This window comes from Rathayibacter sp. AY1B6 (genome assembly GCF_002932755.1).
Classification (GTDB): domain Bacteria; phylum Actinomycetota; class Actinomycetes; order Actinomycetales; family Microbacteriaceae; genus Rathayibacter.
Map to the genome: position 1 here is coordinate 112,543 of NZ_PSWL01000001.1, position 92,383 is coordinate 204,925.

Here is a 92,383-nt window from a genome sequence, read left to right on the forward strand (position 1 = left end):
CGATCGTGCTCTCGAGGGCCTGGACGGTCTCGGCGGCGGCGACCACCTGCATCCCCGCGCTCTCGACGGCGGCGGCCACGCCCAGGCGCACCGACTCGTGGTCGTCCACGATCGCCACGCGCACGCGCGGGGCCTCGGCTGCGGCGACGTCGGCGTGGGGCTCCATCCCGCCCATGGTACGCAGGCGCGGGCCCGCGGTCAGTCCTCTCGTCGGACCAGTCGCGCAACGGCCTCCACGTGGGAGGTGTGCGGGAAGAGGTCGAAGCCCTCGAGGCGCTCCAGCTCGTAGCCGGCCCCGGTCAGGGCGCCCACGTCGCGGGCGAGTGCGACCGGGTCGCAGGCGACGTAGACGAGCTGCGCCGGCCGCAGGTCCGCCAGAGCGTCGGTGACCGCTCGGCCGGCACCCGAGCGGGGCGGGTCGAGGACCACGGTCGCGGCGCGCCACCGCGCCCGCTCGCGCGCATCGGCCTGGGCGACGACGTCGCGGAGGTAGCGGTCGACGCGGGCGGTCACCGCGCGGGCGCCGACCTGGTCGGCCAGGTTCTCGAGCGCGTGCTCGGTGGCGCGGGAGTCGCTCTCGACGCTGGTCACGCGCACTCCGGCGCCGAGGCGGTCGGCCAGCGCAGCGGCGAGCAGGCCCACCCCGCCGTAGAGGTCGTGGTTGGCGGCCGACGGGTCCGCCGCATCCGCGTCGACGGCGGCCTGCACGGCCTCGAAGAGCGCGGCGGCAGCGCCGCGGTGCACCTGCCAGAAGCCGGTGCGGTCGACGCGGAAGGTGCGGTCGGCGACGAACTCGCTCACGACCGTGCGGTCGCGGCGGGCGCGCTTGTCGGAGGGCTCGTGCACGAGCACCGCGGCCCCCTCGGACCCGGCCGCGTCGACGAGGTCGACCACCGAGCCGGGAGCGAGGCGCTCGCCCAGCGGTGCGGCCAGGGAGGAGTCGGCCGTCGCGAGGGGCAGCGACTCCACGGTGACGACGTGGTGGCTGCGCGCCGCGTAGGGGCCGACCCGTCCGTCGTCGTCGACGTGGAGGCGGTTGCGCGTGCGCCAGCCGAGGCCGCCGGACGCGTCGTCCCCGCCGATCGGCGAGACCTCCACCTCGACCTCGCGACGGGCGAAGCGGGAGAAGGAGTCGACGAGCACGAGGCGCTTCAGCTCGCGCTGGTAGGCGAGGTCGGCGTGGCCGAGCTCGGCGCCGCCGACGCGCTCCTCCGGGCGGCGGTCGAGAGCGGCCTCGGGCCAGACGTGCTTCACCCGGTGCTCGGACGCGTCGAGCACCTCGAGCGCCTCGGCGCGCCAGAAGCTGTCGTGCCGGACCTCGCTGATCCGCGCCCGCACGCGCTCGCCGGGGAGGACGTCCGGGACGAAGACGACGCGGCCCTCGTGCCGGGCGACGAACACGCCGCCGTGGGCGACATTGCTAATGTCGAGCTCGATCTCGGTCCCGAGTGCGTCGTCGGCCCCGTCGGGGCGGGCGGATGCTCGGGGCGGGGTCTGTGCCATCCGTCGAGCATCCCACAGCGTGGGCCCGGCCGCAGGGAGCCCTCGTGCGCCTCTACCTCGCCTCCACCTCCCCCGCGCGCCTCGCGCTGCTGCGGGCCTCCGGGATCGAGCCCGTCGTCGTCCCCTCCGACGTGGACGAGCCCGCGGCCGTCGCCCGGGCCGAGCAGGAGCGGGGCGCGGCGCTCGACGCGGACGCCACCGTCTCGCTGCTCTCCCGCGCCAAGGCGCACGCCGTCCTGCGCCCGGAGATCGACGGTCTGGTGCTCGGCGGCGACTCCGCGTTCGTCCTCGACGGCGTCGTCCACGGCAAGCCGCACGAGCCGGAGCGGGCCCGGGAGCGCTGGCGCGCCCAGCGCGGACGCACCGGCCGCCTCCACTCCGGCCACTGGCTCGTCGACCACCGCGGCGGGAGGATCGTCGCCGAGGCCGGAGCGGTCACCTCCGCCGCCGTCACCTTCGCCGACGACATCGACGACGCCGAGATCGACGCCTACGTCGCCACCGGCGAGCCCCTCGAGGTGGCCGGGGCCTTCACCATCGACGGCCGCGGCGCCGGCTTCATCACCGCGATCGAGGGCGACCCCTCGACGGTGATCGGGATGTCGGTGCCGACCCTCCGCGCTCTGGTGCGCAGCCTCGGCGTCGACTGGACCGCGCTCTGGAACCGCTGAGGCCCGTCCCGCCCTTGTGAGGAACCGACGAAGGCCCTCCGCTTCTTTGTGGTGAGCCGCGCCGGACCCGGCGGAGCCGCCCCCTAGGGTTGGGGACCATGCCGAAGATTACGAAGGTGCTCGTCGCCAACCGGGGCGAGATCGCCGTCCGAGTCATCCGCGCCGCCCGCGACAGCGGGATCGCCTCCGTGGCCGTCTACGCCGACCAGGACCGCGACGCCGTGCACAGCCGCCTCGCCGACGAGGCCTACGCCCTCGGCGGGACGACCAGCGCCGAGACCTACCTCGTCATCGACAAGCTGCTCTCGGTGGCGCGCCGCTCCGGTGCCGACGCCGTGCACCCCGGCTACGGGTTCCTCGCCGAGAACGCCGACTTCGCCCGCGCCGTCATCGACGCCGGCCTGATCTGGATCGGCCCCGGCCCCGAGGCCATCGAGCGCCTCGGCGACAAGGTCTCGGCCCGCCACGTCGCCGAGAAGGTCGGCGCCCCGCTCGCCCCGGGAACCCTGAACCCCGTCTCCGGCGCCGCCGAGGTGCTCGAGTTCGTGGACCAGTACGGCCTCCCCGTCGCGATCAAGGCGGCCTTCGGCGGCGGCGGTCGCGGCCTCAAGGTCGCCCGGGAGCGCGACGAGGTCGAGGAGCTGTTCGCCTCCGCCACGCGCGAGGCCGTCGCCGCCTTCGGCCGCGGCGAGTGCTTCGTCGAGAAGTACCTCGATCAGCCGCGCCACGTCGAGACCCAGTGCCTGGCCGACGCGCACGGCACCGTCGTCGTCGTCTCCACCCGCGACTGCTCCCTCCAGCGCCGCCACCAGAAGCTCGTCGAGGAGGCGCCCGCGCCGTTCCTGACCGAGGCGCAGAACACCGAGCTCTACCGCGCCTCGAAGGCGATCCTGCAGGAGGTCGGCTACCTCGGCGCCGGGACCTGCGAGTTCCTGATCGGCAAGGACGGCACGGTGTCCTTCCTCGAGGTGAACACCCGCCTCCAGGTCGAGCATCCCGTGTCGGAGGAGATCACCGGCATCGACCTCGTCCGCGAGCAGTTCCGCCTCGCCGAGGGCGGCGTGCTCGACTACGACGACCCGGCGCCCCGCGGCCACTCCTTCGAGTTCCGCATCAACGGCGAGGACGCGGGCCGCGGCTTCCTCCCCGCCCCGGGTCCGGTGCACGTCTTCAAGGCCCCCGGCGGACCGGGCGTCCGCGTCGACTCCGGCGTCGTCGCCGGCGACGTGATCTCCGGCTCCTTCGACTCGCTCCTCGCGAAGCTGATCGTCACCGGCGACAGCCGCGAGCAGGCGCTGGAGCGCTCGCGGCGCGCCCTCGCCGAGTTCGAGGTCACCGGCCTGCCGACCGTCCTCCCCTTCCACCGCGCGATCGTCGAGGACCCGGCCTTCGCCCCCGAGGGCGGAGCGCCCTTCACGATCTACACCCGCTGGATCGAGACCGAGTTCGAGAACACGATCCCGGCCTGGAGCGGCGAGCCCGGAGCGACCGACGAGCCGGCGGACCGCCGGAACGTGGTCGTCGAGGTCGACGGGCGCCGCGTCGAGGTCACGCTCCCCGCCGACCTGGCCGGCTCGGGACCCGCCCGCGGGGCCGCTGCGGCCTCCCCGAAGCGCCGCGGCTCCTCCTCCGTCAGCACCGTCACGGGCGACTCCGTCGCCTCGCCCATGCAGGCGACCATCGTCAAGGTCGCCGTCGCCGAGGGCGACACGGTCGTCACCGGCGACCTGGTCGTCGTCCTCGAGGCGATGAAGATGGAGCAGCCGCTCACCGCCCACAAGGACGGCGTCGTGAAGGGCCTCGACGCGGCGGCCGGCGCGACCGTCCCCGCCGGTCACGTCCTCCTCCAGATCGTCTGAGCGCGCGGCGGCACCGAGGGAACCGCGGGCCGTCGAGGGAACCCGCTGGCCGCGGTTCCCTCGACGGTCCGGGGTTCCCTCGGTCGGGGGGCGGGCGTCAGGTGACGATGTGCATGGCGCGCGCGGCGTCCGAGATCGAGCCGGTGAGGCTCGGGTAGACGGTGAAGGCCCGCGCGACCTGGTCGACGGTCAGGCGGTGCTCCACAGCGAGGGCGAGCGGGAAGATCAGCTCGCTCGCCTTCGGAGCGACGATGACGCCTCCGATGACGGTGCCGGAGCCCGTGCGCGCGAACAGCTTCACGAAGCCGTCGCGGATGCCCATCATCTTCGCCCGCGGGTTCGCGGCGAGCGGGAGCTTGTAGATCTCGCCCTGCGCGATCCCCTCCTCGATCTCGCGCTGGCTCCAGCCGACGGTCGCGATCTCGGGCTGGGTGAAGATGTTGGCCGCGACATTGCGCACCTCGGTCGGGTTCACGGCGTCCCCCATGGCGTGGAACACGCCGGTGCGGCCCTGCATGGCGGCGACGGAGGCGAGCGGGAGGAACGTGGTGCAGTCCCCGGCCGCGTAGATCGAGGGGACGCTGGTGCGGGCGACGCGGTTGACGCGGATGTGCCCCGACTCCGTCAGCTGCACTCCCGCGTCCTCGAGGCCGATGCCCGCCGTGTTCGGCACGGAGCCGACGGCCATGAGGCAGTGCGAGCCCTCGACGACGCGTCCGTCCGAGAGCACGGCCTGCACGCCCTTCTCGGTCCGCTCGACGCGGTCGGCGCGCGACTTCGAGAGCACGACCATGCCGTTGCGCTTGAAGACGTTCTCGATCACGGCGGCTGCGTCGGCGTCCTCGCCGGGCAGCACTTGGTCGCGGGAGGAGATGAGGGTCACGCGGGCGCCGAGCGCGCGGTAGGCGGAGGCGAACTCCGCGCCGGTCACGCCGGAGCCGACCACGATCAGGTGCTCGGGGACGGACTTGAGGTTGTAGAGCTGGGTCCAGCTGAGGATGCGCTCGCCGTCGGGCGCAGCGGTCGGCAGCACGCGCGGGCTGGCGCCCACCGAGACCACGATCGTGTCCGCCTCGATGCGGTCGAAGTCCATGCCCTCGCCGCCGGCGGCCGTCGAGACGATCAGGGCGTTCGACCCGTCCAGGCGCCCGTCCCCCTGGACGATCCGCACGCCGTGGTGCACCAGGTTCGCGCGCATGTCCTCGGACTGCTGGCGCGCGAGGCCGAGCAGGCGCTTGTTCACCGTCGCCAGGTTGACCGCCACGTCCGGGCGCACCGGCTTGTTCTGCTCCGAGCGGGTGAAGAACTGCACGCCCAGGTCGGCGGCCTCGCCGATGGCGTTGGTGGCCTCCGCCGTCGCGATGAGCGACTTCGACGGGACGACGTCGGTGATGACGGCCGAGCCGCCCACTCCGACCCGCTCGACCAGGGTGACCTCGGCGCCGAGCTGCGCTCCCGCGATGGCGGCTTCGTAGCCGCCCGGCCCCCCTCCGAGTACAGCGATCCTCTGCGCGCGCTCGAACTCGTAAGCCATGCTTCCCATTGTCCTCTCTCACTGAGTGTTCACCCAATCGCGGGGTGTCGGATCGGCTGCGGGAGCCGTCCTCCGCGGCCGCGCAGCCCGTCGGTAGGGTGGGAGGATGTCCGACCAGACCCTGCACCCGCTCGACGCCCCCGACGCCGATCCCTTCGAGATCGCGGCCCGCGCGGCCGCTCAGATCGCGGAGGCGACCGGGGTCGAGAAGCACGACATCGCCCTCACTCTCGGCAGCGGCTGGGGCAGGGCCGCCGACGCGATCGGCGAGACGACCGCGACCGTGGAGGCCACCGAGATCCTCGGCTTCTCCAAGCCGGCCGTGCACGGGCACGGCGGCACCCTGCGCTCCGTGCTGCTCCCCACCGGCAAGCGCGCGCTGATCATCGGAGCCCGCACCCACTACTACGAGGGCTACGGCGTGCGCCGCGTCGCGCACAGCGTCCGGACCGCCGCCGCGACGGGCGCGACGGTGATGATCCTCACCAACGGAGCGGGCGGCATCAAGGAGCACTGGACCCCCGGCACCCCCGTGCTGATCAGCGACCACATCAACCTCACGGCCGACTCGCCGCTGGAGGGCGCGACCTTCGTCGACCTCACCGACCTCTACTCCTCGCGCCTGCGCGACCTCGCGCGGCAGACCCGTCCTGAGCTGGACGAGGGAGTGTACGTGCAGTTCCGCGGCCCGCACTACGAGAGCCCGGCCGAGGTGCAGATGGCGAGGATCATCGGCGGCCACATCGTCGGCATGTCGACCGCGCTCGAGGCCATCGCCGCGCGCGAGGCGGGCATGGAGGTGCTGGGCATGTCGCTCATCACCAACCTCGCCGCCGGCATCCAGAAGACCCCCCTCAGCCATGAGGAGGTGCTCGAGGCCGGCCGCGACGCCGAGGACGACCTCGCCCGCCTGCTCGCCGGCATCACGGGGACTCTGTGAGCGCCGACGTCCGGGAGCTCGCCGAGGACTGGCTCGCCCAGGACCCCGACCCGGAGACGCGCGAGGAGCTGGTCGGCCTGCTGACCGCCTCCGACTCGGGCGACGCCTCCGCCCGCGCCGAGCTCGAGGACCGCTTCGGCGCCCGCCTGGCCTTCGGCACCGCGGGTCTGCGCGGCGCCATCGCGGCGGGATCCAATCGGATGAACCGCGTGCTGGTCTCGCAGGCCGCCGTCGGCCTCGCCGACTTCCTGCTGGAGCAGGGCGTCCAGCGGCCCGTGGTCGTGATCGGCTACGACGGCCGGAAGAACTCGCGCGTCTTCGCCGAGGACTCCGCCGCGCTGATGGCGGGCGCCGGCGTGGACGCCGTGCTGCTCCCCCGACTCCTGCCCACCCCCGTGCTGGCCTTCGCCGTGCGCCACCTCGGCGCCGACGCCGGCGTGATGGTCACGGCGAGCCACAACCCGCCGCAGGACAACGGCTACAAGGTCTACCTCGGCGGCGCCGACGAGGGCTCGCAGATCGTGCCGCCGGTCGACTCCGAGATCGCCGAGCGGATCCTCGCGGTCGCGCGGGACCGGCGCGTCCCGGAGCTGCCGCGCGGCGAGTACCGGCTCGCGGACGAGTCCGTGGTGGCCGCCTACATCGAGGCGACGGCCGCCGTCGGCCGCCAGTCCGCTCCGCTGCGCGTCGTCTACACGGCGATGCACGGGGTCGGCTGGGAGACGGCGCACCGGGTGCTCTCCGCGGCAGGGTTCGACGAGCCGGCCGTGGTGGTCGAGCAGATCGAGCCCGACTCGGCGTTCCCCACGGTCGCGTTCCCGAACCCGGAGGAGGCGGGCGCCCTCGACCTCGCATTCGCGACCGCGCGCTCCGGTCGCGCGCAGCTGATCGTGGCGAACGACCCGGACGCCGACCGCTTCGCCGCCGCCGTGCCCGACGCCTCCGCCCCGGAAGGCTTCCGGCGCCTCACCGGCAACGAGGTCGGCGCGCTGCTCGGCTGGCGCGCCGCTGAGCAGGCCCGCCGCGAGGGCCGCGTCGGAGGAGCGCTCGCCTGCTCGATCGTGTCCTCCCCCGCCCTCGGCGCCGTGGCCGCCGAGTACGGCCTCGACTTCGCCGAGACCCTCACGGGCTTCAAGTGGATCTCGCGGGTCCCCGACCTCGTCTTCGGCTACGAGGAGGCGCTCGGCTACCTGGTGAACCCCGGGACGGTCCGCGACAAGGACGGCGTCTCGGCCGCGGTCGCCTTCCTCTCCCTCGCGAGCGCGCTCGCCGCCGAGGAGCGCACGATCGACGACGAGCTGGAGTCGTTCGCGGAACGGTTCGGGCTCTTCGGATCGGAGCAGATCTCGCTCCGCGTCACCGACCTCTCCGAGATCGGCCGGATCATGGCCGGACTCCGCGCGACGCCTCCCACCGCGATCGGCGGGCTCGCCGTCGAGCGGAGCGAGGACCTGCTCGCCGAGGGCGGCGCGCTGCCCCCGACCGACGCGCTCCGCTTCTCCCTCGACGGAGCCCGCCTCATCGCCCGCCCGAGCGGCACGGAGCCGAAGGTCAAGCTCTACCTCGACGCCTGGTCGCACGACGCCGTCGCCGACGCCCGCCGGTCGGCCGTCTCGTCCCGCCTCGCCGCCCTGCGCACCGGCGCCGCGGAGCTCCTCGCGTAGGTCCCCCTCCGGTCAGCGGGGCGCGCGGACACCGATCCGCTCGCCCCGCTTCCAGAGCCACTCCACCGGGCCGAGCTCGAACCTGCGCAGCCACTGGTGCGCCGCGAGCACGACGGCCGCCGCGATGAGCAGGAACGCTCCCACGGTCACCGGGACGCGCCAATGCGCGGCCGTCACCGCCAGCCCGAGTCCCCAGCCGTAGAAGAGAGCGCCGCCGAGCAGGTTCTGCAGGAGGTAGGCGCTCAGGGCGACCCGGCCGACCTCCCGTGCCCGACGTGCCGCCCAGCCCTCGGCGCCCCGGCGGAGGCAGACCTCGGCGAGAGCCGCGAGCAGGCCGAGACCGACCAGGGGCGCGACGAGGTAGCGCTCGGCGAGCAGACCGGCGGCGCTCCCCCAGACGCCCAGCGCGAGGTCGACGGGGACGGCGAGGGCGCCGAGGACCAGCAGACGGCGGCGGAGCGGCGCGCCCTCGGTGGCGAGGACCCCCGCCCGGTGGAGGCGCGCGCCGAGGAGGAACATCGCGAGGCTGAGGAGCCCGATGAGCACCGGCTCCGCACGGAAGACGCCCGCGTTCTGCAGCCGGAAGAGGGCGAGGCCGAGGAACGACGCGTCCGCGTAGGGGCTCCGGCCGGTCGGCCCCTGTCCGGCACCGTCCGCGCTCGCCGCCACGAGCGCCACGAGCGCCGAGATCAGGACGACGTGCAGAGCGCCGCAGACGAGGATCACGCGGCGCTGCGTCGTCGGCCGGGTGAGCAGCAGCCAGGCGACGACCGCTCCGGTGACGGCGTACCCCATGAGGACGTCGAACTCCGCGATCAGCACGTAGTTGACCACGCCGTCCAGGAGGAGGAGCGTCGCGCGCCAGAGGTACCGGCCCGGCCAGCGCGTCCTTCGCCGGACCGCGGAGGCGTGCTGGATCGCGAGGCCCATCCCGAAGGCGAGGGAGAGGAGGGCGAGGAACTTGCCCTGCGCCAGCGCCATCAGCAGGAGCTGCGCGGTCCCGGCGGAGTCGGAGGTCTCCGGCGTCACCGGGGCGGAGAGCAGTCCGAGCATCCCCCAGGGGTGGGAGAAGATCCAGATGTTCGTGCCGAGGGTCCCGATGATCGCGACACCGCGGACGACGTCCAGGGTCGCGGTGCGGCGGCCGGCTCCGGCAGGGGTTGGCAATACGGTCGTATTGGTCATGTCCGAGAGCGTAGCCTGCTCGAGCAGTCGAACGAGAGGGACACCATGCCGGATCGGCGCGAGAGCAGGAGCGACATCCTCTCGGCGGTCGTCGCCGTCCTCTCGACCCGGGGGGCGGAGCACCTCAGCATCCGCACCGTCGCGGCCGAGGCCGGGGTCTCGGTGGGGGCCGTCCAGCACCACTTCCCGACGAAGCAGGCACTGCTGTCCGGGGCGATGGCCCGGGTCGAGGAGCGCTTCCGTGAGCGGATGCGGAGCCGCCTGGACGCCGAGCCGTCGGCCGAGGTGCGGCTGCGCGTCTTCTGCGACGAGATCGCCTGCGTCGCGGACGAGGACGTCCCCGACGCGATCGTCTGGACCGCCTTCGCGTCCCGCGCCGGTACCGATCCCGAGATCCGCACGATCCACACCGCCGGCTGGTCGCGCACGGAGGACGTCGTCCTGGAGCTGCTGCGCGCCGCGCATCCCGCGGCGTCGTTCGGCGCCGATGACGCCGCGCTGCTCCTCGCGGTCCTCGACGGCATCGCGGTCTCCCGCGCCTCCGAGCAGCCCGCCCGCCTCTCCCCCGCCCGTGCACGCCGCCTCATCGTCGCCGCTCTCGAGCAGCTCGCCGCCCGCTGACCTCCCGCGAGGTCCGAGCAGCCGTCCGCCCTGGAGCCGGGTCTCGCTGCCCCGCTCCGCGGCCACTCGACCAGCAGGAGGAGGGAGCGCCCTCTCACCGCAAGGTGGAGGGCGCGTCCGAGGATCGCGTGCCAGCGATTCGAGGCAGCCCGACGGAACCCGCTCTGCGGAACGCACCCCGTCGGGAGGCCGACCGCGCTGAGCCGCGCAGGGAGCGGCTCAGAGACGAGCTCAGCCGAGCGCCCGCTCGATCTTCTCCGTGATCTCGTTCTGGTCGAGGTAGTTGTCGATGACGACGACCTCGGCGAAGGTGCGGCCGATGCGGTCGACGAGCTCGCCGGAGGTGAGGATGACCTGCGCGTCCGCGGCGAGCGCGTCGACGGAGGCCAGGTCGGAGGCGATCACGTCGGCCTCGAGGTCGAGGGTCTCGAGGGCGCGCTCGGCGCCGAGCTTGAGGATGGCGGAGGTGCCGATTCCGGCGCCGCAGAGGGTGATGATCTTCATGCGCTTCTTCCGTGGTGCGGGTGGTACGGGGTGCTGTCGGTGAGGACGGCGTTGATGCTGCGGACGGTGCGGGCGGCGGCGAGGGCGCCCACCGCGTCCGGGCGGCTGAGCACGTCGGCGAGCCCGGAGACGAAGCCGACGTGTCCGTGCGCCTGGGTGGCGGCGATCCCGATAACGACCGAGACCGGGTCGTTGGTGCTGTGCCCGAAGGCGACGGGCTCGGCCAGCGTGACGACGGAGAGGCCGTCGGCCAGGACGTCGTTGCCGGGCCGGGCGTGCGCGAGGGCGAGCCCGGGCGCGATGACGATGTACGGCCCGAGCACGTCGACCTGCTCGACCATGCGCCGGGAGTAGGCGGCGTCGACCGCGCCCGTCCGCTCGAGCGCGCGGCCCGCCTCGAGGACGGCCTCCCGCCACGATCCGGCGGAGTGGCGGAGGGCCACCGCCTCCTCGGGGAGTGCGTCGAGCGGCACCGTCAGGCCGCCTCGAAGCCGGCGCTGATCGTCTCGACGAGCTCGCGGCGCTCGTCGAGCGGCAGGAAGGCGGCGTGGGCCGCGTTCAGCTGGAAGGCCTCGAAGTCGTCGAGGTCGTACCCGAACGCGTCGGACAGGAGGGCGAGCTCACGGCTGAGGGTCGTCGCGCTCATCAGGCGGTTGTCGGTGTTCACCGTGACGCGGAAGCCCAGCTGGTAGAGCAGGTCGAAGGGGTGGTCGGCGAGCTCGGCGCCCCACGCCGCGACGGCGCCGGTCTGCAGGTTGGAGGAGGGGCTGAGCTCGAGGGCGATCTCGCGGTCCTTCACCCACTCCGAGAGCTCGCCGAGGGTCACGTAGCTCGCGTCGTCGTCCTGACGCTCGATGCGGATGTCCTCCGCGATCCGGACGCCGTGGCCCAGGCGCAGGGCGCGTCCGTCGAGCAGGGCCGAGCGGATGCTGTCGAGGCCGTCCGCCTCCCCCGCGTGGACCGTGGTCGGGAAGTGCGCCGCCGCCAGCAGCTCGAAGGCGGCACGGTGCCGCGAGGCGGGGAAGCCCGCCTCGGCTCCGGCGATGTCGAAGCCGATCGCACCGCGCTCGCGGTGGCGCAGCGCCAGCTCGGCGACCTCGAGCGAGCGGTCGGCGTGCCGCATCGCGATGATCAGCTGGCCGACGCGGAGGCGGTGGCCCTGCGCCGCCGCCTCCTGCACGCCCTGCTGGAGCCCCTCCTGGACCGCCTCGACGGCCGCGTCGAGCGAGAGCCCGGCGCGCTGGTGCTGCTCCGGCGCCCAGCGCACCTCGCCGTGCACCACTCCGTCGGCGGCGAGGTCGAGCACGAACTCGCGGGCCACGCGCTCGAGCGCCGGCGCGGTCTGCATCACGGCGACCGTCGTCTCGAAGGTGGCGATGTAGTCGGTGAGGGAGCCGGAGTCGGCCGTGGCGCGGAACCACTCGGCGAGCGCGTCCGGCTCCTCGGCCGGAAGCGGCACGCCCGTCTCGCGGGCGATCTCGAGGACCGTCCCGGGCCGCAGTCCTCCGTCGAGGTGGTCGTGCAGCGACACCTTGGGGAGCTCGTCGATGAGGACGCCCTCGCCCGGCAGGAGGTACTCCTCGGTCTGATCGGTCACGGTGCTCCTCGCAGGTCGGCGGTGGTTCGCCGACCACCCTAGAGGGTCGGCGGGAGCGGCTCGCCGGGCGGCGCGGAGCTAGGAGACGCGCTCCGCCACGAGGGGGCCGCCGTCGAGCACCTCGTCGCCGTCGTCGCCGATCCGGTACGCGCCGTCGAGCGCCTCCAGCGCCCGGGCGAAGCGCTCGGGCTCGTCGGCCGAGAGGGTGAGCAGGGGCCGGCCCGCACGCACGCGGTCGCCGGGCTTCGCGTGCAGGTCGATCCCCGCCGCGTGCTGCACCGCGTCGGACTGGCGGGCGCGTCCGGCGCCCAGGCGCCAGGCGGCGATGCCGAAGGGCAGCGCCTGCTGCTCCACCAGCACGCCGTCGCGCTCGGCGAGCACGACGTGGGTCTCGCGGGCCTCGGGGAGGGCGGCGTCCGGGTCCCCTCCCTGCGCGCGGATGACCGCGCGCCAGGTGTCCATGGCGGCGCCGCCGTCGAGGGCGCGCTCGACGTCCGCGTCCGGCTGCCCGGCGAGGGCCAGCATCTCGCGGGCCAGAGCCAGCGTCAGCTCCCGGACGTCGGAGGGGCCGCCGCCGGCGAGCACCTCGACCGACTCCCGCACCTCGTTCGCGTTGCCGACGGTCAGCCCGAGCGGCACGTTCATGTTGGTCAGCAGCGCGGTGGTCCGCACCCCCGCGTCGTTGCCGAGGTCGACCATGGCCCGGGCGAGCTCCCGCGAGCGCTCGATGTCGACCATGAACGCCCCGGAGCCGAACTTCACGTCGAGCACCAGGGCGTCTGTGCCCTCGGCGATCTTCTTCGACATGATCGAGGACGCGATCAGCGGGATCGCCTCGACGGTCCCGGTGATGTCGCGGAGCGCGTAGAGCTTCTTGTCGGCGGGGGCCAGGCCCGAGCCCGCGGCGCAGATCACGCCGCCGACCGTCCGCAGCTGCTCCAGCATCTCCTCGTTGCCGAGGTCGGCCCGCCAGCCCGGGATCGACTCCAGCTTGTCGAGCGTTCCGCCCGTGTGGCCGAGCCCGCGTCCGGAGAGCTGGGGCACCGCCACGCCGAAGGAGGCGACCAGCGGCATCAGCGGCAGCGTGATCTTGTCGCCGACCCCGCCGGTGGAGTGCTTGTCGACCGTGCGCTTGCCGAGTCCGTCGAACCGCATGCGCTCGCCGCTGGCGATCATCGCCAGGGTGAGGTCGCGGATCTCGTCGCGCTCCATCCCGTTCAGCAGGACCGCCATCGCGAAGGCCGCCATCTGCTCGTCGGCGACGTAGCCGCGGGTGTAGGCGTCGATCAGCCAGTCGATCTGCGCGGTCGAGAGCGTGCCGCGGTCGCGCTTGGTGCGGATGATGTCGACGGCGTCGAAGTCCTCGACGGGGGTGGTGCGGGTCATGCGGAGTCCTCGGTTCGGGGATGGGAGCGGGTGACGGCGGCGCTAGGAGGCGGCGTAGGCCTCGAGGGTGCGCGGGCCGAACGCATCGGGGATGACCTCGTCGATCGTCTTCACGCCCGACACGGTCTGGAGGAGCATGCCCTCGGCCGAGTGCTCGAAGAGCAGCTGGCGGCAGCGCCCGCAGGGCATCAGGACGCCGCCCTTCCCGTCGACGCAGGTGAAGGCCACGAGCCGGCCGCCGCCCGTCATGTGCAGGGAGGACACCAGCGCGCACTCGGCGCAGAGCGTGAGCCCGTAGGAGGCGTTCTCGACGTTGCAGCCCGCGATCGTCCGGCCGTCGTCCACGAGCGCGGCGACCCCGACGGGGAACTTCGAGTACGGGACGTAGGCGTGGCTCATGGCCTCCAGCGCGGCCTCGCGCAGCGCCTCCCAGTCGATGTCGGTCACGACGGCTCCTCTCAGGACTTCAGGTACGGCTTGCCGGCGGCGGCCGGCCCGCGGGACTGGCCGACGAGACCGGCCACCGCGAAGATCGTCACGACGTACGGCAGCATCAGCATGAACTCGCTCGGCACGGGCGAGCCGATGACGCCGAGAACGTTCTGCAGGTTGGTCGCGAAGCCGAACAGCAGCGACGCCAGAGTCGCCTTGATCGGGTCCCAGCGGCCGAAGATGACAGCGGCCAGGGCGATGAAGCCCGCGCCCGCGGTCATCTCCTTGCCGAACGCTCCGACCGCGTCGAGCGTGTAGTACGCGCCGCCGACTCCGGCGATCGCCCCGGCGAGGGAGACGTTCCAGAAGCGCGTGCGGGCGACGTCGATGCCGACGGTGTCCGCGGCCTGCGGGTGCTCGCCCACGGCGCGCAGGCGGAGGCCCCACTTGGTCTTGAACAGGCCCCACCACACGGCGAAGATCGCGAAGTACATCAGGTAGACGATCACCGTCTGGTTGAACAGGACGGCGCCCACGATCGGCACCTGGCTGAGCACCGGGATCGGGAGGCGGTCGAACTTCACCGGCGAGTTGAACGTCGACGCGTCGGCGGAGAGGACCTGGGAGTAGAGGAAGCTCGTCAGGCCGGTCACCAGCACGTTCAGCACGACTCCGACGATCACCTGGTCGACCAGGTACTTGATCGCGAAGGCGGCCAGCACGAACGACACCAGGACGCTCGCGACCATCGCCGCGAGCAGGCCGAGCACCGGCTGGCGGGTGAGGGAGCCGACCATCGCCGCGGTGAAGGCGCCGGCGAGCAGCTGCCCCTCGATCGCGACGTTGACGACTCCGACCCGCTCCGAGATGACGCCGCCGAGGGAGCCGAAGATCAGCGGAGTGGCGAGCCCGACGGTCCCGAGCAGCAGTCCCGAGACGGGCAGCGCGGCACCGGCCGACGCCCAGACGAGGAACCCGATCAGGAAGACCAGGGCGAAGACCGCCGAGAGCCAGAGCGGGATGCGCCGGCCGGCGCGGGTGAGTGCGGCCGACGCGACGGCCAGGGCGACCAGGACGATCGCCACGACCACTCCCGTCCCCCGCGTCGGGAACGGGATGTCCGGCAGGGCGAAGAAGTCGGTGCCCGCGGCGAGGCGGAACGAGCTCGTCCCGTCACGGCCGAGGGCCACGAAGAGGACGACGGCGAGCAGCGCGAAGACGCCGAACGCGATCGGCGCCTTCCAGCTGCGGATCACGACGCGGTCCGGTGCGGTGGCGACGGCGGTGCTCATGCGGACACCTCCGAGGTGCGGCGGGTGCGGCGCTTCGGGGCGGCCCCGGGCGTCGGGAGGCGGAAGATCGCGCGCACCAGCGGCGGCGCGGCGATGAAGAGGACGATCAGCGACTGCACGACGAGGACCACGTCGATCGGCACGCCCTCGGCGGCCTGCATCGAGTAGCCGCCCGCCTTGAAGGCGCCGAAGAGGATGCCGGCGAAGAACACGCCCCAGGGGCGGGAGCGGCCCAGCAGCGCGACCGTGATCGCGTCGAAGCCGATGCCCGCGTCGATCCCGGAGGTGAAGCCGGTCGTGACCGTCCCCATCACCTGGGCGCTGCCGGCGAGGCCGAGCAGGCCGCCGGAGAGCAGCATCGCGTACACGTAGCTGTTCTTCACGTCGATGCCCGCCACACGCGCCGCGTGCGGGTTCTCCCCCACCGCGCGGAACTTGAAGCCGATCGTCGAGCGGTTCAGGAGCCACCAGACGAACACGGTCGCGAGGACCGCGAAGACGAAGCCGAGGGTGAGCGAGTAGCCGGGGCCGAGGAGCGCCGGGAAGACCGCGGTCTCCTTCATCCCGGGCGACTTCGGGTTGTTCGAGCCGGGAGCCTGCAGCGCGCCGGGCGTCCGCAGGAGGTAGGAGATCAGGTAGAACGCGACGTAGTTGAGCATGATCGTGAGGATCACCTCGTGCGCGCCGGTGCGGGCCTTGAGCAGTCCCACGAGTCCGCCCCAGAGCGCGCCGCCGAGGATGCCGGCGGCGAGCGCGACGATCAGGTGCACGCCCCACGGGAGGTCGAAGGAGAAGCCGACCCAGCCCGCGCAGGCCGCGGCGATCAGCATCTGGCCGCGGCCGCCGATGTTGAACAGGCCGACGCGGAAGGCCAGGGCCACTCCCAGGCCGCCGGCGATCAGCGGGGTCGCGAAGGCCAGGGTGTCGGTCAGCGGCTTGATGCCGTTGGCGAAGCCCTCGCGGCGGAAGTTGTAGACCGAGCCCTGGAAGAGCGAGGAGTAGGCACCGGAGACGGACTGCCAGATCGCCTGCAGGGTGTCGAGCGGCCGGGCGAAGAAGTAGCCCGACGCCGCCTGGACGTCCTTGTCGGTCGCGGCGATCAGCACGCCGCCCGCGATGAGGGAGAGCAGCACGGCGAGCACCGACATCAGCGCGGTGCCGGAGAGGATCTCGCGCAGGACGCGGGAGGCGCCGCTCTCGAGCGGGCCGGGGCGCACCTCCTGATCCGGCTTCTGGCCGGGCTCGAGCCCGGCCGCCTTCTCGGTCTCCGCGTCGGGATCGACCGCGGGCAGTTGCGCGTCGCTCACGCCGCCGCTCCCTTCTCGGCGGGCGTCTGCCCGGCCATCATGAGCCCCAGGACCTCGCGGGGCGTATCGGCGGGGACGATGCCGATGATCCCGCCCTTGTACATGACCGCGATGCGGTCGGCGAGCGCCGCGACCTCGTCGAGCTCGGTCGACACCACGATCACGGGGACTCCGGTGTCGCGCGTCTCGACGATGCGCTTGTGGACGAACTCGATGGAGCCGACGTCGATGCCGCGGGTGGGCTGCGCCGCGATGAACAGCCGCAGCTCCCGGCTGAGCTCGCGCGCGAGCACCACCTTCTGCTGGTTGCCTCCGGAGAGGCGGCCGACGTGGGTGCCGATCCCCTGGGCGCGCACGTCGAACTCGCGCACCCGCTCCTCGGCGAAGCGCTCGAGCTCCTTGAGCCGCAGGCCCAGGCCCTTCACGAACGGACCGCGGTCGCTGCGGTCGAGCATGAGGTTCTCGGCGATCGTGAACTCGGCGACCAGACCGTCCTCGGTGCGGTCCTCGGGGACGAAGCCGACCCCGGATTCGAGGACGCGGCGCACGGAGAGCCCGTCGAGGCGGCGCCCGTCCAGGGTCACCGAGCCCTCGACCCGGTCCTGCAGGCCCATGATCGCCTCGGTGAGCTCGGTCTGGCCGTTGCCCTGCACGCCGGCGATCGCGAGGATCTCGCCGCGGCGGACCTCGAAGGAGACGTCGTCGACGACGGCCTGGCCGTTGGCGTCGCGCACGGTGAGGTTCGAGACGACGAGGGCCTCGTCGCCCGGCACAGCCTGCTCCTTCTGCACCGTCAGCTCGACGGCGCGGCCGACCATCAGGGAGGCGAGCTCGGCGTTGCTCGCCGTCGGAGACGCCTCCCCCACGACTCTGCCGAGGCGGATGACCGTGATGCGGTCTCCGACCTCGCGCACCTCGCGGAGCTTGTGCGTGATGAAGACGATGGCGGTCCCGGCCGCGCGCAGCTGGCGCATGATCGCGATCAGCTCGTCGGTCTCCTGCGGGGTCAGCACCGCGGTCGGCTCGTCGAACACGAGCACCCGGGCGTCGCGCGAGAGCGCCTTGATGATCTCGACCCGCTGCTGCACGCCGACGGGGAGGTCCTCGACCAGGGCGTCGGGATCCACGTCGAAGCCGAAGCGGTCCGAGATCTCGCGCACCCGGGCGCGCGCGGCGGCGAGGTCCAGGCGTCCGCCGGCCTTCGTCTCCTCGTGGCCCAGCATGACGTTCTCGGCGACGGTGAACACGGGGACGAGCATGAAGTGCTGGTGGACCATCCCGATGCCGGCCTTCATGGCGTCGCCCGGACCGGAGAAGTGCTGGACCGCGTCGTCCAGCAGGATCTCCCCCTCCTCGGCCTGGTACAGGCCGTAGAGCACGTTCATGAGCGTCGACTTGCCCGCGCCGTTCTCGCCGAGGAGGCAGTGGATCTCGCCGGGTTCGACGGTGAGATCGATGTGGTCGTTGGCCACGAGCGCGCCGAAGCGCTTCGTGATGCCACGCAGTTCGAGCTTCATGGGACCAATCTAACTTTCGGTTCGCGCCACGATGCGCCGCCGAATGGGATCGATGGACGGAGCGGAGCCGATCCGCCCGCCGGACCGACGAAGAGGCCGGCGGGCCCGAGGTGTGCTCGGGCCCGCCGGCCTCTTCGAGGAAGCGACTAGGACGCCGCGGGAGCGGACGGGGAGGTGACGGTGATGGAGCCGTCGATGATGCCCGCCTTGATGGTGTCGAGCTCGCCCTGCAGGTCGCCCGAGACCTTCGACTCGAAGTCGTGGAACGGCGCGATGCCGACTCCGTCGTTCTCGAGGGTGCCCACGAAGGGGGTGGGGTCGAAGTCGTCGGCTCCGGCGGAGCTGGTGACGTCGGTCGTGCCGGCCTCGATGCCCTTGAGGATCGAGGTCAGGTACAGGTCGGCGCCGTCGGGGTAGGTCTCGTAGAGGTCCGCGTCCACGCCGACCATCGCGATGTCCTTGCCGGAGTCGCGGATCGCCTCGATCGCCGACTGGAAGATCGGACCGCCGACGGGGAGGATGACGTCCGCGTTCTGGTCGATCAGCGACTGCGCGGCCGACTTGGCCTCGACGCCCGCCGCGAAGCCGCCGGTGAAGGAGCCGGTCTGCGCGTCGACGTCCCAGCCGACGACCTTGACGTCCTTCCCCTTCTGCTCGTTGTAGTACTTCACGCCGTCGGCGTAGCCGTCCATGAAGATCGTGACGGTCGGGAACTGCTGGCCGCCGTAGGTGCCGACGACGCCGGTCGTGGAGTACGAGGCGGCCGCGTAGCCGGCGAGGAACGCCGCCTGCGAGGTGTCGAAGGTGATCGGCTTGACGTTCGGCAGGTCGATCGTCGCGTCGTCGATGATCGCGAAGTCGATGTCGGTGTTCGCCTCGGCCGCGGCCGACGTGGCCTCGGCCAGCGCGAAGCCGACGGTGATGATCAGGTTGCAGCCCTGGTCGACGAGGCTGGTCAGGTTCGGGGCGTAGTCCGTCTCGGACTCCGAGGTGACGGTCTTCGGCGTGACCCCGAGGTCCTCCGAGGCCTTCACGAGGCCGTTGTAGCCGAGCTCGTTGAACGACTTGTCGTCGAACCCGCCCGCGTCGGACACCATGCAGGGCAGGAAGTCGCCACCGGCGGCGGCGCTGGAGCCGCTCTCCTCGGGGGCGGAGGCGCAACCGGCGAGAAGCGCGGTGACGCCGAGGGCGGCGAGACCGCCGAACGCGGCCTTACGCGAGGTGATAGTCAAGATGTCGTCCTCCAGGAATGCGGCCCCGCGCGACGAGCGCAGCAGAGCGTCGATCCCCCCACGTTACCCAATGTGACAAGCCGCTCAGCCGCCCGCACGGTGGTGGTCAGGAAGAGTTACACAGTGTTGATCTTCCCGTGATGCGCGGAGCGCATCACAGGGCGCGGTCGGCTCCGCGACGGGGTGCGATCCGCAGAGCGGGTCGCGTCGGGCTGGCCGGAATCGCTGGCACGCGATTCCGGCTCGCGGCCCTCTCCCGGCTGTCGGCGGTCGAGGGCGTTCGGGCGGGCTCCGCGCTGCGCGCGGTCGGGACGGGACGGGTGTCGTGTCACCCGGTGATAGTCGAGCAGCCGCGGAGCGGCGCATCGAGACCCCCCTCACTGGTCGAGTAGCCGCGCAGCGGCGTATCGACACCCCCGAGACGTACTCCCGCCCTCCCTGCTGGTCGAGTAGCCGCGCAGCAGCGTATCGAGACCCCCGACGTACCCCCTCCTCGCAGGTCCAGCAGCCGTGCAGCGGCGTATCGGGACGCGCGCGCGGCGCCGGCGGACGCGCGAACGGCGAAGCGCGGCGCCTCCGAGGGAGGGCCGCGCTTCGACAGAGGGGGACGGAGGGCTAGAGGACGTCGGTGCGGCCGGAGAGGCGCAGGGCGTCGACGACGCCCTTGACCTTCTGGGCGTTCTCGGTCGTGGTGACCAGGAGCGCGTCGGGGGTGTCCACGACGACGATGTCCTTCACTCCGATGAGGGCGATGGTGCGGTTGCCGCCGCTCACGACGATGCCCGTCGCGGAGTCGGCCAGCACGCGGGCGTCCTCGCCGAGGATGGCGAGGTCCGAGCGGAGACCGCTCGAGTGCAGCTTCGCGATGGACGCGAAGTCGCCCACGTCGTCCCACGAGAAGTGGCCCGGCACGACGGCCAGCTTGCCCGCGGCCGCGGCCGGCTCGGCGACGGAGTAGTCGATCGCGATCTTCTCCAGGCCCGGCCAGATGCGGTCGACGACCGCACCGCGCTCCGGGGTGTCCCAGGCGGCGGCGAGCTCGAGCAGCCCGGCGAGCAGCTTCGGCTTGGCGCGGCCGAGCTCCTCGAGGAGGCGGTCGGCGCGGGCGATGAACATGCCCGCGTTCCAGAGGTACTGACCGCTGGAGAGGTAGGCGCGCGCCGTGTCGGCGTCGGGCTTCTCGACGAAGGAGTCGACGGCGAGCGTGTGCGTCGCCCCGTCGATCCCGAGGTGCTTCCCCGTGCGGATGTAGCCGAAGCCCACGGCAGGCTCGGTCGGCGTGATGCCGATGGTCGCGATGTAGCCCGCGTCCGCCGCGACGACGGCCTCGGCGACCGCGTCGTGGAACAGCTGCTGACCGCTGATGACGTGGTCGGCGGCGAACGAGCCGATGATCACGCCGGGCTGGCGGCGCTCGAGGATGGCGGCGGCCAGGCCGATCGCGGCGGACGAGTCGCGCGGCTCGCTCTCGAGGACGACGTTGAGGTCCTCGAGGCTCTCGAGCTGCTCCTCGACGGCGGCGCGGTGCGCGCGGCCGGTGACGACCATGATCCGGTCGGCGCCCGAGATGGGCGCGAGGCGGTCCCAGGTGTCGCGGAGGAGGGTCTGTCCCGACCCCGTCAGATCGTGCAGGAACTTCGGGGCGTCGGCCCGGGAGAGCGGCCACAGCCTCGAGCCGATCCCGCCGGCGGGGATCACGCTGTAGAAGCGGTCGAGCGGGGCGCGGCCATCGGTCTCAGGTGATGTCATGTCCGCAGGATACAAGGGAGCCCGAGCGCGACCGTCCGTTCACCCGGGCGCGCGCCGCCGTTCATCCCGCCGCCGTAGCGTCCGGGGCGTGAGAGTCGCGGTCGTCACCGAGAGCTTCCTGCCGTCGTTGAACGGCGTGACCACGAGCGTCCTGCGGGTGCTCGACGAGTTCGCGGAGCGCGGGATCGAGGCGCTCGTCGTCTGCCCGGCCGCGGGGGCGCCGGGCCACTACGCGGGCCACCGCGTCGTGGAGCACCCGGCGATCGCCTACCGCGACTTCCCGGTCGGGATCCCCACGCTCGCCCTCACCCGGGAGCTGGCCGACTTCGAGCCCGACGTCGTGCACGTCGCCTCGCCCTTCCTCCTCGGCGCCCGCGCCATCGCCTCGGCAAGCCGGCTCGGCGTGCCGAGTGTCGCGATCTACCAGACGGACGTCGCGCGGTTCGCGGCCCGCTACGGCATCCGCGGCGCCCGCGCCCTCGCGTGGCGGGTGATCCGCCAGATCCACGCCGGGGCGGACCTGACCCTCGCCCCCTCCACCAGCGCCCTCGACGACCTCGCCGCCGCCGGCATCGAGCGCACCGCGCTGTGGGGCCGCGGCGTGCAGAGCGAGCGATTCCACCCGCGCCGCCGCTCCTCCCCCTACGCGCAGGCGGTCCGGGCCGGACTCGGCGCCGAGGACGCGCTCGTCGGCTACATCGGGCGCCTCTCCCCCGAGAAGAGGGTGGAGCGGATGGCGGCACTCGCCTCCGTCCCGCACGCCGAGCTCGTGGTGGGCGGCTACGGCCCCTCCTCCGCCCGGGTCGCCGCCGCCCTGGGCCCGGCGGCGCGGATGCTCGGCCGGCTCGACGGCGACCGGCTGCCGGCGGTCTTCGCCGCGCTCGACGTCTTCGTGCACACCGGCACGGAGGAGACGTTCGGCCAGACGGTCCAGGAGGCGCAGGCGTCCGGCACCGCCGTGGTCGCGCCGCACGCGGGCGGCCCCACCGACCTCATCGAGCACGGCGTGGACGGCCTGCTCTACGCGCCCGAGAGCGACTCGGACCTGCGCCGGCAGGTGGAGCGCCTGGTCCGAGATCCCGCACTGCGCGCCCGGCTCGGCGAGGCGGGCCGCCGCCGCGTGCTCCACCGCACCTGGAGCGCGCTCACCGACGAGCTCCTCGCGCACTACGCGACCGCGGGGGCGCCCGCCCTCGCCCTGCCCCGCAGCTAAGGCTCGCCTAAGCCGCGCCCGCCTGCGAGCGCGCTTAGAATCGGAGGGCGAGTTTCTCGTCGCTCCCCGCCCCGTCCCCGTCCACGCGACGTGGGAAAAGGTCAGGCCGTCGGAGCACAACCAGGGAGGGTTGTTCGTGTCAGTTCAAGCTGCTCAAACCCTCGCACCCCGGAAGCAGGGGAAGATCCGGCGTCCGGCCGGCACCCTCTACCGCGGTCGCGAAGGCATGTGGTCGTGGGTGCTCCACCGGATCACCGGTGTCGCCATCTTCTTCTTCCTCCTCGTCCACGTCCTCGACTCCGCTCTCATCGCCGTGAGCCCCGAGGCGTACAACGCGGTCATCGGGACGTACAAGAACCCGATCATGGGACTCGGCGAGACCGGGCTCGTGGGCGCCATCGCGTTCCACGCGCTGAACGGCCTGCGGATCATCCTGGTCGACTTCTGGAGCTGGGCGACCCGCAACCAGCGCGTCCTCTTCTGGGTCGTCATGGGCCTCTGGGTCGTGCTGATGCTCGGCTTCGCGCCGCGCCACCTGATCAACGTCTTCAGCGAGGGGGGTGCGCAGTGAGCACCGTCGCCGCACCGCGGACCCCGCACACCCCGACCCGCTCCTCCGGCACCAACTGGGAGAAGTGGGGCTGGATATACATGCGTGCCTCCGGCGTCGTGCTGATCGTCCTGATCTTCGGGCACCTCATCTACAACCTGCTGCTGGGCGACGGCATCAAGGCCATCGACTTCGGCTTCGTCGGCGGCAAGCTGGCGAACCCGTTCTGGCAGTGGTGGGACGTCCTCATGCTGTGGCTCGCGCTGATCCACGGCGGCAACGGCATGCGCACGCTGGTCAACGACTACGCGACCTCGCCCCTGCTGGCCAAGGCCTTCAAGGGCGGCATCCTCGTCGCCGTTGTCGCGCTGATCGCGCTCGGCACCTGGGTCGTCTTCGCGTTCGACCCGTGCCCCGCCGGCACCGCCGCGGACCTGCTGCCCTCCTTCTGCGCAGCGTGACCACGGTGCCGCGGATCGGAGAGGGGCCCGCGCCCCTCCCGGTCCGCGGCACCGCGTCCCGGCACCTCCCCCTCCCATCCCCGTACGACGGAGCACCCACCCCGTGAGCACACCAGGCCACACCCACACCGGCGCCGACCAGAGCGCCTTCGCGCAGACCGTCGGACCCGACGGCGTCCACTACCACCAGTTCGACGTCGTCATCGTCGGCGCCGGCGGTGCCGGGATGCGCGCGGCCATCGAGGCCGGCCCCAAGGCGAAGACGGCCGTGATCTCGAAGCTGTACCCGACCCGCTCCCACACCGGAGCGGCGCAGGGCGGCATGGCCGCCGCCCTCGCGAACGTCGAGGAGGACAGCTGGGAGTGGCACACCTTCGACACCGTCAAGGGCGGCGACTACCTCGTCGACCAGGACGCGGCCGAGATCCTCGCGAAGGAGGCCATCGACGCGGTCATCGACCTCGAGAACATGGGCCTGCCCTTCAACCGCACCGAGGAGGGCAAGATCGACCAGCGCCGCTTCGGCGGTCACACCCGCGATCACGGCAAGGCGCCCGTCCGCCGGGCCTGCTACGCGGCCGACCGCACCGGCCACATGATCCTGCAGACGCTGTTCCAGAACTGCGTCCGGCTCGGCATCAACTTCTACAACGAGTTCTACGTCCTCGACCTGGTGATGACCGAGGTCGACGGCGTGAACAAGCCCTCCGGCGTCGTCGCCTACGAGCTGGCCACGGGCGAGCTGCACGTCTTCCAGGCGAAGGCGATCATCTTCGCGACCGGCGGCTTCGGCAAGATCTACAAGACCACCTCCAACGCGCACACCCTCACCGGCGACGGCGTCGGCATCATCTGGCGGAAGGGCCTCCCGCTGGAGGACATGGAGTTCTTCCAGTTCCACCCGACCGGCCTCGCCGGCCTCGGTATCCTCCTCACCGAGGGAGCGCGAGGAGAGGGTGCGATCCTCCGCAACGCCTCGGGCGAGCGCTTCATGGAGCGCTACGCGCCCACCATCAAGGACCTGGCGCCGCGCGACATCGTCGCCCGCTGCATGGTCCAGGAGGTGGCGGAGGGGCGCGGCGCCGGCCCGCACAAGGATTACGTGCTGCTGGACTGCACCCACCTGGGCGCCGAGGTGCTCGAGACCAAGCTCCCCGACATCACGGAGTTCGCCCGCACCTACCTGGGCGTCGACCCGGTCGTCGAGCCGGTCCCGGTCATGCCGACCGCGCACTACGCGATGGGCGGCATCCCGACCAACGTCAAGGCCGAGGTGCTCTCGGACAACACGACCGTCGTCCCCGGCCTCTACGCCGCCGGCGAGTGCGCGTGCGTCTCGGTGCACGGCTCCAACCGCCTCGGCACCAACTCCCTGCTCGACATCAACGTCTTCGGCAAGCGCAGCGGCAACAACGCCGCCGACTACGCCAAGACGGTCGACTTCACCCCCCTGCCCGCCGACCCGGCCGGCGCGATCCGCGACATGCTCGCCTCGCTCCGCTCCGCGACCGGCACCGAGCGGATCGCCTCGATCCGCAAGGAGCTGCAGGACGAGATGGACAAGAACGCCCAGGTGTTCCGCACCGACGAGTCCCTCGAGGCCGTCACCGGGACCATCCAGCGCCTGCGCGACCGGTTCCGCAACATCTCGGTGCAGGACAAGGGCAAGCGCTTCAACACCGACCTCCTCGAGGCCGTCGAGCTGGGCTTCCTGCTCGACCTCGCCGAGGTCGTCGTCTACTCGGCGCGCAACCGCAAGGAGAGCCGCGGCGGCCACATGCGCGACGACTTCCCCAAGCGCGACGACGAGAACTACATGCAGCACACGATGGCGTACCTCTCCGGTGACGCCCACTCCTCCGACGCCGGTGACCACATCCGGCTCGACTGGAAGCCCGTCGTGATCACCCGGTACCAGCCGATGGAGAGGAAGTACTAGCCGTGTCGACCGCTACCCTCGAGCAGCCGCCCGCCGCCCCTGCGGCCCCGGAGGCGTTCACCGTCACGTTCATCATCCGCCGCTTCGACCCCGAGGTGGACGCGGAGCCGCGCTGGCAGGACTTCGACGTCGAGATGTACTCGACCGACCGCGTCCTCGACGCCCTGCACCGCATCAAGTGGGACCAGGACGGGTCGCTGACCTTCCGCCGCTCGTGCGCGCACGGCATCTGCGGATCCGACGCGATGCGGATCAACGGCCGCAACCGTCTGGCCTGCAAGACGCTGATCAAGGACCTCGACATCTCGCAGCCGATCTACATCGAGGCGATCAAGGGCCTGCCCCTCGAGAAGGACCTCGTCGTGGACATGGAGCCGTTCTTCGCCTCCTACCGCGAGGTGCAGCCGTTCCTGGTCGCCAACACCCCGGCGCCCAAGGGAAAGGAGCGCGTGCAGTCGGTCGCCGACCGCGCCCGCTTCGACGACACCACGAAGTGCATCCTCTGCGCCGCGTGCACCTCGTCCTGCCCCGTGTTCTGGACCGACGGGCAGTACTTCGGCCCCGCGGCGATCGTGAACGCCCACCGCTTCATCTTCGACTCGCGCGACGACGCCGGTGGAGCGCGCCTGGACATCCTCAACGACAAGGAGGGCGTGTGGCGCTGCCGCACGACCTTCAACTGCACGGAAGCGTGCCCGCGCGGCATCCAGATCACGCAGGCGATCGCCGAGGTGAAGCAGGCCGTCATCCGCGGCCGCGCCTGACCTGCACGCCGGAAGCCGCCGTGCACGCTCGATCCTCGGATCCGGCGTGCACGGCGGCTTCTACCGTGCACGGGCCGCTCCCCCACAGGAGGCGGATCGGGACGGGTCTCCACAGGTCGACGGTTGCGGCGGGCGGGCAGCGGAGTGAGGCGGGACACTCGATCCGTGCTCACCGGCGTCCTCCACCTCTCCCGTCTGCGCGCGCTCGGCGTCGATCCCCGCGCGGCGGTGCGCAACGGCACGCTGACACGACTGCGGCCGGGCTGGTTCGCCGCCGCGGACGCCCGCGCTGACCAGCAGCAGGCCGTCCTCCACGCGGGGTTCGTCTCGTGCGTGTCCTTCTTCGACGCCCGCGGCGCGTACCGGCCCGAGGACGATCGCCTGCACCTGGGCGTCCACAGCTCGAACAGGGCGCGCACCACGGACCCGGGCGTGGTGGTGCACTGGAGCCGTCGCATCCCGATGCCGACCGGACCGGCCGTCGTGGCCTCGACCGAGAGGGCGCTCGAGCACCTCCTCCTCTGTCAGCCGTCCGACGAGTCCGTCGCCGTCGTCGACTCCGCTCTCCACCGCGGGATCATCGGTCCGGGACTGCTCGCCGGCACGATGGCGCTCCTCCCCGCCCGGCTGCACCCGCTCCTGTCCGCCTTCGACGGCCGCGCCGAATCCGGCATCGAGTCGCTCACGCGCTTCCGGCTGCTCGCGTGCGGCGTCGGCTGCCGGCCCCAGGCGGAGATACCCGGGGTCGGACGCGTCGATCTGCTGATCGACGACTGGCTGGTGATCGAACTCGACGGGCGCCGCTGGCACACCGCGGCCGAGGCGTTCACCCGCGACCGGCGCCGCGACGCCGCCGCCGTGCTCAGCGGGTACACGGTGCTGCGCTTCAGCTACGCCGACGTCGTCCACGACTGGGCCCGGACCTCGACAGTGATCCTGGGGACCATGGCGCGAGGCCGGACTCGCTGAGGTGCGCGCTCGAGGTCACGGTGCACGTGCGTTCTCGCGATCGCGCGTGCACCGTGACGTCCGACGTGCACGGGCGCTTTACGCTGGAGGAATGACCGAGGCGGCCGACACTCCCCGCGGGATTGCGGGCCTGTTCGAGCGGATCATGCGGACGCGGCCGGTGCGGGTGATGCTCCACTACTCCGAGACCGGCGGGCCCCTCTTCGCCTCCGGACTCGCCTTCCAGGCCCTGTTCGCGGTCTTCGCGGCGCTGTTCGTCTTCTTCGCCGTCTTCGGCTTCTGGGTGCGCGACGACTCGGTCCTGCGCGACTCCCTCCTCGACCTGGTGACCCGTTCGGTGCCCGGTCTGATCGGCGGGAAGAACGCCCTCGTGTCGGTCGACGACCTGCTCGACTCCTCGATCCTCGGCTGGACGGGCGCGATCGCAGCGGCCGGCCTGCTCTGGACGGCGCTCAACTTCCTGGGAAGCCTGCGCCAGGCGGTGCGACTGCTCTTCTCGCTCCCCGGACCGACGATCCTCTTCGTCCTGCTCAAGCTCAAGGACGCGGGGCTCGCCCTGATCTTCGGAGCGGTGCTGCTGGTCTCGGCGGGTCTCTCCGTGTTCTCGACCTCGCTGGTGGATGTGGCGTTCGACTTCCTCGGGATCGGCAGCGAGTCGATGCTCGGCCGCCTCGCCGGCAGCGTGGTGGGCCTGCTGATCATGCTCGCCCTCGACACGGGCACGCTCGCCGGGTCCTTCCGCGTCCTCTCGGGCATCTCGATCCCGTGGAAGAACCTCTGGGCGGGCTCGCTGCTCGGCGGGATCGCCCTCGGAGCGCTCAAGGTCCTCGGGACGCAGCTGCTGGGCGGCGCCTCCCGCAACCCGCTGCTCGCCTCGTTCGCGGTCCTCATCGGCCTGCTGATCTGGTTCAACCTCGTCTGCCAGGTGATCCTCATCGCCGCGTCGTGGATCTCCGTCGGGATGAGCGACGCCGGGATCTCGGCCCGCAAGCTCACGCCGGAGGAGCGCGAGAAGGAGCGGGAGGAGCAGCTGCGCACCGCCCGCCGCACTCTCGCCGAGGCCGAGCGCGAGCGCCTGCGGGCCGCATTGCCGGAGGCGTCCCTCCTGAAACGGCGGCGCCTGGAGCGCCAGCTCGCGCAGCTCGAGGAGGAGCTCGAGCAGCTCGCCGCCTGATCCGGCGGACCGCTTCCCGGGAAGCCCTGCGTCTCCGCGCCCGAATGCACCTGCCGAGTCTGTCCGTTTCTGTTGACTTCGCACACGAACGGGTCTAAAAAGAGGTAAACGCAGATCCGAGGTCGGCAACGACACCGCGGATCCGGCGCATCACCCACGGCGAGACGACGGAGTCCACATGTACGCACCGGAGCGGCACCAGGCGATCCTGGACCGCGCCCGCACCGACGGGCGCGTCGAGGTCCGCGACCTCGCCCTCTCCCTCGCCGTGACGCCGGAGACGATCCGCCGCGATCTCACCAGTCTCGAGAAGCGCGGCCTGCTGCGCCGCGCGCACGGCGGCGCCATCCCCGTCGAGCGCCTGGGCATCGAGCCCGAGGTCGCCGCCCGCGAGGGGCACCTCGCCGGCGAGAAGGACCGCATCGCCACCGCGGCCCTCGCCGAGGTGCCCGACGGCGGCTCCATCGCCATCGACGCCGGCACCACCACGGTGCGGCTGGCGGAGCTGCTCCCCCTGGACCGCCGGCTGACGGTCGTCACCCACTCCCTCCCCGTCGCGATGGCGCTCGTCGGCCGGCCCAACATCGACCTCCACCTCATCGGCGGGCACCTGCGCGGAGTGACGCAGGCCGCCGTCGGCCCGTGGGCCGCCCAGGCCCTCTCCACGGTCTCGGTGGACGTCGCCTTCATCGGCACGAACGGACTCAGCATCGAGCGGGGGCTCACCACCCCCGATCTCGACGAGGCCGTCGTCAAGTCCGCGATCATCGCCTCCGCGCGCCGGGTCGTGGTCCTCGCCGACCACTCCAAGTTCGGCCGGCAGGACTTCGGGCACGTCGCTCCGCTGTCCGCGGTCGACACCGTCATCACCGACGCCGGTGTCGACGACGAGCTCGCCGACGACATCGAGTCGGCCGGCCCGGAGGTCGTCCGCGCATGATCGTCACCGTCACCGCCAACCCGAGCATCGACGTCACCCTCTCCACGAGCGGCTTCGCCGTCGGCGAGGTCAACCGCGCCCACGACGTGCGGCGCGACCCGGCCGGCAAGGGCGTCAACGTCGCCCGTGCCCTCGCCCGCAACGGCGTCGAGGCGACCGCGGTCTACCCGGCGGACGCCTCTACCGGCCTCGACCTGTCCACGATGCTCCGGGCCGCCGGAGTCCGCTCGGCCAGTGCGGCGATCGCCCACCCGATCCGCACCAACATCACCGTGGTCGACGACCGGACCGGCCGCACCACCAAGATCAACGAGCCCGGCCCCGCCGTCACGGAGGAGGAGGCTCGCGCCCTCTCCGAACTGATCGGCGAGCACGTCTCGGCCTCGCCCCGCTGGCTCGTCGCCTGCGGCAGCGTCCCCCCGGGACTGGGAGCGGACTTCTACCCCGCCCTCGGCCGCCTCGCCCTGCACTTCGGCGTCCCCCTCGCCGTCGACACGTCGGGAGCCCCCCTGACCGCGATCATCGCGGCCGGCACCGCCACCCTCGTGAAGCCCAACCTCGAGGAGCTCGAAGAGCTCCTCGGCCGCTCCCTGACGACGGTCGGAGACGTCGTCGCCGGAGCCCGTGAACTCCTGCAGCTGCCCGACGCGCGAGCGCTCGTCAGCCTCGGAGAGCACGGCGCCCTCCTCGTCACGGCGCACGCGTCGTGGTGGGCGGGCGCCCCCGCCGTCGTGCCCCTCAGCACCGTCGGCGCCGGCGACAGCACGCTCGCCGGCTACCTCTCGGCCGTCGACGCCACGGAGGCGGAGCGCCTCGCGACAGCAGTCGCGTGGGGTACCGCCGCCGTCCAGCTCCCGGGCAGCGAAGCCCCGGGTCCCGACTCCCTCCACCTCGACGACGTCTCCGTCGTCGAGGACCCCGACCCCACCCTCCCGATTGGAGAACTGAGCGCATGACTGCTCTCACCGAGGCGTCGACGGTCATCGTCGACCTCACCGCCGCCACGAAGGACGAGGCCACCGCGCAGCTCGCGAAGACGCTCGCCGACGCCGGCCGCGTCACCGACCTCGACGGCTTCCTCGCCGACGTCCGCGACCGCGAGTCGCAGATGGCCACCGGCATGCCCGGCGGCATCGGGATCCCCCACGCCCGCTCCTCCCACGTCGTCTCGCCCAGCGTGGCGGTCGGCATCGCGAAGCAGGGCGTCGACTTCGGCGCCCCCGACGGGCCGGCCGACCTGATCTTCCTGATCGCGGCCCCGGACGGCGCCGACCAGGCGCACCTCAAGATCCTCGCCCAGCTCGCCCGCAAGCTGATCCACGAGTCCTTCACGGGTTCCCTCCGCGCTGCCGCCAGCGGCCAGGAGGTCGCGGACATCATCGCCCGAGAGGTCGTCGTCTCATGAGGATCGTCGCCGTCACCAGCTGCATCGCCGGCATCGCGCACACCTACATGGCGGCCGAGGCTCTCGAGCAGGCCGCGAAGAAGAAGGGGTACGCGATCCAGGTCGAGACCCAGGGCGCCGCGGGCTCCGACCCCATGTCCGACCAGACGATCGCCGAGGCCGACGTCGTGATCCTCGCCGCCGACCTCGAGGTCCGCGGCAAGGAGCGCTTCGCCGGGAAGCCCACCCTCGAGGTGGGCACGTCGGAGGCGCTCGCGAAGGCGGCCGAGGTCATCGACCGCGCCGTCGCGACGGTGCAGGACGCGCCCGCCGCGAGCCCCGCCTCCGGACCGCGCTTCGTCGCCGTGACCAGCTGCATCGCGGGCATCGCGCACACCTACATGGCGGCGGAGGCGCTCGAGCAGGCCGCGAAGAAGCGCGGCTACCCGATCCACGTCGAGACCCAGGGCGCGGCCGGCTCGGACGAAATGACCGCGGCCGACATCGCCGCCGCGGACGTCGTCATCCTCGCCGCCGACCTCGAGGTCCGCGGCAAGGACCGGTTCGCCGGCAAGCCGATCCTCCAGGTGGGCGTCGCCGAGGCCCTGTCGAAGCCGGACGAGGTCCTCGACCGCGCTCTGGCCCTGCGCGGAACCGGCACCGCCGCCGCCTCCGCCCGCACGGCCCCGGCAGCGGCCCCCGCGGCGCCGAAGAAGGTCGGCGTCGGCACGCGCATCCGCCAGAACCTGATGACCGGCGTCTCGTACATGATCCCGTTCGTCGCGGCGGGCGGTCTGCTGATCGCCCTGTCGTTCCTGTTCGGCGGCTACCGGATCGTCGACTTCACGGCACAGCAGATCATCGACAACGGGTTCAACGTCGCGAACCTCACCGACTGGGCCGGAGTGATGTTCCTGATCGGGAGCGCGACGTTCGCGTTCCTGGTGCCGGTGCTCTCGGGCTTCATCGCCTTCGGCATCGCCGACCGCCCCGGCATCGCGCCGGGCTTCCTCGGCGGCGCGGTCGCGGTCACCGTGGGTGCGGGCTTCCTGGGCGGTCTCGCCTCGGGGTTCATCGCCGGCTACGCGGCCCTGTACATCTCGCGGATCAAGCTCCCCGCGGCGTTCAAGTCGCTGATGCCCGTCGTGATCATCCCCCTGATCGCCACCTTCATCACCGGCTTCCTGATGTTCGTGGTGCTCGGTGCTCCGCTCCGCGCGCTCAGCGAGGGCCTCTCGGCCTGGCTCTCGGGCCTGACCGGCGGCAACCTGATCATCCTGGGCATCATCCTGGGGCTGATGATGGCGTTCGACATGGGCGGCCCGGTCAACAAGGTGGCCTACGCCTTCGCGACCACCGGTCTCGCCTCCGTCCCCGCCGACGGCGACCCGAACTCGGTGCAGTTCAAGGTGATGGCGATCGTGATGGCGGCGGGCATGACTCCGCCGCTGGGCCTGGCCCTGGCGACGTCGCTCCGCAAGCGCCTGTTCACCGACGCGGAGCGTCAGAACGGCAAGGCGGCCTACCTGCTGGGCGCGTCGTTCATCTCGGAGGGAGCGATCCCGTTCGCCGCGGTCGACCCGCTCCGCGTCATCCCGTCCGCCATGGTCGGCTCGGCTGTCACGGGGGCGCTCGTCGCCCTCTTCGGATCCACCCTCCGCGCCCCGCACGGCGGCGTCTGGGTGACCGGACTGGTCGGGCAGCCGCTCCTCTACCTGGTCGCCATCCTGGTGGGCATGGTGGTCACGGCCGTCTGCGTGATCATCGCGAAGAGCATCAAGCGCGCCCCCGTGGTCGCCGAGGTGCCCGAGCCCGCCGCCGCGCAGGCCGTCCCCGCCTGATCTCCACCGACCGACCGTCCTGAGCGGTCCCGCCGGCGGTCGCCTCCGCGCTCCTCCCCCCTCTCCGAGGGAGTCGCGCGAGGCGGCCGCCGGCTTCCGCGTTCCCCGGGGGTGTGCGGTCTGCAGGGGGGGCGTGCCGTCTGCAGGGGGGCGTGCCGTCTGCAGGGGGGCGTGCAGTCTGCAGGGGATCCGAGCCGAAGGGGCGATCCTGCGAGGAGGAGGCGCCCGGGAGCGGCTCGTCCCCTGCAGATCGCACGGCGGTGGGTCCGGAGCGGCCCCCGCCCGCGCGTCTGTGTCGGACCCCTTCCGTAGAATGTCCGGGTGACATCCAGCACCCTCCGCATCGCCTCCGTCAACGTGAACGGCGTCCGCGCCGCCTACCGCAAGGGGATGGGCGACTGGCTCGCCGCCCGCGACGTCGACGTCCTGGCCCTGCAGGAGGTCCGCGCCTCCACCGACGACCTCACCGGACTGCTCGGCGACGAGTGGGACGTGCTGCACGACGAGGCGACCGCCAAGGGCCGTGCCGGAGTCGCGCTCGCCTCCCGCAAGCGCGCCACGATCCACCGCGTGACGTTCGGCGCCGACGACTTCGACTCGGCCGGACGCTGGCTCGAGGCCGACTACGAGGTCGGCGGCCGCTCGATCACCGTCGTCTCCACCTACGTCCACTCGGGCGAGGTCGGCACCCCCAAGCAGGTCGAGAAGTACCGCTTCCTCGACGCGATGGAGGCGCGCCTGCCCGAGATCCGGGCGCACAGCGAGCTCGCCGTCGTGATGGGCGACCTCAACGTCGGGCACCGCACGCTCGACATCAAGAACTGGAAGGGCAACGTCAAGAAGGCCGGCTTCCTCCCGGAGGAGCGCGCCTACTTCGACCGCTTCGTCGGCGCCGAGGGCGACCCGGACTACAACGCCGGTGCAGGACTCGGCTGGGTCGACCTCGGCCGCCGGTTCGCGGGCGAGGTGCCCGGACCCTACACGTGGTGGTCGCAGCGCGGCCAGGCGTTCGACACCGACACCGGCTGGCGCCTCGACTACCAGCTCGCCACGCCCGCGCTCGCCGACCTCGCCCGCAGCTACGAGGTAGACCGCGCCGCCTCCTACGACACCCGCTGGTCCGACCACTCCCCCGTGGTCGTCGACTACGAGCTCTGACCCTCTCCCCCGCGATCCCGACCCCTCGAGGCCACCCATGACTCCCAGCACCCCGGGCGCGAAGCCCGTCATCTTCTCCGGCATGCAGCCCTCCTCCGGGTCGCTGCACCTCGGCAACTACATCGGCGCGCTGACCCAGTGGGTCGCGATGCAGGAGGACTTCGACGCCTACTTCTGCGTCGTCGACCTGCACGCGATCACGGTCCCGCAGGATCCGCAGCAGCTCCGCGATCGCACCCGTGCCACCGCCGCGCAGTACATCGCCGCGGGCATCGATCCCGCCCGGTCGACCCTCTTCATCCAGTCGCACGTGCCCGCGCACGCAGAGCTCGCCTGGGTCCTCAACACCCTGACCGGCTTCGGCGAGGCCAGCCGGATGACGCAGTTCAAGGACAAGTCGGCGAAGCAGGGCACGGAGGCGGCCTCCGTGGGCCTCTTCACCTACCCGATCCTGATGGCGGCCGACATCCTGCTGTACCAGACGGACGCGGTGCCGGTCGGCGAGGACCAGCGCCAGCACCTGGAGCTCACCCGCGATCTCGCCGCGCGCTTCAACTCGCGCTTCGGCGAGACCTTCGCCGTGCCGGAACCGCACATCGTGCGCGAGACGGCGAAGATCTTCGACCTGCAGAACCCGGGCGCCAAGATGTCGAAGTCGGCGGAGTCGGATGCGGGCCTGCTCAGCGTGCTCGACGAGCCGAAGGCGACCGCCAAGAAGATCATGCGCGCCGTGACCGACACCGAGTCGGAGGTGCGCTTCGACCGGGCGGCGAAGCCCGGCGTCTCGAACCTGCTGACCATCTACTCCGTGCTCGCCGACCGGTCCATCGAGTCGCTGGAGCAGGAGTACGCGGGCCGCGGGTACGGGGATCTGAAGAAGGGCCTCGTCGAGGTGGTCGCCGCCACCTTCGACCCGATCCGCACCCGGACCGCCGAGCTGCTCGCCGACCCGGCCGAGCTCGATCGCGTCCTCTCCCGCGCCGCCGACCGCGCCTCCGAGACCGCGGAGCGCACGCTCGCCGCGGTCTACGACTCCGTCGGCCTCCTCCGCCGCGTCCGCTGAGCCGGCCGTGCTGCGGCTCGCGCTCTTCGACCTCGACGACACGCTCTTTGCCCATGCCCGCGCCGTGCGGGAGGGGATCGCCGCCTACGCCGCCTCGCTCGGCGACGCGTACGCCGGCGAGCCGGCCGACGTGCAGCGCCGCTGGCACCTGCTCGAGGAGGAGCACTACCACCGCTACCTCGCGGGCGAGCTCGACTACGAGGGCCAGCGGCGGGCGCGCGCCACGGACTTCGCCGCGGAGGCCGGAGTCGCGCTGACTCCCGAGGAGGCGAGCTCCTGGTTCCGCGGGTACCTCGAGCACTACGTCGCCGCCTGGACGCTGCACGACGACGCGCTGCCGGTGCTCGACCGGCTCGACGCCGCCGGGGTCCGCCTCGGCGTCATCACCAACGGTGTACTCGACTTCCAGCTGGGGAAGATCGAGGGCACGGGCCTCTCAGGGCGCTTCGAGCACGTCATCGCCTCGGGCGACGTCGGCGTCACCAAGCCGGACGCCCGGATCTTCGCCATCGCCTGCGAGCGGTTCGGCGTGTCCCCGGCGGAGGCGCTCTACGTCGGCGACCGGCTCGGCACCGACGCGATCGGCGCGGCCGCTGCGGGCGTGCGCGGCGTCTGGCTCGACCGCGTCGGCGGTCCCGAGCACGGGCGCGAGCTGCCGCCCGAAGCGGTCGAGCTGGGCGTGCGCCGGATCGGCTCGCTGGACGAGCTCGACGCGGTCGCGGGGCTCACGGGCTGAGCGGTCCCGGTCCGGCGTCTCGATCGGCGGCGGCACTCAGAGGGAAGGTCGCTTCGTCGAAGTGGGGACTACCCCGTGCTGATCGAGTAGCCCGCGCAGCGGGCGTAGCGAGATCCACCAGCATCAGAGCATTCGTCTGCTGCCCCGCCCTGCTGACGATGGCGGGTCCCGATACGCCCCTGCGGGGCTGATCGACCAGCGTGACGGGAGGTCGACGCGCGGTGGGCGCTGACGCGGGCCGACGGGCCGGCTCCACTACCCGCCGACGGCCTCTCGGCCCATCTGGGCGGCGGCGGTCGAGACCGCAGCAGCACGCTTCCTCCGTCGGTGCCGCAGCTCGAGGGCGAGCGCCGCGATCGCCACGACGAGGAGCACGGCGGAGGTGCACAGCGACACGATCCCGAGCGCGCTCGGCGATACGACGACCGCAGGGGCCTCGAGGACGACCCGGACGAGACCGTACAGACCGAGGACGACGAGGACGACGAGGTCGGAACGGGATCTCACGACAGCCACCGCCGTGCCGGGAGTCGTTTCTTCACCGCTGCATCACTCATACGGATATGTCTAGCATCGAGGTCGGCAGGTAGGGCCAGAGGCGCGAACCGACCTCACCCGTGGCGCGCATCAATGATCGTCGCACCCCGGACGTCGGCGTCGTGACCCTCGTGCCCGTGGCTGGTGTCGGTGGCGCGATCTGGGGCGCGCTGGTCGGCACGATCGTCCGGGCACCGCTCTTCGTGCTCTTCGCGGCCCTGGCGCCGCTCAGCGTCGTGACCTTCACGAGCGGCACCGTCCTCGAGGACGCCGTGCCCCTCGCCGCGCTGTCGGCGTCCGCGCCGCCCACGGCCGCGGCCGTACTGGCGGGTCCGGCCCGGCTGCTGGCCCTCGCGCTCCTCGCGGTCGCGACGGGGCGTCGGCGCCCGCTGCTCTGACGGAGCTCCCCCGGGGCGGGTCTCGATACGCGCTGCGCGCTACTCGACCAGCATGAAAGCGGCCGCTCCTCGCGCCTGTCGATCGAGCAGCCCGCGCAGCGATCCACCCCGTGCTGATCGAGCAGCCCGCGCAGCGGGCGTATCGAGATCCACGCACGAGGGCCCACGCACTCTGCGTGCGCGGGCCCTCGTCGTTCAGCGGTGCGGTGCTACTGCACGTCCTCGTCGATCCAGTCGAAGGTCTTAGTGACGGCCTTCTTCCAGAGGCGGTACTGGCGGGCGGCCTCGTCCTGGTCCATCTGCGGGGTCCAGCGCGAGTCCTCCTGCCAGTTCTGGCGCAGGTCGTCGAGGTTCTCCCAGAAGCCGACCGCGAGACCGGCCGCGTAGGCCGCTCCGAGCGCCGTGGTCTCCGCGACGACGGGTCGGACGACCGGGACGCCGAGGATGTCGGCCTGGAACTGCATGAGCAGGTTGTTGGCGATCATGCCGCCGTCGACCTTGAGCTCCTGCAGGGGGACGCCGGAGTCGGCGTTGACCGCGTCCAGGACCTCGCGGGTCTGGAAGGCGGTCGCCTCGAGCGCGGCGCGGGCGATGTGGCCCTTGTTGACGTAGCGGGTGAGGCCGACGAGGGCTCCCCGCGCGTCGGAGCGCCAGTAGGGGGCGAACAGACCCGAGAAGGCGGGGACGAAGTACGCGCCTCCGTTGTCCTCGACCGTGGCGGCCAGTGCCTCGACCTCGGGGGCCGAGCCGATGAGCCCCAGGTTGTCGCGCAGCCACTGGATCAGCGAGCCGGAGACCGCGATCGAGCCCTCGAGCGCGTAGTGCACCTCGCCGTCGCCGAGCTTGTAGCCGATGGTCGTCAGCAGCCCGTTCTTCGAGTGGACGATCTCGGTGCCCGTGTTGAAGATCAGGAAGTTTCCGGTGCCGTAGGTGTTCTTCGCCTCGCCCGGATCGAACGCCGCCTGGCCGAAGGTCGCGGCCTGCTGGTCGCCGAGGATGCCGGCGATCGGGACCTCGCGCAGCAGCGACGAGGACTCGACGTGGCCGTAGACCTCGGAGGAGGAGCAGACCTCGGGGAGCATCGACTTCGGGACCCCGAAGGCCTCGAGGATGTCGTCGCGCCACTCGAGGGTCTCGAGGTCGAGGAACAGGGTGCGGGAGGCGTTGGTGACGTCGGTCTTGTGGACGCCGCCGTCGATGCCGCCGGTCAGGTTCCAGAGGACCCAGGTGTCCGTCGTGCCGAAGATCAGGTCGCCCGCCTCGGCCTTCTCGCGCGCACCCTCGACGTTCTCGAGGATCCAGACGATCTTGGTCCCGGAGAAGTAGGTCGCGAGCGGGAGGCCCACGATCGACTTGAAGCGGTCCGCGCCCTCGTCGCCCGCGAGGCGGTCGACGATCGACTGGGTGCGGGTATCCTGCCAGACGATGGCGTTGTAGACGGGCTTGCCGGTCGTCCTGTCCCAGACGACAGCGGTCTCGCGCTGGTTGGTGATGCCGACGGAGGCGATGTCGTGGCGGGTCAGGTCGGCGCGGGAGAGCGCCTGGCCGATCACCTCGCGGACGTTGTTCCAGATCTCGATCGGGTCGTGCTCGACCCATCCGGCGCGCGGGAAGATCTGCTCGTGCTCCTTCTGGCCGGTGGAGACGATCGATCCCTTCTTGTCGAAGATGATCGCGCGGGACGACGTGGTCCCCTGGTCGATAGCGATGACGTAGTCAGCCATGAATGATTACTCCTTCGTAACGGGGGTGAGAGGAAGCGCGGCGGTCTAGAGGACCGGGAGCAGCACGAGCGAGGCGAGGCCCGCGAGCACACCACCGACGATCGGGCCGGCGACGGGCACCCAGGCGTAGCTCCAGTCGCTCGAGCCCTTGCCCTTGATCGGCAGCAGCGCGTGCGCGATGCGGGGGCCGAGGTCGCGGGCGGGGTTGATGGCGTAGCCGGTCGGGCCGCCGAGGGAGGCGCCGATCGCGATCACCAGGATGGCGACGGGCAGCGCACCGAGTGCGGCCAGACCGCCGTCGCCCTGACGTCCGCCGCCGAAGCCGATGACGACGAAGACGAGGACGAAGGTGCCGATGACCTCGGTGACGAAGTTCCAGCCGTACGAGCGGATCGCCGGGCCGGTCGAGAAGACGCCGAGCTTGTTGGCCGCGTCGGGCTCCTCGTCGAAGTGCTGCTTGTAGGCGAGCCAGCAGAACACGGCGCCGAGGATCGCACCGATCATCTGGGCGAGGATGTAGACGAGGATCGAGACGATGTTGACGGGCACGCCGGAACCGAACTCGGTCGCACCGCTCGCGACGAGGCCGAGGGTGACCGCGGGGTTGAGGTGCGCCCCCGAGTTGTACGAGACGATCACGCCGGCGAAGACCGCGAAGCCCCAGCCGATGTTGACCATGAGGGTTCCGCCGTTGAGACCCTTGCTCTTCACGAGCGCGACGTTGGCGACGACACCGCAGCCGAGGAGCACGAGCATGGCCGTTCCCACGACTTCGGCGAGGAAGACCACTCCGAGATTGTCCACGTTGACCTTTTCCTTTTCGTAAGACGGACGCGCACAGGCGCCCGCGGCGGGCTTCGATGCCCGACGGTGTGAAGTTATCGGCGCCCTGTCCTAGCGACAAGGAACGGCGCGTGCACGTTTGTGCGTTGTCGCGACAGAAGCCCCGGTCGAGGTGGTCCTCGGTCCGGGGCTTCCGTCGATCCGCGCCTGATCGCCGATCAGGAGGCGGGCACGGCCGTCGGGGTCTGCACCGAAGTGCCCCCGACGTCGACGCCGTTGTACTCCTTGAGGTGCGCGATGGTCGCGTCGACCTCGGACGCCCGCTTCGCGTCGTCCCAGCCCAGCACGGCGCCGGTGTGCTCGGCGAGCTCGTCGAGGAGCTCGCGGCTCAGGCCGCCCGTGAAGGCGTGGTTGGTGCGGCGCATGACCAGGTCGATCAGGTGCACCACGCTCTCGCGCTGGGCGAGGTAGCGGATCTCACCGGTGGTGAAGTCCTTGTCGAAGTCGAGCGCCTCGTCGTGTCCGTCGGCCAGGGCCTCGATGACCTCCTGCGCGCGGGTGCCGTAGCGCTCGAGCAGCTGGCCCGTCCGGGCCGAGGACAGGCCGGAGCGGTGCTGGCTGATCCACTGCGCGCGGGACGCGTCGGTGCGCGGGAAGCCCTTGCCGCCTCCGATGGGGGTCTTCACGGTCGAGACGCGACGCGTCACGCCGATCCGCTTGAAGACCTCGTTCGAGAGGTGCTCGGACAGGGCGCGGAACGTCGTCCACTTGCCGCCGACCAGGCTGAGCACGGGCGAGCCGTTGCCGGCGAGCGTCGAGGGCTCGATGCGGTAGTCGCGGGAGACGAAGCCGGGCGCCTCGTCGTCGTGGCGCGGCAGCGGGCGGATGCCGGAGAACTTGAACACGATCTGCGAGCGGTCCACGCGGATCGCCGGGAAGACGTGGTTGACGAGCTCGAAGAAGTAGTCGATCTCCTCCTCCGTGCACACCGCCGGCTTCGTGGGGTCGGCGTCGATGTCGGTCGTGCCGACCATCACGCGGCCCTTGAGCGGGTAGATGAGGACGATGCGGCCGTCGCTGTGCTCGAAGAACATCTCGCGGCCCTCGCAGGCCTCGACCAGCTCGGGGTTGTCGAGCACGATGTGGGAGCCCTTGGTGCCGCCCATGAACTTCGTGGTCGTGCCGAGGGCCGTGTTGGTGAAGTCGGTCCAAGGCCCGGAGACGTTGACGACGACGTCCGCGGCGAACGTGAACTCCTCGCCGGACTCGCGGTCGCGGAGGACGACGCCCTTCTCGTCGGCGCCGACGGCCTCGACGTAGTTGGCCGCGCGGGCCTTCTTGCCGCCGATGAGCGCATCGTGCAGCACGTCGAGCGCGAGGCGCTCGGGCTCGTGCACGGAGGCGTCGAAGTAGGTGGCGGTGTACTTGATCTTCGGGTCGAGCTTGGGGAGCTCGTTCAGCGAGCGCTTGCGCCCGTGGAACTGGTGGCGCGGGACCGTGCCGCCGTCGCGGGAGAAGAAGTCGTACATCGTGAGGCCGACCTTGATCAGCAGCGCGCCGCGCTCCTGCGGCTTGCCCGACTTGTGGGTGAGGAAGCGCAGCGGGGCCGCGAGGATGCCCGAGAACGTCGAGTAGATCGGGATCGTCGTCTGCAGCGGCTTCACGTAATGGGGAGCGATCTTCAGCAGGCCGTTGCGCTCGTGCACACCCTCGTTGACGAGTCGGAACTCGCCGTTCTCGAGGTAGCGGATGCCGCCGTGGATCATGTGGCTCGAGGCGCTCGAGGCACCGGAGACGTAGTCGCCCCGCTCGACGAGCGCGACGTCGACGCCGTTGAGCGCGAGCTCGCGGAACGTGCCGATGCCGTTGATGCCGCCGCCGATCACCAGGACGGTGGCGCGGGGGTTGTCGCGGAGAGCGGCGACGCTCTCACGCAGAGCGGAGTTTCCGGGAGTTCCGTCGGACTGTGCCACTTCGTACTCGCCTTCGTGTCGTAGGTGTTCCGTGGAGCCTGCGTCCATCCTCCGCCGGGCGGATGGACGATTGATTTCGCGGAGGAATACAGTCATCCTTGACCCGACAACACATCCGGTCAAGACGGGTGGAAATCCGTGCAGGGAGCGCTATGACCCCGGTGAGACCGGTCGTCGAACTCGACGAGACGACCCACGCGACCCATCCCGACAAGACGCGGGACGCGCTGCGTGCGGCCCAGCTGTACTACATGCAGGATCTGACGATGGACGCGATCGCGCACGAGCTGCACACGTCGCGCTCCTCGGTCTCCCGCCTGCTCTCCCACGCCCGCGCGACCGGCCTGGTCGACATCCAGATCCGCTCCCCCCTCGACCGGGCGAGCGCCCTGTCGGCCGAGGTGAGGTCCCACTTCGACATCACGGCGCACATCGTGCCGGTGCCGGACCACACCAGCGAGATCGACCGGCTCGAACGGGTCGCCCTGTCCGCGGCGAGGATCCTCGGGCAGTTCATCGACTCGAACATGATCGTCGGCATCGCCTGGGGCTCCACGATGAGCGCGATCAGCCGCCACCTGATCGCCAAGGAGACGCACAACACGCAGATCGTGCAGCTGAACGGCGCCGGCAACACCGAGACCACGGGCATCAACTACTCGAGCGAGATCCTCCGCCGCTTCGGCGACGCGTACGCCGCGAAGGTCCAGCAGTTCCCGGTGCCGGCGTTCTTCGACGACCCGACCACCAAGCAGGCCGTGTGGCGCGAGCGCTCCACCCGCCGGGTCCTGGAGCTGCAGCAGCGGATGGACGTGGCGCTGTTCGGGCTCGGGTCGCCGTTCGCGGCGGTCCCCTCGAAGGTCTACATCGGCGGCTACCTGGAGCCGAGCGACTTCACCTCGCTCAGTGGCTCCGGGGTCGTCGGCGACGTCGCGACGGTGTTCTACCGGTCCGACGGGAGCTGGGACGACATCCCCATGAACGAACGTGCAAGCGGTCCGGACCTCTCCACGGTGCGCCGCGCGTCGCGCCGGATCTGCGTCGTGTCGGGCGCCTCGAAGCTGCCGGGCCTGCGCGGCGCCCTGGCGGCCGGCCTCATCACCGACCTCATCCTCGACGAGGGCACGGCCCGCGCCCTGATCTCCGACTGACGCCCGCGGGCCCTCCCCGCGAGATGCCACTTGGGTACGCGACACGCCGAGGCGGGCGTACCGAAGTGGCATCTCGCGGAGCTCAGCCGAGCAGGGCCCGCCGCACGCGGGCGACGGTCTCCTCGGGGTGGAGGAGCACGCCGGCGGAGCGCACCCGGACGACCCGGTAGCCGAGAGCCTCGATCGCCTCGGCGCGCCGGATATCGCGCTCGTACTGCCCGCGGTCCGTGCGGTGCTGGTCGCCGTCGTACTCGACTACGACACGTCGGTCGCGGTAGACGAGGTCCACCCGCGCGACGAACCGGCCCTCGTCGTCGTACAGCTCGACGTTCAGCTCCGGCTCCGGAAGCCCGGCCCGCAGGAGCAGGAGGCGCAGCCGCGTCTCCATCGGGGACTCCGCGCCCGCCCGCACCCAGGGCACCGCCTCGCGGGCCCGCCGCCCGCCGCGGGCCCGGAACGAGACCGCACGAGAGGTCAGCGCCTCCGGGTCGATGCGCCACCCGCGCCGTTCCCCCTCCTCGTCGCGCCCGACGATCGCGTCGCCGAGGACGACCAGGTCCTCGAGGGAGAGCGAGTCGGACAGGTGGCAGAACGTGGACGCCGGGTCGGCGACCGGGTAGCCCGCGTCGATCACCGTGACCGCGGGGTCCCACAGATGGTGCGAGCGGACACCGATCCGGCGTGCGGCGCGCTGGGGCGGCGCCACGGACACGTGGAGCGGCGTCGTCACGCCGGGACGCGGACCCGGGAGGCCGAGCAGGTGCGCCGCCGTGGCGTGCGAGAAGAACTCGCCAGGGCGCATGACCGCGCCGTAAGCCCGGATCCGCTCCTCGAAGGTGAGCGGCTCCACCGCCGCCCGCGCCCCGCGGAACACGACGACCGGGTGCTCGGCCGCCAGCCCGCGCCTGGTCGTGCCGTCCCTCGACGCCGTCACCCCGGCCTGCCCGCTGTCCATGCCCCGAGGATGTCCGACCCGCCCCTGCCCTCGCAGAAGTTTTCCACAGCCCCCTCCGCGAGATGCCACTTCGGTACGCGACACGCCGGTGCGGGCGTACCGAAGTGGCATCTCGCGGAAGGGGAAGGGTGAGGCGAGAGCGGGTCAGGACTCGCGGGCGTGCGCGTCGAGGAACTCGTAGACCTCGGCGTCGTCGATGCCGGGGAAGGTGCCCGACGGCAGCGGCGCGAGCACGTGCGCGTGCAGGCGCGCACTCGGCCAGGCGTTGCCGTCCCAGCGCGCGGCGAGCTCCGACGGGGCGCGCCGGCAGCAGGACTCGTCGGGGCAGCGGGAGAGCTCGCGGCGGTCGGTGTCGCGGCCTCGGAAGAAGCGGGCCTCGGCGAAGGGGACTCCCACGGTGATCGAGAACTCCTCCGTGGCGGTCGTCCCGGTCTGCGACGCCGACCAGAAGGTGCCCGCCGGGGTGTCGACGTACTGGTAGTACTCCGTCGTCCGGTTGGTCCGGGTGAACGCCGAGCGCGCCGACCAGTAGCGGCAGACGACCTGGCCCTCGACGGCACCGGTGACATCGGTCGGCAGCGGCAGCCCGTCGTTCTCGTAGGCCTTCTGGATGGAGCCGTCCCCCAGCACCCGCAGGAAGTGCATCCGGATGTCGAGGTGCGAGGTGAGCAGGTTCGTGAAGCGCAGGGCGGCGGCCTCGTGGGTGACGCCGAAGCCGTCCCGGAAGTCCTCCACCGAGATGTCCCGCTCGCGCTTCGCCTCCTGGAGGAACGCGACGGCCGGCTCCAGCGGCATCAGGCAGGCGGCGGCGAAGTAGTTGATCTCGAGGCGCTGCCGGAGGAAGTCGGCGTAGGTCACCGGCCGCTCGTGCCCGAGGAGGCGGTGCGCCATCGCCTGCAGCGCGAGCGCCCTCAGGCCGTGCCCTCCCGGGATCGAGGCGGGCGGGAGGTAGATCCTGCCGTTGGCGAGGTCGATCACCGATCGCGCCGAGTGCGGCAGGTCGCCGACGTGGATGATCTCGAAGCCGAGGTGCCGGGCCATCTTCGAGACGGAGCTGTGGGTCAGTGCTCCTCCGCGGTGCCCGACGGTGCGGAGCATCTCACCCGCCACCTCCTCGATCTCGGGCAGGTAGGAGCTGCGCTCGCGCAGCTGGAGCCGCTGGGCGGTGTTGGCCCGGCGCGCCTCCTCCGGCGTGGCGCTGGCCTCGCTCCGGCGGCGGGCGAGCTCGCGGTAGACGCCGAGGAACGCCTCCAGCACGGGCGTGCTCAGCCCCTTGTTGACCTTGAACTCGGGCAGGCTGAGCGAGCGGTAGAGCGATCCCTTCTGCACGCGCGCCAGCTCGATCTCCAGCGCGGCCCGCTCGCTCGGCGGCTCGTCCGAGAGCAGCGCCGCCAGCTCGACGCCGAGCGCGGCCGCGAGGCGCTGGAGGAGGGAGAGGCGCGGCTCGCGTCGGCCCGTCTCGATCAGCGAGAGCTGGCTCCCCGACACGTCGACGCGCTCCGCGAGCTGCCCGAGGGTCAGCCCGCGCCGGGTGCGGAAGTGGCGCAGGCGCTGCCCGAGCAGCACGGCGTCGGAGCCCGGTGCGGGCGTCGAGGGATCGGACACGGCGAGCTCCAGCGATCTGTTGTGACGGAAGCGCAAAAAGACCGTTTCTTGACCGCCTGAGCGCCGGGAATACCCCTTGATCCTCCTCCATCCTGGCCTGAGGCGCCACCGAGTGCCCCTCCCGGCCCGGCCGGCCTCTCCCCGGCTGCGGCCGGCGACTCCCCACCCCCGTCGACGACGACCACCGAAAGCGGAGCCAGCATGAGCATCTACAGCAACACCGTCCGACTCGAGCCGAGCACCATGACCGCGCCGACGTCCGTCCCCGCGCCCGTCGTGCCGCCGGCGCCGCTCGCCCTCCGCCGCTGGGTGCGCGAGACCGCCGCGATCCTGAAGCCCGACGCGATCGAGTGGAGCGACGGCTCCCCCGCCGAGTGGTACCGCCTGACCGAGCGGCTCGTCGCCTCCGGCACGCTCCTCCCGCTCAACCCGGAGTGGCGGCCCGGCTCGTTCCTGGCCCGTACCGACCCGGACGACGTCGCCCGGGTCGAGGACCGCACCTTCATCTGCACTGTCGACGAGGCCGACGCGGGACCGACCAACAACTGGCGCGAGCCCGGCGCGATGAGGGCCGAGCTCGCTCCCCTCCTGGACGGAGCGATGCGCGGACGGACGATGTACGTCGTCCCGTTCTCGATGGGGCCCGTCGGCGGTCCGCTCTCGCAGCTGGGCGTCCAGGTCACCGACTCGGCCTACGCGGTGCTGAACCTGCGGATCATGGCGCGCGTGGGCTCCGAGCCGCTCGCCGCCTTCACCGAGGAGACCCCGTTCGTCCGCGGCGTGCACACCGTGGGGCTGCCCCTCCGCGACGCCGACGGCGTCACCCGCGAGGACGTCGCCTGGCCGTGCAGCCCGGTGAAGTACATCACCCAGTTCCCCGAGACGCGCGAGATCGTCTCGTACGGCTCCGGCTACGGCGGCAACGCCCTGCTGGCGAAGAAGTGCTTCGCCCTGCGCATCGCCTCGGCGATGGGGCGCGAGGAGGGCTGGCTCGCCGAGCACATGCTGCTCATCCGCATCGTCTCCCCCGAGGGCCGGCGCTACCACGTCGCAGCCGCCTTCCCGAGCGCGTGCGGCAAGACCAACCTCGCGATGATGCAGCCCGCGATCCCCGGCTGGCGGGTCGAGACACTGGGGGACGACATCACCTGGATGCGCCGCGGGACGGACGGACGCCTCTGGGCGATGAACCCGGAGACGGGCTTCTTCGGCGTCGCTCCCGGCACCGGGGAGAGCTCGAACCCGAACGCCGTGCAGACGCTCTGGGGCAACACGATCTTCACCAACGTCGCGCTCCGCGAGGACGGCGACGTGTGGTGGGAGGGCCTGACCGACGAGGTCCCGGAGCGGCTGACCGACTGGCGCGGGCAGCCGTGGACGCCGGAGTCCGGCACGCCCGCCGCGCACCCCAACTCCCGCTTCACCGCTCCGGCCGTGCAGTGCCCGTCGCTCTCCGCCGATTGGGACGCCCATGAGGGCGTGCCGCTGGACGCGATCGTCTTCGGCGGCCGGCGGGCGAGCAACGTCCCGCTGGTCACGCAGGCCACCTCGTGGCAGCACGGCGTCTTCCTGGGAGCGACCGTCGCCTCCGAGAAGACCGCGGCCGCGGAGGGCACGGTCGGGGAGCTGCGCCGCGACCCGTTCGCGATGCTCCCCTTCTGCGGCTACAACATGGCCGACTACTTCGCGCACTGGCTCGCGATCGGTGCCGAGCTCGGCGATGCGGCGCCGGCCGTGTTCCAGGTCAACTGGTTCCGGAAGGACGCGGACGGCGAGTTCCTCTGGCCCGGCTTCGGCGAGAACGCGCGGGTGCTGCAGTGGCTCGTCCGCCGCCTGGAGGGGCTCGCGGAGGCGCGACGGAGCCCCCTGGGCGACCTGCCGCTCGCGATCAACACGCACGGGCTCCTGCTCTCCGCGGCCCAGAAGGAGGAGCTGTTCTCCGTCCCGGTCGAGGCGTGGCTGGAGGAGTGCGCGCTCACGGAGGAGTTCTTCGCGCGGTTCGGCGACCGCCTTCCGCCCGAGCTGACCGCCGAGCTCCAGGCCCTGCGGCTCCGGCTCCTCGCCGAGAAGCTGCCGCTGGCGGCCTGATCCCCCGAACCGAGCCGGCTGCGGCCGGACACCCCTGTGGCCCGCGGGCGGATCATCCCCCTCTCCTCGCACCCCCGCGGGTCCACTCCCCCTTCCGCTCCCACGACGACGGGCACCATGACCGACCGCATCACGCTCCGCTTCCTCGCCGCTCCGCAGGACGCCACCGCAGACGGCCGCAGCGCCCAGGCGGGCCGCGTCCTCGAGTGGATCGACAAGGCCGGCTACGCCTGCGCCGTGGGCTGGAGCGGCGGCTACTGCGTGACGGCGTACGTCGGGAACGTCCACTTCACCCGGCCCATCTCGGTCGGCAACCTGATCGAGGCGACCGCCCGCGTCATCCACACCGGGCGCACGAGCATGCACGTGCTGGTGCAGGTCGCGCAGGCGGATCCGCGGACCGGCGTCTACGAGGACGCGACGCACTGCCTCCTCGTGTTCGTCGCCGTCGACGACGGGAAGAGGCCGCGATCGGTCCCCGAGTGGAGGCCCCGCTCGATCGAGGACCTGTCCCTCGCCGAGGGCGCCGCCGCCCGCATCGAGGGCCGCCGACGGCTGCACGACGTGATGCGGGCGCAGGAGTACACCGAGGAGGGCACCGGTCCGCGGATCGTGTTCCGCTTCCTCGCGGCGCCGGGCGACGTGAACTGGGGCGGCAACGCCCACGGCGGGATCGTGATGCGCTGGATCGACGAGGCGGCGGACGCGGTCGCGCAGCGATGGACCGGCCGTGACGCGGTGGCCGTCTACTCGGGCGGGATCCACTTCTACCGTCCGGTGCGCATCGGGCACCTCGTCGAGGTGGAGGCGCGCCTCATCCACACGAGCGCGCGGAGCATGCACCTGGCGGTGCACGTGCGCTCCGGGGACCCGCGGACCGGCGAGCTGGAGCTGACCACGCAGTGCCGGAGCGTCTTCGTGGTGCGGGGCGCCGACAGCACGGCCGAGCCGGTCCCGCCTCTCGAGCTGCGCACCGAGGAGGACCGGCGCCTGGACGCCCATGCGCGCGAGCTGATCCTGCTGCGAGCGGCGCTGCCGCCGCTCCCGCTCGCGGGGACGCCCGGCGCTAGGGTCGGAGCGTGAAGCTGCCGATCCTCGTCCTCAACGGCCCGAACCTGAACCTGCTCGGCACCCGCGAGCCCGAGCTCTACGGCTCGGACACCCTCGCCGACGCCGAGGCGCTGGCGGCGGAGGCGGCCGAGCGGCACGGCTTCACGGTCGAGACCTTCCAGAGCAGCTCCGAGGGCGCGATCGTCGACCGGCTGCACGCGGCCCGCGGCACCGTCTCGGGAGTGGTGCTCAACGCCGGGGCGTACACGCACACGTCGATCGCGATCCGCGACGCCGTCCTCGCGACCGAGCTGCCGATGGTCGAGGTGCACGTGAGCAACGTGCACCGCCGCGAGGCGTTCCGGCAGCACTCCTACCTCTCGGACGTCGCGGTGGCCGTGATCGTCGGCGCGGGGATCGCCGGCTACGGCTACGCGGTGGACGTGCTCGCGCGAGCGGCGGACGCGCGATGAGCGGGCTCGGACGCTCCTTCGGCAGCGCGGTCGACGCCTACGACCGCGGGCGCCCCGGGTACCCGGACGACGCCGTCGACTGGATCGTGGGGCACGCTCCCGCGCGGGTGGCGGGCGCCTTCGTCCCGGAGCGGGCCCGTGCGGCGGGAGCCGATGCCTCCGCCCGGCTGCGCGCCGTGGACCTGGGCGCGGGAACGGGCAAGTTCACCGCGTCGCTCGCGTCCCGCGGCCTCGACGTCACCGCGGTCGAGCCCGACGCGGAGATGCTCGCGCGCCTCGCGTCGAATCTGCCCGGGGTCCGCCCCGAGGAGGGGACGGCCGAGGCGATCCCGGCCGCGGACGCCTCCGCGGAGCTCGTCACCGCCGCGCAGTCGTGGCACTGGGTCGACGCCGAGCGCGCGGGAGCCGAGGTCGCCCGGGTCCTGGTGCCGGAGGGCGTGCTCGCGCTGGTGTGGAACATCCGCGACGAGTCGGTCCCCTGGGTGCACCGGCTGGGCGAGGTCGCCGGAGCGTCCACCGCCGAGCGGTTCGAGACGCTCCGCCCGCCGCTCGGCTCCGCTCTGGAGCGGGTGGCGTTCGCCGCCTTCGAGTGGTCCTTCGAGCTGGACCGCGCCGGCGTGCGCGACATGTTCGCGTCCCGCAGCTACGTGATCGCGATGCCCGACGAGGAGCGCGCCGCGGTCCTCGCGGCGGTCGACGCCGTGCTGGACGAGGAGTTCGGCGAGAGCCGGACCGTTGCGATGCCGTACTCGACGTGCGTGACGATCGCGCGCCGCTCCTCCTCCGCCTGACTCCGCGCCGCGCGCCGCGGACCGCCCCGCCCGCCGACTACCCTCGGAGGGCGCCGCACCGGCGCGAGCACCGAGAGCACGAGGAGAGACGCACGTGAGCATCATCGCCGCCGCAGACGGGTCCGCACTGGGCAACCCCGGCCCCGCCGGCTGGGCCTGGTACGTCGACGACGAGCGCTGGGCCGCGGGCGGCTGGTCGCACGGCACGAACAACATCGGCGAGCTCACCGCCGTGCTCGAGCTGCTGCGCGCGACCGCGCAGGAGGAGGAGCCGCTGCACATCCTCTGCGACAGCCAGTACGCCATCAAGGCCTGCACCGAGTGGCTGCCGGGCTGGAAGCGGAAGGGCTGGCGCAAGGCCGACGGCAAGCCGGTGATGAACGTCGAGATCATCAAGGCGCTCGACGAGGAGCTGCAGGGCCGGGCCGTCACCTTCGAGTGGGTGAAGGGGCACGCCAACCACCGGATGAACGAGGCCGCCGACGTCCGCGCCCGGAGCGCCGCGACCGCCTACCAGCGCCGGCAGCCCGTCGACGCCGGGCCCGGATGGCCGACCGCCGCTGCTCCGGCTGCTCCGGCCGCCCCCGCCGCTCCCGCCGTCGAGGACTCCGCCACCCTCTTCTAGCCGCCCCCGCCCCTTAGGGCAGCCGCAGCAGGCCCGTCGCCACCAGCTCGCGCACCCGTGGCAGCACCGAGTCGGACACCGCCTCCTCCTCGACCTGGAGGAGCGAGGCGACCGCCGCCGCGATCGCCGCCACCGAGAGCTCGCCGTCGCAGGCGCCGACCACGGCGGCGAGCGCCGTGTCGACCTCCTCCACCCGCGCGAAGCCCCCGCCCTGGCGCAGCCGCAGCACCGTCGGATCGTCGTTGCCCGGCCAGTAGTGCCGCTCCTCCGTGACGTCTCCGGCGACCACCAGGGCGAGGCCGGCCAGAGCGCGGTCGTCGAGCGGGGCGAGGGCCTCGGCCGCGTCCAGGCAGGCGGCGAGGTGCCCGCCCAGGCCTGCGGTCGCCACCGGCGTGGTGATGCGCTCGAGGCGGCGGATCGGCGGGCGGGGCTGCTCGGGCAGGCGGAGCGTGACGTAGCCGAATCCGACGCCGGTCACACCGCGCCGCTCGAAGTCGGTCAGCCAGGCGTCGACCAGCGCGTCGAACGCGGGGCCGCGGGTCGTGCCGCCGTCCCGGATCCAGGTCTCGGCGTAGACCGCCGGGTCCTGACGCTCGCGCTCCACGACCCAGACGTCCAGCGGAGAGGCGGTCCCGCCCATCCAGGCGTCGAGCCCCTCCGGCCCCGCCTCGAGCGCCTGCTCCAGCGGACTGCGGGCGTCGGCGAGCCAGTCCGCGATCCGGTCGAAGGCGTCCGCGCCCTCCCGGTACTCCCAGTTCCCCAGGAGCTGCGCGACACCGCCGGGGACCAGGTGCTCGGCCGCTCCGAGGATCACGCGGCGCACGATCTCGTCGCCCTCGAGCCCGCCGTCCCGGTACTCGTAGGAGGGGACGCCCTCGGCGCGCGGCGTGATGACGAACGGCGGGTTCGTGACGATGTGGTCGAAGCGCTCGCCCGCGACCGGCTCGTAGAGGCTGCCGAGGCGGAACTCGATGTTCTCGATCCCGTTGAGCGCCGCGGTGAAGGAGGCGAGCGCGAGCGCGCGCTCGGAGATGTCGGTGGCGACCACCTGCTCGGCGTGGCGGGAGGCGTGCAGCGCCTGGATCCCGCAGCCGGTCCCCAGATCGAGCACGCGGCCGACGGGCCGCTGGATCATCAGCCCGGTCAGCGTGAGGCTCGCGCCGCCGACTCCGAGCACGTGGTCCTCGTCGAGCGCGCGGCCGAGGGCGAGCTCCCCGAGGTCGGAGGCGATCCACCACGAGGCCGCGCCGCGCTGGTCGACCACGTCGTAGGGCCGCAGGTCGAGCGCCGCGGTGACGACGGCTCCGGCCTCGACGCGCACCAGGCCGAGCTCCTCCGCTCCCTCCAGCGAGAGAGCGCCGAACGCCTCCTCCGCGTCGTCGGCCGAGACGGGATCGGCCAGGAGGAACAAGCGGGCGAGGGTGGGCAGCGCGTCGTGGTCGCCGCTGCGCTCGAGGGCGCGGCGGGCGGGGACCCGGTCGCCTCGGTGCAGCGCCTCGGCCGCTTCGTCGCCCCAGAGCCCCCGCACGGCGTCCACGCCGTAGCGGGCGCGGATCAGGTCGTCGCGCAGGAGGGCGATGCGGGCTCGGTCGAACGGGTCTGCGGAGAACACCGCTCCATCCTCCTGCACGCGGGTCGGCCGCCGGGGCCGCCGCGGCCGTACGATCGGAGTCATGCCGCTGACAGGAGAGTACGAACCCAGCACGTCCGAGTGGGCCCGCGAGCAGGCGGAGCTCTACGAGCGGACCGGCGGAGCCGAGGGCGACCTCCTCCGAGGCCGCCCCATCATCGTCCTGACCACCGTCGGCTCGAAGAGCGGGAAGCTCCGCAAAACCGCGCTGATGCGCGTCGAGCACGAGGGCGAGTACGTGGTCGTCGCGTCCAAGGGCGGCGCGCCCGAGCACCCCGTCTGGTACGGCAACATGCTCAAGGAGCCGCACGTCGAGCTGCAGGACGGGCCGGTGAAGAAGGACTTCACCGCGAGCGTGCTCGAGGGCGATCTGCGCGCGGCCTGGTGGGAGCGCGCGGTCGCCGCGTGGCCGGACTACGCCGAGTACCAGACGAAGACCGAGCGGCAGATCCCGCTCGTGCTGCTCACGCCCTGGTCCTGAGCACGGCGGGCGGCTCGGCCCGTCGCCGAGTCGGCCCGCGTCCGGTCGAGGTCGCGCCGCACGGCAGGCGCCTCACGCGGGCGGCGAGCCCGGCCAATCCGATCCGGCCTCAGACCCGGGCGGCGATGAGGTCGAGGACCTTCGGGCTCGAGAGCAGCGCGAAGTGGCCGACCACCGACACCGCGATGTTCTCGCGCGCGCCGGCGAGGCGGCTCCCTCCGGGGATGTACTGGTCGCGCATGCCGTAGATCGACGTGATGCGGGCGTCGGCCTCGCGCTCGGCCAGCAGGGAGCGGATGAGCGGGCGGTGCGGCGCGAACTCGCGGAGCGCCCGCGCCGGGGCGATCCGCGCGAGCGACGAGCCGTTGAACGGGGTCGACACGGCGATCATCCGCTCGATGCGCCCGTCCTCGCGGTCGTCGACGACCATCATGTGCTTGCCGATCAGGCCGCCCTTGCTGTGCGCGACGACGACGACTCCGCGCAGATCGTGCTCGCGCAGGTAGTCCTGGCCGAGTCCGGCCGACGCGACGATCGGCCGCGTGTTGTAGCCGAGCGCCGGCAGCACGTGGATCGGACGGCCCGCCGCGTGCAGCCTCTCGGCGATGGGCCGGAGGAACTGCCACGTCTCGTAGATCCCGGGGATGAGCAGCACCGGAGCGCCGTCGCCGGACGCGTACCGCGACACGTCCCAGCCCTCCCGCAGGTGCACGAAGCGCGAGCCGTAGGCGTAGCGGTAGTCGCGGAGGTACGCGCGCCGCAGCGAGGTCGAGCGGCGCGGGCGACCGGAGTCACGCGCCGGCATAGGCCCGCTCCAGCTCCGCGATCTCGAGGCGGCCCATCGCGAGCATCGCCTGCAGTGCGCGTGCGGCGCCCTCGGGGTCGGCGCCTCCGAGCAGACGCGGGAGGACCTCCGGCACGATCTGCCAGGACAGCCCCCAGCGGTCGCGGAGCCAGCCGCACCGGCTCTCCTCGCCGCCGTCCGCGATCAGGGCGTCCCACAGCCGGTCGAGCTCGGACTGGCTGCCGACGGTCACGACGATCGAGACGGCCTCGGTGAACGGGAACCGCGGCCCGGCGTTGATCGCCTGGAACCGCTGCCCGTCGAGCTCGAAGGTCACCGAGAGCACCTCGCCGGGCGACGGGGAGCCGTCCGGCAGCACCTGGCTGCCGGTGATCCGCGAGTTCGGCACCAGCTCGGTGTAGAAGCGCGCCGCCTCCCCCGCGGCGTCGTCGAACCAGAGGAAGGTGCTGACCGCGCCCATCGGAGTCTCCGTCCTGCGCGGGAGGGTCTCCGCGGCTCCCTCAGTGTGCCGCGGAGGCGCCCTCGCCGCGACGGATCACAGCGGGTTGACGCCGAACGCCGTGGCCAGCTTGTCGATCTTCTTGGCGCGGCCCAGACGGGGCAGGTCGCTGCCGTCGCGGATGACGCGGCCGCGGGCCTCGAAGTCGTCGAGGAAGTCGCGGGCCCAGGCGACGTCGGACGGCGTCGGGCTGATGACCTCGTTGATCACGGCGAGCTGCTCGGTGTCGAGGCAGAGCTTCCCGGTGAGGCCGAGCGAGACCGTCAGCGCGGACTGCTCGCGCAGCACGGGGTGGCTGTTCGAGACGGTCGGTCCGTCGATCGGGCCGGGCAGGTCGCCGATCCGCGAGGCGACGACCAGGCGCGAGCGCGGATAGGCCATCGCGAGGTCGTCGGCGCTGGTGCCGGTGTCGCGGCGGTAGTCGCCGCTGCCGAAGGCGAGGCGGAAGGTGCCGCGGGCGCGGGCGATCGAGACCGCCTCCTCGATGCCGAGGGCGGACTCGACCAGGGCGAGCACCGGAGTGGAGCCACCGAGGCGGTCGAAGGTCTCGGTGACGTGCTCGGCGGCCTCGGTCTTCGCGAGCATGACGCCGGCGAGGCCGGGCAGGCCCTTCAGCGCGTCGACGTCGTCGGACCAGAACGGGGTGGAGTGGTCGTTGATGCGGACCCAGGCGCGCTTCTCGCCGGTCAGCCACTCCGCGACGTCGTTCCGCGCGTCGGGCTTCGCCTTGGGGTCGACCGCGTCCTCGATGTCGAGGACGATCTGGTCGGCGCGGGACGCGTGCGCGGAGTCGAACGTCTCGGTGCGGGTGGCGTTCACCAGCAGCCAGGAGCGAGCGATCTCGGGGGCGACGTCGCGCCCCTTCCGCTTCGCGATGGCGGTGGTCGTGGTCTCGGGCAACGTCACGTTCGGGTCCTCTCGGTGGCGCGGTCCTCGCTCCGCGGACGCCACCGCTCTGCGACGGCGCCGGGGACAAGGGTAGCGGCTCCCCGTCGGCGGGGCTCCGGGCGCTCCGGGGTCCGTCCACTCCGGTGCGGCGTCGCCCCGGGCGCTCCGGATCAGCGGCCCTCCGGGCGCTCCCACAGCGTCAGCACCGTCGTCGGCACCCGGATCCGCTCGCGCGCGACGAACCCCGTCTCGGCGAGCACCGTGTCCGCATCGCCCGCGGGCAGCGCCTGCCAGACCCGGTCCTCCCCGGCGAGGGCCGCACGCAGGGCGTCGCCCTCCAGCAGGCGGTCGGAGTACGTCCCCGTCGTCTCGTACGGAGCAGCGAGGGCGACGTCGTCCACGCCCGCGAACGCCTCCGGATAGGCGGCGAGCGCCAGGCGGGGCCGGAGCGAGACCGTCCCGGAGGAGCCGAGGAGGACAGCGTCGCCCGGACGGGCCCGCTCCTGGACGGCGGCGGCCAGACCGCGGAGGTCCTGCCCGGCGGGCTTCCCGGTGACCGTGCGCATCTGCACCAGGACCGGCAGGGCGGCCACTGCGATCACGGCGAGGAGGGCGACGCCCGTCCGGCCGCTCCACGAGTCGAGCGCGAGGCCGAGGAGGACCGCGAGGGCGGGGGTGCTCGACGCGAGGTAGCGCGGGGTGAACATCGGCTCGAGGAGGAGGGTCCCGAGCACCAGGACCGCCGTCGGCAGCACGATCCAGAGGACGAGGGCCGGCAGGAGCGGCCCGCGCAGGCCGCCCCGCACCGCGGCGACCGCGAGGAGCGCGACGGCGGTCCCGGCCAGCCACCACGCGGATCCGAAGAACGGCTCGACCAGGACGGTGAACGCGGTCACGGGCTGCGAGCGGAGCCAGCCGACCTGGCCGCTCTGCCCGACCGCGAGGAGCAGCACCGGGACGGCGCCCAGCGCGGAGAGGGCGGTCGGCGCGAGAGCCCGCACGGCACCCCGGGGCGCTGCGGCAGCGGCGAGGGCGACGAGAGCCGGCAGCACCAGCACGGAGTAGAGGAAGACGGTGTTCGCGAGACCCGCGACGGCCGCGAACGCGATCCAGCGCAGGGCGCCTCCGGAGCGGGCCGCCCGCACGACGAGGACCGCCGCGCCCACCACGAGAGCGGTGGCCAGAGCGGAGGAGCGCGCCTCGGTCCCCGAGAACGACGACCGCGGGAGCAGCACGAGCACCGCCGCGGCGAGGAGCGCCGCCCGGGGCCGATCGAACGCGCGCAGCAGGAGGACGACGCACGCCGCCGCCGCTCCCGTCGCAAGAGCGGACGGCGCGCGGACCGCGAGCTCCGACTCCCCGGCGAGGGCGATCCAGCCGTGCATCAGCAGGCCGTAGGCCAGGTGCACCGCGTCCTTCTCCTGCACGAAGGCGAGGAGCTCCCCCACCGGGAGCCGTGCCAGGCGGAGGGTCGCGGCCTCGTCGTTCCAGTAGGAGGGGATCCAGGAGCCGACGAGGGTCAGCGCGCTCGCGAGGGCGAGGACGGCGCTCGCGGGCAGGGTCCGGAGCGCGCGCATCCCGCCAGCGTAGAGGCCGGGCTCACCGCGCCGAGCGCTCGGCGAGACCCTTCGCGTACGCGGCCTGGCCGACGTGCTGCGTGTCGTCGTCGATCACCGAGACCAGCCGCACCCCGAGGGTCACCGGCGGATCCCACTGCTCGTCGACGACGCGCTCCAGGTCCTCGTCGCCGAGCGTGTCGAGGAGGGCGAGCGTCTGCCGGTGCACGGCGTCGGCGTACTCCGCGAGCAGCGCGGCGGGCACCGCGGCGAGCGCCGCCACCTCGGCCGGCTCCTGCCCGTAGCCGGTCTCGTCGGGTCCGAAGGGCAGGCCGGACCGTCCGTGGAAGCCGTCGGCCGTCCACACCTGCTCGTGACCGGCGAGCGGGGCGAGGTGGTCGTCCTGCACCCGGACCAGATGCCAGACGAGCCAGGCGGGCGAGTTCGAGCGGGCGTCCGCGCGGAACGCGAGCTGATCGGGGGTGCTGTCGTCGAGGACGGCGTGCACGTTCTCGTGCACCCGGCCGAAGGCGTCGCGGAGGAGGTCGATGGCTGCGCTCATGCCGCCAGCCTGCCGCTCCCGCGTCCGCTGCGGCACCCCCTCCGCGCGCCTCGGAGGAAGTGCGGAGGCGGGTGCCCGATACTCGGCCCGTGACCTCCGGATCCTCGAACCTGGCGATGAAGCCGTGGCTGACCTCCTACGCGGAGGGCGTGCCCGCCGAGATCGACCCTCCCTCCCAGACCCTCGTCGACCTGCTCGAGGACTCGGTCGCGCGGTACCGCCGCGGCACCGCCCTCGAGTTCTTCGGCGCCGAGACCAGCTACGCCGAGCTCGGCGAGCAGGTCGCGCGCGCGGCGGAGGGCCTGCGGCGCCTGGGCGTGCGCGTCGGCGACCGCGTCGCGCTGGTGCTCCCGAACTGCCCGGAGCACGTGGTGGCGTTCTACGCCGCTCTCCGCCTCGGAGCGATCGTGGTCGAGCACAACCCGCTCTACACGCCGCGCGAGCTGCGGCGGCAGTTCGAGGACCACGGCGCCCGGTTCGCGGTCGTCTGGGACAAGATCGCCGACGTCGTCGCGACCATGCCCGCCGACCTGGGCGTCGAGCGCGTCGTCTCCGTCGACCTCACCCGCTCCCTCCCGCTCGGCAAGCGTCTGGCGCTGCGGCTCCCCCTGACGTCGGTGCGCCGGTCGCGCGAGAAGCTGACCGCGACTCCCCGCAGCCGCTCCCTGGTGCCCTTCGCGTCGCTGCTGAAGAACCGCCGCATCGCGCGCTCGCACCCCCGCCCGGTCCTCGGCGACACCGCCCTGCTGCAGTACACGAGCGGCACGACCGGGACGCCCAAGGGCGCGATCCTCTCGCACGCGAACCTCCGCGCGAACGCCCTGCAGGGCCGCGCCTGGGTTCCGGGCCTGCGCGAGGGCGACGAGACGTTCTACGCGGTGCTCCCCCTGTTCCACGCCTACGGGCTGACGCTGTGCCTGACCTTCGCGATCAGCATCGGCGCGAAGGTGGTGCTGTTCCCGACCTTCGACGTCGGCCTCGTGAAGGCGGCCGCGAAGTCGTCGCCGCCCACCTTCCTCCCCGCAGTGCCGCCCGTGTACGACGCGCTGGCCCGCGCCTCCGAGCGCCACGAGCTCGACCTGCGCGGCATCCGCTTCGCGATCTCGGGAGCGATGAGCCTGCCGGTCGCGACGGTGGACCGCTGGGAGCGCGCGAGCCGGGGCCTCCTGGTCGAGGGCTACGGCATGACCGAGAGCTCGCCGGTCGCCCTCGGCAACCCGGTGGGCCCGACCCGGCGGCCCGGCACCGTGGGCGTGCCCTTCCCCAGCACGACGATCCGCCTCGTCGACCCCGCGGATCCGTCGATCGACCGCGGCCCGGGCGAGTCCGGCGAGCTCCTGCTCCGCGGGCCGCAGGTGTTCCAGGGGTACTGGAAGCGGCCGGAGGAGACGGCCGAGGCCCTCCTCCCCGGCGGCTGGCTGCGCACCGGCGACATCGCGACCGTCTCGGCCGACGGCTTCGTGACGATCGTCGACCGGGCCAAGGAGCTCATCATCACCGGCGGCTTCAACGTCTCCCCCTCCGAGGTCGAGGGAGTGCTGGAGTCGCACCCCGACGTGACCCGCGCGGCCGTCGTCGGGCTCCCCCGCGAGGACGGCGGCGAGAGCGTCGCTGCGGCCGTGGTCCTGCGGGCCGGGACGGCGGTGGATCCGGAGGCGTTGCGCGACTTCTGCCGGCTGCACCTCACGCCGTACAAGGTGCCCAAGCGGATCGTCCCGGTGGACGAGCTGCCGACCTCGCTGATCGGCAAGGTGCTGCGCCGCCAGGTGCGCGAGAGTCTGCTGGACTGAGGCGACCGGAGCGGGCGGTGGCCCGCGAGGAGGAGGACGACATGGCGAGGATCGTGCAGTACGAGCGGATCGGCGGACCCGAGGTGCTCGAGACCGTCGAGGCGCCGGAGCCCGAGGCGGGGCCCGGCACCCTGGTGGTCGCCGTCCGCGCGGCCGGCGTGAACCCGATCGAGTGGAAGGTGCGCTCCGGTCTGCGCCCGAGCCCGCCGTTCGACGGTCCGCGGAGGCTCGGGTCGGACGGCTCCGGCGTGGTCTCCGCCGTCGGACCGGGCGTGACCGGGTGGAGCGTCGGCGACCGGGTGATCGTCAGCGGCGCCACCGGCACCTACGCGACCGCCGTCGCCGTCTCCCCCGACTCCCTCGATCCGCTCCCCGACGGACTCGGCTTCGAGGAGGCGGCCGCGCTCGGCATCCCGGTCTCCACCGCCTACCAGGCGGTCGTCTCGCTCGCCGTCGCCGAGGGATCGACGTTCGTCGTCCATGCGGGCGCCGGAGCGGTCGGCCGGGCGGCGATCCAGTTCGCCGTCGACCGCGGAGCCCGGGTGATCGCCACGGCGAGCCCGGCGAACCACGAGGCGCTGCGCGCGCTCGGAGCGGTGCCGGTCGCCTACGGGCCCGGACTGCTCGAGCGGCTGCGCGCCGCGGCGCCGGAGGGCGTCGACCGCGTGCTCGACGCGGCCGGGACGGACGAGGCGCTCGCCGCCTCGCTCGCGCTGGTCGCGGATCCGCAGCATGTCGGCACAGTGGTCGCCGGCCCGCAGGCGGCAGAGCTGGGCATCCGTGCCTGGAGCGGCGGTAGCCCCGTGCCGCTGACCGAGGAGGAGCAGCGCCTCCGCCGCGAGGGCGTGCCGCTGGCCGCCCGGCTGGCGAGCGAGGGGCGCTTCTCGGTCGAGACCGGTCCGCGCCTCCCGCTCGAGCAGGCCGCCGAGGCGCACCGGCTCAGCGAGGACGGCCACGTCCGCGGGAAGATCCTGCTCGTCCCGTGAGCCGGGCCCGCTCCCGGCATCCGTCTCCCCCACCGCTTCACCGCTCTCACCGTCGAGAAGGAGTCCCCGTGTCCACTGACGACACCACCCCCGTGATCCTGGGGGGCGCCCGCACCCCGTTCGCCCGCTTCTCCGGAGCCTTCGCGCCGCTCTCGGGCGTCGAGCTCGGCGCCGCCGCGATCCGTGGGGCGCTCGAGCGCGCGGGCGCCTCCGCGGCCGACGTCGACGCGGTCGTGCTCGGCCAGGTGATCCAGGCCGGGGCCGGCCAGGGCCCCGCCCGGCAGACCGCGGTCCTCGCGGGCCTGGGCTGGGACGTCCCGGCGGTCACGATCAACAAGCTCTGCCTGTCCGGCCTGACCGCGGTGATCGACGCGGCACGGATGATCCGGCTCGGCGAGGCGCGGGTGGTCGTCGCCGGAGGGCAGGAGTCGATGACGAACGCACCGCACCTCCTGCTCGGGTCCCGCTCCGGCCTGGGTGTCGGCCCGCGTCCGCTCGAGGACGCGCTCCTGCACGACGGCCTGCTCGATCCGTTCGACCGCCGCCTGATGGGGAGGGTGACCGACGACGGCAACGCCGAGCGGGGCATCCGCCGCGAGCGCCAGGACGCCTTCGCCGCGCTCTCGCACCAGCGGGCCGCCGAGGCCCGGTCCACCGGCGTGCTCGCCGAGGAGATCGTGCCGGTCTCGGTGCCGCAGCGGCGCGGGCCGGACCTGGTCGTGTCCGCCGACGACGGGATCCGGGAGGACAGCACGGTCGAGACGCTCGCCCGGCTGGCCCCCGCGTTCTCTCCCGAGGGCACGATCACGGCGGGCAGCTCCTCCCCGATCACCGACGGAGCCGCCGCCCTGGTCGTCGTGTCCCGCGGCTGGGCCCGCGAGCGGGGACTGCCCTGGCTCGCGACCGTCGCCGAGCACGGGCAGGTCGCCGGACCGGACAACTCCCTGCACTCGCAGCCGTCGGCGGCGATCCTCCAGGCGCTCGGCCGCCGCGGTGCGATGGTCTCCGACCTCGACCTGATCGAGATCAACGAGGCGTTCGCGTCCGTGGTCCTCCAGTCGGCGGACGACCTCGGCGTCGAGCCCGAGGCGGTCAACCTCGACGGCGGGGCGATCGCGCTCGGCCACCCGGTGGGCGCCTCCGGAGCACGGCTGGCCCTGCATCTGGCGCTGGCCCTCCAGCGCCGGGGCGGCGGGCTGGGCGTCGCCGCGCTCTGCGGCGGAGGCGGCCAGGGCGAGGCGCTGATCCTCGAGGGCTGAGCCGCGGTCCGCCCTCAGGACCGGTTCGGCGCCTCCGGTTACGCTCACGGGATGAGCATCCTGAGCGCCGACGGCCTCGCCTTCGTCACCGAGCGCCACCTGGCCACCCTCTCCACCCCCGGCCGCCAGGGCCGCCTGCACGTGGTCGCCGTGGGCTTCACCTACGAGGACGGCGTCGTCCGCGTCATCACCTCGCGCGAGAGCCAGAAGGTGCTCAACGTCCGGCGCGGCGGCACCGCGACGGTGGGGCAGGTCGACGGCATCCGGTGGCTGAGCCTCGGCGGCCCCGCGTCGATCGAGGAGGAGCCGGACGCCGTGCAGCACGCCGTCGAGCTCTACTCTCAGCGCTACCGCACCCCGCGCCCCAACCCCCTGCGCGTCGCGATCCGCATCGACGTCGACTTCGCCCTCGCCTCCTCCGGTCTGCGCGCGGAGTAGCCGGGTGGCCCGCGGCGACGCGCTGGGCGGAGTCGGCGCCGTCTCCTCCCTCCGCACCTACCGCTACGTCCGCCTCTCCCTGGTCGCGGCCGTGGTGCTCCTCGCGGCCGGCCTCGTCCACCAGCTCGTCGTCGGAGGCCCGCTGCGCTCGATCAGCGCCTCGTACTACACCCCGGTCCGCTCCCTCTTCACCGGGGCGCTCTTCGCGGTCGGCGTCGCGCTCGTCGTCCTCGCCGGGAGGAGCGTCCGGCGCTTCCTCCTGCTGCTCGCGGGCATGACGGCGCCGGTCATCGCGATCGTGCCGGTGCCCCTCGCCTCGGAGGAGCTGCAGCGCCTCCTGGCAGCGGCGTGCCCGGAGGGAGAGGCGTCGTGCCTGCCCGCGACGGCCGCGGCTGAGGTCGCCGCGTCCCTGCCGGCCTACCTGGTCACCGCTGCGGCCGTCCTCGTCGCTTCCGTGGTCCTGCTCGCCCTCGACCGGGTCCTCGACCGCTGGGCGCTCGTCCGCACTGCGATCGCCGCCGCCCTCCTGATCGCCCTGGCCGCCTGGAGCACGCTCCCGTCGTTCCTGCGGCTCGGCCACTACGCCGCCGCCGGCGTCTTCTTCCTGCTGATCGCCGTCACCGCCGGTCTGCACGCCGTCGCGGTGCGCTCGGAGGGGGCGAGCGGTCCGGGGACGCCGCGCTTCTACTCCCGCTGCTACGCCGTTCTCGCGGTGCTGATCGCCGCGGTCGATGCGGCGCTGGTGGTCCTGCTGCTCACGGGGCGGGGAGCGGAGCTGCTCGGCGAGCAGTGGCTCCTGCTCGGCGAGGCGGTCGCCCTCGCCCTCTTCGGGGTCTTCTGGGTGCTGCAGACCGTCGAGAACTGGGACCGCGCCGACGTGCTGCTCGTCGCCCGGGGCTGAGGGGGCCGGCGCCCCCCTCAGCCGCTCAGCGCTTGAGGGTGATGGAGGCGCTCCGCCCGAGGTTCCCCGCGGCGTCGTAGGCGTGCGCGACGATCGCGTACCGCCCGGCCGGGTAGGACGAGGCCGAGACGGTCAGGCGCCACGTCCCGTCCGACGCCCTCGTCGCGTCGCCCAGCCGCGTCGCTCCGCTCCAGAAGCTCAGCCGCGTCGTGCCGACGTCGTCCTGGGCGCTGGCGACGAGGGTGACCGAGCCGCGCACCGTCGATCCGCTCGTCGGCGCGGTGATGACGGTCCTCGGAGCCGTCGTGTCGCGGGGCGGCGCGGGCGAGTCCGTGGGTGCCGGAGCCGCTGTCGGCGCGGTCGTGGGAGCGGGCGTCGGCGTCGGGGCCGGTCCGTCGCCGAGGCCCCAGGCCCTCCACAGCTCCTCCGCGATCATCGCCTGGCCGGCGACGTTCGGGTGGAAGTAGTCGACGTCCGTCGAGAGCTGGTCGAGCGAGATCGGAGCCGCCGTGAGGGCGCCGCCGTCCCATACGCAGTCGTTCGCGGCGGACGCGCAGGCCGATTCGAGAGCGGAGTTGAAGTCGGCCTCCCGGTCCTCCGCCGCCGCGAGCGACGCGGTGTAGGCCGAGCCGGTCAGCGGGGCTCCGGTCGTGGCGTCGACCCCGCGCTGGGTCCGGCAGACGCCGCCCCAGGCCCAGATCGCGGCGCCCGGCGTCGGCTTCACGGCCTCCCACTCCGACTCGATGTCCGGGACCGAGCCGACGAGCACCGTCGCCTCCGGCCACTCCTCGCCGATCGAGCCGAGGATGCGGGTCGCCGACGCCGCGAAGGAGGCGGCCGGCGTCATCGCGTAGCCGTCGCGGGAGTCGGGCGAGAGGCTCAGCGAGCAGAGGTCGTTGCCGCCGATCAGCAGCGTGACCACGTCCGGCTGCTCTCCGGCCGCGACCGCGGCGTCGATCCGCGACTCGACGCCGCTGATGACCGCGCCCGACTTCGCGTAGTTCACCGCGCGGACGGCCGTCCGCGGGTCCGCCGCCGCCATCCGGCTCGCGATCGAGTCGACCGCGGGCGCCGATCCCGTCGCCCAGGAGTTCTCGACGCAGTCGCGGTTCACCCCGCAGGTCGTCGCCGCGCGCGTGATCGAGTCGCCGAGCGCGAGCAGCGTCTGCGTGCCGGATGCCTCCGCCGGCGGTGCCGCGAGCAGCCCCGCCAGGAGCGCGAGCGCCCCCATGCCGACTCCTGCCGCTCTCCGCCGTGCCCTGTGTGCTGTGATCCCCATGTCGTCCCGTCCCCTGGTCGTCCGTCGTTCGGCTGCCTCGCGTACTGCGAGAGCACGAGGGGCGAGCGTACGTCGCCGCCGCTCCCCCGACGGATCGGAGGAGGGCGGCTCCCGTCTGGCGCGGCCCGGATGGGGGACAAACGCGACCCCCTCGAGCGAGCAAGAGGGACAGGAGAGAACCGCGGCACACCCGGCGGGCACGGTCAGCCCGCCCTAGCGAAGGGGCCGCGGAGAGAACGCAGAAGGCTCGCTCTCTTGAGCGGGCCTTCTGCGGCGATGAATCGATTCCGGCCCGACTCGAGAAGATGGCGACCTCTGACGGCTGCAGTCATTGCAGCCCGACGAAGAGCACGTCCTGAGGCAGGACGGGCCTTCGACGAGGAAGAGATCGCCGAAATACGTCAGCGGCAGATGCCGAGCAACCGAGTCTCGTCGCAGAGAATCTTGAGATCGGCACTAGGATTCGACGCGCTCACGATGAGAGGGATCCGATGGCCAAGCAGGAACGAGCGATCGCCACGCGAGAGACGCTCGTGATCGGCGCCAGCCGGGTCTTTGCTCGCTTGCACTACGAGACCGCGCGCGTGGCAGACATCCTCGAGGAGGCTGCGGTCACACAGGGAGCGTTCTACTTCCACTTCCCCGAAGGCAAAAAGCAGATCGCCCAGGAGCTGATCACGCGTCAGGAGAAGCAGTTCGTCAGAGTACGCGAAGAAATCTCGGACTCCGGACTCGACGGCCTGTCCGGCTTACTCGAACTGACTGACGCGCTCGGACGGTTGCTCCGGTCGGACCACGTTGCACAGGCCGGGGCACGCCTCGTCATCCAGGCGTCCACAGTGTTTCCAGAAGCGACCCGGACCTTCGACGCTGCATGGATACAAGCGATCAGCTCCTTTCTCCACCGGGCGGAGGGTGAAAAGACTTTGAGAGGGGACGTCGATGTCCCGCTGTCCGCGCGAACGATCGTCTACCTCTTCACCGGTGCGCAGGTGAGTTCCTTCGTGAACGATGCCTGGGAAGACCTACCCTCTGCGCTTGAGACGATCGAACCCTTCGTCACCCGGTCCCTGGCAGCCGACGGATTCGTTCGATCACATCCGAACACCTAGCCTCTCGGCACTCGAGGCGGAGAGAGGACACGGGTCTTCCTCGTACTGACGAAGTCGTGGGCTCCGATCTCCTGAAGCGCTGCGGGCACCCCCACGAGAGGTCGATCGACGACCGCTCGCCGGGCCGCCTGCAGAGTCCTAGCGATGACCGGGGGGCGGAGCGGATTGCAAGCAGGCCTTTCACGGACCTCGCGCGAGCGCACAGCACTTCGGCCATCGGGCGGGGCCGAGGAATCAGGGGCGTGGTAGCGACCGGGGATGAAGAAGAGGCCTCGAGGACGCGGTATGCCGGCTCCTCCTGAGCCCTGACCGACGAAGGGGCGAACGACTCCTCGAGACGTATCGCGTCCTCGACGACGGCTGCCACGGGATCACAGTGTCCATCGAGTGGGGATCAGCGGCGCGCGTCGAGGACGAATCTCGTCGAGCGGGCTCGAGTACACAATACGAAGATGTGTTGTCATGAGGTTGTCTCCGAACAGTGACGGTGGTATGTTTTTGACACACGCCAAGCAAGCAGGTTTTTGGTGAACGGCAAGCGGAAGTCGTTCTGGTCGCGCATGAAGGGCGATCCGCCCTGGTTCACCACATTCGACGGATTCAATTGGATTCCGACCAGCCTTGGCGCCCTCATCGGGCTCGCGCTCTTCGTCATCATCGTCGTCGCGCTAGTCGACTGGTTGGTGGCGTGAGTAGTGGGCCCGCCACGACGGAGAGCTCGAGGCGCTCGAAGTCCAGGACCACCGAGATCGCCGAACTACTGTTCGTCGCGGCCCTGAGGGGACGTATGTCTGGGGCGCAACGAATGTCTCGAATCAGGGCGATCAGCGTACACACGCGTTGAGCCTCGACGAATGAAGAGGCATGGCAAGCGGGACATGCAGCCTCTCCCCGGCCGCTCACGAGCGAACTAGCCCGCCTTGCCCCGGTCGTCGTCCTCGTCGCTCTTCGGCCGGCAGACCACGAGCCGTCCAACCTTCTGGTCCCCGTCATGTGTGGGGTGGGGCTCGTCTGCTACGCCTATCCGCTCGCATCTGCCAGAAATACGACCCCTGCGTTGAAGGCGCGATCTACCGCTTGTGCGGAAAGAACGTCACGTTCGAGTGGCCCCGCATCCCTCAGACCGTGCTCTGCGACTACTTCACCTAGCGCGGACGCCGCTGCAAGCAGAACCGCTTTGAGCGCCGCGCGCTGCTCGCGCACCGTGTCGAGGACCGGATCGGTGCGCTTTCCAGCGCATCAGGATCAGCGGCGGCGAAGCAGGCCGCGTCCAAGCCGTGCCCGGTCGGGTGTTCGACGCGCTGGCCGCGTTGACTGGCGATGAAAGGCGAACCCTCGCTGCGCAGAAGGCGAAACTGCAGCGAAGAAGGTGAAGCTCCTCCGGTTCCCGTACGCCGAGGTGGACCAGCTCGACCGGCTCAAGGCTGAAGACGACCGCAACCTCGGCGGCCACCTCGATCGAGAGTCGACTCGACGCTTCGGAGACGACCTCGAGCAGGCGAAGTGCCGGGTCGGCTGCGTGCTCGGCATCCCGATCGGCGCCGGCGAGGTCTCAGCCAAGGACGGACGGCGGATGCTCGACCCGGCCCTGTTCGACCGCAGCACCATCGATGATGAGGAGAACGTCTCTGCCGGATCGAAGCAGATGAGCTCCACGATCCTCACCCGGACGCGAGGCGCAGCGACGAGAAATCGCGGCCGCGCGACGCAGGTCACGGTTTTCCCGCTTCTTGTGTGGTGGATCCGAGGGGATTCGAACCCCTGACCTCTTCATTGCGAACGAAGCGCGCTACCAACTGCGCCACGGACCCGTGCCTCTCGAGCCGTCACCGGCCCGAACAACTCGTCCACACTAGCACGGACGAGCGGGCGCCTCGCACCCGCGTCAGGCCCCGCGGCGGCGCTGCAGCGCCTGGTCGAGGTCGATCGCATCGACGCCGTCCACGACGCCCATCGCGGCGAAGCGGGAGGAGGGGCGGGGCGCCTCGGGAGCGGGAGCGGCGGCACGCGGGACGCGCACCGGCGCCACCTCGGGAGCGGTCGCGGCGGCGCGCTGGGCGAGCTCCGCCTCCGCCGCGGCGGTGCGCAGGCGCTCCACGGCGTCGATCGAGGCCATTGCGGAGGCGGCGACCGTGCCCCGGGAGAGGTAGAGCGGCTTGGGGAGCGGCTGCGGCGTCCAGCTCGCACGGTCCTCGGCGAGCTCCTCGGAGTCGTCGTCCGCCTCCTCCTCGGCGAGCTCGGCCTCGAAGACCTCGGCGCGCCGGCGCTCGGTCGCGGCGGCCGTCGTCGCCGTCGCGGCCGGAGCGGCGGCGCGGCGGCGTCCGGGCGCCAGCAGGATCAGCGTGCCGAGCCCCGCGACGGCGAGGAGCAGGCCGACGAGCGGCACCGCACCCGTGCCGCCGAAGGGCAGCATCACGAGCCCGACCAGCGCGGCGACCGCGCCGACCAGCACGGCCAGCGCGGCGCCCTGGCGCCAGCGCAGGACCGAGGGCCCCGATCGCGTGCTCCGCCGTGCGCTCGCGGTCGCCCGTCGCAGCGCGTCGCGCGCCGCCTTCTCCGCCTGTGCCAGCTCCATCGCCTGTGCCTTCTCTTCGGCTCGTCGTCGTGTCTCGGTCACCCGGAGCCGGCGCTGCTGCAGCGCCACCTCGCGGGCCGTCGCCTCCGCACGCACGTGCTCGGGCACTTCCGCGGTCTCGGCGAGGATCCGCAGCGTCTGCTGCAGCCTCACCGCGTTGCGCTCGGTCGCGTTGTACGACCGCCTGCGCATCCACGTGGGGATCAGGTAGGCGACCCACAGAACGGCGGCGAGCGCCCAGACGACGCCCCCGCCCAGCCAGTCGCTACTCATGCGGACAACGCTAGGAGTACCGGGCACTCCCGTCCGTCATTACGGGTAGGTGTGTCCGTGCGGATCGCGGATCAGCCGGGGCCCCGTCGGAGGGACACCGGCGCCGTCGGAGGGCCCGGAGAGGCCCGAGCGGCGCGAGGCGCGGAGGTCCGCGTCGGTCGGCACGCCGACGTCGGAGGGGACCTGCCCGTCGAGGTAGCGGCGGAGCACGCCGCGGGGCACCTCCTCCGCCACGAGAGCGAAGCAGAAGTGGTCGCGCCAGTCGCCGTTGATGTGGATGAAGCGCCGCCGGAGCCCCTCGTAGCGGAAGCCGAGCTTCTCGACCACGCGCAGGCTCGGCCGGTTCTCCGGGCGGATGCAGATCTCGATCCGGTGCAGGCCCAGGTCGAGGAAGGCGTGGTCGGCGGCGAGGGCCACGGCGATCGGAGTGATGCCCCGTCCGGCGTAGCGCTCGGACACCCAGTACCCGATCGAGCCGGAGGACAGCGAGCCGTATCCGATGTTCGAGATGTTGAGCTGCCCGGCGAGCTCGCCGTCCCAGTCGATGAGGAACGGCACTCCCCCGCCGGCGCGCGCGTTCTGCTGCAGCGAGCGGATGCTGGCGCGCACGTCGAACGCGGCGCCTCCGCGGGGGTCGGACGCCTCCCACTGGCGCAGCCACGACCGGTTCGCGATCAGCTCCCGCTCGAGAGGGCGGGCGTCGCGCACGCGGATCGGGCGGACGGTGACACGACCCTCGGTGAGCGTCGGGATCGGGAGCGGCATGATGCGACCCTACTGCTCCACCGCACTGCGGGAGGGGGACTGGACTCCGGGGCGTTCCGTGCTTCCGGGGGAACGGAGGAACGGACGGGATCCCCCGCCGCAGCAGGGGGTCCCGTCCGTTCCGGAGGTGCGCTCGCCGGGGCTCAGAGGCCGGCGACGAAGTCCTTCAGCCAGGGCTTCAGGTCCTTGCCGAGGTCGTCGCGGTCGGAGGCGAGCTGCACGATCGCCTTGATGTAGTCGAGCTTGTCCCCGGTGTCGTAGCGGCGGCCGCGGAACACGACGCCGTAGACGCCGCCGAACTCGGCCGGGTCCTGGGCCATGCGCTCCAGCGCGTCGGTCAGCTGGATCTCGCCGCCCTTGCCCGGAGCGGTGTGCTCGAGCACGCCGAACACGTCGGGCTTCAGCACGTAGCGGCCGATGATCGCGAGGTTCGAGGGGGCGTCCTCCTTGGAGGGCTTCTCGACCAGGCCGGTGATCCGCACCACGTCGTCCTCGTCGGTCGCCTCGACCGCGGCACAGCCGTAGAGGTGGATCTGATCGGGGTCGACCTCGAGCAGCGCGACCACCGTGGTGTCGCGGTTCTCGGCGACGTCGATCATGCGGGAGAGCAGCGGGTCGCGGGCGTCGATCAGGTCGTCGCCGAGGAGCACGGCGAAGGGCTCGTCGCCGACGTGGCGCTGCGCACGGGAGACCGCGTGGCCGAGGCCCTTCGGCTCGCCCTGGCGGACGAAGTGCACGTCGGCGAGGTCGCTGGCGTACTTGACGTGCTCGAGCTTCTTGTCGTCCTTCTTCTTGGACAGGTTCTGCTCGAGCTCGGGCACGGAGTCGAAGTGGTTGGCGAGCGCGTTCTTGTTGCGCCCGATGATCACGAGCACGTCCTGGAGGCCGGCGTCCGCCGCCTCCTCGACCACGTACTGGATCGCCGGCTTGTCGACGACCGGCAGCATCTCCTTGGGGATGGCCTTCGTCGCCGGCAGGAAGCGGGTGCCGAGACCTGCGGCGGGGATGACTGCTTTGCGGATTCGAGTGCCCATGGGGCGTCATCCTAGCGGCGGGGGAAGTCGCGGGAGTTTCGCGCCAGGACGGTCGTCGCACCGCATCTGACCCCGTTCCGGGGAGGCCGAGGACGAGGCTCCCTCAGGGTCCCCGCGGAAGGGTCCGCGAGAGCCCCGGTTCTAGACTGTGCGCATGCCAGCCGACATCACGCACGAGAAGCGAGCGCTGCGCGCCGAGCTGCGCGAGCGCCGCCGCACGCAGACCTCGACCGCTCGCGAGCAGGCCGCGGAGCAGATCACCGCCCACCTGATCGAGCTCGCCACCCGCGTGGGGGCCCGCTCCCTCGCGTGCTACCTCTCCGCTGCGGACGAGCCGAGCACCCGGCCGTTCCTGGGCTGGGCCGAGAGCCACGGCATCCGCGTCCTCTTCCCCATCTCGCGCCAGGACGGCCTGCTCGACTGGGCGGTCGGCGACGGACACACCGAGACCCAGGGCCTGTTCGGCATGCCCGAGCCGGTCGGGCAGCTGCTCGGCCCCATCGCGATCAACGACGTCGACCTCATCGTCGTCCCGGCCGCCACTGTCGACCGGCAGGGGATGCGGATGGGCTGGGGGCGCGGCTACTTCGACAAGACCCTCGGCTCGATGGAGAAGTGCCCGCCGGTCTACGCCGTCGTCTTCGACAGCGAGCTCGTCGACCGGGTGCCCAGCGAGGTCCACGACCAGGCCGTCGACGGAGTCGTCACTCCCTCCGGCATCGTCGACCTGCGCCACTGACCCCGTCCTCCTTCTTCCCCACCCGCCTCCGAGGAGCCCCCTGTGCCCACCTACTCCTACCGCTGCACGCAGTGCGGCAACGCCTTCGACATCCAGCAGAAGTTCACCGACGACACGCTCACCGAGTGCCCGAGCTGCCAGGGGGCGCTGCGCAAGGTGTTCAGCGCCGTCGGCGTGACCTTCAACGGCTCGGGCTTCTACCGCACCGACTCCCGCTCGGGCGGGAAGTCGGGCGACAGCGGCTCCTCCTCGGGATCCGGCTCGTCCGGCTCGTCCGACTCGTCGTCGAGCTCCTCGGGCTCGGGCGGCTCCTCCACCGGCTCGTCGGGGTCCTCCGGGTCCTCGGGCTCCTCGTCCAGCTCGGGCGGCTCCTCGTCCGGCTCGGGCTCCTCCGGCTCCGGATCGTCCTCCTCCTCGTCGTCCTCGGGGTCCTCCGGGTCCTCCGGGTCCTCGTCCTCGGGATCCTCCTCCGGGAGCTGACCGCCACCCACCGCCCACGGCAGAAACGGAACGATCATGATCAACGGCTTCAAAGAGTTCATCCTCCGCGGCAACGTCATCGACCTGGCTGTCGCCGTGGTCATCGGCGCCGCCTTCACGACCATCGTCAACGCGATCGTGACGGGGATCTTCAACCCGCTCATCGGCGTGATCTTCGACGCCTCCTCGCTCGAGACGCTGAACTGGGTCATCCGCCCGGGAGAGAACGGCGAGGATCCGACCGTCATCGCCTACGGCTCCGTGATCTCGGCCCTGATCCAGTTCGTGATCGTGGCCTTCGTCCTCTACTTCGCGTTCGTCCTGCCGATCAACCACCTCAAGAACGCCGCCTTCGCCAAGAAGGCCGCCGACGCCCCCGCCGCGGAGGACAAGGCCCCCACCGAGCTCGAGCTCCTCGCCGACATCCGCGATCTGCTCGCCAACAACGGGACCGCCACCACCGCGAACTCCGGCAAGCACGTCGACTGAGTCGTTCTGTCTTCTTCCGCCGGAGGCGGAAGAAGACCGCGGTCGGCTTCCGAGACGGGAGCGTTCCGCCGAGCGTTGTGCGAACGGCGCGTTCGAAACGCTGGCACGCGTTTCGGACGACGCCTGCATCTTCGGGAGCTCGCCGGTCGGAGCCTTCAGCGCTCCTGACGGTGATCGATCGGGCCTGGATCGACGCGTTCTTCGGACGTCGCCGGGCACCGGACGGGACGTGGTCCGTCACCGAGCACCTGACAGGACGCGGTCGGTCGCCGGGCTCCGAACGCGAAGCGGTCGTTCACCAGGAGCCGGGTCCGACGCGGGCGGTCGCCGGGCATCGGACGTGGCGTGGTCGGTCGCCGAGTACGAACGGGTTCCGGCGAGGTCCGGGATCGCTGACGGGACGGGCGCTGACGCGCAGACGGGCGACCGGACCGGCCGGCGTCAGTAGTGCGGGGGGACGTCCTGGCGCAGGCGCGCGTCGTTCGGGCCGGTGTCGGGGCGCGCGGGCGGTGCGGAGGGGTCGGCGACGGGAGCGTCGTGCGGGGACGGATCGGTGCCGGGCTTCGCGGGGAGCGTCGCCCGCCGGCCGCCGCGGGTGCGCCGCAACGGGCGGTCGGCACCCGCGGGGGCGTCGGGATCCGGCGCCACGATCAGTCGCGCGGCAGCGGCTCGACGGGCTGCGTCTCCCCCGACGCCGGAGCGGCGGCAGGAGCGGCAGAGGCGGCAGGAGCGGCGGCAGCGGCAGGAGCGGCAGCCTCGCCGGCGGCAGGAGCAGCGGCCTGCTCCTCCCCCGCGGTCGCACCGATCAGCCCGGACACCCGCGCGGCCACGGCCTCGGGGTCGGCGAACAGCTCGAAGTTGTGCACCCGCAGGTAGTGCCAGCCCAGCCGGCGCAGCAGCTCCGGACGCAGGCGCAGCGACACGCGCAGGCTCTGCGTGCTCACGTCGCGGTCGGTCTCGACCACCACGGCGCGGGTCCCGTGCGCGGCGACGAGGGCGAGCTTCCCCTTGTGCCCGATGTTGACCCGGAGTCCGCGGCGCTCGAGGCGCGCGGCGAGATCCACCAGCATCGGCTCGGAGTAGTCGTCGCGGTCGCTCGGCTGGACGCGGTCCTCCGCCTCCTGCAGCACCTGCGCGAGCGCGACCATGCCGTAGCGCATGCGCGACTCGTCGATGTCGCCCGGGCGGAAGCACGAGACGATGTCCATCGACCGGCGGGCACGGGTCATCCCGACCGCCAGCAGGCGCTCTCCGCCCGGCTCCGCGAGGGCGCCGAAGTTCGACAGCAGGCGGCCGTGGGGCGTCCGGCCGTAGCCGATCGAGAAGATGACGCGGTCGCGGCTCTGCGCGACCGACTGCTCCAGCGTCACGACGGCGAAGGGCTCGGGCCGATCGCCGAGGATGAAGTCGCTGAGGTCGGTGCGCTTGGCGAAGGCCGTCAGCACCGCCTGCTGCGCCCGCACGGCGTGCCGGGGGCTCGCGGTGATCACCATCAGCGACTCGCGCGGACGGATCACGGCGTGCTCGAGCACCAGCTCGACCACCTTCGCGACCTCGGCGTCGACGGACTCGACCGCCCCGGAGTCGTTCTCGGGCATGCCGTGCCCGCTCGCGATGTAGTGGAAGCGCAGCGAGTCGTGTCCGAGGAACGAGCCCGCCCAGGGCAGCGAGTCGATGCGGCCGCCGTAGAAGCGGCGGTTGACCAGCTCGGCCAGGTCCTCGCCGCCCGCGCGGTAGCTGCGGGTGAGCGTGACGGTGTTGAGCAGCTCGCCGAGGCGGGCGAGCGCCGACTGGGCGTGCAGCGCCTCCACGTCGGTCCGCGAGGCGGTGGAGCCGAACTCCGGCGTCTCGTCGACGCGCAGACCGAAGGGAGTAGGGGTCTGCGTGACCGGGTCGCCGAACGCGACGACCTGCTTGGCCCGGCGGATCGCTCCGACGTTCTCGGCCAGCGTGGTCGCGCCGGCGTCGACGAGGAACACCGCGTCGAAGGTCGTCTCGGTGCCGATGCGGTGCACCTCGTACGGCGAGGCGAGCCAGGCCGGAGCGAGCACGCGCGAGAGGTGCGGAGCGGCCTTCTGCAGCTCCTGAGGGGTCGTCGCCGCCTCGGTGCGCAGCAGCGAGCGCAGCGCGTCGCGCTCCTGCGGCCAGTCGACGAGCCCGATCTTCCAGGTCTCGGAGAGCTTCCAGGCGAGGAGCTCGGCGCTCGAGGCGGCGTGCGCCTCGTCGACGAGCTTGAAGTCGGCCTCGAGCCGGTCGAGCACGCTCGTGTTGCCGCCGAGGAGCGCGCGCTCGTCGGTCAGCATGATCTCGAGCGCCGAGCGCCACCAGGCCAGGTCCAGCTCGCCCGCGACCAGCTCGGCCGGAACGTGGCGGCGCGAGAGGTCGGTGAGGAGCGGGTCCAGGCCCCAGTCGCGCAGGGTGGCCAGGAGCGTCGTCCGCTCCTGGAGGTTGGCGAGCACCTCGCTGTCCTCGGCGAGGCCGGACACCATCGAGGCCAGCTCCGCGAGCGGGAGCGAGGCGAGCTGCAGGTTCGTCCCGCGGCGGCCGAGCGGCTCGTCGAGGCGGCTCAGCTGGTCGGTCACCTGCTGGTAGGCCACCTGCACGTCGGCGACGCCGACCGGGACCTCGGGGATCGTGCCGGCGACCGCGTAGCGCTGCCACAGCGTCCGCTGCTGCTGCACCCGGCGGAGCGCCGCGTTGAGGTCGGTGACGTGCGCGCCGGGCCGCAGGTACTCGCGGGCGAGCTTCTTCAGGCGCCGGCGGTTGGTGGACGACATCTCGGCGGCCTCGCGGCGGGGCGAGGTGGCGACGATGAGGTCCTGGATCGAGCGGTCGAAGACGGCCGGCTGGAACTTGTCCAGCGTCTCGCGGACGTCCTGCAGCAGGCGCAGGTAGATGCCGAGCTCGGCGACCGACTCGAACGGGCGCATCCGCGTCTGACCGATGACGTCCTGGGCGCGGTCGAGCAGGCGCGGCAGATCGCGCAGGTGCAGGCGCTTGGCCAGCTCGTGGGCGATCTCGGCGTCGGCGGTGGAGTCGAACTGCGCGCCGTACCAGGGCGAGTCGCCCGGGCCGTAGCGGAACTCGCCCAGGCGCGCCGACTCGATCAGCATCCGGGTCGCCTCGGGGCGGCTGTGCGCGAGAGCGGTGACGGAGCGGCGGTCGAGGCGGGCGGCGGTCGACGGAGGCGTCCGCAGCTGCGAGAGGCGGGCGAGCTCCTCGAGGGCCTGCAGCGCCGAGACGCCGAAGCTCTCGTCGCGGCGGGAGAGGGCGCCGCGGTAGTCGAGCAGCACCTTCCGCAGCCGGAGCAGTGCGTCGTCGATCTCGCTGACGGAGGGGCGCGCGGCCTTCTCGTTGCGGCCGATCGACTGGATGAGGTCGCGGCGGAGCGTCCGGGGCCCGACCGCGATGCCGCCCAGGCCCGCCGAGAGCAGGCGCTGGTGGATGCTGTCGAGGCTCGACCGGCGGGCGCTGACGACCAGCACGCGCTTGTGCTGGGCGGCCAGCGCTCCGATCGCGTTGACGATGGTCTGGGTGCCGCCCGTGCCGGGGAGGGTCTTCACGACGAGCGAGTTGCCGGCCGCGATGTTCGCGATCACCTGCTCCTGCTCGGCGTCGGCGTCGAGCAGGAGGTTGTCGGTCGCCGGAGGACGCTCGTCCTGCGGGATGATCGACGCCACCTTCTGCGACTGCTGCAGCGCCCGCTTGGCGGCCGGGTTCCCGGCGACGGCGTCGAGGACGGGGTGCTCGAGCATCCGGGCGTCGCGGAGCATGTCGCCCGCCACGTCGGCGAAGCTCGAGACCACGAGGCGCGGGTGCACGGCGAACCACGGCAGGTGCGAGGTCAGGCCGCGCAGCTGGTCGATGACCGGCTGCGGCTTGAAGACGCCGTTCTGCACGGCCAGCTCGACGAACTGCTCGGGGTCGATCGTGATGCCGAACTGCTGCTTGAGGGCGCGCGCGAGCTGCGGGTTGAAGTAGGGCTGGCCCTTGAGCTTGAGCTCGAAGTCGCGGCCGTAGCGGCGGATGGCGAGCGGGCGCAGGAGCACGGGAGCGGTGAACTCCGTGTCGCCGGCGCGCCACTGGGCGAGGCCGATGGCGAGGTGGACGCCCTCGATGCCGCGGACCGACCGCAGCTCGATCCCCTTGTCGGTGATCGCACCCGCGGCGTTCTTCGCGGTGCGCAGGGCGAGCTCGTCGCGGATGAGCGAGGAGAGGAGGGTGGTCTTGCCCGAGATGAACGGGGGCAGCCCGCCGGGGTGCGTGGTCGAGAGCTCGATGCGCGTCCGGGGCGAGTCCACGAAGTGGAGCAGGGGCGACGGACCGCCGACCTTGGCGAGCTCGTCGCGCCACGACTGCCAGACCGGATCGGCCACGTTGCCGCCCTGGTAACCGGCCTCGCCGCTCGTCACCTGCACGGGAGAGGTCGCCGTCGGGGAGAGCCGATGCGCGGACGCCTCCCCCTGGTCACCGGATTCGGGTGAGGTCTCCACCGGTCCGGCTCCTGGGAAATCGTCGACTCGTTGCACACGGACACCCTAAACCGGGCACCTCCGAAAGGCCGTAGCGACGCGGGTCGGCGGCACGGTGCCTCCATCCGGCTCACCGGGCCGGGGCCTCGGACGCACGCGGAGCGCCGGGTCGGATCGGCGAGCGGAGCCGCCCTGTCGGGGCGGGCGGGGCTCAGGAGGGCCAGACGGCCAGGGGCGGCGCCGTCTCGACCCGGCGCTCGTCGCCGACCACGCGGATCCGGCTGCCCACGCGGTCGTGACCGCCGGCGACGGCGAGCGCGATCATCACCAGCTGCGCGTGGTCGCGGGTGAGGTGGCCGAAGGCGCTGCGCAGGTCGACGGGGCGGCCGGTGGCGAGCGACACCGCGATGCGCGCGACAGCCTCCTCGGAGAGGTCGAGGAGGCACGCGCGGTCGGCGAGGACGGCGAAGTCGATCCGGGGAGCCGCTGCCGTGTCCTCCCCGACCATCCACGGGTGCTCCGGGCGGAGGCAGCCGGCACGCGCGAGGAGCTGCTCGGCGGCCTCGAGGCCGGGCCCGCCGAGGACGGGGATCACGAGGCGGCCCGCTCGGCGCGGCGCCCGGAGGCGCGGACCGCGACGGACACGACGGCCGTGAGGAGGCAGGCGACGCCGGCGATCAGCGGCGCGAGCCAGCCGAGGACGCTCACCTCGTCGACGTCCGCGCCGAAGTACTGCCAGTGCGCGATGGCGTAGACGAAGAGCGAGAAGAAGCAGAGCGCGACGCCCGTGAGCGCCGAGACCAGGTCGGCGGGCCGGACGAGCGGCTCGCGCTCGGACGCCTCCGCGATCGGCTCGGCTGCGGGCTCGGGGAGTGCGGCGGCGGGGACCTGCGGGAGGGTCGCGGTGGCGGGGTGCTGCGTCATGTCTCCGAGGGAACCAGTCGCGAGACGTCCTCGGCATCAACCGCTGGCATGACGTCGCGAGCCGAGCGGATGGTGGCGCGCCGGCCGGAGGTCGCGGTCGCCGCAGCGCTCAGGCCGGTCGGCGTCCGAGCGAGGACTGGAACCGCAGCAGGTATCCGTCGGGGTCGGCCACGACCAGCTGGCGCACGCCCGCCTCCTCCGCTCCGACCCGGTACCAGCGGGTCTCGAGCGGCGAGAACAGCGGCACTCCGGCTCCGGCGAGTGCTGCGGCCGTCTCGTCGGCGTCGTCGACGTGCAGCTGGAGGTTCATCCCGCGGCCCAGCGGCCGCTCCAGCGGCGCCGCGACCCAGTTGCGGCCGCGCCCCGCCTCCTCGAGCATCACGTGGGCGGAGCCGAGGACCAGGTACGCGAAGCCCTCCTCCGGCCGGGCGTAGTCGATCCGGAAGCCGCAGGGGCCGCACCAGAACTCCAGGCTCCGCTCGAGATCGGCGACCAGCAGCTCGGGGACGAGGTCGGGATCGGTCATCCGCGCGGCTCAGGCCTCCGCGCCCTCGGGACGCGTGGTGCGGCCCGGGAGCAGGAGCAGGCCGGAGACGCCCACGACGATCAGCAGGATCGCCGCGACCGTGACGAACGAGGCCAGAGCCAGCACCGGCATGATGATCGTCAGGACACCCGCGATGACCGACGCGATGCCGGCTGCGATCGGGAGCCAGGCCGGGCCGGCGACGCTGCGTCCGCTCGTGATGCTCGAGACGCCGTCGAGGATCCAGCCCGCGCCGATCACGAGGCCCAGGACGCTCAGCGACTCGAATGGGTTCGAGAGGCACAGGATGCCCGCGACCAGGATCAGGGCGCCGAGCAGGCCCGCGAGCCAGCGCACCCGGGCGTCGAGCCGCGAGGCGGTGAAGGCCAGCAGCAGGCGGAAGACGCCCGCGGCGATCAGGTGGATGCCGAAGACGATGGCGACGGTCAGCAGCGTCGGACCGGGGATCAGGACGGCGATGACGCCGAGCACGATCGCGATCAGCGAGACGGCGATGATCCACCAGCGCTCGACGGAGGTGCGGGACATCGTGGGCGCGGCGGTCTCGGACATGGCGTTCCTTCGCGTCGGGGAGTGCGGACCCCTCGAACGTTAGGGCACCGGGGCGGGGTGCCGCGGGGCCTTGCGCCCGCCCGCCCGAGGGCGCAGGTCAGTGGCGCGATCCGGTGCGCGCCGCGGCACGGTGCCGCCGCACGCTGCGCACCACGAGCGCGAGCAGCAGCACGCCGAACGCGCTGTAGATGATCGCGTCGAGCACGCCCGCGTACTGGTCGACGAGCTCGTACTGCGTGCCGAGGGCCGCGCCGAGGCCGATCAGCAGGCCGTTCCAGACGCCGGAGCCGAGGATCGTCAGTCCCGAGAACAGCAGGAGGTTCATCCGCTCGGCCCCCGCGGGGAGCGAGATGAGGCTGCGCACGCCCGGGATGAGGCGCCCGAAGAGGACCGCCCAGGTGCCGTGCCGGCGGAACCAGCCGACCGCCTTCTCGAAGTCCTCGCGATCGACCAGCGGGAGCTTGGAGAGCAGGCGGATCGAGCGCTCCGTGCCGATGCGGTGGCCGAGCGCGTAGAGGATCAGGCCGCCGAGGTAGGCGCCGAGAGTCGCCGTGATCACGACGAGTACCAGGTTCATCCGGCCCTGCTGGGCGAGGAAGCCGGCCAGCGGCAGCACGAGCTCGCTCGGGATCGGCGGGAACACCGTCTCGATCAGCGTCAGCAGACCGACGCCCGCCTCTCCGAGCGCGGCGATCACCCGCGCGGCGACGCCGACGAGCCCGGAGAGCTCATCGATGCTGTCGGAGGAGGAGGCGGTCGCCACGGAGGCGGGGGCGAGGGCGAGGGTCGCGATCGTCATGACTGAGAAGCTACTCAGTCCGTCGAGCGCGCACCTGGGAATCCGGCGGCGCGCTCAGGGGCGGCCGGTGAGCACGACCGTGTCGGAGTCCTGCAGCCGCACCTCGACCGAGGCGATCTCGGACAGTGGCAGCCCGGTGGCGAGACTGGGCTCCATCGTCGTGCCCGGCGCACTCGTCCACGAACCGACGGCCTCGGTGCCGCCGGAGGTGTCCGTGACGTAGAGGACGTATCCGGCCGAGCCTGCGTACTGCTCGGCCGTGTCGGCCCAGCTGCAGTCCATGTCGATCCGCGTGCCCCACTGCTGCGGGACGAACCGCACGGAGGCCTCGACGGGGACGCCCGGAGCGGCGGCGAGCGGGACCGTCGAGCCGACGGTCTCGACGGGGGCGAGCGACGGGCCGATCGCGAGCGGCAGGGCGACGGCGGCGGCGGCCGAGACGCCCGCGGCGGCGAGCACCAGGCCCGCGATGCGCAGCCGGGTGCGGCGGCGGACGGAGTCGGTGGCCGCGGCGAGGCGGGTCAGCAGTGCCGCCGGAGCCGGGTCGCCCGCCGCCTCCGGCTCCTCGACCAGGCGCATCGCCTCGTCCTGGGGCAGGTGGGCCAGCAGGCCCGGCAGCGGGACGAACTCGGCGAGGGCCTCGCGGCAGCCGGGGCAGGCGCGCAGGTGCAGCTCGTACTCGCGGCGGTCGGCGGCGGTGAGGGATCCGAGGAGGTACGCGGCGTCCCAGTCGCGGAAGGGGTCGTCGTGCCGGTCGTCCGAGGAGGGGTCGTGGCTCACAGCTCCGTCACCCCCCGCTCCTGCAGCGCGAGCTTGAGGGCCCGCATCCCGTAGTGCATCCGCGACTTGACGGTGCCCGGGGCGATCCCCAGCAGCGCGGCGATCTCGGTGACCGTGCGGCCGCCGTAGTAGGCGTGCACGATGACGGCGCGGTGGTCGTGGCTCAGTCCGCTGAGCGCGTCCGAGAGCAGCCAGGCGTCGAGCACCTGGTCGGTGCGGTCGGCGGTGGGGCGCTCAGGGACCTCGTCCGTGCCCAGCTCCCTGGCGTAGCGGGCGCTGCGGCGGTCGTCGATGACGAGGTTCCGGGCCACGGTGTAGAGCCAGGAGCGGGCGGCGCCCTCGCCCTGGGCGAGGATCTCGGGGTGCCTCCAGGCGCGCAGCAGCGCCTCCTGCACGACGTCCTCCGCCATCTGGCGGTCGCCGGTCAGGCGCAGCACGAACCGCCAGAGCGCGCTGGCGTGCTCGTCGTGCAGCGCACGCAGCATCTGGGCCTGATCCTCGGACATCTCCACCTCTTCCTGCACCAACGTAACGGGGGCCCGAACGGTTCAGCCGGTTCGCGCGAGCGGCCGCTCTCTGGTACTCCGGAGTCGATGACCTTCCCCGATGCCGACGACGCCGCCCGCGTGCGCTCCTTCCTCCGCGACAACCGCTCGCGGATGCTCGACGACGTCCGGCACCTCGTGATGATCGAGAGCCCCAGCGACTCCCTCGAGGCGCTCGGCGAGCTGCACGCGTTCCTGGTGCACTGGGTGGGCGAGCGGCTCGGACACGACGCCGACGTGCAGCACCAGCGGGCGCAGGACGCGCCGACCGCGACCAGCTGGACCGTCCCGGCGAGCGGCGGCGCGAGACCGCACCGGGGCACGCGTCCGTTCGTGGCGCTGCTCGGCCACTACGACACGGTGTGGCCCCTGGGCACGACCCGCTCCTGGCCCTTCGCCGTCGACGGCGACCGCCTGAGCGGGCCGGGCAGCTACGACATGAAGGCCGGGCTGGTGCAGATGGTGTGGCTGGTGGCCGCGCTCCGCCACGCCGGCGTTGCGCATCCGGCCGTCCGCCTGGTGATGAGCGGGGACGAGGAGATCGGCAGCGCCGCCTCCCGCCCGTTCCTGGAGCGGCAGTGCACGGGCGCCGACGCGGTCCTGGTGTTCGAGGGCGCGATCGGAGACGCGGTCAAGACGGCGCGCAAGGGCATCGGGCGCTTCGTGATCGACGTGGTCGGCGTCGAGGCGCACGCCGGGGTCGAGCCGGAGAAGGGGGCGAGCGCGATCCACGAGCTCGGCTCGCTGATCCCGCGGGTGCTGGCGATCGCGCGGGAGGAGGAGGGCACCTCGGTCAACATCGGAGTGGTCTCCGGCGGCTCGCGGGTCAATGTGACGACGGCCCGCGTGCGCCTGGAGCTGGAGGCGCGGATCCGCGGGTCGGCCGAGGCCGCCCGCGTCGAGGCCGAGCTCGACGCGCTCGCCGCCGCCGACCCGCGCATCCGGCTGGAGGTGCGCGGCTCCTGGGAGCGCCCCGTCTTCGAGCGGACAGCCTCCGTCGCCGCGCTCTACCGCAGAGCCGAGCGGGTCGCGAAGCGGATCGACGTCCCTCTCCGCGAGATCGCGGTCGGCGGAGCGAGCGACGGCAACCTCGTCGCCGCGCTGGGCCTGCCGGTCCTCGACGGGCTCGGAGCCCCGGGCGAGGGGGCGCACGCACGCAGCGAGGCGATCGGCATCGAGGGCATGCTGGAGCGGACGGCGCTCGCCGCGCTGCTGGTCGCCAGCTTCGGCGACGAGCACTGACCGGCTGCAGAGGAAGGACGAGCGGATGACCCTGTACGAGTCGCGCCCCGTGGGTGTCGTGATCGAGGCTCCGGCAGCGGAGGTGTACGCCTTCGTCTCCGACCCGGCGAACCTCCCGCGGTGGGCCGCGGGCCTCGCCTCCTCCGCGCTCGAGCAGGTCGACGGACGCTGGTTCGCCGACTCGCCGATGGGACGGGTCGAGGTGCGCTTCGCCCCGCAGAACCCGTTCGGCGTCGCGGACCACGAGGTCACCCTCCCCGACGGGACGGTGGTGGACAATCCGCTCCGGGTGCTCGTGAACGGGGACGGCGCCGAGGTGGCCTTCACCGTGCGGCGGCGCCCCGGAATGAGCCTGGACGACTGGGACGAGGACTGCGCGCGGGTGGCGGACGACCTCGAATCGCTCCGGCTGCTGTTCGAGCGCGGGGCGCTGTAGGTTCGTCACAGCTCCGGCGCAGGGCCGGCACCCGTGAGAACGAGGACGCGATGACCTCCCCCGATCGTCCGAGCACCCGCCCCGCCGGCGGCATCGAGCTCAACGGCCTCGACACGATCCAGGAGTCGGAGCGGCACGGCCGCCCGCGCGACCTGTTCTGGCCGTGGTTCGCCGCGAACGTGTCCGTGCTGGGGCTGAGCTACGGCTCCTTCCTCCTCGGCTTCGGCCTCTCCTTCGGGCAGGCGACGCTCGTCAGCGTGATCGGGATCGTCGTCTCGTTCCTCTTCTGCGGCCTGGTCGCCGTCGCCGGCAAGCGCGGCTCCGCCCCCACCATGGTGCTCAGCCGGGCGGCCTTCGGAGTCGACGGCAACCGCCTGATCTCGGTGATCTCCTGGCTTCTCACGGTGGGCTGGGAGACGGTGCTGGCCTCCCTCGCGGTGCTCGCGACCGCGACGGTGTTCGAGGAGTTCGGCTGGGACGGGGGCGTGCTCACCAAGGTGGTCGCACTGATCGTGGTCGCCGCGCTCATCGTCATCGCCGGGATCGCCGGCTTCCGCCTGATCATGCGGCTCCAGCTCGCGATCACCGTCGCCACCGCCGTGCTGACCGTGGTCTACGTCGTGCTCGTCCTCGACCGGATCGACCTCGCGGCCGTCGGCGCCCTGCCCGCGGGCTCGGCCGCCGCGGTCATCGGCGGGCTCGTGTTCATGATGACCGGCTTCGGGCTGGGCTGGGTGAACGCCGCGGCCGACTACTCCCGCTACCTCCCCCGCGGCGCCCGCACGAGCGGAGTGATCGCCTGGACGACGATCGGCGGCGCGGTCGCCCCCGTCGTGCTGGTCGTCGTCGGCCTGCTGCTGGCCGGCTCCTCGCAGGAGCTGTCGGACGCGATCGCCGCGGACCCGATCGGAGCGCTCGCCGGGATCCTGCCGACCTGGTTCCTGCTCCCCTTCATCGTCGTCGCGCTGCTCGGCCTGATCGGCGGGGCCGTGATGGACATCTACTCCTCGGGACTGGCGCTGCTCAGCACGGGGCTCAGGGTCTCCCGGCCGGTGGCCGCCGGGATCGACGGCGTGCTGATGGTCCTCGGAGCGGTCTACGTCGTGTTCGTCGCGGGCGACTTCCTCGGCCCGTTCCAGGGCTTCCTGATCACCCTCGGCGTGCCGATCGCGGCCTGGCTCGGCGTGTTCCTCGCCGACCTCCTCCTCCGTCGCCGCGACTACGACCAGGAGGCTCTCTACGACTCCCGCGGCCGCTACGGCAGCGTCTCGGCGGTCCCCGTGGCGCTCGTGCTGATCGGCGCGGTCGTCGGCTGGGGTCTGGTGGTCAACTACTCCCCCGGGTTCGAGTGGGAGGGCTACCTCCTCGGCCCGCTCGGCGGACGCGACGGCGATTGGGCAGGCGCGAACCTCGGCGTCCTCGTGGCGCTCGTGATCGGCTTCGCGGGAACACTCGCGCTCTCGCGCGGGACCGTCCGCCGTCAGGAGGCCTCGGCGTGAGCCTGCTCGTCGCGATCGACCTGCAGCACGTCTTCGCCGATGCGGAGTCGCCGTGGGGGTCCGGCGGGTTCGAGCGCGCGGCCGAGGGGACCCGCCGGCTCCTCCCGGCGTTCGGCGCGCGGGTCGTGACCACCCGCTTCGTCGCCCCGGAGCGGCCCGCGGGCGCGTGGATCCCGTACTACCGCGAGTGGCCGTTCGCGCTCGTCCCCGCGAGCGACCGGCTCTTCGCGCTCGTGGACGGGTTCGAGGGCCACCGCACGATCACCGCGACGACCTTCGGCAAGTGGGGGCCCGAGCTCGAGGCGGAACTGGACGACTCCCGCGAGCTCGTGCTCACCGGCGTCTCGACCGACTGCTGCGTGCTCTCGACCGCGCTGGCGGCAGCGGACGCCGGAGTCCGGGTCAGGGTCGCCGCGGACGCCTGCGCCGGTGCCTCCGAGGCCGACCACCACCGCGCGCTCGACGCGATGGCCCTGTACGCGCCGCTGATCGAGATCACGACCGTGGACGCGGTGCTGGCGGACCTCCGCGACCGGGTCTGAGACCGCGGGCGGGACGCGAGCCTCCTCCGCCGGTCGTCCCCGCGCGTCGCGGGGCGACCCCGTCACCCGGCATGATGTCGGCATGTCCTTCACCGACGAGCGCGTCAGCCCGGCTTCCCGAACCCTGGTCATCGGCGAGGCGCTGATCGACATCGTCGAGCGCGACGGCAGCGCCACGGAGCACGTCGGCGGCTCCCCGGCCAACGTCGCCCTCACGCTCGCCCGCCTCGGGCGGCCCGTGACCCTCGTCACCGACATCGCCGACGACGAGCGCGGCCGCCGCATCCGCGCCCACCTCGAGGCTTCCGGAGTGGAGGTCCAGCACGGCGGCGCGGAGCGCACCAGCACCGCTCGGGCGGTCCTCGCCGCAGACGGATCCGCCCGCTACGTCTTCGACCTCTCCTGGAACCCGCCCGCCGCGGACCCGGAGGGCGCCTCCCACGTCCACACCGGCTCGATCGCGATCTTCCTCGAGCCGGGCGGATCCGCCGTGCTCGAGCTCCTCGAGGCGCTGCCCGCCGGAGTGACGGCGAGCGTCGACGCGAACATCCGCCCGGCGCTGGTCGGCGCTCATGCCGAGGCGCTCGCGCGCTTCGAGCGGATCGCCGCCGCGTGCGAGGTCGTGAAGCTCAGCGACGAGGACGCGGAGTGGCTCTACCCGACCATGCAGCTCGACGAGGTCCTCAGCCGACTGCTCTCCCTCGGGTCGCAGCTCGCGGTCGTCACGCGCGGCGCGGAGGGACTGCTGCTGGCCTCCGCCGTCACGCGGGTGACCGTGCCCGCCGCGCGGATCGTGGTGGCCGACACGATCGGCGCCGGCGACTCCGCGATGGGCGCGATCCTCGACGAGGCGCTCCGCCAGGGCCTCGGCGCGGCGAACGGGATGCTGCTCGACGGCCCCGCCCTGCACGCGATCGGCCGCCACGCCGCACACGTCGCCGGCATCACGACCTCCCGCTCCGGCGCTAACCCGCCCACCCGCGACGAGCTCTGAGGACCGGGGGCGGACTTTCTGCAGGACGCCCCTGGTGCTCGCGTCGGGACGCGGAGATACTGGGCGCACCTCGACCGAAAGGCGTGCCGTGCCCACTTCACTGAGCCCCTACATCGGCTTCGACGGCTCCGCTCAGGAGGCGATGGAGTTCTACCGGGACGTGCTCGGCGGCGAGCTCAGCTCCAGCCGTTTCGGCGACTTCGGGATGAGCGCGGATCCGGCCGACCAGGACCGGATCATGCACGCCCAGCTCGTCACGCCGAGCGGCATGATCCTGATGGGCTCCGACTCCCCCTCCGCGGGCCCGGCCGAGAGCGGCGCCCGCATCACGATCGCGCTCTTCGGCGACAACGACGCCGAGCTGAGCGGCTACTGGGACGGCCTGGCCGAGGGCGGCACGGTCCTCGAGCCGCTGGTCGCCTCGCCCTGGGGCGACCGCTTCGGGATGCTGGTCGACCGCTACGGCGTCGGCTGGATGGTGAACATCGCCGCTCCGCCCGCCTGACGCTCCTCCCCAGCCCGGGATCGGGGCACGCCTCCCCCGGGTGCGTCCACCCGTCCCGCCGGCCGCCGCGGCAGGCGCACAATGGAGAGGCCGCTCCCGCTCCGGGGGCCGTCCCCTCTCTCACGAAGGCTGCAGATGACGATCACGCTCGGGTACAAGGCATCGGCGGAGCAGTTCGGCGCCCGGGAGCTCGTCGAGCTCGCGGTCGGCGCCGAGCGGCACGGCTTCGAGACCGCGGTCGTCTCGGACCACTTCCAGCCGTGGCGGCACACGGGCGGGCACGCGCCGTTCTCCCTCGCCTGGCTCGCCGCGGCCGGTGAGCGCACCTCCACCATCACCCTCGGCACCTCCGTGATGACCCCGCACTACCGCTACAACCCGGCCGTCATCGCCCAGGCCTTCGGCACGCTCGGCGTGCTCTACCCTGAGCGGATCATGCTCGGCGTCGGTACCGGCGAGGCGCTGAACGAGGTCGCCACCGGCTACCAGGGCGCGGGCGAGCAGACCTGGCCCGACTTCAAGGAGCGCTTCGCCCGGCTCCGCGAGGCCGTGCGGCTGATGCGCGCGCTCTGGGCCGGCGACCGCGTCACGTTCGACGGCGAGTACTACTCCACGCACGAGGCGTCGATCTACGACAAGCCCGAGAGCGGCGTGCCGGTCTACATCGCGGCGGGCGGCCCCGTCGTCGCCAAGTACGCCGGCCGGGCCGGCGACGGCTTCATCTGCACGTCGGGCAAGGGCATGGAGCTCTACACCGAGAAGCTGCTCCCCGCCGTCGAGGAGGGCGCCGCCGCGGCCGATCGCGACTCCTCGACCATCGACCGCATGATCGAGATCAAGCTCTCCTACGACCCCGATCCGGCGCTCGCCCTCGAGAACACGCGCTTCTGGGCGCCGCTCTCGCTGTCGCCGGAGCAGAAGCACTCGCTGACCGATCCGGTCGACATGGAGCGCGCAGCCGACGAGCTGCCGATCGAGCAGGTCGCGAAGCGCTGGATCGTCGGCTCCGACCCCGAGGAGACGGTCGCGCAGATCAAGCCCTACGTCGACGCGGGCTTCACTCACCTGGTCTTCCACGCCCCGGGCGACGACCAGCAGCGCTTCTTCGACGCCTTCGAGCGCGACCTCGCGCCGCGGCTGCGCGCGCTCTGACCTCCCGCCTCCGCCACGACCCCCTTCGGAAGGGCCGCTCCCGCATGACCACGGCCACCCTGCTCGCCCGGCTCGACCGCGGCGAGGCGCTGACGCGCGAGAGCGCCGAAGCGCTCCTCGGCGCGCGCGACGACGACCTCGACCTGCTGCTGGAGGCCGCCGGCCGCCTGCGCGACGACGGACTCGCCCGCCGCGGACGGCCCGGCGTCGTCACCTACTCGCGGAAGGTCTTCGTCCCGCTGACCAAGCTCTGCCGCGACCGGTGCCACTACTGCGTCTTCGTGGAGACGCCCGGCGGACTCGCGGCCAAGCGCGAATCGACCTTCATGGAGCCGGAGGAGATCCTCGAGGTCGCTCGGGCCGGTGCCGCGCTCGGCTGCAAGGAGGCCCTCTTCACTCTCGGCGACCGCCCGGAGGACCGGTGGCCGGTCGCCCGCGCCTGGCTCGCCGAGCACGGCTACGCCTCGACGCTGGAGTACGTGCGCGCGATGGCCGTCCTGGTGATGAGCGAGACGGGCATGGTCACGCACCTGAACCCCGGCGTGATGTCGTGGGCCGAGCTGCAGCGGCTCCGCCCGGTCGCGCCCTCGATGGGCATGATGCTCGAGACGACCGCCGAGCGCCTCTGGTCCGAGAAGGGCGGCGTGCACTACGGCTCGCCGGACAAGGACCCGGCCCTGCGCCTGCGCGTGCTCGAGGACGCGGGCCGCAGCCGCATCCCCTTCACCACGGGTGTGCTGCTGGGCATCGGCGAGAACGCCGCCGAGCGGGCGGACGCCCTCTTCGCGATCCGCGAGTCCCACGAGCGCTGGGGCCACGTGCAGGAGTGCATCGTCCAGAACTTCCGCGCGAAGCCGCGGACGGCCATGCAGAACGAGGTCGATCTCGAGCTGCAGGAGTACGTGGCCAACGTCGCGGTCGCGCGCCTCGTGCTCGGCGCCGACGCGACGATCCAGGCACCGCCGAACCTCACCGACGAGCAGGAGCTCGGGCTGCTGCTGCGCGCCGGGGTCGACGACTGGGGCGGCGTCAGCCCGCTCACGGCCGATCACGTGAATCCGGAGCGCCCCTGGCCGAACATCGACGACCTCGCGCGGCTCACCGCGGCCGCCGGCTACCGGCTGCACGAGCGGCTGACCGCGCACCCGCAGTACCTCCGCGACTCGGCCACCTGGATCGATCCGCGCGTCGCTCCCTACGTCGAGGCGCTCGCCGACCGCGGGACCTGGCTCGCCGACGAGGCGGCACCGGTCCTCCCCCGGCCCTACCGCGACTCGCTCGACGCCCTGCCCCGACCGGTCGCGCCCGCCCTCGGCGCCGTGCTCGCCCGGGCTGAGGCGGACCCCGCCGGTCTCGAGGACGCCGACTACCTCGCCCTGCTCGCAGCCGACGGCGACGACCTCGACGCCCTCTCCGCTCTGGCGGACGACCTGCGGCACGACGCCGCCGGCGACGAGGTCTCGGTCGTCGTCAACCGCAACATCGACACGTCCCTCTGGGGAGCGGGCGGGCTCACCGTCGAGCGGCTGGAGGAGCTCGCCGACGAGGCGGTCGCGCTCGGCGCCACCGAGCTCTGCCTCCAGGGCGCGATCGGACCGGAGCACCCGGGCGACGATCTGCTGCTGATCGTCCGCACGCTGAAGCAGCGGCAGCCCGCGCTGCACCTGCACGCCTACCGGCCCGGCGAGATCCTCGAGGTCGCCCGCCGCACCGGCCGCACCCTGCCCGCGATGCTCGACGCCCTCCGCGAGGCCGGCGTGGACTCCGTTCCGGGGACCGCCGCCCGCATCCTCGACGACGACGTCCGCGCCGTCCTGAGCGAGGGGACGGACCCGACGGTGGCCGAGTGGCGGGAGGCGATCACGGCCGCGCACCGCAGCGGCCTCCGCTCCACCTCGACCATGGTCTACGGACACGTCGAGACCCCCGAGCAGCAGCTCGCGCACCTGCGCACGCTCGCGGCGATCCAGGACGAGACGGGCGGCTTCACCGAGTTCATCGCGATGCCCTTCGTCCCGGCGGAGGCGCCTCCCGCCGTGGTGCGCGCGAGCCGGGGCGGTCCGACCCTCCGCGAGACCCGTGCCGTGCACGCCGTCGCACGCCTCGTCCTCCACGGCCGGATCGCCCACGTGCAGACCGCCTGGACCAAGCTGGGACTGCACGCGGCGCAGGTCCTCCTCCGCGGCGGGGCGGACGACCTCGGCGGCCTGCTGCTCGACGGCGCCCTCCGCCCCGAGGCGGGAGCAGAGGCCTACCGCTCGCTCGACATCGCGACCGTCGCCCGGCTGAGCGGCGAGATCGGCCGCGGCTGGCGCCAGCGCACCACGACCTACGGCGTGGTCGCAGCGGAGCGGGCGCTGCGGGTGGAGCCCGTCGCAGCGGCGGGTCCGCAGCGGATGCGCCTCCCGGTCCGCGGGACCCGCCGGGCGTCATGACCCGCTCGGAGTACCTGCGGCGTCAGGCGGAGCTGGTCCGTGAGGAGCGGATCGAGTCGGACGGCGCCGCCGTGAGGCTGCTGACCGCGGGTGCCGAGAGCCCGCGCGCCGTGCTGCTGCTGACCGGCGTCGGCCGGGGCGCGCGGAGCGACACCGGGCTGCTGATGCCGATGCTGGCGCGGCGCCACCGCGTCGCCGCGCTCGAGCTCGCCGACCTCGGCGACCCGTGGCTGAACGGCCCCGCCGCGGTGCGCGCCTCCCTGGACGCGCTCGGCGCCGAGGAGGCCGTCCTGATCGGCCACTCTCTCGGAGCCGCTGTGGCCCTCGCCGCGGGCGACCGGCGGGTGAGCGCCCTCGCCCTCGTGGCCGGATGGCTGCGCCCGACGGAGCGCCTCCTCCGCACGGCGCGCCTCTGGCCGATGCTGCCGCCCGACGCGCAGGAGGAGGCCGCTCGGCTCCTCGCCGTCCGCTCGGCCACCGCCTCCGCCCCGTGGAGCGCCGACGCCGCCGGGATGCTCGCCGCCTCCGCTCGGGCAGACGCCTCCGCGGCCGCCTCGGACTGCCGCGTGCCCGCCCTCGTGGTCGGCTGCTCCGCCGATGCCGTCGTCGGCGTCGAGGGTGCCGAGGCCCTGCTCGGCGCGATCGACGACGCCCGCTACGCCGTCCTCGACTCCGGTCACGCCGTGCTCGCCGAGCGCCCCGCCGAGCTCCTCGCCGTCCTCGAGCACTTCCTCGCCGACCCGCACCGCGACCCGGCGGGCAGCGTCGTGGCGAGTACCACGGTCTGATGGACGTCGACGTCGTCGTGATCGGCGCCGGGTTCGCCGGCCTCGGAGCCGCGGTCCGCCTGGAGCGCCGCGGCGGCACCTCGTTCGTCGTGCTGGAGCGCGCCGAGCGGATCGGCGGCACCTGGCGGGACAACGTCTACCCGGGCGTCTCCTGCGACATCCCCTCGCACCTCTACTCCTACTCCTTCGCCCCCGAGGCCGACTGGTCGGCGTTCTACGCCCCCGGGGCCGAGATCCAGGCCTACCTCGAGCGCGTCGTCGAGAAGGAGGGCCTCGCGCCCCGGCTCCGGCTGGGGACCGAGGTGCTCGAGGCGGTCTTCGACGAGGAGGCGCACCGCTGGCGGGTGCGCACCTCCCGGGGCGACTACTCCGCCGGCGTCCTCCTCGTCTGCGCGGGGCGCCTCTCCGAGCCCCGCCTCCCGGCCGTCCCGGGCCTGGACGCGTTCACGGGCCCCGCCTTCCACTCCGCCCGCTGGCGGGACGACGTCGACCTCGACGGGAAGCGCGTGGGCATCGTCGGCTCGGGCGCCTCGGCCGTGCAGATCGTGCCGCACCTCGCCGAGCGCGCCGCCGAGGTGGTGCTCTTCCAGCGCTCGGCGCCGTACGTCGTCCCCCGCCGGAACCGCCCGTACCCGCCGGAGGAGCGCCGAGCCCTCTCCCGCGCGCCCGGGGCCCTCACGAGGCTCCGCGAGGAGCTGTTCTGGCGCGCCGAGCTCGGCTTCGCCGGCCGCGTCGCCGTTCCCGAGGCCATCGACCGGCTGCGGGCTGAGGCGCTCGGCCACCTCGAGGAGCAGATCCCCGATCCCGCGCTCCGCGCCGTGCTGACTCCGGACTACGAGATCGGCTGCAAGCGCGTGCTCCTCTCGGACGACTACTACCCCGCCCTCGCCCAGCCGCACGTCCGCGTCGTCCCCGGTCCGCTCCGGCGCGTCGAGGCGGATGCCGCGCTCGGCAACGACGGCGTCCCGCACGGGGTCGACGTGCTCGTCTTCGCGACCGGCTTCCACTCCACGCGGCCGCCCTTCGCCCGGCGCATCCGCGGCCGCGGCGGCGTCCTCCTCGCCGACCGCTGGTCCGACGGCATGGCGGCGTACGAGTCGACCGCGGTCCACGGGTTCCCGAGCCTCTTCGTCGTCAACGGCCCCAACGCGAGCCTCGGCCACAACTCGGCGGTGCACATGATCGAGACGCAGATCGACTACGTGCTCGCCGCGCTCGACCACCTCGCGGTCTCCGGCGCCGACCGGCTCGAGGTCACCGCCGAGGCCGAGGCCGCCTCCGTCGCACGCCTCGACGCCCTCAGCGCCGACACCGTCTGGACCAACGGCGGCTGCGAGAGCTGGTACCTGGACGACAACCGGCGACTCACGCTGCTCTGGCCCGACTTCGCCTTCGCCTTCCGCGAGGAGCTCGGCCGGTTCGACCCCTCGGCCTACACGACCTGACCGCGGCTCGCTATCGTGACCGCATGACCGACCGCGTGCTCGCTCCCGAACCGCCCGCAGACGGCGCGAAGCCGAAGGGACCGGCCTCGTACTTCCCGAGCATCGAGAAGACCTACGGCCGTCCCGTCCAGGACTGGCTCGACCTCGCCGACGAGCGTCTGCGCTCCGAGCCGCACATGCAGGTCGTCACCTGGCTCACGACCGAGCACGGCCTGGGTCACGGCCACGCGAACGCGATCGTCGCCTACGTCCGCGCCGCCCGCGCCTGACCGCCTCGCCCGTCGTCCGCACAGGCTAGGCCCGGCCGCCTCCCCGGGCCACCCGTCGTCGGCGCCCGCGCCGTCCGGGGATAATCGGGGCATGCGCGAAGACGACGATGTCGATCTGGTGATCGACGCGTGGGCCGGGGCCCTGCCCGACCTCGATTTCGCGCCTCTGGACGTCGTCTCCCGCCTCCGCCGCCTCAGTCCGCGCGTGCAGGAAGTGCGGCGGCAGTCCTTCGCCGTCAGCGATCTCGCCCCGTGGGAGTTCGAGCTCCTCTCGCTGCTGCGGCAGCGCGGGGAGGCCGGGATGACGCCCTCGGCCCTCGCCACGCACCTCGCGCTGTCCAGCGGCAACCTGGCCAGCCGCGTCGACCGCCTCGGCGCCCGCGGGCTCGTGGTCCGCGAGCAGAACGCCGCGGACTCGCGCAGCAAGATCGTCTCGCTCACCCCGCGGGGCACGAAGCGGGTCGACGAGGCGATGCGCAACCTCGTCGCCGCCGAGGGCGAGGTGCTCGCCGACCTGGACGCCGCGCAGGTGTCGGTCCTCATCGAGTGCCTGCGGCGGATCAGCGACACCCTCGACCGGCTGCAGTGACCCGCTACGCCCGACGAGCCTGAGAGGTCAAGCCCGTTCGGAGAGACCGGCACCGGACGTAGCGTGAATCGTGCACGGTCGAGGCGTCAGCCACCCGTGCGGATGATCGCGAAAGCGGAGAGCACCATGACACAGATTTCTTCTATCCAACCCGCGCGATGGAGCCGGAACGGAGTCAGGATCGTCGTCGTTCCCGGGGCGGAGCTGCCCCGGTTCCGACTCGAGATCGACGCCCGACTGACCACCGCGCCCTCCCTCGTCCCCACCGGGCCCTTCTCGACCGTCGAGGAGGCCGAGCGGGCCGCCGAGGTCGCCGCCGGCCTGCTGGGGGCGAAGATCCCCGCCTGAGCGCGCCCGTCGAGACGGCTCCGATCAGCTCTCGAGCTCCGCGAGCGATCCGGTCGGGACCGCGATCCACCCCTCGGCCTCCGCCGCCTCCTGCAGTTCGGGGGGCACCGGCAGAGTCGCGCCCAGCGCGTGGGCGCGAGCGTTGAGAGCCGCGACGACGGCGTCGAACGCGTCGTCCGAGCGGCGCATCAGTGCGAGCGCAGGTGCGGGGACGTCGAGCCACGGCGCCGCGCGGAGCAGCGACTCCACGGCGAGCGCCACGGCCTCCGGTCGCGTCTTGTACCCCGTGGTGTCGACTCCCCAGAGCCGCAGCGCCGCCGCCGGATACGCCTCGACGAGCCGTCCGCGTCCGGAGCGGTCGACGTCCTCCCCGCTCGCGGCGAAGGCGTCCAGCAGCTCCGCGCAGCGCATGGCCGTCATCCCGAGCCGATCGGTCGACACGCTGAGCGGCCAGCGCCCGGTGACCTCCTTCGCGACACGGTCCGTCTCGCGGTAGGCGAGGCGGCGCCGCCAGTCGCGGCCCGCGAGCGTGCGCGGCGAGACCTCCCGCCGGGTGTGGGCCGAGACGAACGCCGCGAACTCCACCGGCCAGCCGAACGCGCAGTCGATCCCGATGACCGCCGCCTCCCGTGACGCCTCGACGATCGTCGCGTCCTCGGCGCCGAGGGCGAGCGAGCGGACGACGGCCCGCCCTCCGGAGAACTCGAGGGCGGCGAGAGCGGTCCGCACCGGCTCCGCTGCGAGGTCGACGCCGATCGTGAGCACGGGGACAGGCTAGGCGCTCCAGCGCTACGCTCGAGCGATGACGCCGCCCTCCCCCTCCCCCCGGGCGGACTCGGCCCGCGTGCCGGTCGCGCTCCTGCGCCTCCTCGTCGCCGCCGCGGTCCTCGTCGCCGTGATCGCGACGGCCGTCGACACCGCCTCGCGCACGCCGCTGAACCCGTTCAACTTCTTCGGCTTCTTCACGATCCAGAGCAACATCGTGCTCGCCGTCCTGCTGGCCGTCACCGCCGTGCTCGCCCTCCGGCGCCGTCCGGTTCCGGGCGGACTCGTCCTGGCGCGCGGAGCCTTCACCGGCTACATCATCGTCGTCGGCCTCGTCTACAACACCCTCCTCACCGATGTCGCGGGCGGAGTGGCGCTGCCGTGGGCCAACACCGTCATGCACGTGCTGTTCCCGATCTACGGCCTGCTCGACTGGCTGCTGCTCGCCGATCGCCCGCCTCTGCCGTGGCGGCGGCTCTGGCTGGTCGTGGTCTACCCGATCGTCTGGCTCGTCGTGGTGCTGGTCCGCGGAGCGACGGACGGCTGGGTGCCCTATCCGTTCCTGGATCCCGCGACCGGGTACGGGCAGGTGTCGGTGTTCGTCGTCGGGATCGCGGTCGCGTTCCTCGCGTCGGGGGCACTGGTCTGGGCGATGAGCCGGCTGCGGATCGTGCCGGTGGCCGGCCGCTGAGACGACGGGTGGAGTGAGCGGACACTGGGCCGCCGGTCGGCGGACCCGGGACTCTCCCGCTCCGCCGACAACCGGCCCGTTCTGGGGTCACCCGTTCGGGGTCATCCGGGGCTCCGCTCCCCTAGCGTCAGGACCGACGGCTCCCCCCACCGTCCTCCCCCCCTCGAGAACGGTCCCCCATGAGC

The 92,383-nt window shown here is 72.6% G+C and carries 92 protein-coding genes, 1 tRNA gene and 1 pseudogene (1 of these 94 cut by a window edge); 52 read left to right on the forward strand and 42 right to left on the reverse strand.

Annotation, left to right across the window (positions count from 1 at the left end; translation table 11 throughout):
* Together C5D08_RS00515 and C5D08_RS00520 are read right to left on the reverse strand one after the other, a co-directional pair.
* Positions 1-175, reverse strand: the 5' end (the start) of a protein-coding gene (locus tag C5D08_RS00515) for a response regulator transcription factor (protein ID WP_104275337.1). It extends 533 nt beyond the left edge of the window; 175 of the gene's 708 nt are visible here — the first part of the coding sequence; its start codon is at positions 173-175; its stop codon lies off the left edge, out of view.
* 23 nt (positions 176-198) lie between these two features.
* Positions 199-1,503, reverse strand: a complete 1,305-nt coding sequence (locus C5D08_RS00520; protein WP_146086159.1) for a class I SAM-dependent RNA methyltransferase — start codon at positions 1,501-1,503, stop codon at positions 199-201.
* A 44-nt stretch (positions 1,504-1,547) separates the two neighbouring features.
* Here C5D08_RS00520 and C5D08_RS00525 point away from each other — a divergent pair, with 44 nt between their 5' ends.
* Positions 1,548-2,174 (forward strand): nucleoside triphosphate pyrophosphatase, encoded by a 627-nt coding sequence (locus tag C5D08_RS00525; protein WP_181110306.1) that lies wholly within the window; start codon positions 1,548-1,550, stop codon positions 2,172-2,174.
* Positions 2,175-2,272: 98 nt separating this feature from the next.
* A complete protein-coding gene (locus tag C5D08_RS00530) occupies positions 2,273-4,033 on the forward strand; it encodes a biotin carboxylase N-terminal domain-containing protein (RefSeq protein ID WP_104275338.1) in 1,761 nt (586 codons plus the stop codon).
* Between the two features lie 97 nt (positions 4,034-4,130).
* Here C5D08_RS00530 and C5D08_RS00535 read toward each other — a convergent pair whose 3' ends face one another.
* Positions 4,131-5,567 carry an NAD(P)H-quinone dehydrogenase gene (locus tag C5D08_RS00535; protein WP_104223171.1) on the reverse strand — a complete coding sequence of 479 codons (1,437 nt, stop codon included), beginning with the start codon at positions 5,565-5,567 and terminating at the stop codon, positions 4,131-4,133.
* A gap of 106 nt (positions 5,568-5,673) precedes the next feature.
* Here C5D08_RS00535 and C5D08_RS00540 point away from each other — a divergent pair, with 106 nt between their 5' ends.
* Together C5D08_RS00540 and C5D08_RS00545 are read left to right on the forward strand one after the other, a co-directional pair.
* Positions 5,674-6,507, forward strand: coding sequence for a purine-nucleoside phosphorylase (locus C5D08_RS00540; RefSeq protein WP_104275339.1), 834 nt, complete (start codon positions 5,674-5,676; stop codon positions 6,505-6,507).
* On the forward strand, positions 6,504-8,171 hold the full coding sequence (locus C5D08_RS00545; protein ID WP_104275340.1) for a phospho-sugar mutase: 1,668 nt from the start codon (positions 6,504-6,506) through the stop codon (positions 8,169-8,171). The genes C5D08_RS00540 and C5D08_RS00545 overlap by 4 nt, the downstream gene beginning before the upstream one ends.
* Positions 8,172-8,183: 12 nt before the next feature.
* Here the strand turns inward: C5D08_RS00545 and C5D08_RS00550 are convergent, their stop codons facing one another.
* Positions 8,184-9,356, reverse strand: coding sequence for a DUF418 domain-containing protein (locus C5D08_RS00550; RefSeq protein WP_104275341.1), 1,173 nt, complete (start codon positions 9,354-9,356; stop codon positions 8,184-8,186).
* A gap of 45 nt (positions 9,357-9,401) precedes the next feature.
* On the opposite strand from C5D08_RS00550, the gene C5D08_RS00555 reads away from it, so the two are divergent.
* A complete protein-coding gene (locus tag C5D08_RS00555) occupies positions 9,402-9,977 on the forward strand; it encodes a TetR/AcrR family transcriptional regulator (protein WP_104275342.1) in 576 nt (191 codons plus the stop codon).
* A gap of 231 nt (positions 9,978-10,208) precedes the next feature.
* On the opposite strand, the gene C5D08_RS00560 is transcribed toward C5D08_RS00555, so the two are convergent.
* The 10 genes from C5D08_RS00560 to C5D08_RS00605 all read right to left on the reverse strand — a co-directional run bounded on the left by C5D08_RS00560 (position 10,209) and on the right by C5D08_RS00605 (position 20,993).
* On the reverse strand, positions 10,209-10,481 hold the full coding sequence (locus C5D08_RS00560; RefSeq protein ID WP_104275343.1) for a PTS sugar transporter subunit IIB: 273 nt from the start codon (positions 10,479-10,481) through the stop codon (positions 10,209-10,211).
* Positions 10,478-10,954 carry a PTS sugar transporter subunit IIA gene (locus C5D08_RS00565; protein WP_104275344.1) on the reverse strand — a complete coding sequence of 159 codons (477 nt, stop codon included), beginning with the start codon at positions 10,952-10,954 and terminating at the stop codon, positions 10,478-10,480. Before C5D08_RS00565 ends, C5D08_RS00560 begins: the two co-directional genes overlap by 4 nt.
* A 2-nt stretch (positions 10,955-10,956) precedes the next feature.
* Complete coding sequence (locus C5D08_RS00570) at positions 10,957-12,078, reverse strand: adenosine deaminase (protein ID WP_104275345.1); 1,122 nt, start codon at positions 12,076-12,078, stop codon at positions 10,957-10,959.
* A gap of 78 nt (positions 12,079-12,156) precedes the next feature.
* Positions 12,157-13,464, reverse strand: a complete 1,308-nt coding sequence (locus tag C5D08_RS00575) for a thymidine phosphorylase (RefSeq protein WP_104275346.1) — start codon at positions 13,462-13,464, stop codon at positions 12,157-12,159.
* Positions 13,465-13,506: 42 nt separating this feature from the next.
* On the reverse strand, positions 13,507-13,911 hold the full coding sequence (locus C5D08_RS00580) for a cytidine deaminase (RefSeq protein WP_104275347.1): 405 nt from the start codon (positions 13,909-13,911) through the stop codon (positions 13,507-13,509).
* A gap of 11 nt (positions 13,912-13,922) precedes the next feature.
* Complete coding sequence (locus C5D08_RS00585; protein WP_104275348.1) at positions 13,923-15,188, reverse strand: ABC transporter permease; 1,266 nt, start codon at positions 15,186-15,188, stop codon at positions 13,923-13,925.
* Complete coding sequence (locus C5D08_RS00590) at positions 15,185-16,495, reverse strand: ABC transporter permease (RefSeq protein ID WP_219812831.1); 1,311 nt, start codon at positions 16,493-16,495, stop codon at positions 15,185-15,187. Before C5D08_RS00590 ends, C5D08_RS00585 begins: the two co-directional genes overlap by 4 nt.
* Positions 16,492-18,012, reverse strand: coding sequence for an ABC transporter ATP-binding protein (locus tag C5D08_RS00595; RefSeq protein ID WP_104275349.1), 1,521 nt, complete (start codon positions 18,010-18,012; stop codon positions 16,492-16,494). The genes C5D08_RS00590 and C5D08_RS00595 overlap by 4 nt, the downstream gene beginning before the upstream one ends.
* Positions 18,013-18,158: 146 nt before the next feature.
* Positions 18,159-19,244 (reverse strand): BMP family protein, encoded by a 1,086-nt coding sequence (locus C5D08_RS00600; protein ID WP_104275350.1) that lies wholly within the window; start codon positions 19,242-19,244, stop codon positions 18,159-18,161.
* Positions 19,245-19,859: 615 nt separating this feature from the next.
* Positions 19,860-20,993, reverse strand: coding sequence for a mannose-1-phosphate guanylyltransferase (locus tag C5D08_RS00605; RefSeq protein WP_104223184.1), 1,134 nt, complete (start codon positions 20,991-20,993; stop codon positions 19,860-19,862).
* A gap of 88 nt (positions 20,994-21,081) precedes the next feature.
* Here C5D08_RS00605 and C5D08_RS00610 point away from each other — a divergent pair, with 88 nt between their 5' ends.
* The 14 genes from C5D08_RS00610 to C5D08_RS00675 all read left to right on the forward strand — a co-directional run bounded on the left by C5D08_RS00610 (position 21,082) and on the right by C5D08_RS00675 (position 35,185).
* On the forward strand, positions 21,082-22,206 hold the full coding sequence (locus C5D08_RS00610) for a glycosyltransferase family 1 protein (protein ID WP_104275351.1): 1,125 nt from the start codon (positions 21,082-21,084) through the stop codon (positions 22,204-22,206).
* A gap of 136 nt (positions 22,207-22,342) precedes the next feature.
* Positions 22,343-22,777 carry a succinate dehydrogenase, cytochrome b556 subunit gene (gene sdhC, locus C5D08_RS00615; protein WP_258067919.1) on the forward strand — a complete coding sequence of 145 codons (435 nt, stop codon included), beginning with the start codon at positions 22,343-22,345 and terminating at the stop codon, positions 22,775-22,777.
* On the forward strand, positions 22,774-23,217 hold the full coding sequence (locus C5D08_RS00620) for a succinate dehydrogenase hydrophobic membrane anchor subunit (protein ID WP_104223187.1): 444 nt from the start codon (positions 22,774-22,776) through the stop codon (positions 23,215-23,217). Before sdhC ends, C5D08_RS00620 begins: the two co-directional genes overlap by 4 nt.
* A 202-nt stretch (positions 23,218-23,419) precedes the next feature.
* Positions 23,420-25,156 (forward strand): succinate dehydrogenase flavoprotein subunit, encoded by a 1,737-nt coding sequence (gene sdhA / locus C5D08_RS00625; protein ID WP_104275416.1) that lies wholly within the window; start codon positions 23,420-23,422, stop codon positions 25,154-25,156.
* Positions 25,157-25,158: 2 nt separating this feature from the next.
* Complete coding sequence (locus tag C5D08_RS00630) at positions 25,159-25,920, forward strand: succinate dehydrogenase iron-sulfur subunit (protein WP_068254543.1); 762 nt, start codon at positions 25,159-25,161, stop codon at positions 25,918-25,920.
* Positions 25,921-26,085: 165 nt separating this feature from the next.
* Positions 26,086-26,889 carry an endonuclease domain-containing protein gene (locus C5D08_RS00635; RefSeq protein ID WP_104275352.1) on the forward strand — a complete coding sequence of 268 codons (804 nt, stop codon included), beginning with the start codon at positions 26,086-26,088 and terminating at the stop codon, positions 26,887-26,889.
* A gap of 91 nt (positions 26,890-26,980) precedes the next feature.
* On the forward strand, positions 26,981-28,063 hold the full coding sequence (locus C5D08_RS00640; protein WP_104275353.1) for a YhjD/YihY/BrkB family envelope integrity protein: 1,083 nt from the start codon (positions 26,981-26,983) through the stop codon (positions 28,061-28,063).
* A 178-nt stretch (positions 28,064-28,241) separates the two neighbouring features.
* The gene (locus tag C5D08_RS00645; RefSeq protein ID WP_104275354.1) at positions 28,242-29,003 is read left to right on the forward strand and encodes a DeoR/GlpR family DNA-binding transcription regulator; all 762 of its coding nucleotides are present in this window, start codon (positions 28,242-28,244) and stop codon (positions 29,001-29,003) included.
* The gene (locus C5D08_RS00650) at positions 29,000-29,959 is read left to right on the forward strand and encodes a 1-phosphofructokinase family hexose kinase (protein ID WP_104275355.1); all 960 of its coding nucleotides are present in this window, start codon (positions 29,000-29,002) and stop codon (positions 29,957-29,959) included. Before C5D08_RS00645 ends, C5D08_RS00650 begins: the two co-directional genes overlap by 4 nt.
* A complete protein-coding gene (locus tag C5D08_RS00655) occupies positions 29,956-30,408 on the forward strand; it encodes a PTS sugar transporter subunit IIA (protein WP_097166616.1) in 453 nt (150 codons plus the stop codon). Before C5D08_RS00650 ends, C5D08_RS00655 begins: the two co-directional genes overlap by 4 nt.
* Positions 30,405-32,228: a PTS fructose-like transporter subunit IIB gene (locus tag C5D08_RS00660; protein WP_104275356.1), complete on the forward strand. Its 1,824-nt coding sequence runs from the start codon at positions 30,405-30,407 to the stop codon at positions 32,226-32,228. The genes C5D08_RS00655 and C5D08_RS00660 overlap by 4 nt, the downstream gene beginning before the upstream one ends.
* Positions 32,229-32,549: 321 nt before the next feature.
* Positions 32,550-33,386, forward strand: coding sequence for an exodeoxyribonuclease III (locus C5D08_RS00665; RefSeq protein WP_104275357.1), 837 nt, complete (start codon positions 32,550-32,552; stop codon positions 33,384-33,386).
* 37 nt (positions 33,387-33,423) lie between these two features.
* Positions 33,424-34,449 (forward strand): tryptophan--tRNA ligase, encoded by a 1,026-nt coding sequence (trpS, locus tag C5D08_RS00670; RefSeq protein WP_104275358.1) that lies wholly within the window; start codon positions 33,424-33,426, stop codon positions 34,447-34,449.
* Between the two features lie 7 nt (positions 34,450-34,456).
* Positions 34,457-35,185, forward strand: a complete 729-nt coding sequence (locus tag C5D08_RS00675; protein ID WP_104275359.1) for an HAD family hydrolase — start codon at positions 34,457-34,459, stop codon at positions 35,183-35,185.
* Positions 35,186-35,440: 255 nt separating this feature from the next.
* Here the strand turns inward: C5D08_RS00675 and C5D08_RS00680 are convergent, their stop codons facing one another.
* Positions 35,441-35,692: a hypothetical protein gene (locus C5D08_RS00680; RefSeq protein ID WP_146082527.1), complete on the reverse strand. Its 252-nt coding sequence runs from the start codon at positions 35,690-35,692 to the stop codon at positions 35,441-35,443.
* A 167-nt stretch (positions 35,693-35,859) separates the two neighbouring features.
* Here C5D08_RS00680 and C5D08_RS00685 point away from each other — a divergent pair, with 167 nt between their 5' ends.
* A complete protein-coding gene (locus C5D08_RS00685; protein WP_146082526.1) occupies positions 35,860-36,120 on the forward strand; it encodes a hypothetical protein in 261 nt (86 codons plus the stop codon).
* 209 nt (positions 36,121-36,329) lie between these two features.
* Here C5D08_RS00685 and glpK read toward each other — a convergent pair whose 3' ends face one another.
* The 3 genes from glpK to C5D08_RS00700 all read right to left on the reverse strand — a co-directional run bounded on the left by glpK (position 36,330) and on the right by C5D08_RS00700 (position 40,600).
* A complete protein-coding gene (gene glpK / locus C5D08_RS00690; protein ID WP_104226427.1) occupies positions 36,330-37,844 on the reverse strand; it encodes a glycerol kinase GlpK in 1,515 nt (504 codons plus the stop codon).
* Between the two features lie 45 nt (positions 37,845-37,889).
* On the reverse strand, positions 37,890-38,600 hold the full coding sequence (locus tag C5D08_RS00695) for an MIP/aquaporin family protein (RefSeq protein ID WP_374952909.1): 711 nt from the start codon (positions 38,598-38,600) through the stop codon (positions 37,890-37,892).
* Positions 38,601-38,845: 245 nt separating this feature from the next.
* Complete coding sequence (locus tag C5D08_RS00700) at positions 38,846-40,600, reverse strand: glycerol-3-phosphate dehydrogenase/oxidase (RefSeq protein WP_258067164.1); 1,755 nt, start codon at positions 40,598-40,600, stop codon at positions 38,846-38,848.
* Between the two features lie 152 nt (positions 40,601-40,752).
* Between C5D08_RS00700 and C5D08_RS00705 the strand changes: the two genes are divergently transcribed.
* Positions 40,753-41,751: a sugar-binding transcriptional regulator gene (locus tag C5D08_RS00705; protein ID WP_104223198.1), complete on the forward strand. Its 999-nt coding sequence runs from the start codon at positions 40,753-40,755 to the stop codon at positions 41,749-41,751.
* An 82-nt stretch (positions 41,752-41,833) separates the two neighbouring features.
* On the opposite strand, the gene C5D08_RS17465 is transcribed toward C5D08_RS00705, so the two are convergent.
* A complete protein-coding gene (locus tag C5D08_RS17465; RefSeq protein ID WP_181110213.1) occupies positions 41,834-42,706 on the reverse strand; it encodes an endonuclease domain-containing protein in 873 nt (290 codons plus the stop codon).
* A gap of 144 nt (positions 42,707-42,850) precedes the next feature.
* Positions 42,851-44,311, reverse strand: a complete 1,461-nt coding sequence (locus tag C5D08_RS00715) for a helix-turn-helix domain-containing protein (RefSeq protein WP_104275364.1) — start codon at positions 44,309-44,311, stop codon at positions 42,851-42,853.
* 243 nt (positions 44,312-44,554) lie between these two features.
* Here C5D08_RS00715 and C5D08_RS00720 point away from each other — a divergent pair, with 243 nt between their 5' ends.
* The 5 genes from C5D08_RS00720 to C5D08_RS00740 all read left to right on the forward strand — a co-directional run bounded on the left by C5D08_RS00720 (position 44,555) and on the right by C5D08_RS00740 (position 49,338).
* Complete coding sequence (locus C5D08_RS00720; protein ID WP_104275417.1) at positions 44,555-46,399, forward strand: phosphoenolpyruvate carboxykinase (GTP); 1,845 nt, start codon at positions 44,555-44,557, stop codon at positions 46,397-46,399.
* Between the two features lie 117 nt (positions 46,400-46,516).
* Positions 46,517-47,482: an acyl-CoA thioesterase gene (locus C5D08_RS00725; protein WP_104275365.1), complete on the forward strand. Its 966-nt coding sequence runs from the start codon at positions 46,517-46,519 to the stop codon at positions 47,480-47,482.
* Entirely contained in the window at positions 47,479-47,922 is a 444-nt protein-coding gene (gene aroQ, locus C5D08_RS00730) for a type II 3-dehydroquinate dehydratase (protein ID WP_104275366.1), read from the forward strand. Before C5D08_RS00725 ends, aroQ begins: the two co-directional genes overlap by 4 nt.
* Positions 47,919-48,713, forward strand: coding sequence for a class I SAM-dependent methyltransferase (locus tag C5D08_RS00735; protein WP_104275367.1), 795 nt, complete (start codon positions 47,919-47,921; stop codon positions 48,711-48,713). The genes aroQ and C5D08_RS00735 overlap by 4 nt, the downstream gene beginning before the upstream one ends.
* A 94-nt stretch (positions 48,714-48,807) precedes the next feature.
* Positions 48,808-49,338 (forward strand): ribonuclease H, encoded by a 531-nt coding sequence (locus C5D08_RS00740; RefSeq protein WP_104275368.1) that lies wholly within the window; start codon positions 48,808-48,810, stop codon positions 49,336-49,338.
* 13 nt (positions 49,339-49,351) lie between these two features.
* Here C5D08_RS00740 and C5D08_RS00745 read toward each other — a convergent pair whose 3' ends face one another.
* Positions 49,352-50,950 (reverse strand): methyltransferase, encoded by a 1,599-nt coding sequence (locus C5D08_RS00745; RefSeq protein WP_258067166.1) that lies wholly within the window; start codon positions 50,948-50,950, stop codon positions 49,352-49,354.
* Positions 50,951-51,011: 61 nt separating this feature from the next.
* Between C5D08_RS00745 and C5D08_RS00750 the strand changes: the two genes are divergently transcribed.
* Positions 51,012-51,449 carry a nitroreductase family deazaflavin-dependent oxidoreductase gene (locus tag C5D08_RS00750; RefSeq protein WP_104275370.1) on the forward strand — a complete coding sequence of 146 codons (438 nt, stop codon included), beginning with the start codon at positions 51,012-51,014 and terminating at the stop codon, positions 51,447-51,449.
* A 109-nt stretch (positions 51,450-51,558) separates the two neighbouring features.
* Here C5D08_RS00750 and C5D08_RS00755 read toward each other — a convergent pair whose 3' ends face one another.
* The 5 genes from C5D08_RS00755 to C5D08_RS00775 form a co-directional block, all read right to left on the reverse strand.
* Positions 51,559-52,254 (reverse strand): triacylglycerol lipase, encoded by a 696-nt coding sequence (locus C5D08_RS00755; RefSeq protein ID WP_104275371.1) that lies wholly within the window; start codon positions 52,252-52,254, stop codon positions 51,559-51,561.
* A complete protein-coding gene (locus C5D08_RS00760; protein WP_104275372.1) occupies positions 52,241-52,714 on the reverse strand; it encodes a VOC family protein in 474 nt (157 codons plus the stop codon). Before C5D08_RS00760 ends, C5D08_RS00755 begins: the two co-directional genes overlap by 14 nt.
* Before the next feature lie 75 nt (positions 52,715-52,789).
* Positions 52,790-53,653 carry a CoA ester lyase gene (locus C5D08_RS00765; RefSeq protein WP_219812832.1) on the reverse strand — a complete coding sequence of 288 codons (864 nt, stop codon included), beginning with the start codon at positions 53,651-53,653 and terminating at the stop codon, positions 52,790-52,792.
* A gap of 158 nt (positions 53,654-53,811) precedes the next feature.
* A complete protein-coding gene (locus tag C5D08_RS00770; RefSeq protein ID WP_104275373.1) occupies positions 53,812-55,218 on the reverse strand; it encodes a glycosyltransferase family 39 protein in 1,407 nt (468 codons plus the stop codon).
* Between the two features lie 22 nt (positions 55,219-55,240).
* Complete coding sequence (locus C5D08_RS00775) at positions 55,241-55,759, reverse strand: DinB family protein (protein WP_104223209.1); 519 nt, start codon at positions 55,757-55,759, stop codon at positions 55,241-55,243.
* Between the two features lie 89 nt (positions 55,760-55,848).
* On the opposite strand from C5D08_RS00775, the gene C5D08_RS00780 reads away from it, so the two are divergent.
* From C5D08_RS00780 to C5D08_RS00800, 5 genes are all read left to right on the forward strand, one after another.
* On the forward strand, positions 55,849-57,549 hold the full coding sequence (locus C5D08_RS00780; RefSeq protein WP_258067167.1) for a long-chain-fatty-acid--CoA ligase: 1,701 nt from the start codon (positions 55,849-55,851) through the stop codon (positions 57,547-57,549).
* Positions 57,550-57,590: 41 nt separating this feature from the next.
* Positions 57,591-58,535 (forward strand): NADP-dependent oxidoreductase, encoded by a 945-nt coding sequence (locus C5D08_RS00785; protein WP_104275420.1) that lies wholly within the window; start codon positions 57,591-57,593, stop codon positions 58,533-58,535.
* 68 nt (positions 58,536-58,603) lie between these two features.
* Positions 58,604-59,794 (forward strand): acetyl-CoA C-acyltransferase, encoded by a 1,191-nt coding sequence (locus C5D08_RS00790; protein ID WP_104275374.1) that lies wholly within the window; start codon positions 58,604-58,606, stop codon positions 59,792-59,794.
* Positions 59,795-59,845: 51 nt separating this feature from the next.
* Entirely contained in the window at positions 59,846-60,232 is a 387-nt protein-coding gene (locus C5D08_RS00795; RefSeq protein ID WP_104238325.1) for a pyridoxamine 5'-phosphate oxidase family protein, read from the forward strand.
* Positions 60,233-60,236: 4 nt separating this feature from the next.
* The gene (locus C5D08_RS00800) at positions 60,237-61,133 is read left to right on the forward strand and encodes a hypothetical protein (protein ID WP_104275375.1); all 897 of its coding nucleotides are present in this window, start codon (positions 60,237-60,239) and stop codon (positions 61,131-61,133) included.
* 25 nt (positions 61,134-61,158) lie between these two features.
* Here C5D08_RS00800 and C5D08_RS00805 read toward each other — a convergent pair whose 3' ends face one another.
* Positions 61,159-62,364, reverse strand: a complete 1,206-nt coding sequence (locus C5D08_RS00805; protein ID WP_181110211.1) for a GDSL-type esterase/lipase family protein — start codon at positions 62,362-62,364, stop codon at positions 61,159-61,161.
* A 539-nt stretch (positions 62,365-62,903) separates the two neighbouring features.
* Between C5D08_RS00805 and C5D08_RS00810 the strand changes: the two genes are divergently transcribed.
* From C5D08_RS00810 to C5D08_RS00815, 3 genes are all read left to right on the forward strand, one after another.
* Positions 62,904-63,524 carry a TetR/AcrR family transcriptional regulator gene (locus C5D08_RS00810; protein ID WP_104275377.1) on the forward strand — a complete coding sequence of 207 codons (621 nt, stop codon included), beginning with the start codon at positions 62,904-62,906 and terminating at the stop codon, positions 63,522-63,524.
* A gap of 527 nt (positions 63,525-64,051) precedes the next feature.
* Positions 64,052-64,216 carry a hypothetical protein gene (locus C5D08_RS16825; protein ID WP_181110209.1) on the forward strand — a complete coding sequence of 55 codons (165 nt, stop codon included), beginning with the start codon at positions 64,052-64,054 and terminating at the stop codon, positions 64,214-64,216.
* 707 nt (positions 64,217-64,923) lie between these two features.
* Positions 64,924-65,289 (forward strand): hypothetical protein, encoded by a 366-nt coding sequence (locus tag C5D08_RS00815; protein WP_146086118.1) that lies wholly within the window; start codon positions 64,924-64,926, stop codon positions 65,287-65,289.
* On the opposite strand, the gene C5D08_RS00820 is transcribed toward C5D08_RS00815, so the two are convergent.
* The 4 genes from C5D08_RS00820 to galU form a co-directional block, all read right to left on the reverse strand.
* Positions 65,260-65,335 (reverse strand) — tRNA-Ala (locus C5D08_RS00820). The genes C5D08_RS00815 and C5D08_RS00820 overlap by 30 nt on opposite strands.
* Positions 65,336-65,409: 74 nt before the next feature.
* Positions 65,410-66,372, reverse strand: a complete 963-nt coding sequence (locus C5D08_RS00825) for a hypothetical protein (RefSeq protein ID WP_104275379.1) — start codon at positions 66,370-66,372, stop codon at positions 65,410-65,412.
* A gap of 39 nt (positions 66,373-66,411) precedes the next feature.
* Positions 66,412-67,137, reverse strand: a complete 726-nt coding sequence (locus tag C5D08_RS00830; RefSeq protein ID WP_104275380.1) for a GNAT family N-acetyltransferase — start codon at positions 67,135-67,137, stop codon at positions 66,412-66,414.
* 143 nt (positions 67,138-67,280) lie between these two features.
* A complete protein-coding gene (gene galU, locus C5D08_RS00835; protein ID WP_104275381.1) occupies positions 67,281-68,171 on the reverse strand; it encodes a UTP--glucose-1-phosphate uridylyltransferase GalU in 891 nt (296 codons plus the stop codon).
* A gap of 154 nt (positions 68,172-68,325) precedes the next feature.
* Here galU and C5D08_RS00840 point away from each other — a divergent pair, with 154 nt between their 5' ends.
* Together C5D08_RS00840 and C5D08_RS17470 are read left to right on the forward strand one after the other, a co-directional pair.
* On the forward strand, positions 68,326-68,910 hold the full coding sequence (locus tag C5D08_RS00840) for a 5-formyltetrahydrofolate cyclo-ligase (protein WP_104275382.1): 585 nt from the start codon (positions 68,326-68,328) through the stop codon (positions 68,908-68,910).
* A gap of 42 nt (positions 68,911-68,952) precedes the next feature.
* Positions 68,953-69,093 (forward strand): annotated as a pseudogene (locus C5D08_RS17470) (FmdB family zinc ribbon protein); the annotation flags it as partial.
* Positions 69,094-69,107: 14 nt separating this feature from the next.
* On the opposite strand, the gene C5D08_RS17475 reads toward C5D08_RS17470, so the two are convergent.
* Positions 69,108-69,428, reverse strand: coding sequence for a hypothetical protein (locus tag C5D08_RS17475; protein ID WP_308470811.1), 321 nt, complete (start codon positions 69,426-69,428; stop codon positions 69,108-69,110).
* Here C5D08_RS17475 and mscL point away from each other — a divergent pair.
* Positions 69,427-69,879, forward strand: a complete 453-nt coding sequence (gene mscL / locus C5D08_RS00850) for a large conductance mechanosensitive channel protein MscL (protein ID WP_181110207.1) — start codon at positions 69,427-69,429, stop codon at positions 69,877-69,879. The genes C5D08_RS17475 and mscL overlap by 2 nt on opposite strands.
* Positions 69,880-70,320: 441 nt before the next feature.
* Here mscL and C5D08_RS00855 read toward each other — a convergent pair whose 3' ends face one another.
* From C5D08_RS00855 to C5D08_RS00895, 9 genes are all read right to left on the reverse strand, one after another.
* Positions 70,321-70,527 (reverse strand): hypothetical protein, encoded by a 207-nt coding sequence (locus tag C5D08_RS00855; RefSeq protein ID WP_104232858.1) that lies wholly within the window; start codon positions 70,525-70,527, stop codon positions 70,321-70,323.
* 2 nt (positions 70,528-70,529) lie between these two features.
* The gene (locus C5D08_RS00860; RefSeq protein WP_374953955.1) at positions 70,530-74,372 is read right to left on the reverse strand and encodes a DEAD/DEAH box helicase; all 3,843 of its coding nucleotides are present in this window, start codon (positions 74,370-74,372) and stop codon (positions 70,530-70,532) included.
* A gap of 190 nt (positions 74,373-74,562) precedes the next feature.
* Positions 74,563-74,946 carry a hypothetical protein gene (locus C5D08_RS00865; RefSeq protein ID WP_104275384.1) on the reverse strand — a complete coding sequence of 128 codons (384 nt, stop codon included), beginning with the start codon at positions 74,944-74,946 and terminating at the stop codon, positions 74,563-74,565.
* The gene (locus C5D08_RS00870; RefSeq protein WP_104275385.1) at positions 74,943-75,275 is read right to left on the reverse strand and encodes a hypothetical protein; all 333 of its coding nucleotides are present in this window, start codon (positions 75,273-75,275) and stop codon (positions 74,943-74,945) included. Before C5D08_RS00870 ends, C5D08_RS00865 begins: the two co-directional genes overlap by 4 nt.
* A 109-nt stretch (positions 75,276-75,384) precedes the next feature.
* Positions 75,385-75,801 carry a VOC family protein gene (locus tag C5D08_RS00875; RefSeq protein ID WP_104275386.1) on the reverse strand — a complete coding sequence of 139 codons (417 nt, stop codon included), beginning with the start codon at positions 75,799-75,801 and terminating at the stop codon, positions 75,385-75,387.
* A 9-nt stretch (positions 75,802-75,810) separates the two neighbouring features.
* Positions 75,811-76,374, reverse strand: a complete 564-nt coding sequence (locus tag C5D08_RS00880; protein ID WP_104275387.1) for an HdeD family acid-resistance protein — start codon at positions 76,372-76,374, stop codon at positions 75,811-75,813.
* Positions 76,375-76,471: 97 nt separating this feature from the next.
* Positions 76,472-77,173 carry a DedA family protein gene (locus tag C5D08_RS00885; protein WP_104275388.1) on the reverse strand — a complete coding sequence of 234 codons (702 nt, stop codon included), beginning with the start codon at positions 77,171-77,173 and terminating at the stop codon, positions 76,472-76,474.
* Positions 77,174-77,227: 54 nt separating this feature from the next.
* Positions 77,228-77,953 carry an anti-sigma factor gene (locus C5D08_RS00890; RefSeq protein ID WP_104275389.1) on the reverse strand — a complete coding sequence of 242 codons (726 nt, stop codon included), beginning with the start codon at positions 77,951-77,953 and terminating at the stop codon, positions 77,228-77,230.
* On the reverse strand, positions 77,950-78,459 hold the full coding sequence (locus C5D08_RS00895) for a sigma-70 family RNA polymerase sigma factor (protein ID WP_104275390.1): 510 nt from the start codon (positions 78,457-78,459) through the stop codon (positions 77,950-77,952). Before C5D08_RS00895 ends, C5D08_RS00890 begins: the two co-directional genes overlap by 4 nt.
* An 87-nt stretch (positions 78,460-78,546) precedes the next feature.
* Between C5D08_RS00895 and C5D08_RS00900 the strand changes: the two genes are divergently transcribed.
* The 13 genes from C5D08_RS00900 to C5D08_RS00960 all read left to right on the forward strand — a co-directional run bounded on the left by C5D08_RS00900 (position 78,547) and on the right by C5D08_RS00960 (position 90,742).
* Complete coding sequence (locus tag C5D08_RS00900; protein WP_104275391.1) at positions 78,547-79,740, forward strand: M20/M25/M40 family metallo-hydrolase; 1,194 nt, start codon at positions 78,547-78,549, stop codon at positions 79,738-79,740.
* Positions 79,741-79,765: 25 nt separating this feature from the next.
* The gene (locus C5D08_RS00905) at positions 79,766-80,176 is read left to right on the forward strand and encodes an SRPBCC family protein (protein ID WP_104249452.1); all 411 of its coding nucleotides are present in this window, start codon (positions 79,766-79,768) and stop codon (positions 80,174-80,176) included.
* A 50-nt stretch (positions 80,177-80,226) separates the two neighbouring features.
* On the forward strand, positions 80,227-81,675 hold the full coding sequence (locus C5D08_RS00910; protein WP_104275392.1) for a cytosine permease: 1,449 nt from the start codon (positions 80,227-80,229) through the stop codon (positions 81,673-81,675).
* Positions 81,672-82,217, forward strand: coding sequence for a cysteine hydrolase family protein (locus tag C5D08_RS00915; protein WP_104275393.1), 546 nt, complete (start codon positions 81,672-81,674; stop codon positions 82,215-82,217). The genes C5D08_RS00910 and C5D08_RS00915 overlap by 4 nt, the downstream gene beginning before the upstream one ends.
* A gap of 82 nt (positions 82,218-82,299) precedes the next feature.
* Complete coding sequence (locus C5D08_RS00920; RefSeq protein ID WP_104275394.1) at positions 82,300-83,211, forward strand: carbohydrate kinase; 912 nt, start codon at positions 82,300-82,302, stop codon at positions 83,209-83,211.
* Between the two features lie 88 nt (positions 83,212-83,299).
* Positions 83,300-83,716, forward strand: coding sequence for a VOC family protein (locus C5D08_RS00925; RefSeq protein ID WP_104275395.1), 417 nt, complete (start codon positions 83,300-83,302; stop codon positions 83,714-83,716).
* 135 nt (positions 83,717-83,851) lie between these two features.
* Positions 83,852-84,868 (forward strand): glucose-6-phosphate dehydrogenase (coenzyme-F420), encoded by a 1,017-nt coding sequence (gene fgd / locus C5D08_RS00930; RefSeq protein ID WP_181067747.1) that lies wholly within the window; start codon positions 83,852-83,854, stop codon positions 84,866-84,868.
* 44 nt (positions 84,869-84,912) lie between these two features.
* Positions 84,913-87,303 (forward strand): 7,8-didemethyl-8-hydroxy-5-deazariboflavin synthase CofG, encoded by a 2,391-nt coding sequence (cofG, locus tag C5D08_RS00935; RefSeq protein ID WP_104275396.1) that lies wholly within the window; start codon positions 84,913-84,915, stop codon positions 87,301-87,303.
* Positions 87,300-88,091 carry an alpha/beta fold hydrolase gene (locus C5D08_RS00940; RefSeq protein WP_104275397.1) on the forward strand — a complete coding sequence of 264 codons (792 nt, stop codon included), beginning with the start codon at positions 87,300-87,302 and terminating at the stop codon, positions 88,089-88,091. Before cofG ends, C5D08_RS00940 begins: the two co-directional genes overlap by 4 nt.
* Positions 88,091-89,536 (forward strand): NAD(P)/FAD-dependent oxidoreductase, encoded by a 1,446-nt coding sequence (locus C5D08_RS00945; protein ID WP_104275398.1) that lies wholly within the window; start codon positions 88,091-88,093, stop codon positions 89,534-89,536. The genes C5D08_RS00940 and C5D08_RS00945 overlap by 1 nt, the downstream gene beginning before the upstream one ends.
* A 23-nt stretch (positions 89,537-89,559) precedes the next feature.
* A complete protein-coding gene (locus tag C5D08_RS00950) occupies positions 89,560-89,805 on the forward strand; it encodes a DUF4287 domain-containing protein (RefSeq protein ID WP_104275399.1) in 246 nt (81 codons plus the stop codon).
* Positions 89,806-89,896: 91 nt separating this feature from the next.
* On the forward strand, positions 89,897-90,394 hold the full coding sequence (locus C5D08_RS00955; protein WP_104275400.1) for a MarR family winged helix-turn-helix transcriptional regulator: 498 nt from the start codon (positions 89,897-89,899) through the stop codon (positions 90,392-90,394).
* A 126-nt stretch (positions 90,395-90,520) separates the two neighbouring features.
* A complete protein-coding gene (locus C5D08_RS00960; protein WP_146076606.1) occupies positions 90,521-90,742 on the forward strand; it encodes a hypothetical protein in 222 nt (73 codons plus the stop codon).
* Between the two features lie 24 nt (positions 90,743-90,766).
* Here the strand turns inward: C5D08_RS00960 and C5D08_RS00965 are convergent, their stop codons facing one another.
* Positions 90,767-91,507, reverse strand: a complete 741-nt coding sequence (locus tag C5D08_RS00965) for a DUF429 domain-containing protein (RefSeq protein ID WP_104275401.1) — start codon at positions 91,505-91,507, stop codon at positions 90,767-90,769.
* Positions 91,508-91,544: 37 nt separating this feature from the next.
* Between C5D08_RS00965 and C5D08_RS00970 the strand changes: the two genes are divergently transcribed.
* On the forward strand, positions 91,545-92,198 hold the full coding sequence (locus tag C5D08_RS00970) for a Pr6Pr family membrane protein (RefSeq protein ID WP_104275402.1): 654 nt from the start codon (positions 91,545-91,547) through the stop codon (positions 92,196-92,198).
* The last annotated feature ends 185 nt before the right edge of the window (positions 92,199-92,383 follow it).

Bases quoted from the DNA above. Each gene is read 5' to 3' on its own strand.
- glpK (WP_104226427.1), bottom strand. From the start codon at position 37,844: ATGGCTGACTACGTCATCGCTATCGACCAGGGGACCACGTCGTCCCGC.
- C5D08_RS00810 (WP_104275377.1), top strand. From the start codon at position 62,904: ATGGCCAAGCAGGAACGAGCGATCGCCACGCGAGAGACGCTCGTGATC.
- cofG (WP_104275396.1), top strand. From the start codon at position 84,913: ATGACCACGGCCACCCTGCTCGCCCGGCTCGACCGCGGCGAGGCGCTG.
- C5D08_RS17475 (WP_308470811.1), bottom strand. From the start codon at position 69,428: ATGATCGTTCCGTTTCTGCCGTGGGCGGTGGGTGGCGGTCAGCTCCCG.
- C5D08_RS00520 (WP_146086159.1), bottom strand. From the start codon at position 1,503: ATGGCACAGACCCCGCCCCGAGCATCCGCCCGCCCCGACGGGGCCGAC.
- C5D08_RS00695 (WP_374952909.1), bottom strand. From the start codon at position 38,600: ATGCTCGTGCTCCTCGGCTGCGGTGTCGTCGCCAACGTCGCGCTCGTG.
- C5D08_RS00840 (WP_104275382.1), top strand. From the start codon at position 68,326: ATGCCAGCCGACATCACGCACGAGAAGCGAGCGCTGCGCGCCGAGCTG.
- C5D08_RS00660 (WP_104275356.1), top strand. From the start codon at position 30,405: ATGAGGATCGTCGCCGTCACCAGCTGCATCGCCGGCATCGCGCACACC.
- C5D08_RS00870 (WP_104275385.1), bottom strand. From the start codon at position 75,275: ATGACGCAGCACCCCGCCACCGCGACCCTCCCGCAGGTCCCCGCCGCC.
- C5D08_RS00645 (WP_104275354.1), top strand. From the start codon at position 28,242: ATGTACGCACCGGAGCGGCACCAGGCGATCCTGGACCGCGCCCGCACC.
- C5D08_RS00905 (WP_104249452.1), top strand. From the start codon at position 79,766: ATGACCCTGTACGAGTCGCGCCCCGTGGGTGTCGTGATCGAGGCTCCG.
- C5D08_RS00945 (WP_104275398.1), top strand. From the start codon at position 88,091: ATGGACGTCGACGTCGTCGTGATCGGCGCCGGGTTCGCCGGCCTCGGA.
- C5D08_RS00785 (WP_104275420.1), top strand. From the start codon at position 57,591: ATGGCGAGGATCGTGCAGTACGAGCGGATCGGCGGACCCGAGGTGCTC.
- C5D08_RS00775 (WP_104223209.1), bottom strand. From the start codon at position 55,759: ATGAGCGCAGCCATCGACCTCCTCCGCGACGCCTTCGGCCGGGTGCAC.
- C5D08_RS00760 (WP_104275372.1), bottom strand. From the start codon at position 52,714: ATGGGCGCGGTCAGCACCTTCCTCTGGTTCGACGACGCCGCGGGGGAG.
- C5D08_RS00585 (WP_104275348.1), bottom strand. From the start codon at position 15,188: ATGAGCACCGCCGTCGCCACCGCACCGGACCGCGTCGTGATCCGCAGC.
- C5D08_RS00650 (WP_104275355.1), top strand. From the start codon at position 29,000: ATGATCGTCACCGTCACCGCCAACCCGAGCATCGACGTCACCCTCTCC.
- C5D08_RS00605 (WP_104223184.1), bottom strand. From the start codon at position 20,993: ATGACATCACCTGAGACCGATGGCCGCGCCCCGCTCGACCGCTTCTAC.
- C5D08_RS00960 (WP_146076606.1), top strand. From the start codon at position 90,521: ATGACACAGATTTCTTCTATCCAACCCGCGCGATGGAGCCGGAACGGA.
- mscL (WP_181110207.1), top strand. From the start codon at position 69,427: ATGATCAACGGCTTCAAAGAGTTCATCCTCCGCGGCAACGTCATCGAC.
- C5D08_RS00735 (WP_104275367.1), top strand. From the start codon at position 47,919: ATGAGCGGGCTCGGACGCTCCTTCGGCAGCGCGGTCGACGCCTACGAC.
- C5D08_RS00550 (WP_104275341.1), bottom strand. From the start codon at position 9,356: ATGACCAATACGACCGTATTGCCAACCCCTGCCGGAGCCGGCCGCCGC.
- C5D08_RS00750 (WP_104275370.1), top strand. From the start codon at position 51,012: ATGCCGCTGACAGGAGAGTACGAACCCAGCACGTCCGAGTGGGCCCGC.
- C5D08_RS00955 (WP_104275400.1), top strand. From the start codon at position 89,897: ATGCGCGAAGACGACGATGTCGATCTGGTGATCGACGCGTGGGCCGGG.
- galU (WP_104275381.1), bottom strand. From the start codon at position 68,171: ATGGGCACTCGAATCCGCAAAGCAGTCATCCCCGCCGCAGGTCTCGGC.
- C5D08_RS00705 (WP_104223198.1), top strand. From the start codon at position 40,753: ATGACCCCGGTGAGACCGGTCGTCGAACTCGACGAGACGACCCACGCG.
- C5D08_RS00575 (WP_104275346.1), bottom strand. From the start codon at position 13,464: ATGACCCGCACCACCCCCGTCGAGGACTTCGACGCCGTCGACATCATC.
- C5D08_RS00725 (WP_104275365.1), top strand. From the start codon at position 46,517: ATGACCGACCGCATCACGCTCCGCTTCCTCGCCGCTCCGCAGGACGCC.
- C5D08_RS00920 (WP_104275394.1), top strand. From the start codon at position 82,300: ATGTCCTTCACCGACGAGCGCGTCAGCCCGGCTTCCCGAACCCTGGTC.
- C5D08_RS00830 (WP_104275380.1), bottom strand. From the start codon at position 67,137: ATGCCGCTCCCGATCCCGACGCTCACCGAGGGTCGTGTCACCGTCCGC.
- C5D08_RS00940 (WP_104275397.1), top strand. From the start codon at position 87,300: ATGACCCGCTCGGAGTACCTGCGGCGTCAGGCGGAGCTGGTCCGTGAG.
- C5D08_RS00910 (WP_104275392.1), top strand. From the start codon at position 80,227: ATGACCTCCCCCGATCGTCCGAGCACCCGCCCCGCCGGCGGCATCGAG.
- C5D08_RS00560 (WP_104275343.1), bottom strand. From the start codon at position 10,481: ATGAAGATCATCACCCTCTGCGGCGCCGGAATCGGCACCTCCGCCATC.
- C5D08_RS00875 (WP_104275386.1), bottom strand. From the start codon at position 75,801: ATGACCGATCCCGACCTCGTCCCCGAGCTGCTGGTCGCCGATCTCGAG.
- C5D08_RS00880 (WP_104275387.1), bottom strand. From the start codon at position 76,374: ATGTCCGAGACCGCCGCGCCCACGATGTCCCGCACCTCCGTCGAGCGC.
- C5D08_RS00970 (WP_104275402.1), top strand. From the start codon at position 91,545: ATGACGCCGCCCTCCCCCTCCCCCCGGGCGGACTCGGCCCGCGTGCCG.
- C5D08_RS00805 (WP_181110211.1), bottom strand. From the start codon at position 62,364: ATGGGGGCGCTCGCGCTCCTGGCGGGGCTGCTCGCGGCACCGCCGGCG.
- C5D08_RS00795 (WP_104238325.1), top strand. From the start codon at position 59,846: ATGAGCATCCTGAGCGCCGACGGCCTCGCCTTCGTCACCGAGCGCCAC.
- C5D08_RS00555 (WP_104275342.1), top strand. From the start codon at position 9,402: ATGCCGGATCGGCGCGAGAGCAGGAGCGACATCCTCTCGGCGGTCGTC.
- C5D08_RS00895 (WP_104275390.1), bottom strand. From the start codon at position 78,459: ATGTCCGAGGATCAGGCCCAGATGCTGCGTGCGCTGCACGACGAGCAC.
- C5D08_RS17465 (WP_181110213.1), bottom strand. From the start codon at position 42,706: ATGGACAGCGGGCAGGCCGGGGTGACGGCGTCGAGGGACGGCACGACC.
- C5D08_RS00530 (WP_104275338.1), top strand. From the start codon at position 2,273: ATGCCGAAGATTACGAAGGTGCTCGTCGCCAACCGGGGCGAGATCGCC.
- C5D08_RS00595 (WP_104275349.1), bottom strand. From the start codon at position 18,012: ATGAAGCTCGAACTGCGTGGCATCACGAAGCGCTTCGGCGCGCTCGTG.
- C5D08_RS00770 (WP_104275373.1), bottom strand. From the start codon at position 55,218: ATGCGCGCGCTCCGGACCCTGCCCGCGAGCGCCGTCCTCGCCCTCGCG.
- C5D08_RS00655 (WP_097166616.1), top strand. From the start codon at position 29,956: ATGACTGCTCTCACCGAGGCGTCGACGGTCATCGTCGACCTCACCGCC.
- trpS (WP_104275358.1), top strand. From the start codon at position 33,424: ATGACTCCCAGCACCCCGGGCGCGAAGCCCGTCATCTTCTCCGGCATG.
- C5D08_RS00885 (WP_104275388.1), bottom strand. From the start codon at position 77,173: ATGACGATCGCGACCCTCGCCCTCGCCCCCGCCTCCGTGGCGACCGCC.
- C5D08_RS00540 (WP_104275339.1), top strand. From the start codon at position 5,674: ATGTCCGACCAGACCCTGCACCCGCTCGACGCCCCCGACGCCGATCCC.
- C5D08_RS00535 (WP_104223171.1), bottom strand. From the start codon at position 5,567: ATGGCTTACGAGTTCGAGCGCGCGCAGAGGATCGCTGTACTCGGAGGG.
- fgd (WP_181067747.1), top strand. From the start codon at position 83,852: ATGACGATCACGCTCGGGTACAAGGCATCGGCGGAGCAGTTCGGCGCC.
- C5D08_RS00720 (WP_104275417.1), top strand. From the start codon at position 44,555: ATGACCGCGCCGACGTCCGTCCCCGCGCCCGTCGTGCCGCCGGCGCCG.
- C5D08_RS00825 (WP_104275379.1), bottom strand. From the start codon at position 66,372: ATGAGTAGCGACTGGCTGGGCGGGGGCGTCGTCTGGGCGCTCGCCGCC.
- C5D08_RS00950 (WP_104275399.1), top strand. From the start codon at position 89,560: ATGACCGACCGCGTGCTCGCTCCCGAACCGCCCGCAGACGGCGCGAAG.
- C5D08_RS00640 (WP_104275353.1), top strand. From the start codon at position 26,981: ATGACCGAGGCGGCCGACACTCCCCGCGGGATTGCGGGCCTGTTCGAG.
- C5D08_RS00755 (WP_104275371.1), bottom strand. From the start codon at position 52,254: ATGCCGGCGCGTGACTCCGGTCGCCCGCGCCGCTCGACCTCGCTGCGG.
- C5D08_RS00900 (WP_104275391.1), top strand. From the start codon at position 78,547: ATGACCTTCCCCGATGCCGACGACGCCGCCCGCGTGCGCTCCTTCCTC.